At 32.5% G+C, this 115,343-nt stretch carries 87 protein-coding genes (2 of these 87 cut by a window edge); 47 read left to right on the top strand and 40 right to left on the bottom strand.

Annotated features, from left to right (window positions below; translation table 11 throughout):
* From BUA99_RS08805 to BUA99_RS08795, 3 genes are all read left to right on the top strand, one after another.
* Positions 1 to 218: the end of an ABC transporter ATP-binding protein gene (locus BUA99_RS08805; protein WP_072991013.1), read on the top strand. The gene continues 475 nt to the left of window position 1, outside the view; the window shows 218 of its 693 coding nt (coding positions 476-693); its start codon lies off the left edge, out of view; its stop codon occupies positions 216 to 218.
* A gap of 109 nt (positions 219 to 327) precedes the next feature.
* A complete protein-coding gene (locus tag BUA99_RS08800; RefSeq protein WP_072991010.1) occupies positions 328 to 1,092 on the top strand; it encodes a TIGR02757 family protein in 765 nt (254 codons plus the stop codon).
* Positions 1,093 to 1,170: 78 nt separating this feature from the next.
* Entirely contained in the window at positions 1,171 to 2,523 is a 1,353-nt protein-coding gene (locus tag BUA99_RS08795; protein WP_072991008.1) for a DEAD/DEAH box helicase, read from the top strand.
* Between the two features lie 54 nt (positions 2,524 to 2,577).
* Here BUA99_RS08795 and BUA99_RS08790 read toward each other — a convergent pair whose 3' ends face one another.
* Positions 2,578 to 3,690: a lactonase family protein gene (locus tag BUA99_RS08790; RefSeq protein WP_072991005.1), complete on the bottom strand. Its 1,113-nt coding sequence runs from the start codon at positions 3,688 to 3,690 to the stop codon at positions 2,578 to 2,580.
* 306 nt (positions 3,691 to 3,996) lie between these two features.
* On the opposite strand from BUA99_RS08790, the gene BUA99_RS08785 reads away from it, so the two are divergent.
* The 4 genes from BUA99_RS08785 to BUA99_RS08770 all read left to right on the top strand — a co-directional run bounded on the left by BUA99_RS08785 (position 3,997) and on the right by BUA99_RS08770 (position 8,265).
* The gene (locus tag BUA99_RS08785) at positions 3,997 to 5,925 is read left to right on the top strand and encodes a vWA domain-containing protein (RefSeq protein ID WP_072991002.1); all 1,929 of its coding nucleotides are present in this window, start codon (positions 3,997 to 3,999) and stop codon (positions 5,923 to 5,925) included.
* Between the two features lie 32 nt (positions 5,926 to 5,957).
* The gene (locus tag BUA99_RS08780) at positions 5,958 to 7,211 is read left to right on the top strand and encodes a dihydroorotase (RefSeq protein WP_072990999.1); all 1,254 of its coding nucleotides are present in this window, start codon (positions 5,958 to 5,960) and stop codon (positions 7,209 to 7,211) included.
* A 3-nt stretch (positions 7,212 to 7,214) separates the two neighbouring features.
* A complete protein-coding gene (locus BUA99_RS08775) occupies positions 7,215 to 7,541 on the top strand; it encodes a hypothetical protein (RefSeq protein WP_072990996.1) in 327 nt (108 codons plus the stop codon).
* Between the two features lie 73 nt (positions 7,542 to 7,614).
* Complete coding sequence (locus BUA99_RS08770) at positions 7,615 to 8,265, top strand: alpha/beta hydrolase (RefSeq protein WP_072990993.1); 651 nt, start codon at positions 7,615 to 7,617, stop codon at positions 8,263 to 8,265.
* Between the two features lie 61 nt (positions 8,266 to 8,326).
* Here the strand turns inward: BUA99_RS08770 and BUA99_RS08765 are convergent, their stop codons facing one another.
* Both BUA99_RS08765 and BUA99_RS08760 read right to left on the bottom strand, forming a co-directional pair.
* Positions 8,327 to 8,833, bottom strand: a complete 507-nt coding sequence (locus BUA99_RS08765) for a hypothetical protein (protein ID WP_072991464.1) — start codon at positions 8,831 to 8,833, stop codon at positions 8,327 to 8,329.
* Between the two features lie 10 nt (positions 8,834 to 8,843).
* A complete protein-coding gene (locus tag BUA99_RS08760; protein ID WP_072990990.1) occupies positions 8,844 to 9,608 on the bottom strand; it encodes an MBL fold metallo-hydrolase in 765 nt (254 codons plus the stop codon).
* Positions 9,609 to 9,702: 94 nt separating this feature from the next.
* On the opposite strand from BUA99_RS08760, the gene BUA99_RS08755 reads away from it, so the two are divergent.
* Both BUA99_RS08755 and BUA99_RS08750 read left to right on the top strand, forming a co-directional pair.
* The gene (locus tag BUA99_RS08755; protein WP_072990987.1) at positions 9,703 to 11,163 is read left to right on the top strand and encodes a nicotinate-nucleotide adenylyltransferase; all 1,461 of its coding nucleotides are present in this window, start codon (positions 9,703 to 9,705) and stop codon (positions 11,161 to 11,163) included.
* An 885-nt stretch (positions 11,164 to 12,048) separates the two neighbouring features.
* Positions 12,049 to 12,270: a hypothetical protein gene (locus BUA99_RS08750; protein ID WP_072990984.1), complete on the top strand. Its 222-nt coding sequence runs from the start codon at positions 12,049 to 12,051 to the stop codon at positions 12,268 to 12,270.
* A 260-nt stretch (positions 12,271 to 12,530) separates the two neighbouring features.
* On the opposite strand, the gene bcp is transcribed toward BUA99_RS08750, so the two are convergent.
* The gene (gene bcp, locus BUA99_RS08745) at positions 12,531 to 12,983 is read right to left on the bottom strand and encodes a thioredoxin-dependent thiol peroxidase (RefSeq protein WP_072990981.1); all 453 of its coding nucleotides are present in this window, start codon (positions 12,981 to 12,983) and stop codon (positions 12,531 to 12,533) included.
* Positions 12,984 to 13,221: 238 nt separating this feature from the next.
* On the opposite strand from bcp, the gene BUA99_RS08740 reads away from it, so the two are divergent.
* Positions 13,222 to 13,872 carry an endonuclease III domain-containing protein gene (locus BUA99_RS08740; RefSeq protein WP_072990978.1) on the top strand — a complete coding sequence of 217 codons (651 nt, stop codon included), beginning with the start codon at positions 13,222 to 13,224 and terminating at the stop codon, positions 13,870 to 13,872.
* A gap of 275 nt (positions 13,873 to 14,147) precedes the next feature.
* On the opposite strand, the gene BUA99_RS08735 is transcribed toward BUA99_RS08740, so the two are convergent.
* The 8 genes from BUA99_RS08735 to BUA99_RS08700 form a co-directional block, all read right to left on the bottom strand.
* Positions 14,148 to 14,732, bottom strand: coding sequence for an RNA polymerase sigma factor (locus BUA99_RS08735; RefSeq protein WP_072990976.1), 585 nt, complete (start codon positions 14,730 to 14,732; stop codon positions 14,148 to 14,150).
* 747 nt (positions 14,733 to 15,479) lie between these two features.
* Positions 15,480 to 16,235: a glycoside hydrolase family 16 protein gene (locus BUA99_RS08730; RefSeq protein WP_072990973.1), complete on the bottom strand. Its 756-nt coding sequence runs from the start codon at positions 16,233 to 16,235 to the stop codon at positions 15,480 to 15,482.
* A 6-nt stretch (positions 16,236 to 16,241) separates the two neighbouring features.
* Positions 16,242 to 18,539: a beta-glucosidase BglX gene (gene bglX / locus BUA99_RS08725; protein ID WP_072990970.1), complete on the bottom strand. Its 2,298-nt coding sequence runs from the start codon at positions 18,537 to 18,539 to the stop codon at positions 16,242 to 16,244.
* A 72-nt stretch (positions 18,540 to 18,611) separates the two neighbouring features.
* Entirely contained in the window at positions 18,612 to 20,255 is a 1,644-nt protein-coding gene (locus tag BUA99_RS08720; RefSeq protein ID WP_072991461.1) for a glycoside hydrolase family 16 protein, read from the bottom strand.
* A 64-nt stretch (positions 20,256 to 20,319) separates the two neighbouring features.
* On the bottom strand, positions 20,320 to 21,915 hold the full coding sequence (locus BUA99_RS08715) for a hypothetical protein (RefSeq protein WP_072990968.1): 1,596 nt from the start codon (positions 21,913 to 21,915) through the stop codon (positions 20,320 to 20,322).
* A gap of 18 nt (positions 21,916 to 21,933) precedes the next feature.
* Positions 21,934 to 23,412, bottom strand: a complete 1,479-nt coding sequence (locus tag BUA99_RS08710; protein WP_072990947.1) for a RagB/SusD family nutrient uptake outer membrane protein — start codon at positions 23,410 to 23,412, stop codon at positions 21,934 to 21,936.
* Between the two features lie 11 nt (positions 23,413 to 23,423).
* Positions 23,424 to 26,483: a SusC/RagA family TonB-linked outer membrane protein gene (locus BUA99_RS08705; protein WP_072990944.1), complete on the bottom strand. Its 3,060-nt coding sequence runs from the start codon at positions 26,481 to 26,483 to the stop codon at positions 23,424 to 23,426.
* A 238-nt stretch (positions 26,484 to 26,721) separates the two neighbouring features.
* Entirely contained in the window at positions 26,722 to 29,523 is a 2,802-nt protein-coding gene (locus BUA99_RS08700) for a helix-turn-helix and ligand-binding sensor domain-containing protein (protein WP_072990941.1), read from the bottom strand.
* A gap of 644 nt (positions 29,524 to 30,167) precedes the next feature.
* Between BUA99_RS08700 and BUA99_RS08695 the strand changes: the two genes are divergently transcribed.
* From BUA99_RS08695 to uvrA, 4 genes are all read left to right on the top strand, one after another.
* A complete protein-coding gene (locus tag BUA99_RS08695; protein ID WP_159430938.1) occupies positions 30,168 to 30,725 on the top strand; it encodes an outer membrane beta-barrel protein in 558 nt (185 codons plus the stop codon).
* Between the two features lie 23 nt (positions 30,726 to 30,748).
* Positions 30,749 to 31,183, top strand: coding sequence for a hypothetical protein (locus BUA99_RS08690; RefSeq protein ID WP_072990935.1), 435 nt, complete (start codon positions 30,749 to 30,751; stop codon positions 31,181 to 31,183).
* A gap of 189 nt (positions 31,184 to 31,372) precedes the next feature.
* Positions 31,373 to 32,353, top strand: coding sequence for a T9SS type A sorting domain-containing protein (locus tag BUA99_RS08685; RefSeq protein WP_072990932.1), 981 nt, complete (start codon positions 31,373 to 31,375; stop codon positions 32,351 to 32,353).
* A 439-nt stretch (positions 32,354 to 32,792) separates the two neighbouring features.
* The gene (gene uvrA / locus BUA99_RS08680; protein ID WP_072990929.1) at positions 32,793 to 35,582 is read left to right on the top strand and encodes an excinuclease ABC subunit UvrA; all 2,790 of its coding nucleotides are present in this window, start codon (positions 32,793 to 32,795) and stop codon (positions 35,580 to 35,582) included.
* Positions 35,583 to 35,640: 58 nt separating this feature from the next.
* On the opposite strand, the gene BUA99_RS08675 is transcribed toward uvrA, so the two are convergent.
* The 6 genes from BUA99_RS08675 to BUA99_RS08650 all read right to left on the bottom strand — a co-directional run bounded on the left by BUA99_RS08675 (position 35,641) and on the right by BUA99_RS08650 (position 42,539).
* Positions 35,641 to 36,417 carry a hypothetical protein gene (locus tag BUA99_RS08675; RefSeq protein WP_084673510.1) on the bottom strand — a complete coding sequence of 259 codons (777 nt, stop codon included), beginning with the start codon at positions 36,415 to 36,417 and terminating at the stop codon, positions 35,641 to 35,643.
* Between the two features lie 44 nt (positions 36,418 to 36,461).
* The gene (locus tag BUA99_RS08670; protein ID WP_072990926.1) at positions 36,462 to 36,752 is read right to left on the bottom strand and encodes a hypothetical protein; all 291 of its coding nucleotides are present in this window, start codon (positions 36,750 to 36,752) and stop codon (positions 36,462 to 36,464) included.
* Between the two features lie 163 nt (positions 36,753 to 36,915).
* Positions 36,916 to 38,385: a lipopolysaccharide biosynthesis protein gene (locus BUA99_RS08665; protein ID WP_072990923.1), complete on the bottom strand. Its 1,470-nt coding sequence runs from the start codon at positions 38,383 to 38,385 to the stop codon at positions 36,916 to 36,918.
* Between the two features lie 26 nt (positions 38,386 to 38,411).
* Complete coding sequence (locus tag BUA99_RS08660) at positions 38,412 to 39,704, bottom strand: glycosyltransferase family 4 protein (protein WP_072990920.1); 1,293 nt, start codon at positions 39,702 to 39,704, stop codon at positions 38,412 to 38,414.
* A gap of 95 nt (positions 39,705 to 39,799) precedes the next feature.
* Positions 39,800 to 42,214: a YfhO family protein gene (locus tag BUA99_RS08655; RefSeq protein WP_072990917.1), complete on the bottom strand. Its 2,415-nt coding sequence runs from the start codon at positions 42,212 to 42,214 to the stop codon at positions 39,800 to 39,802.
* A gap of 46 nt (positions 42,215 to 42,260) precedes the next feature.
* Positions 42,261 to 42,539, bottom strand: coding sequence for a DUF4834 family protein (locus tag BUA99_RS08650; RefSeq protein WP_072990914.1), 279 nt, complete (start codon positions 42,537 to 42,539; stop codon positions 42,261 to 42,263).
* 132 nt (positions 42,540 to 42,671) lie between these two features.
* Between BUA99_RS08650 and BUA99_RS08645 the strand changes: the two genes are divergently transcribed.
* Together BUA99_RS08645 and BUA99_RS08640 are read left to right on the top strand one after the other, a co-directional pair.
* Positions 42,672 to 43,607 carry a transporter gene (locus tag BUA99_RS08645; protein WP_072990911.1) on the top strand — a complete coding sequence of 312 codons (936 nt, stop codon included), beginning with the start codon at positions 42,672 to 42,674 and terminating at the stop codon, positions 43,605 to 43,607.
* Between the two features lie 21 nt (positions 43,608 to 43,628).
* A complete protein-coding gene (locus BUA99_RS08640; protein WP_072990908.1) occupies positions 43,629 to 44,747 on the top strand; it encodes a GTP cyclohydrolase in 1,119 nt (372 codons plus the stop codon).
* Between the two features lie 119 nt (positions 44,748 to 44,866).
* Here BUA99_RS08640 and BUA99_RS08635 read toward each other — a convergent pair whose 3' ends face one another.
* A complete protein-coding gene (locus BUA99_RS08635; RefSeq protein WP_072990906.1) occupies positions 44,867 to 46,129 on the bottom strand; it encodes a cysteate-C-fatty acyltransferase in 1,263 nt (420 codons plus the stop codon).
* 497 nt (positions 46,130 to 46,626) lie between these two features.
* Between BUA99_RS08635 and BUA99_RS08630 the strand changes: the two genes are divergently transcribed.
* Together BUA99_RS08630 and BUA99_RS08625 are read left to right on the top strand one after the other, a co-directional pair.
* Positions 46,627 to 47,412 carry an NYN domain-containing protein gene (locus tag BUA99_RS08630; protein ID WP_072990904.1) on the top strand — a complete coding sequence of 262 codons (786 nt, stop codon included), beginning with the start codon at positions 46,627 to 46,629 and terminating at the stop codon, positions 47,410 to 47,412.
* A gap of 204 nt (positions 47,413 to 47,616) precedes the next feature.
* Positions 47,617 to 49,125: an FMN-binding glutamate synthase family protein gene (locus BUA99_RS08625; protein ID WP_072990900.1), complete on the top strand. Its 1,509-nt coding sequence runs from the start codon at positions 47,617 to 47,619 to the stop codon at positions 49,123 to 49,125.
* A 77-nt stretch (positions 49,126 to 49,202) separates the two neighbouring features.
* On the opposite strand, the gene yajC is transcribed toward BUA99_RS08625, so the two are convergent.
* From yajC to BUA99_RS08610, 3 genes are all read right to left on the bottom strand, one after another.
* Positions 49,203 to 49,475, bottom strand: coding sequence for a preprotein translocase subunit YajC (yajC, locus tag BUA99_RS08620; RefSeq protein ID WP_072990897.1), 273 nt, complete (start codon positions 49,473 to 49,475; stop codon positions 49,203 to 49,205).
* A gap of 28 nt (positions 49,476 to 49,503) precedes the next feature.
* The gene (nusB, locus tag BUA99_RS08615) at positions 49,504 to 50,415 is read right to left on the bottom strand and encodes a transcription antitermination factor NusB (protein ID WP_072991454.1); all 912 of its coding nucleotides are present in this window, start codon (positions 50,413 to 50,415) and stop codon (positions 49,504 to 49,506) included.
* A 287-nt stretch (positions 50,416 to 50,702) separates the two neighbouring features.
* Complete coding sequence (locus tag BUA99_RS08610) at positions 50,703 to 51,809, bottom strand: Glu/Leu/Phe/Val family dehydrogenase (RefSeq protein ID WP_072990894.1); 1,107 nt, start codon at positions 51,807 to 51,809, stop codon at positions 50,703 to 50,705.
* Between the two features lie 201 nt (positions 51,810 to 52,010).
* On the opposite strand from BUA99_RS08610, the gene BUA99_RS08605 reads away from it, so the two are divergent.
* From BUA99_RS08605 to BUA99_RS08595, 3 genes are all read left to right on the top strand, one after another.
* Positions 52,011 to 53,771, top strand: a complete 1,761-nt coding sequence (locus tag BUA99_RS08605) for an ABC transporter ATP-binding protein (RefSeq protein ID WP_072990891.1) — start codon at positions 52,011 to 52,013, stop codon at positions 53,769 to 53,771.
* A gap of 71 nt (positions 53,772 to 53,842) precedes the next feature.
* The gene (locus BUA99_RS08600; RefSeq protein WP_072990888.1) at positions 53,843 to 54,223 is read left to right on the top strand and encodes a PUR family DNA/RNA-binding protein; all 381 of its coding nucleotides are present in this window, start codon (positions 53,843 to 53,845) and stop codon (positions 54,221 to 54,223) included.
* 91 nt (positions 54,224 to 54,314) lie between these two features.
* On the top strand, positions 54,315 to 55,235 hold the full coding sequence (locus tag BUA99_RS08595; RefSeq protein ID WP_072990886.1) for a hypothetical protein: 921 nt from the start codon (positions 54,315 to 54,317) through the stop codon (positions 55,233 to 55,235).
* A gap of 1 nt (position 55,236) precedes the next feature.
* Here BUA99_RS08595 and BUA99_RS08590 read toward each other — a convergent pair whose 3' ends face one another.
* Positions 55,237 to 55,572 carry a tRNA-binding protein gene (locus BUA99_RS08590; RefSeq protein ID WP_072990883.1) on the bottom strand — a complete coding sequence of 112 codons (336 nt, stop codon included), beginning with the start codon at positions 55,570 to 55,572 and terminating at the stop codon, positions 55,237 to 55,239.
* 395 nt (positions 55,573 to 55,967) lie between these two features.
* Here BUA99_RS08590 and BUA99_RS08585 point away from each other — a divergent pair, with 395 nt between their 5' ends.
* Together BUA99_RS08585 and BUA99_RS08580 are read left to right on the top strand one after the other, a co-directional pair.
* Positions 55,968 to 57,521, top strand: coding sequence for an FMN-binding glutamate synthase family protein (locus tag BUA99_RS08585; RefSeq protein ID WP_072990881.1), 1,554 nt, complete (start codon positions 55,968 to 55,970; stop codon positions 57,519 to 57,521).
* Positions 57,522 to 57,527: 6 nt separating this feature from the next.
* Positions 57,528 to 57,917: a GreA/GreB family elongation factor gene (locus BUA99_RS08580; protein WP_072990877.1), complete on the top strand. Its 390-nt coding sequence runs from the start codon at positions 57,528 to 57,530 to the stop codon at positions 57,915 to 57,917.
* Positions 57,918 to 58,174: 257 nt separating this feature from the next.
* Here BUA99_RS08580 and BUA99_RS08575 read toward each other — a convergent pair whose 3' ends face one another.
* Positions 58,175 to 59,107, bottom strand: coding sequence for a peptidylprolyl isomerase (locus tag BUA99_RS08575; RefSeq protein ID WP_072990874.1), 933 nt, complete (start codon positions 59,105 to 59,107; stop codon positions 58,175 to 58,177).
* 162 nt (positions 59,108 to 59,269) lie between these two features.
* Complete coding sequence (locus tag BUA99_RS08570; RefSeq protein ID WP_072990871.1) at positions 59,270 to 61,396, bottom strand: M3 family metallopeptidase; 2,127 nt, start codon at positions 61,394 to 61,396, stop codon at positions 59,270 to 59,272.
* Positions 61,397 to 61,565: 169 nt separating this feature from the next.
* Here BUA99_RS08570 and BUA99_RS08565 point away from each other — a divergent pair, with 169 nt between their 5' ends.
* From BUA99_RS08565 to BUA99_RS08535, 7 genes are all read left to right on the top strand, one after another.
* Positions 61,566 to 64,082 carry a M14 family zinc carboxypeptidase gene (locus BUA99_RS08565; RefSeq protein WP_200778654.1) on the top strand — a complete coding sequence of 839 codons (2,517 nt, stop codon included), beginning with the start codon at positions 61,566 to 61,568 and terminating at the stop codon, positions 64,080 to 64,082.
* Between the two features lie 189 nt (positions 64,083 to 64,271).
* The gene (trmD, locus tag BUA99_RS08560) at positions 64,272 to 64,949 is read left to right on the top strand and encodes a tRNA (guanosine(37)-N1)-methyltransferase TrmD (protein WP_072990866.1); all 678 of its coding nucleotides are present in this window, start codon (positions 64,272 to 64,274) and stop codon (positions 64,947 to 64,949) included.
* A 220-nt stretch (positions 64,950 to 65,169) separates the two neighbouring features.
* Positions 65,170 to 65,520 carry a 50S ribosomal protein L19 gene (gene rplS / locus BUA99_RS08555; protein WP_072990863.1) on the top strand — a complete coding sequence of 117 codons (351 nt, stop codon included), beginning with the start codon at positions 65,170 to 65,172 and terminating at the stop codon, positions 65,518 to 65,520.
* 326 nt (positions 65,521 to 65,846) lie between these two features.
* Positions 65,847 to 67,070, top strand: a complete 1,224-nt coding sequence (locus BUA99_RS08550) for an isocitrate dehydrogenase (NADP(+)) (RefSeq protein WP_072990859.1) — start codon at positions 65,847 to 65,849, stop codon at positions 67,068 to 67,070.
* Between the two features lie 126 nt (positions 67,071 to 67,196).
* Complete coding sequence (locus BUA99_RS08545; protein WP_072990856.1) at positions 67,197 to 69,578, top strand: TonB-dependent receptor; 2,382 nt, start codon at positions 67,197 to 67,199, stop codon at positions 69,576 to 69,578.
* Between the two features lie 5 nt (positions 69,579 to 69,583).
* Positions 69,584 to 70,405: a DUF4249 domain-containing protein gene (locus BUA99_RS08540; protein ID WP_072990853.1), complete on the top strand. Its 822-nt coding sequence runs from the start codon at positions 69,584 to 69,586 to the stop codon at positions 70,403 to 70,405.
* A 272-nt stretch (positions 70,406 to 70,677) separates the two neighbouring features.
* A complete protein-coding gene (locus BUA99_RS08535) occupies positions 70,678 to 71,340 on the top strand; it encodes a thiamine diphosphokinase (protein WP_072990850.1) in 663 nt (220 codons plus the stop codon).
* Positions 71,341 to 71,343: 3 nt separating this feature from the next.
* Here BUA99_RS08535 and BUA99_RS08530 read toward each other — a convergent pair whose 3' ends face one another.
* Positions 71,344 to 72,210: an alpha/beta fold hydrolase gene (locus BUA99_RS08530; RefSeq protein WP_084673509.1), complete on the bottom strand. Its 867-nt coding sequence runs from the start codon at positions 72,208 to 72,210 to the stop codon at positions 71,344 to 71,346.
* A 172-nt stretch (positions 72,211 to 72,382) separates the two neighbouring features.
* Between BUA99_RS08530 and rlmF the strand changes: the two genes are divergently transcribed.
* The 3 genes from rlmF to uvrB all read left to right on the top strand — a co-directional run bounded on the left by rlmF (position 72,383) and on the right by uvrB (position 78,759).
* Positions 72,383 to 73,342 carry a 23S rRNA (adenine(1618)-N(6))-methyltransferase RlmF gene (rlmF, locus tag BUA99_RS08525; RefSeq protein WP_072990845.1) on the top strand — a complete coding sequence of 320 codons (960 nt, stop codon included), beginning with the start codon at positions 72,383 to 72,385 and terminating at the stop codon, positions 73,340 to 73,342.
* A 214-nt stretch (positions 73,343 to 73,556) separates the two neighbouring features.
* A complete protein-coding gene (locus BUA99_RS08520) occupies positions 73,557 to 76,643 on the top strand; it encodes a TonB-dependent receptor (RefSeq protein WP_072990843.1) in 3,087 nt (1,028 codons plus the stop codon).
* Positions 76,644 to 76,767: 124 nt separating this feature from the next.
* Positions 76,768 to 78,759, top strand: coding sequence for an excinuclease ABC subunit UvrB (uvrB, locus tag BUA99_RS08515; RefSeq protein WP_072990841.1), 1,992 nt, complete (start codon positions 76,768 to 76,770; stop codon positions 78,757 to 78,759).
* 353 nt (positions 78,760 to 79,112) lie between these two features.
* Here uvrB and BUA99_RS08510 read toward each other — a convergent pair whose 3' ends face one another.
* The 6 genes from BUA99_RS08510 to pyrR form a co-directional block, all read right to left on the bottom strand.
* Positions 79,113 to 79,616, bottom strand: coding sequence for a CAP domain-containing protein (locus BUA99_RS08510; protein ID WP_072990840.1), 504 nt, complete (start codon positions 79,614 to 79,616; stop codon positions 79,113 to 79,115).
* A 159-nt stretch (positions 79,617 to 79,775) separates the two neighbouring features.
* On the bottom strand, positions 79,776 to 80,420 hold the full coding sequence (pdxH, locus tag BUA99_RS08505) for a pyridoxamine 5'-phosphate oxidase (RefSeq protein ID WP_072991451.1): 645 nt from the start codon (positions 80,418 to 80,420) through the stop codon (positions 79,776 to 79,778).
* Between the two features lie 71 nt (positions 80,421 to 80,491).
* Positions 80,492 to 81,397, bottom strand: coding sequence for a ribonuclease Z (locus BUA99_RS08500; protein ID WP_072990838.1), 906 nt, complete (start codon positions 81,395 to 81,397; stop codon positions 80,492 to 80,494).
* A gap of 58 nt (positions 81,398 to 81,455) precedes the next feature.
* On the bottom strand, positions 81,456 to 81,788 hold the full coding sequence (locus BUA99_RS08495) for a ribonuclease Z (RefSeq protein ID WP_072990836.1): 333 nt from the start codon (positions 81,786 to 81,788) through the stop codon (positions 81,456 to 81,458).
* A 74-nt stretch (positions 81,789 to 81,862) separates the two neighbouring features.
* Complete coding sequence (locus BUA99_RS08490; RefSeq protein WP_072990835.1) at positions 81,863 to 82,789, bottom strand: aspartate carbamoyltransferase catalytic subunit; 927 nt, start codon at positions 82,787 to 82,789, stop codon at positions 81,863 to 81,865.
* 43 nt (positions 82,790 to 82,832) lie between these two features.
* Complete coding sequence (gene pyrR, locus BUA99_RS08485; protein ID WP_072990833.1) at positions 82,833 to 83,372, bottom strand: bifunctional pyr operon transcriptional regulator/uracil phosphoribosyltransferase PyrR; 540 nt, start codon at positions 83,370 to 83,372, stop codon at positions 82,833 to 82,835.
* Positions 83,373 to 83,710: 338 nt separating this feature from the next.
* Between pyrR and BUA99_RS15250 the strand changes: the two genes are divergently transcribed.
* Positions 83,711 to 83,872 (top strand): hypothetical protein, encoded by a 162-nt coding sequence (locus BUA99_RS15250; RefSeq protein WP_200778660.1) that lies wholly within the window; start codon positions 83,711 to 83,713, stop codon positions 83,870 to 83,872.
* Between the two features lie 122 nt (positions 83,873 to 83,994).
* Here the strand turns inward: BUA99_RS15250 and BUA99_RS08480 are convergent, their stop codons facing one another.
* On the bottom strand, positions 83,995 to 86,502 hold the full coding sequence (locus BUA99_RS08480; protein WP_072991449.1) for a M14 family zinc carboxypeptidase: 2,508 nt from the start codon (positions 86,500 to 86,502) through the stop codon (positions 83,995 to 83,997).
* 233 nt (positions 86,503 to 86,735) lie between these two features.
* On the opposite strand from BUA99_RS08480, the gene BUA99_RS08475 reads away from it, so the two are divergent.
* The 4 genes from BUA99_RS08475 to BUA99_RS08460 all read left to right on the top strand — a co-directional run bounded on the left by BUA99_RS08475 (position 86,736) and on the right by BUA99_RS08460 (position 92,804).
* Positions 86,736 to 88,163 (top strand): L-serine ammonia-lyase, encoded by a 1,428-nt coding sequence (locus BUA99_RS08475; protein WP_072990831.1) that lies wholly within the window; start codon positions 86,736 to 86,738, stop codon positions 88,161 to 88,163.
* Between the two features lie 196 nt (positions 88,164 to 88,359).
* The gene (gene gcvT, locus BUA99_RS08470) at positions 88,360 to 89,442 is read left to right on the top strand and encodes a glycine cleavage system aminomethyltransferase GcvT (RefSeq protein ID WP_072990830.1); all 1,083 of its coding nucleotides are present in this window, start codon (positions 88,360 to 88,362) and stop codon (positions 89,440 to 89,442) included.
* A 177-nt stretch (positions 89,443 to 89,619) separates the two neighbouring features.
* On the top strand, positions 89,620 to 90,342 hold the full coding sequence (locus BUA99_RS08465; RefSeq protein ID WP_072990827.1) for a YebC/PmpR family DNA-binding transcriptional regulator: 723 nt from the start codon (positions 89,620 to 89,622) through the stop codon (positions 90,340 to 90,342).
* A gap of 389 nt (positions 90,343 to 90,731) precedes the next feature.
* Positions 90,732 to 92,804 carry a hypothetical protein gene (locus BUA99_RS08460; protein ID WP_072990824.1) on the top strand — a complete coding sequence of 691 codons (2,073 nt, stop codon included), beginning with the start codon at positions 90,732 to 90,734 and terminating at the stop codon, positions 92,802 to 92,804.
* A gap of 134 nt (positions 92,805 to 92,938) precedes the next feature.
* Here the strand turns inward: BUA99_RS08460 and BUA99_RS08455 are convergent, their stop codons facing one another.
* Entirely contained in the window at positions 92,939 to 93,979 is a 1,041-nt protein-coding gene (locus tag BUA99_RS08455; RefSeq protein ID WP_072990821.1) for a cysteate synthase, read from the bottom strand.
* 64 nt (positions 93,980 to 94,043) lie between these two features.
* Positions 94,044 to 96,104 carry a S9 family peptidase gene (locus BUA99_RS08450; protein WP_143151739.1) on the bottom strand — a complete coding sequence of 687 codons (2,061 nt, stop codon included), beginning with the start codon at positions 96,102 to 96,104 and terminating at the stop codon, positions 94,044 to 94,046.
* A gap of 144 nt (positions 96,105 to 96,248) precedes the next feature.
* Here BUA99_RS08450 and BUA99_RS08445 point away from each other — a divergent pair, with 144 nt between their 5' ends.
* Positions 96,249 to 96,569, top strand: coding sequence for a YbaB/EbfC family nucleoid-associated protein (locus BUA99_RS08445; protein ID WP_072991446.1), 321 nt, complete (start codon positions 96,249 to 96,251; stop codon positions 96,567 to 96,569).
* A gap of 64 nt (positions 96,570 to 96,633) precedes the next feature.
* Here the strand turns inward: BUA99_RS08445 and BUA99_RS08440 are convergent, their stop codons facing one another.
* Complete coding sequence (locus BUA99_RS08440) at positions 96,634 to 97,653, bottom strand: threonine aldolase family protein (RefSeq protein ID WP_072991443.1); 1,020 nt, start codon at positions 97,651 to 97,653, stop codon at positions 96,634 to 96,636.
* Positions 97,654 to 97,741: 88 nt separating this feature from the next.
* On the opposite strand from BUA99_RS08440, the gene prfB reads away from it, so the two are divergent.
* The 3 genes from prfB (at position 97,742) to BUA99_RS08425 (ending at position 99,579) form a co-directional block, all read left to right on the top strand.
* A protein-coding gene (prfB, locus tag BUA99_RS08435; RefSeq protein ID WP_143151734.1) for a peptide chain release factor 2 occupies positions 97,742 to 98,840 on the top strand; the annotation gives its coding sequence in 2 pieces (ribosomal slippage) (positions 97,742 to 97,804 and positions 97,806 to 98,840; 1,098 coding nt in all).
* A gap of 39 nt (positions 98,841 to 98,879) precedes the next feature.
* On the top strand, positions 98,880 to 99,317 hold the full coding sequence (locus tag BUA99_RS14955) for a toxin-antitoxin system YwqK family antitoxin (protein WP_072990815.1): 438 nt from the start codon (positions 98,880 to 98,882) through the stop codon (positions 99,315 to 99,317).
* On the top strand, positions 99,280 to 99,579 hold the full coding sequence (locus BUA99_RS08425; protein ID WP_072990812.1) for an energy transducer TonB: 300 nt from the start codon (positions 99,280 to 99,282) through the stop codon (positions 99,577 to 99,579). Before BUA99_RS14955 ends, BUA99_RS08425 begins: the two co-directional genes overlap by 38 nt.
* A 40-nt stretch (positions 99,580 to 99,619) precedes the next feature.
* Here the strand turns inward: BUA99_RS08425 and BUA99_RS08420 are convergent, their stop codons facing one another.
* Positions 99,620 to 100,531, bottom strand: a complete 912-nt coding sequence (locus BUA99_RS08420) for a phospholipase A (RefSeq protein ID WP_072990809.1) — start codon at positions 100,529 to 100,531, stop codon at positions 99,620 to 99,622.
* A gap of 933 nt (positions 100,532 to 101,464) precedes the next feature.
* Here BUA99_RS08420 and lpxD point away from each other — a divergent pair.
* Together lpxD and BUA99_RS08410 are read left to right on the top strand one after the other, a co-directional pair.
* Entirely contained in the window at positions 101,465 to 102,466 is a 1,002-nt protein-coding gene (lpxD, locus tag BUA99_RS08415) for a UDP-3-O-(3-hydroxymyristoyl)glucosamine N-acyltransferase (protein WP_072990790.1), read from the top strand.
* Positions 102,467 to 102,622: 156 nt separating this feature from the next.
* A complete protein-coding gene (locus BUA99_RS08410; protein WP_072990787.1) occupies positions 102,623 to 104,251 on the top strand; it encodes an acyl-CoA carboxylase subunit beta in 1,629 nt (542 codons plus the stop codon).
* A gap of 788 nt (positions 104,252 to 105,039) precedes the next feature.
* On the opposite strand, the gene BUA99_RS08405 is transcribed toward BUA99_RS08410, so the two are convergent.
* Positions 105,040 to 106,311: a UDP-N-acetylglucosamine--peptide N-acetylglucosaminyltransferase SPINDLY family protein gene (locus BUA99_RS08405; RefSeq protein ID WP_072990782.1), complete on the bottom strand. Its 1,272-nt coding sequence runs from the start codon at positions 106,309 to 106,311 to the stop codon at positions 105,040 to 105,042.
* Between the two features lie 46 nt (positions 106,312 to 106,357).
* Positions 106,358 to 109,009: a DNA gyrase subunit A gene (gyrA, locus tag BUA99_RS08400; RefSeq protein ID WP_072990779.1), complete on the bottom strand. Its 2,652-nt coding sequence runs from the start codon at positions 109,007 to 109,009 to the stop codon at positions 106,358 to 106,360.
* Between the two features lie 256 nt (positions 109,010 to 109,265).
* Between gyrA and BUA99_RS08395 the strand changes: the two genes are divergently transcribed.
* From BUA99_RS08395 to BUA99_RS08385, 3 genes are all read left to right on the top strand, one after another.
* Complete coding sequence (locus tag BUA99_RS08395; RefSeq protein ID WP_072990777.1) at positions 109,266 to 111,812, top strand: ATP-dependent Clp protease ATP-binding subunit; 2,547 nt, start codon at positions 109,266 to 109,268, stop codon at positions 111,810 to 111,812.
* A 137-nt stretch (positions 111,813 to 111,949) separates the two neighbouring features.
* Positions 111,950 to 113,320: a 30S ribosomal protein S6--L-glutamate ligase gene (gene rimK, locus BUA99_RS08390; RefSeq protein ID WP_072990774.1), complete on the top strand. Its 1,371-nt coding sequence runs from the start codon at positions 111,950 to 111,952 to the stop codon at positions 113,318 to 113,320.
* 20 nt (positions 113,321 to 113,340) lie between these two features.
* Positions 113,341 to 113,850: a DUF421 domain-containing protein gene (locus BUA99_RS08385; protein ID WP_072990771.1), complete on the top strand. Its 510-nt coding sequence runs from the start codon at positions 113,341 to 113,343 to the stop codon at positions 113,848 to 113,850.
* Positions 113,851 to 114,130: 280 nt separating this feature from the next.
* Here BUA99_RS08385 and BUA99_RS08380 read toward each other — a convergent pair whose 3' ends face one another.
* Positions 114,131 to 115,343: the 3' portion of an inorganic phosphate transporter gene (locus BUA99_RS08380; RefSeq protein WP_072990769.1), read on the bottom strand. 134 nt of this gene lie beyond the right edge of the window; 1,213 of the gene's 1,347 nt are visible here — the last part of the coding sequence; the start codon falls outside the window, past its right edge — the gene reads right to left on this strand; the stop codon is at positions 114,131 to 114,133.

Here is a 115,343-nt window from a genome sequence, read left to right as displayed (position 1 = left end):
TAGCTGTAGCCCGAGCATTGATCAACAAACCAGCTATTATTCTTGCCGATGAGCCCTCTGGAAATTTAGACACTGCTTCTGCTGAAAATTTACATCAACTTTTTTTTAAATTAAGAGATGAATTAGGACAAACTTTTGTGATTGTTACTCATAATGAAGATCTTGCTAATATGGCCGACAGGAAATTAATTATGGTTGATGGTCAAATTAGCAATTAGGATTTTGCAATTAGATATAACACTAATTATGCTTGTTGTAATGTCAAATTAGCTTTAAAAAACGAATAAAATAGCTATCAAATAAAAAATAGTGTTTACATTTTAAATTATGATTAATTCAGAACTTAAAGATTTTCTTGAAGAAAAGGTTCTTCAATACAATACACTCGAATTTATAGAAAGTGATCCCGTACAAATACCACATCTTTTTACTCAAAAAGAAGATATTGAAATTGCAGGTTTTTTAAGCGCAACTATTGCTTGGGGAAATCGCAAAATGATTATCAGTAACTCGCATAAAATGTTAGAATTAATGGGGAATGCGCCCTTTGATTTTGTAATGTCACATTCTGATAAAGATTTACAAACGTTACAATCTTTTGTGCACCGAACATTCAATGGAAATGATTTTGCTAGTTTTATTCAAAGTTTACAAAATATCTATTTGAACCACGGTGGACTTGAAGCTGTTTTTAATAAAAATCAGCAGGCCGATTCGATGCAAAAAAGCATTCATGAATTCAAGAAATTATTTTTCGAAATCCCACATCAGTATAGAACACAAAAACACGTTTCAGATCCTTTGAATAACTCTGCTGCAAAGAGAATCAACATGTATTTGCGCTGGATGATTCGTCAAGACAATAAAGGCGTCGATTTAGGGATTTGGAAAAGTATATCTCCAGCGGCCTTATCCTGTCCACTAGATGTACATTCTGGCAATGTAGCGCGAAAATTAGGGCTGTTAAATCGCAAACAAAATGATGGAAAAGCGGTTGCTGAATTAGATCTACAACTCCGAAAATTCGATAATCAAGATCCTGTAAAATACGATTTTGCGCTATTTGGACTCGGTGTTTTTGAAGGATTTTAAAAATGCAACAAGTTGTTTAAAAAGCTCATAATACCGAAATACTTTTTTTTAACGTACCTTTGCACAAAATAGCATTTTATGAGCACTTTTGAGCAATTCAATCTTCCAAAATCAGTACAAAAATCAATTGATGATTTAGGCTTTACAACACCTACACCCATTCAACAAAAAACTTTTTCGGTAATTATGTCGGGAAGAGATATGATGGGTATTGCTCAAACGGGAACCGGTAAAACATTTGCTTATTTACTTCCATTATTAAAATTATACAAATTTACGCCAGGACATACTCCTAAAATAGTCATTCTAGTTCCTACTCGTGAACTAGTTGTTCAAGTAGTGGAGGAAGTAGAAAAATTGACAAAGTATATGTCAGTTCGCACCGTTGGAATCTTTGGTGGCGTTAATATTAATACTCAAAAAACCATTGTTTACACTGGTTGTGACATACTTGTAGGAACTCCTGGAAGAATAATGGATTTAACGCTGGATAATGTCATTCGGTTTGAAGAAATGCAGAAACTCGTAATTGATGAATTCGACGAAATGTTGAATCTAGGTTTCCGTACGCAATTGACTGCTATTCTTGCTATGATGCCTAAAAAACGCCAAAATATACTTTTCTCAGCAACAATGACTGATGAAGTAGATGCAATTTTAAATGATTATTTTGATTACCCTGAAGAAGTTACGCTCTCTGCATCAGGAACACCACTAGAAAACATCAAACAAATTACCTATCAGGCTCCAAATTTCAATACTAAAATAAACCTTTTAAAGCACTTATTGCATAATAACGAAGACATGAGTCGTGTTTTAGTATTTGTGAATAATAAGAAAATTGCTGATTTAGTTCAGGAGCGTATTGAGGAGGATTTTGAAGATCAATTTGGAGTGATTCACTCTAATAAATCACAGAATTATCGTTTAAGTACCATGGCTTCATTTCAAGAAGGAAATTTACGTGGTTTGATTACCACTGATATTATGGCTAGAGGTTTAGATATTTCTAATATTACTCATGTTGTCAATTTTGAAATGCCTGAAATGCCTGAACTGTATATGCATAGAATAGGTAGAACAGGTCGTGCTGACGCTAAGGGAACTGCTATCAGTTTGATTGCTCCCAGAGAAGAGGAATACAAAGTTGAAATTGAAGTATTGATGAATATGGAATTGTCAATTGAGGAATTCCCTGAAACTGTAGAAATCTCATCAAAATTAATAGAACCTGAAAAAGACCGTCAACCAATTAAGTTTTTAATGAAAAAACAAAAATTAGATGGAGACGGTGCATTTCAAGAAAAAAGTAAAAAGAATAAAAAAGTAAACTTAGGCGGTCCCGGCGTAACTAAGAAAAAAACGCATGGATCGGTGAACAGAAACATGGTAAAAACAAGAGATAAAAAAAGAAAAGATAAAAATAAATAGTGGTCTTAAAGTAGTTATCAATTTTCCGTGATTAGCTTTTAAATTATTTATTTTTCATTTTTCAGAGAAGACTAGACAAACTGGCGAACATAAATTAATCTTCTTTTTAGTGTCCGTTAGCTTTCCATTTTTTTTATTTCGCCTGAAAATAACTACATCATTTGTGTATTGATGTGCTACTAAAAGAAAATTTCCAGTTGGATCAATAACAAAGTTTCTTGGTCCTTTTCCTAACGTACTGTTTTGCGCTACAAATTTTAATCTTCCATTTTTAAAAATTTTAAAAGTCGAAATATTATTGGCAGTTCCTCGATTTGTAGCGTAAAGGAATTTTCCATCAGGAGAGATATGGATATCTGCAGCACCTATGGTACCTATAAAATCTTTAGAAATCAGGCTATTTTCTCCTTTTTGTTTCAAAATTCCATTAAAATAACTAAAAACTGTTATTGATCCAGCAAGCTCATTTAAAAGATAAATAAATTTTCCGTTTTTACTAAAAATTAAATGTCGCGGGCCGTTTCCGGATTTTACAGATATACTGTCTTTAATTTTCAAAATTTCATCAGATGAATCAGGATTATACGCATAAGAAAAAACCTTATCAATACCTAAATCATTTGCTAAAACATATTTGTTATCTGGCGAAAAGTAAACCATGTGTGCATGCGGTTTCTCCTGTCGGTAAGAATTATGCCCTATTGCGTAATGCTGTATCACTTGTTTAGCTTTTGAAATACTGCCATTACTTTCTTTCCCAAAAACAGCAATAGTTCCGCTCGAATAATTAGCAACTATCACATTTTTATTATCATCTATTATGTAACAAGGATCCTCACCTTTAGAATTTTCCTTATTCAAAAAGTGTAATTTTCCAGTATTTGATTCGAATTTAAAAGAACTTACCGTGCTATTCGCTCCATTCTCATTAACAGCATAGACAAAGTTTTTATCTTTTGAAATTGTCAAATAACTCGGATTAATTACATTTTCTGTTGCGTTTTTATAATTAAAATCCCCTGTTTTTGAATCAAAATCATATACATAAATACCTTTACTGTCGCATTTTGTAGTGTAAGTTCCAATTAATAAGTTAAGTTTATTGTGTTGTGCATGCGAGTTAACAAAAGCACACAAGAATAAAAAAAGGAAGAGAGAATTTTTCATGATAATAAATTTGTGGAAAAGCTAAAAACGCTTTAAATAATTACCAAAAATAAAAAACTATTTCTTTCAAAACATATATTTGAACAGAATTTAGAAACTAATTTCACTGAAATATAAATTTACTTAAGTGTTCTAGAGACATAAAATTAACCTAAGATAATTTGTAAATAAGCTTTAGAAACTTCGTCATTTAGTACAATTAATGAGTTTCATTTCAAAAAACAATAAACAAATTTGTATTTTCGCTGATAAAATTCAATAAACTTCATTGAAATGAAAAAACAATGAAGTAAATCTATCACGAGAATGCATTTTAAAAATCCCGAAATTCTATACTTTCTATTTGCTTTAATTGTTCCCGTTTTAGTTCACTTATTTCAATTACGCCGTTTTAAAAAGGAGTATTTTACTAATGTGCAATTTTTAAAAGCGCTAACCATTCAAACGAGAAAAAGTTCTAAGGTTAAGAAATGGTTACTACTAACTAGTCGATTATTTTTGCTAACCTGTATTATTTTTGCTTTTGCGCAACCTTTTTTTGAATCTGAAGAAAGTAAAAATGCAAATAATGAATTGTATATCATACTAGATAATTCTTTTAGCATGCAGGCCAAAGGGAAAAAAGGAGAGTTACTAAAACGTGCCGTTCAAGATTTGCTTGAAGAAACACCAGAAAACCTAAACTTTTCATTGCTTACTAATACAGAAAGCTATTGGAACACCGACATAAAATCCATTCGTGGCGAACTTCAAAATATACAATATAGTGCAACAGCTTTTAAACTGGATAATATAATAGCGAAACTAGAAGCACACAAAACACCATTTAAAAAGGATATTGTAGTAATAACAGACGGTATTGGAATAAACAGCAAACAATTGCAAGATAATGATAAATTAGACGCTCCCATTTTTATAGTACCCAAAGCAGTTAAAAACAATAACATATCAATTGATAGTGTTTTTATTCAAAAAACTTTAGACCAGTTCTATGAAATAAGTGTTCAATTATCAAATTATGGCGAAGACTTTGATCCTAAACCTATCTCTTTATATAACAATAACGCACTTATTGCAAAAACGACTATTACCCTTGACACTCGAAAAAAGAGTATAAATTTCACAATTCCTAAACAAGCGTTTCACGGTTACGTTACTATCGATGACAACGGTTTGAATTACGATAATGTACTTTATTTCAGCATTTCTAAGGCTCAAAAAACAAATGTAATTGCTATTGGTGATCTTGCAAAGAACACTTTTCTTTCCCGAATTTATACCTCTGAAGAATTTAATTTTAATTCGTACACGTTAAGTACATTAGATTATAATAAATTAGAAGAACAAGATGCTATAGTATTAAACGAACTCGATGAAATTCCGCAAGCATTAATCACAACCTTGAAATCTTTCGTGGAAAAAGGAGGTAATTTAATTGTTATTCCTTCGGCGATTTGTTCCGTTTCAAATTTAAATACATTAATTGCAAATTTTGGAAAAATAAAATTTAATTCGCTTGAAAACATAGAAAAACTCATCACTAAAATCAATTTTAGTCATCCCGTTTATAACAGTGTTTTTGAGAAAAAAGTAATTAACTTTCAATATCCAAAGACTAAAAAATCCTTTTCTTTGTCAAGCTCTTACCCTGCTGTTTTATCTTATGAAGATCAATCTAACTTTTTAACTTCTACTAATAATCCACTTGGTAAAGTCGCGATTTTTGCAGCACCTATAAATATAGAAAATTCTAATTTCCAACAATCTCCGCTTATTGTTCCCACTTTTTATAAAATAGCAACTTATAATCAAAATAATGGCGTCAACGCCTTATTCATAGGAAACAATGATCCATACTTTACCGAAGCATCACTGAGTAAAGATGCTATTTTGACTATCAAAAACAAAGAGGAGCAATTTATCCCGGTACAGCAAATTTTAAATAATAAGGTAAAAATGACTTTTGGTGATTATCCACAACAAGCAGGTAATTTTACTATTTTCAATAAAAAAGAACTAATAGAAAACATCAGTTTCAATTACGCCCGAACGGAAAGTAATTTGGCTTCAGCCAATGGAAATATACGCTCCAATTATAAAACATTCGTATCGATAAAATCTCTTTTTGACACGTTACAAACTGATCGAACTGATAATCAAATCTGGAAATGGTTTGTTATCTTTGCACTGTTATTTGTATTAACTGAAATGGCAATTATAAGATTCATAAAGTAAAAATAAAACTTCATAATAATTAACAAATAAGCATGGAATTAGTCATTAGAGAGGCCAAAATTATCGACTCAACAAGCCCTTTTCACAATAAAACGATTGATCTTTTAATAGTTGATGGTTTTATAAAAAAAATAGATAAATCGCTTGCTAACACTGAAAATTATGATGAACTCAAATTAGAAAATTTACATGTTTCCCAGGGCTGGTTTGATAGTAGCGTCTCTCTAGGTGAACCAGGCTTTGAAGACCGTGAAACAATAGCTAATGGACTAACTGTAGCGGCTAAAAGCGGATTTACTGCTATCGCTTTACAACCCAACTCCTATCCTATTATTGACAATCAATCTCAAGTGAATTTTGTCCTGAATAAAGCAGTGGGATTTGCAACAGAATTATTTCCTATTGGTGCGTTAACGAAAGAAAGTGCAGGAAATGACATGGCTGAAATGTATGATATGAAAAAAGCAGGTGCAGTTGCTTTTGGCGATTATAATAAAAGTTTAAGCAATTCTAATCTACTAAAAATTGCGCTACAATACGTTCAGGATTTTGATGGACTACTAATCACATTTTCACAAGACGAAAGTATCAAAGGAAATGGAGTGGCCAATGAAGGGATTGTTTCCACACGATTGGGTTTAAAAGGTATTCCAAATCTAGCAGAAGAATTACAAATTACAAGAAACTTATTTTTATTAGAATACACCGGAGGAAAGTTACATATACCAACCATTTCTACTGAAAAGTCAGTTCAAATAATTAGAGAAGCTAAAGCCAAAGGCTTAAATGTGTCATGCAGCGTTGCTGTTCACCATTTAGTATTGACTGATGATAAACTAGAGGAATTTGACACCAGATATAAAGTTTCTCCACCACTACGAACTGAAGTCGATAGGGTTGCTTTAATAGAAGGATTAAAAGATGGCACTATTGACATGATCACATCAGATCATAATCCGATTGATATCGAACATAAAAAAATGGAATTCGATGGTGCAAGAACTGGAACAATTGGTTTAGAAACTGCGTTTGGAGCTTTGATGACCGTTTTACCATTAGACAGACTCATCGAAAAGATTACGACTGGAAAATTAAGATTTGGCATCGAAATGCACAGTATTAATGAAGGTTCAAAAGCAAACTTAACATTTTTTAATCCAGAACCAAAAAGCACTTTTACAAAAAAATCTATTCTGTCAAAATCCAAAAATTCGATTTTTTTAGGAACGGAAATGCAAGGAAAAGTTTACGGAATTATAAATCAAAACCAATTAATTTTATCATAAATAATGGATAACAGTATAGAAAAAGGAAAAACGGCAGCTATAACCAGTTATATTTTAGGAATAGGGGTTTTTATAGCAATGTCTATGAATTCTGAAGATAAAAATAAATTTGCTTCCTTTCATATCAGGCAAGGGCTTGGAATAACGCTCACTTTTATTTCACTTGGACTTATTATTAGTAATTTTGATAGTCTAATGATATCTGCTCCTATGTGGGTTTTTATTTTAGTGTTATGGTCATACGGAATTACGAGCGCTATTAAAGGAGAAATCAAACCAGTTCCTCTACTTGGTACTTTTTATCAAAAATGGCTTGCTAGCATATCCTAACTTTCAATTTAAAATTTACACAATCGTATCTAGCATTTCATAAACACAAAACGATTTCAAATCAATACACAAAATGAATTTATCATTAGCATACAAAATAAGAGAACCTAAAGTAGTTTTAAATAAAAATCCTTTATTACTTCTACTACATGGTTACGGAAGCAATGAAGCTGATTTATTCTCCTTTGCCGAAGAGCTTCCTGAGACATATTATATCATTTCAGCGCGTGCGCCTTATGACATGCAGTACGGAAGTTATGCTTGGTACGCAATTAATTTTGACGCAGATCAAAATAAGTTTTCTGATAATGAACAAGCAAAAACATCACGCGATTTGATTGCAAAATTTATCAATGAATTAGTTCAAAAATATCCTATCAATGCTAACGACGTTTCACTAATAGGTTTTAGTCAAGGTTCGATTTTAAGTTATGCAGTAGCGCTCTCTTATCCAGAAAAAGTTCAAAGAGTGGTTGCAATGAGTGGTTATTTGAATTTAGATATAGTTGCAGATGATTATCTTAAAAATACTCTTTCTAATTTAAAAATATTTGCTTCGCACGGAACAGTAGATCAAGTTATACCTATAGCATGGGCAAGAAAAACTCCCGCAATATTAGAAAATTTAGGAATTGCTGTAACCTATAAAGAATACCCAATAGGTCATGGTGTTGCACCGCAAAATTTTTACGATTTAAAAAATTGGTTGTTGGAACAAAAATAAATTAAATCGCAGTTTTCTTATATAATCAGAAGCAAACTGCGATTTAAATAGTATTGAAAAACTATTTTTGTTTTTGATACAATAAAGACTGCATAACTTCGTAAGAAATACTTTCATCCTCATTTACAAAATATTTTAGTAATACTTCACCCCAGTATTCACCATCACTAAAATCAGCAATTATCCATCTATGGTTTAGTACTTTTACTTTATTAATAATGAATTTATTAGCACCTATTTGATCCTGTCCGGTGTAAGGATTACCTTTTGGATTAGCGTTTAAGTCTAATAATTTTTCAGTTACAACAGGAATTAATTTTTCATATTGGATAATTTTGCCACCATTAGTCGAATCAAAATAGTTTTGTGCATTTTCATTATTTTGTAAGGAGAAATAATCGGCATCCGTTAATTTGTTTTTAACTAGTTTTATGCTGTCGCGCAACTTAGTAGTTGTTTTTTTATACCTTTCTTGCTCATATTGAACCTGTTTACTCAAAAACATATAAGTAAAAACGGTAAAAAGAAGAGCGAGAACGCATAAAAGAAGTAAGAATGATTTTTTCATTTTGAAATAATTATAGGTCAATTTCTAAGTTATCGTAAGCCAAAAAAACATTGTCAGGAAGCGTTTTTTGTACTTCTTCATGAAAACCCATATTATGACTTATATGAGTGAGATACGCTTTTTCTGGCTGTAGCAAAGTTATAAAATCTAAGGCTTCTTTCAAATTGAAATGCGTATTATGAGGCTCTTCTCGTAAAGCATTTATTACCAGAACTTTTAAATTTTTTAATTTTAAAATTTCGTCTTTTTCGATGGTTTTTACATCAGTTAAATACGCAAAATCATCAACTCGATAACCAAAAACTTGTAGATTTCCATGCATTACATTTATTGGAATTACTAACTTATTTCCAATCGTAAAAGGTAGATTATTTATAACTTGATTAGTTTGAATCGATGGTGCACCAGGATATTTATTCACAGTTTCAAATACGTAATCAAAACGCTGTTTGAGATTTTTGATTACTCGCTCGTGAGCATAAATTGGAATTTCACCTTGCTTAAAATTAAAAGGTCTAATGTCATCTATACCGGCCGTATGATCTGCATGTTCATGAGTGAATAAAATTCCATCTACTTTTTGGCAATCAGACGAAAGCATTTGCTGTCTAAAATCAGGTCCACAATCGATAACATAAGAATAATTATCCCATGAAATCCAAATGGACACTCGTAGCCTTTTATCTTTAAGATCAATGCTTTTGCAAACAGGATGATTGCTACCTATAACAGGAATCCCTTGTGAGGTACCAGTTCCTAAAAAATATGCCTTCAAATTTTTTGTTTTTATTTACAAAAATAGGATTAATTATCTTCCTTTAGAAAGCTATTTCATTAACTTTGCAACATATTAGCCATATTAAAAGAAAATGGATACAGAAATAAAATTAAAAGGGGATCGAATCATCGAACAAATCCCTTCCGTAAAAGACAAAGCACTTCGTATAAACTTGAATGAAAACATATACGGTACTTTTGCTGAAATCGGAGCTGGACAAGAAACTGTAAGACATTTTTTTAGAGCTGGTGGATCTTCTGGCACGATTGCAAAAGCGATGTCTGCTTATGATAAAGATTTTAGTGATGCTGTTTATGGTATTGAAGAAGATGGGCGATATGTTACAGAAAGCCGACTCAAAAAAATGCTTTCCCATGAAGTAAATTTGATGGAACAGCGCTTGAGCAGAGAAAAACACCCTAATAAAATGTTTTTTAGTTATGCTAATACTGTTGCGACAATCGATTTTGCAAAGCAATTTAAAGGACACGGTTGGGTTGGAATTAGTTACCAAATTGAACCTGAAGAAGAATATAATGAAATAATTATCCATATTCGATTTAAAGAAACTGATGTGCGTTTGCAACAAGAAACTCTTGGAACTCTTGGTGTAAATTTAATTTATGGAGCATTTTACAAGTATAATGATCCAAAAAGATTACTGCGTTATTTATACGATCATTTAGATAAAGATCAATTAGAGATTGACACTATCAATTTTTCAGGACCCCGTTTTGCTGATGTTGATAATCGCTTGATGAGTTTACAACTAGTAAAAAACGGAATGACTGATGCTGTAATGTTTAATCCTGATGGAGTAAATATTCTTCCTGCTGCAATTTTATACAAAAAAAACATATTAGCTTTTAGAGGAAGTTTTCGTCCTGTTACAAAGGTAAATATGGACATGTATGAGAAATCACTAAAAATGTTCTTAGATGAAAATAAAGTAGAGAAAGAAAACACTTTGGTAGTTTTTGAGATCACACTATCTAACCTTCGATCTGACGGCGAAATTGACGAACGTGATTTTATGGATCGTGCTGAATTACTTTGTTCTCTTGGACAAACGGTTATGATTTCAAATTTTCAGGAATATTATAAAGTTGTTGAATATTTCTCTAATTATACCAAAGCCAGAATGGGACTTGCTATGGGCGTAAATAACTTAGTAGATATTTTCGACGAGAAATATTACCGCCATTTGAGTGGTGGCATATTAGAGGCTTTTGGTAAATTGTTTTACCGCGACATGAAGGTTTTCTTATATCCGATGATTGGTGAAGATGGCGAAATAATTACTTCAGATACTTTAAAGGTACATCCAAGAATGAAAGAGTTATATAAATTTTTTAAATTCAATGGAAAAGTAGTAGATATCGACGATTACGATCATTCAATCTTGGAAGTTTTCTCTCGCGAAGTTTTAAATATGATCAATAATGGAAAACCAGGTTGGGAATTTATGCTTCCGTCAGGAATTTCAGAAATCATCAAGGAACACCAACTTTTTGGATATGATCCTAATAAAGTTTTAAAAGAAATAAATTAAAATCCAAGCGTAAACAACAAAAATTTTAATCTTATAAAGTCCAAGAAGTACTTTATATTTTCTCAGCTTTTTTTTATGTTATTAAAGCCCAAACCCGCCATACGCTATAGCCTTCAATCAAAAGCTATATTTTATTAGGTCAAAGCAAGAGCTTCCTCCGGTCGCTTTGCTTCTCCCATAAAATAGAGCTTTTTCAATCAGGGCTACCACTGCTGTCAGGGGCAAAAAAAACAGAATTTCAAATTAATCGCAATTTTCAGTCGGGAGCGCTTATAATTAGTGTGCATTAATAAATTTTTACTTCCATTGATTGCCGTCTAATTTTTCATTCTGAAGAAGGATAAATCTTAAAAAGGTATTCTCTAAACTGCAATTCTTACCATTAAAGTATGATAATATTGACTACACATTACATTAGTTCGGTCTATTTTTAAAAGGTAAATAGTGTTAATATAAAATTATAAAGCATATTCTAAAGTTTGTCATGTAAAATTAATCATTTACCCCATAAATTACTCTGTTTTCGACTATCAAAAATGTGATTCTGGAGAATTAAATGTTTTCATTTACAGAGATTTTATATTCCAGAAAATAAGTAACTTTCTAAATATGCAATTTACTACTTTAACTGTATTGGAAATTCTATTAATTCGTTGCATACAATGATAATGTAGTAAATATCCTGACCAATAGTAAAAAAACATTTGAAATTTTTATGGTCAGGAAATAGATAAGTCACAAACGAAAATCCATTTTGCAGACTTAATCCAAATAAAAATATAATTCAATTAAGATCTTAAGAAAATTTAGGATTTAATGTGATTTATTTTTAAAGCGATCAGGAATATATAATTTATATTTGAATAACTAATTTGAGCGTAAAAAATGAAACAAAACCCATTAAAAATTTTAATATCAATGTTAACTGCTGGGTTAACCTACACCGTTATCATGGCTGGCTTAGATTATTATGATGGTAAAGAATTTCAATTGTCTAAATTTATTTTTAATGCAATCTTTTTTGGATTGATTTGGTATTTTATTTTTAAAAAATTATTTAAAAATAAAGTAGAATCAACCGATTCTCGTAAAAATATAGACAATTAATAATGGTAATTTGAAACTCAAAAACCTCGATAGTATTTTTATCGAGGTTTTTTATGCTTGATTTTAAATTTATACTATTACCAATTAGTAAGAAACCATCAATAAATAACTATTATATATTTATTTACAGCACGCCATTCCAAAGAAACATGATTGCAGATATTATCCGAGTGTGCAAGGTAATCCATTCAATTGATCAAACATATGAATCTCGTCTTTGGCATTAAATGCTAATAAAAAATGTTAAAATATTAATAGCATTACTTTAAAATTTGCGACGCGTGTTCTTTAGTTTTTACTTTTTCGATTACATCTTCTATAATTCCGTTTTCGTCAATCACAAAAGTAGTTCTATGGATGCCATCGTATTCTTTTCCCATGAACTTTTTTGGTCCCCAAACCCCAAAAGCTTGAATGACTGATTTATCTTCATCCGCTAAAAGTGGAAAAGGAAATTCATACTTGTCTTTAAATTTTAACTGCGCTTTAGCAGAATCAGCACTGACACCCAGCAATTCATAATTATTAGCTTGAAAACGCTCAAAATTATCTCTTAGATCACAGGCTTCGGCGGTGCATCCTGGTGTGCTTGCTTTTGGGTAAAAGAAAACTACTAATTTTTTACCAGCATAATCAGCTAGTTGATGTGATTTTCCATCTTGATCAAGCGCTGAAAAATCAGGAGCCTTGTCTCCTTTTTTTAATGTTATCATATTATTTAACTATTTAATTGATTGGATAAAGTTGAACTTAAACTGCTGTTTCTGCCCCAGATGGAAATGAAAAGCCCGGACTGAAAAAAGCTATTTTTTCTTGTTTATAAAGAGCGACCGGCAGGAAGCTCCTTTATAAAGATAGAAAAAAAGTTTTTTGAAGCAGGTCTTGCAAGGAACAGCTGGATTAGGCACATAATTAAAATTAAACTATTTTTACGGTGCTAAAAATACAAAAATGAACAAACAGGAAAGGGTAAGTTTTGTTATAAATACGTTAAAAGAACTATATCCAACAATTCCAGTGCCGCTTGAACATAAAGATCCTTACACATTGTTGATTGCGGTTTTACTATCAGCACAATGCACTGATGTGCGTGTGAATCAAATTACACCCTTGCTTTTTGCCAAGGCTGATAACCCTTACGATATGATAAAAATGTCAGTGGAAGAAATTAAGGAAATTATTCGACCATGTGGTTTGTCGCCAATGAAATCGAAGGGAATTCATGGCTTATCACATATTTTAATCGATAAGCATGGTGGCGAAGTACCTCAAAGTTTTGAATTTCTAGAGGAATTACCTGCTGTGGGGCATAAAACCGCAAGTGTGGTGATGTCACAAGCGTTTGGAGTTCCCGCTTTTCCGGTTGATACACATATACATAGACTGATGTATCGCTGGAATTTTACAAATGGAAAAAATGTTGTTCAGACGGAGAAAGATGCAAAACGAATTTTTCCAGAAGAAATTTGGAATGATTTGCACTTGCAAATTATTTGGTATGGAAGAGAATATTCGCCAGCTCGCGGCTGGAATTTAGAAAAAGATATTATTACAAAAACCATTGGGAGAAAAACGGTTCTTAAAGCTTACGCAAAAAAATAAAACGCCACCATTTTTGCACTAAAATAGTGGCGTTTTTAGTTTATCAACACTTAAAAAGTGAACTTTCTTTTTAAATTGTTTTAATTCACAATAATCTCGAAATTAGTGTTTTTAATTTTTATTATACTGAGCGCTTTTGAATAGCTTAATAAAAATGAAATTGTCTCATTACTTGGTTTCATCGATGCAGAAATCAGTAATTTTTTTGAGTAAATTTTTGCCATAAAATAATAGAATTTGTTTTCTATTACAACGCAACAAAAGGTAGTATATTGTTAATTGGTTAAAACAATTTGATGTTTATCAATCACTTTTCTCAAATTCATTAATGCATATCGCATTCGTCCTAGCGCAGTATTGATACTTACTCCGGTACATTCAGATATTTCTTTGAAACTCATATCTTGGTACATTCGCATTACTAAAACTTCTTTTTGATCAGCCGGTAATTCTTCAATCAATTTTTTTAAATCCATTTGTACTTGGTCGGCAATGATTTTATTTTCGATAGTTAAGGAATCGTCAGACATGATAGAAAAAATAGAAAATTCCTCTGTCTCTCTAAACATTGGCATTTTCTTATTTTTTCGGTAATGATCCACCACTAAATTATGTGAGATGCGCATAACCCATGGTAAAAATTTACCTTCTTCATTATAGGAGTTTGATTTTAAAGTTTTTATGACTTTGATGAAAGTATCTTGGAAAACATCATTAGTGACCTCTCTATCTGGTATTTTAGAATAAATAAATCCATAAATTTTTGATTGATGCCTTTTTATCAAAATCGCTAACGCATCTTCATCACCGGCGATGTATTGCGTCACTAATGTAGCGTCTGGGAGTTGTATATTAACCATATTAATACTTTTTAGTTTTTAATTAAAATTATAAGATTGCTCTAAAAAGTAGTTTTATAATATAGGCTTTAATGAATTAGATTTAACAATTGCTCAAATTTAATACAATAATGTTTGAACATACAAGTAAAAATAATAAAATTTAACATAACTTAACTAAATTTTATTAAATATTTTTGTCTTTTATTTATATTTTCTGATTAATTTTTTATTGATTACCATATGCTTTTAATAATATTTACAAAGAAAAAAGGGAAATTGAATAAAGCTTTAATCTGGATTATTTTGATTTGAAATTTTTGAAATTTTTGAAACTTTTGACTATCTTTTACGCAGATATTATATCGAATTTCGTTAAACTATGAAATAATCTTTCGAGACACTCAATATTTTAAAAAAAATGATCTCAGAAAATAACGTATTTGTCCGAACAAATTTAACCTATGCTTTAATTGTATATTATTTTCTAATTAGTAGAATATCATAATTCGCTTGCAGATATATTTTATCATCTAATCATAGATTATAAATAGTTTTAGTTTCAAAGAAAACTTATGTAAATTGTCTTGAAATCGAAGAATTCTATCTAGCACAAAGCAATCATATTAAATTTAGCTGCAATTGTGACATTCATTTTTATCGTTTTCAATCATCAGTCCAATGATTGTTATACTATAGTAATATCAAATAGTAAAGCTTCATTATTTTATGAATAATTAGGCTTTACTACTTTTATCAGATTTTAATTTACTGGTAAACTCTAATATAATCCAAAATAAAATCCTGTGGAAAGATTGCATCATCAACTTCTGGACCTCCAAAATTTCCTCCTATAGCCATGTTGACAATCAAATAAAAGGGCTGATTGAAGGGCCAAATCGCCTCTGTTTTATTTTCAGGTTGGAAAGTATACACTAAATTATCGTCTACATAGAAATCCATTTTGTCTTTTGTCCATTCCACGGCATAAATGTGAAATCCTTCTTCAATAGTATCAATTCGTGTTTTCTTAGTATTTATCGTATTACCGTGACTGTCTTGTGTGTGCAGTGAGGTGAAAACCATATTAGGTTCCTTACCCACATATTCTAAAATATCAATTTCGCCACATTTAGGCCAGCCCACTTCAGAAATATTAGAGCCTAACATCCAGAAAGCAGGCCAGATTCCTTGACCAACGGGCAGCTTAGCTCGCGCTTCGAAACGGCCGTACTGAAATTCTTTTTTGCCTTTAGTAGTCAATCGAGTTGAAGTGTATATATCGCCTTCTTTTTTAGCTGTAATGACTAGTTGGCTTTTCTCTAAGTTATGATTTTTGCTGGTATATAATTGTCTTTCGTTGTTTCCCCAACCGCAATTAGGACAACCATCACCCAGCTCATAGTTCCAATTTTTTTCATTTAAGATCTTATCATCAAAATTTTCTTCCCAGACTAGATTTCTTCCAGTGTTCTGTGCAAAAGAAAAGCTTGAGATAAGCAGTACTATTATATATTTTTTCATTTTAATTTAGTTAGAATATTTAAAATTGTCTTCTAATTTTGTAACCGAACTTCCACCTATAAAAACTTTAAAATCGCCTGACTCAGCTTCCCACTTTCGATTTGCAGTAAAATATTCAATTGTCTTTTCATTGATTTCAAAAGTTACCACTTTTGTTTCATTAGGCATTAATTCAATCATTTCAAAGCCTTTAAGCTCTTTTACGGGACGAGTTACACTTCCTATTAAATCTCTAATATATAATTGAACGACCTCTTTACCAGCTATTTTACTCGTATTTTTTAAAGTTATAGAAATTTCGATTTTGCCATTTTTAGTAAATGAATTTGATGATAATTTCAAGTTAGAATATTCAAATTTAGAATAACTGAGTCCATGACCAAACGCATACAATGGTGTGTTTTTCTCATCGATATAATGTGACCAAAACACACTTTCTGGCTCGTTCATCGTAGGTCTACCTGTATTTTTGAAATTATAATAAATAGGAATCTGACCCACATTTCTAGGAAATGTCATTGGTAACTTCCCACTTGGATTATAATCTCCGTACAACACCTCAGCAATTGCGTTTCCGCTTTGCGTTCCTAGTTGCCATGCCTCTACAATTGCCGGTATATTTTCATCTGCCCAAGGAATTGCTAGTGGACGACCATTGTTTAAAACTAATACTATATTTGGATTCACCTTATAAACAGCTTCTAATAATTCTTGCTGAACACCAGGAAGACCAATTTCAGTTCTACTCCTACCTTCTCCTGATTGTAATCCATGTTCGCCTAAAACCATTATTACCACTTCAGCTTGTTTTGCAATAGCAATTGCAGCAGCGAATTCACTTTTATCGGTTGTATTAATTTTAGTTTCCCAGATAAATTGCGTGCGACCTATAGTTACATTAGCTCCTTTAGCATAAGTTAATTGATTGCCTTTATACTTTTGTAAACCTTCTAAAACTGAAACGGCGCTTTCATCATCAGCGGCAATCCTCCAGCTTCCTAAAGGACTTGTTTTATCACTAGCTAATGCTCCTATTACAGCAATTTTTTGACCTGATTTTTTTAATGGCAATAGCTCTTTTTCGTTTTTTAGAAGTACGATTGACTTTCTTGCCATATCCAATACACCTTCTTGGAATTCTGGTTTTCCTATTGTTACCAATTCTCCATTTTCATCACAATATTTATAAGGATCGTCAAATAATCCCAATTCAAACTTCACTTTTAAAACTCGTCTTGCAGCATCGTCGATAAGACGTTCTTTGACTTTACCTTCTTTAACTAATGCTACTAAATAAGTTACATAAGCGCTAGATTCCATATCCATGTCAGAACCGGCATTGATTGCCATTTCGGCAGCTTGTTTGCTGTCTTTAGCAAAACCGTGTGCAATCATTTCATTGATCGAACCCCAATCAGAAACCATCAGTCCATCAAATTTCCAGTCGCCTTTGAGCACTTCTCTTTGCAGATAGGAACTTCCAGTTGCAGGAATTCCATTTAGTTCGTTGAATGAATTCATAAAGGTTCGCACTCCCGCGTCAACAGCAGCTTTGAATGGAGGAAAAATAGTGTTTTGTAATACGCTTTCACTTACATCAACTGTATTATAATCTCTGCCCGATTCTGCAAAGCCATAACCAGCAAAATGTTTGGCGCAAGCCAAAATAGTATTGGTGGCTGATAAATCCTCTCCTTGAAAGCCTTGCACTCTAGCTACGGCAATTTTGCTTCCTAAATACGGATCCTCTCCCGCGCCTTCCATTACTCGACCCCATCTTGCATCTCTAGAGATATCGACCATAGGAGCAAAAGTCCAATTTAAACCCACAGCAGCGGCCTCCTCGGCAGCAATTGCAGCTGATTTTTTTATAGCTTCTAGATCCCAACTTGCCGCTTCTGCAAGCGGAATTGGACTGATAGTTTTATAACCATGAATGACATCAAATCCAAAAATTAGTGGAATACCCAATCTAGTTTGTTCTACAGCGATTTTTTGTAATGCTTTTACATCTTTCACTCCTTTTACATTGAGCATTGAGCCTACTAAACCTCTCTTCAAGTCATCGTACTTTTTTGCGGCCTGACCTTCCTTAGGTGTTGGACCCGTAATTTCCCAAAATCCATTATATTGATTGAGTTGGCCTACTTTTTCCTCTAGTGTCATTAGGTTAAGTACTGAATCTACTTTCATTTCTAAACTGCCTTGCTTAACACTAACAATAGAAGTTTTTGAGATTTTAGAACTACAACTTGCAATTAATCCAGTAATAATAAATGTTGCTATTATTGATTTACTTTTCATGATCCTCACTTTTTATAAATTAAAAGGTCGGTACAAGAACCGACCTTCTATTATTTTACAATTATTTAATTTTTATTGATAAATCCTAACATAATCTATTTCCATAGATGATTGAGAAAATGCAGGATCAATTGCACCTCCAAAAGAGCCGCCCATTGCTACATTCAAAATCAAAAAGAAATCGCTGTTAAAGGGAACTGAAGAACTATTTACAAAAGAATGAAATAGTTTATCGTCTACATAAAACTGAATAGCAGTAGGACTCCAAATTGTTTTATAAATATGAAATTCACTTGCTGCGTTTGCAATTGTTGTTTTTGCAGTGTTAGCATTTCCACCAGAATTACCGGGATAATGCAGCGTACCATGAATTACATTTTGGTCATTACCTCTATGTTCCATAAAATCAATTTCACCACATTTAGGCCATGAGTTCGTTGCATAATCTTGACCCAGAGACCAAATCGCAGGCCAAGTTCCACCACCTATAGGCAATTTAGCTCTAACTTCAATTTTGCCATAAGTAAATTCATATTTATTCTCTGTTTTTAATCTTGCAGAAGTATAACCCGTTCCCGATTTTTTAGCAGTAATTTTTAGATTTCCACCTTGAACAATGACATTATCAGCAGCGCTTGTATAGGTTTGCGCTTCAGCATTACCCCATCCACCGGCACCTAGATCATAACCCCATTTTGTTGGATCTGGCGCACCATCGGTATTGAATTCATCGGAAAATTTTAAGTCGGTATAATTTGTGACTACTGGAGGCGTAATTACAGCTCCTGCGGGAGTTGTTGTAAAAGTATGATACCAAGCTAAAAATGGATTTCCTGATTGGATTACTCTAACGACCATGCGATTGTCAGTAATAGATAGGATTTCATAAGAACTTGTCCCGACAAAATAACCCATAAAACCACCGTCTGCAATGTTTAATACCGTTCCTCTTGTTTGAGTAGAACTTCCAGGATTCTTAGTTATAAAAGAATCTGATTTACTTAATGTAACTATTTTTGCCCCAGTAATGGTCAATGGGTAGCACGCGTCATCACCTCCACCTTTAACAGCACCATTGTAATACGTTTGCCCTTTATTGTCTAATGTGAATTTCATTTGCTGTCCTTCTTTGGAAAATGTAATTACACTATTGTACAAGCAAGTTGCAGACTTTTCATCAGCTGCTGCAGAATAAAAATCAGGATAATAATTTTTAACTCCAAAAGTTGGATCAGACCAAGCCACATTCGGACCTACACCTAAATGTCCCGGCTCTTTTTGTGCCCAATACCATTTTCTGCTAGATCCGCCAGTTAAAAATTGAACAGCTGCTTCGTCTTTAAAATCACTAAAAACCGTGACTTCCAAAGTAACATTTGTGGCAACACCACCAGCTCCTGAAGCAATAACAGTAACTGTATAAGTGTTGACACCAGGAGTTGCAAAGCTATTTTCTATTATTCCACTCGGAGCATTTTTTGAAGTTCCATCACTGAAAATGTACTTATAAGAAATTGCATTTTTTGCAGTACTCGTAAATTTTATTTTACCGGAACCGTCGCCATTGGGAAGAGCTGCAGTTTTCCCTACTATTTCTGTTGTTACTTTTAAATCAGTTGGTGTATTTAGCACTCCAAAAGCAAGATTATCATCCTGACAATTGACCATCAAAAGAAGGGCAAATACAGATAAAATACTTATTGTTAATTTTTTCATTTTATATATTTTTTGTGTTAATGATAACAAGACAAAATATTTTACTGATTGTAAAACTGTTTGTTTAATCATGAAAATAAACATTATCGATGTAAACCGTGTTATTTCCAGCTGGTGCACCTACATAAATTAACTGCGCAATATGAGCACGTGTAGTAAGTCCAGAAAATGAACTCAATGGAATATCTAAACTAATCCATTCCCCTTTTGCAGGAGCTGTAATAGTGATTTCATGTTCCTTATCATCACCCCCTCCAAAGACACCGTTCAAACCAAAATCAACTAATTTAATTTTAAAAGTGGTGAAGTCAGATGACCAAACATCAGTATGAAAATGAGTCATTGCAGTGGCATCGATTGGAGTAGTTGTAGTTTCAATACCAACAAAATCCAATTCGCTATATTTTTTAGTCGCATTACCGCTGATTGCTAAATCTGTTAATGTAGCACTTGACCAAGAAGTTCTCCAAGTATCAACTGAAACATTTGTGTAACTATCACTAAACATCGAAATCACTTTAGAAGCTGGCAAACTTGGAGCTGGTGCAGCTGTTACAGAACCTACTTTATTATAAAAGAATACATTATCTACATAAACTGTAGTACTACCTGAGGGTGCTCCAACAAAAATAATTTGCGCAATGTGAGAACGTGTAGTTAATCCTGTAAAATCACTCAATGGCATATCTAAACTTACCCATTTTTCTTTTTCAGGATTGGAAATCTTAATTTCATGTTCTTTGTCATCACCACCACCAAAAACACCATTTGCGCCAAAATCGACAAGTTTAATTTTAAACTCTGTAAAAGTAGAAGACCAAATATCAATGTGAAAAAAGGTCATTGCTGTTGCATTAATTGGAGTTGTTGTGGCTTCAACTCCTACGAAATTTAAAGAACTATACTTCTTAGCTTTGTTGCCACTAATATCAATATCTTCTAGATTAGCTTGTGACCAAGAAGTTCTCCAAGTATCTACTGCAACATTAGTATAAGAATCACTAAAAAGCGAAATCACATTTGCAGCTGGAATAGTAGGAATTGGCGCAGCTAATAAATTAGTTACCGTAACACTTTGAATTTTTTGAGTTGTTGCAGCACCACCGCTTAATGCAACCACTTTTACTTGATAAGTACCTGCTGCAGCGTAAGTATGTTTGATCACCTCACCCTCCATAAAATTTGTTGGAACTTCACTAGCCTTATCCCCAAAATACACTTGAAAGAAAGTTTCTAATTCCGCTTTTGCAGTTACATTAATGGATAAATTAGTTCCAATAGTGATTGTTGGCTCAAAGTTTTTAGGCGCTAAAAAAGAAACGGTCACGTCTTGAATTACCTCTGTTTTTTTTCCATTGATTGTGGTACCAACAATTTTAGCTGAGAATTTACCCTCTTTATATTTGTGTGTTGTTATAGCACCCACATTTACGTATGCTGGCTCAACAGTTCCATCACCAAAATAAATTTCGTAGCCAGTAACTCCTTCGCCACGAGGCAAAAAAGTTACATTACCAGAATTATCTTGAGTAATCGTGGTTAAAGCAGATATATTTGCAGGAGCGTTAACTCCTTCTAAATCCACATCATTGTTATCATTTGAACAACCCAGAACTAGAGTTATGGTCAAGATACTTAATATTAATTTTATATTTTTCATATTTTGCTTCTATTAGATTTAATATCCTGGATTTTGTTGCCAATTCCCATTTGCAAATTGAATTTCTTCGATTGGAATGGGAAATAATTCATTTTTACCCGCTTTGAATCCAGAAATTTCAGCCGCTGCTTTCCCAGTTCTAACTAAATCGAAGAAACGATGTCCTTCACCAGCTAATTCCACTCTTCTTTCTGCTAAGATAAAGTCAGTTAATGCTGGTCCAGAAGATGAAATATCATGGTTTAAATCACCAAAAGCGCGTCTTCTAACTTGATTTAAATAGTTTTTTGCTTTTGCATCATCAATTCCACCGCGATTGTATGCTTCAGCAGCCATCAATAAAACATCAGCATATCTAATTGCCCTGTAGTTATTTGGATTAGTGAGGTTTAAATCACCTTGTGCATCTGAACTTCTTTTTCTTGGAAGATATTTTCTATTAAAATAACCAGTATGTTGGTATCCTTTTCCGAATGTTGCACCTGTAGCAGTTGCCCATGCTTCGATATCTAATATCGCAACCGCTTTTCTATTATCACCAGCTTCAAAAGCATTTACTATTTTTTGTGTCGGCACATTGAAACTAAATCCAGAAGTAAAAACAGAGCCTGAATAATTTCTTATTCCACTAAAACCGACAGCTACATTCCCTTCGCTACATTGGAGACATCCAAAACCTGCTCCTTCGACATCAGTATATTGTACTTCAAAAACAGATTCTACACCGTTTTCACCTTCATTTTCGAAAATAGTATTGTAATTTGAAACTAATGAATAAGGCGATTTTGAAATCAAACTTTCAAAGGTCGTCGCTGCTTTAGCAAATTTGTTTTGATACAAATATGCTTTTCCAAGTAAGGCTAAAGCTGCTCCTTTAGTAGCCCTCCCCTTTTGAGCTGCAGTTGACGATAAGTTATTTGAAGCAAAAATTAAATCGGCTTCAATAGATGCATAAACATCAGCAACGGGCGAACGTGGTATTTTAGTTTCATCACCTGAGCTAAATCTCGTATCTCCTTTTAATGGAATTGCACCAAACCACTTTACCAATTCGAAATGGTAATAGGCTCTAAGAAAACGTGCTTCGCCAATAACTTGGTTTTTACCTTCAAAATCACTTTTATCTTTAAATTCCAATATATAATTTGCTCTTTGAACACCTGCGAACATCCAGTCCCAAACGTTTTTCAAATTACTATTCACGGGAGTGTGAATCATGTCGTCAATTTGGTGAAAACCTGGAGTATCAGATTGACTTTCTCCACCCGCCAATGTGTTATCAGAAGCAATCTCGCCTAGCAAGACATTCACATAAGTACTTTGTAGCAAATCATAAGCTGCGATTAATGCTGCATCATAATCAGACTTAGAATTAAAATAATTTTCAGAGTCGATTGAATATTTTATTGGGCGGTTTACAAAATCATCACTGCAGGAAATAGCTGCCGTAGAAAATGCAATTATTGCTAAAAGGGCAATGTATTGATATTTTTTCATTTTAATATGGATTAAAAATTAATGTTTAAGCCTAATAAATAAGTTCTTGGGATTGGATAAAAACCATAATCGATTCCGCCTCCAATAGGTGCACCGTTAGAAGCACCTGGATCAAAACCTTTATATTTTGTAAAAGTGTATAGATTATTAACACCGGCGTAGAGTCTTACTTTTGTAATTCCCACTTTTTCAGAATATTTAGGATCCAATGAATATCCTAATTGCATATTTTGAATTCTCAAGTAGGACGCATCTTCAACAAAATAGCTTGAAAACGTTGAATTTCCCGTAGCACTTGTAGTTACTCTAGGAGTAGAATTTGTGCTTCCTTCTCCCGTCCATCTATCAAGAACATAATTTAATCGATTGACATCAGTGAGGTTTCTTTCATAATTGCGAACCATATCATTTCCTACAGACGCAAACGTGTAAACCGCAAAATCAAAATTTTGATAATTCATTTGTAAATTGAAACCCATAGTTGCTGTAGGAATAGGATCACCTATATTTGTTCTATCGTTAGGATTAATGATTCCATCGCCATTAGTATCCACAATACGTAAGTCGCCAGGACTCGCCTCTGCTCCTAATGATAATTGAGATGGATGCGCACTGACCTCGGCTTGGTTTTGAAAAAGTCCATCCGTTTTATAACCAAAAAAGTAGCCAATAGGTTTACCAACTTCCATTCTTGAAGGCGATTGTTGTCCTACACCAAATGAACCTCCTTCAATAAATCCCGTGCCATTATCTACAGCTAGAACTTCATTTTTTAGAAAAGTAACATTATAAGCTGTACTCATAGAAAACTTATCTGAAAAACTATGTTTGTAATCAATAGAAAACTCCAGCCCTGAATTCCTTACTGTTCCCGCGTTTATTGTAGGCGCACCTGCACCCGGAGCGGCAGTCCCATTAATTCCTGAAACGGGAATAAATGGAATTAATAAATCAGCACGCGTATCGATAAAATAATCAACAACAACAGAAACTTTATTATTAAATAATTTAAGATCTAAACCAACATCAAATTTTTGAGCTTCTTCCCATTTTAAATTAGGATTTGGCGTTTGACCTATTGCTAATCCCTGTACTAAAATACCGTCAAATACATAAGTTGCTTCCCCTCCTAATTGAGAAATATAACCATTATTTGGAATTTGGTCATTTCCTAAAGTACCATAACTAGCTCTCATTTTCATAAAGTTAACTACTTTGTCTTCGCCAAAAAAACCTTCGTCAGAGACGACCCAACCACCAGTAAAAGATGGAAAATAACCCACTTTATTTCCAGGACCAAATTTTGTAGAAGCATCACGACGAATCATTGCAGAAAAAAGATATTTCCCTTTATAATCATACTGCGCTCTACCAAAATAAGAAAGTCTGCGTTCATCATAGTTATAAGAACTCACAGGAACAGTAGCAGATAACCCTTTTGTTAATGAAATATCAGCAAACTCCCATGAATTATAAGGAACGTCATATCCAGTAGCAAATAATCCATTGCCAAATTGTTTGTAAATTGTATTTCCAACGGTTGCAGTTACGTTGTGATTCGCACCAATTTTTTTTGCGTAAGTTCCAAATAAATCAAAAGAATAATCATTATCATTAATAGCATTTTGAGAAACGGAACTTCTTAAAACGTCAAAAACTTTATCAGAAGGATTTGTCCAATATAAAATTTGTTTAGCAAAAGACTTAGATTCGCTATTTGAAGTATTAAAACCGATAGAACTAGAAATTGTAAAAGCTTTAAAGAGTTTATAATCTAAACCAAAATTACCACTGATTTTCTTGAAATTGTAATCATTGTACGTATTATCAATTTGAGCTAAAGGATTAATAATTTCGATGCCCAGACCAGTAGTTGTCGGCACTTTAGTAAAGTCGCCATTTGCATCAAAAGGTTTTAAGGTAGACGGTGTATTCAAAGCATTAAATAAAACAGATCCTAAGCCTCCTTCATTCAAAGATTTTCTATTTAAATAAGTGTAAATTACGTTTGTTTTTACTTTTAATTTCTCCGTTATATCGGCACCGAGCGAAACTCTCGCCGTATTTCTTAAAAATCCAGATTTACTTTTACCTATTATTCCCTCTTGATCTAAATGGGATCCGCTAACAGAATAAGTAATTTTATCAGATCCTCCAGAAAAAGAAATATCATGATTAATTATCGGTACACTCTTACTGAAAATCTCTTTCTGCCAATCAGTTCCTTTCCCTAGTCCAGAAACATTTGAAAATGGAATTTTTTTGCCACCATTTGCATAACTTTCATTTAATAAAAGTGCGTATTCGGTAGCATTTAGCATTGGTAATGTTCTTGAAGTTTCTTGAAAACCAGTGTAAGTGTTATAGCTTATTTTTGCTTTAGAATTCTTTTTTCCTGTTTTAGTTGTAACTAAAATGATTCCGTTCGCACCTATGGTTCCATATATAGCAGCTTGCGCGTCTTTTAGAACAGTAATTGATTCTACATCATTAGGATTTAACAAACCTAATTCGCCTATGTAACCGTCAATTATAGTTGTTGGCCTATTTTCTCCATTAGTGGCGATACCTCTAATTCGAATGTCTAGTGCAGCACCCGGAGCACCTGAGGTAGTGGTTACGTTAACTCCCGAAACTGTTCCCTGTAAAGCTTGTTCTATTTTTACAGGCTTTAAGATTTCAAGTGTCTTACTATCAACAACAGAAACGGCACCTGTTACTTCTCGTTTTTTCTGGCTTCCATAACCAATAACAATTACCTCATTTAATTCCTTAGAATCCTCTTGAAGCGCAATAGAAAGTGTGCTTGAACTAGAAAGTACATTATATTCTAAATTTTTAAATCCTAAATACGAAAATACAAGCGTTGTACCTGAGGAAAGTCCTTTGATGGAAAACCTACCATCGATGTCTGTCGCTGTTCCGTTTGATGTATTTTTAATTTGAACATTGACGCCGGGAATTGGTAAACCAGATCCGGCTTCTTTAACAACTCCTCCTACATCGAAGCTTTGGGCGTAACCAAAAGCAGATAGAAACAGAAAAAGGATTAATAAATAATTTGCCTTCATAATTTGTGTTTTTTGTGATTTATAAAATTAGTAAGAACAACTGCTAATAAAATAAAACCAACCTCAACAAAAAACATACAATGCAAAAAAAAACAGAATTTATTGAATAATAACCAAGGATTAAGATATTATAGTAAAGAATATTTCAATCCATATTGATTGTTCACGAAGTAAAAAAGGATAGCGACAACGTTAATGTTGTGGTAATGTATAGTTTTATTTAAATTATTTTTAAGACCTATACAGATAGAATGTATTCCACAAGTCCTTGTTCATGTGATAATTCCATTTTTTTACGCAAACGATACCTTTTTATTTCAACACTACGCACTGAAATATTCAATAAAGGAGCCACTTCTTTACTAGATAAATTTAATCTTAGATACGCACATAATCTTAAATCATTTGAAGTTAGATTTGGATGTGCTAATTTTACTTTTTTCAAAAAGTCTTTGTCTGCATTATCAAAAGCTTCTTTAAAAACACTCCAACTATCGCCACCTGATATATTCTTATTAATCGTAGAAATTACTGATTTGATATTTCTATTACCATCTTCTGGTGCTTTCTTTAAATCTTCTTTTATAAAAGTTAGTAACTCATTTTTGCTATTTAGAGTCATTGTTGAGACTGCTAGTTCTCGATTTATAGTATCAACATCGTTTGCAAGTTTTTCATTTCTAATTCTCATTATTCCTTGCTCATTTTCGAGTTCTTTTATTTCCAACAATAAATTATTTTCTTCAATTAATTTTACTTTTTGTTTGTCATAGTAACTTTTATACATTTTGTGAATAAATCTTGCCATAAAAAGAATGATTACAAAATAAACTAACAATGCTATATTAGTCCTATACCACGGTTTCACAATAACAAATGAATAAACTAATGGCTCCTCGGCCGCTGAGTTTGCCGACTTAGCTCTGACTTTGAAATTGTATTTTCCAGGCGATAAATTTTTAAAATTAACCGTTGTTTTTGTGCTCCACTCGCTCCATTTTTCCTGAAATCCTTCTAATAAATATTGAAATTCGGCATTTACATATTTATTAAATTCAGGGATCGTATAAGCAATGGTAATATTATTTTCATTTGATAAAAATTGACCAGCACTGTCAATAGATCGGTTAATAAAACTTTCATTTTGTTTATTTGTTACAATAGATGTGATGGAAAGTTGATAATTTTTAAAAGTAAGATCATTTAGATTTAAAATATAATACCCGTCAGTGGTTCCTATTAAATAATCTGAATTAGAAATCTGAGTTATATTTTCATAGCCTGACATTGATTTAGTTAATGACGCTGGGATAGGAATTATATTTTGCTTTAATTGACTGCTTAACTTACTCAAAGAAAAGTAGTGTATATAATTTTTAGAGAAAAGCCATATTTTATTTGAATCATCTACAATTAATTTTCCAGATGTATACTGTTCTTTTTCAAATACGGAACTCAATAATTTTTCTTTAGCAAACTGCTTAGTTTTCGAGTTTAATTTAAAGATACCTTCTTTATTAGCGTAATAAATACTGCCGTTGAATTTCGTTAAACTAGCATTTTTACCTTTTACTGGTGTTCCATAAGTTACAAAAGGCCGGGTTTTTATCAATTGATCGTCTAGTTTCAGTCTAAATATTCCTTTATATTCATGACTTACATAAACATCTAGTTGATTTGTAATTTCAAAATATTTTGAAGAATAATCAAAACCATTAATCTTATTTCTAAATATCCATTGATCATTGATTTTTACAAGTGTAGACAGACCATAGTAATTCCCTTGTAGTAAAAGTCCCTTTTGATTGGGTACTGCTTCAAATTTCCAAGTTCCAGAGGCAGAAAATATATTTTTTGCAGCACCATTATTAACAATAAAGGTTCCTGAATCATGTCCACAAAATAATATTTTATCATATTCGAACAATGACCAAACTTGGCCCTTTGTACCGTTTATAAACTTGAAGTCCTCATTAGTTTTGTAAGTTTTATAAAATAAACCTTGATTGGTGCCCACATACAATTTTCCATCAAAAAGCTTAGAAGTGTAAACTGTACCAAGTATGCCAGTATCATCAACATAGCTCTGAATAGGGGACTGAAAATTAATACAATTAATTCCGTTATCTAATCCTGCCCAAATATTTTTATCTGCATCTTCAAATAGCGAAAGCACTGTATTATTACTCAATCCTCGATTTTGAGTGATGTGGTATTTTAATTTACCATCATTATTTAATATAAAAATTCCGTTTGAAACAGTACCAAGCGCATAACTCCCATCTGATAATAATTGACTACTATAAACACTGCTTTTAGATAATTCAGAATCAGCTTCTGTGACAAATGGTGTTAAATTATTTCTATTTAACTTGTAAAATCCGCTACTCTGTGTTTGAATTAAAAGTCCTTCATCGATACTAAAAACATTTACAATCTTATTGCTTTTTAAGATTGGATGATCCGATATTATTCTACCTTTTCCACTCTCAATTTCAAAAAGACCCTCATTTATGATCTGATAAAAAATTCCATTTTTAGTTTTAAATGATTTTGTTATACTATTTGTAGGGGAGATAATTTGGAAACTCCTTGTGCTAGTATCAAAAATATAAATTTTATTTAAGGATTGGAAAATGACCCATTGATCATAACTTAAGATATTCCAAAACTGCTCATCATCTAAAATCTTACTTTTTATTGTTTTACTAAGAGATGTATATTTAAGTTTACCATTATTTTGTCGCATCCAAAAACCAAATTCCATGTAACAGCCAGTATAGATCTTATTATCTATCACTTTTACTGAGCGTAAAATAGTTTCATTAGGCGACGGATAAAGTTCCCACTCAGAGCCATTATATTCGAGTAAACCTTCGTTGTTAGCAAAAAAAAGAAAATTATTTTCATCTTGAGCTATCATCCAATTTTGGTTAGCAGCTTCGTAAGTTGCAGATGAGTATTTAACTATTGGCGGCAACTCTTGGGAGAAAGCAGCGATTGACAGCAATAAGGTATAAATAAATGGTAGTTTTTTCAATGGTTTTTGATATTAGTTTTTATAAAAATAGATATAAAAGTAGGATTTATTTATAATCTAAAAAACATAAAAACGATAGATGCTTTAAAGACGCCAGTAAGGCAGTATTTTAATCATTAATTGTGAGTTGTTCTATACTTTTAGTCCCACTCGTGTTTACATTATAAATAAATTTGCATCTATCTCTAAAACCGTTTCGTCATTTTTTTCATAATTTATGGTTGCGAAAATCACATAATAAGCTGCTGTTTTTTCTCCAAATTTGAATTTTTATTCATTAAGTAACATTGTGTTTACTTTGAGGACACGAGCAAGACACTAGCGCTGGGATATGCATAAGCGCGTAAGGGAAATTCAAACGGTACCTCAAAGCACTGTCCTTGATTGCCTGCTTAAATAATTAGCTATGAAAGGTTTACCATTTTACTTATTGGGTAGCGCAAGAAACTCATTTTACAAAAAATTTTACTTTTGTAGTTTAAATCAACTAAATTTACTTTGATAATATAAATAAAACGTACAGCCTTAAATAAACTGGGGTCGACAGAAATTATTTGATAAAACGTAATTAGTAAATTAACCATTAAAGCAAGTAGCCTATGAAAAAAAAATTCAATAAATTTTTAATCTTTAAACTTATAAACATGAAAAAGAAACACATTTTAATTTTGAGCTTCGTACTATTTGTTAATCTTATGAGTGCACAAATAGACAAAGGTAATTGGATGGTTGGCGGGAGTGGAAACTTTACCAACTATAAAAGCACATTTCAAAGCAATAATACAGAATTTACTCAAACTGGCAGTGGTATTAGTATTTCTCCAAATTTAGGTTATTTTGTTGTAGATAATTTTGCAGTTGGAACGGCGGTAGGCTTTAACTTCTCAAACCCTTCTGGCGCTAACAATAATAGTCATAGTTATGGCATTTCACCTTTTGTAAGATATTATTTTAGAAAAGCCGAAAAAATAATTAATCCATTTTTACAAACGAGTTATGGTTTCTCCGAGGGTAAAAGCGAGTCAGGTGGGTCAAATAAAAGTAGAGGATACACCATAAAAGGAGGTTCAGCTATTTTTTTTAATAGTAGTGTTGCTCTTGAACTTTCGCTAAACTATAATTCATCAAAATATAACTCAGATACTACATATAATGATTTAACTATAGGAATTGGATTTCAAATACATTTAGAAAAAAAATAAAAATCCTTTAAAAAACACTTAATATGAAAAATAAAATACAGTTTTTACAATTTATTGCAATGCTATTTATTAGTTTTAGCACTTATTCGCAAGTAACAGCAAGTGTTCAAAATTTGCAATATACAAACAATGGTCAAGCTACGATTTCGGCAGCAAATTGCGGAAATTTAGATTTCGGTACAAGTACTAGTACATCTATAAATTTAGGAATAAATTTAAGTAAACCTAATGGTCAAGTAGTTGGTTTGAGTGATTTGCGTGTTTATACTCAAAAATCTTCATCAGATTCGAGGATAGAAAGAAGTTGGGGACAGATTCAAGAATCATCTTGGAATACTCTTGTACAACCTAATACCCGTCAAGCTTCAGCCAATTTCTCGATTAATTCTTCCGACTTCAATGTTTCTGGGGGTATCCTATTTGTAGTTTTTAAGTCAAGCGGAGGAACAGAATATTAAACAACTTGTAGTTTCACAATATCTAAAACACCACTTCCAACTTTCACTTTTTCTCCAACAAGTTTAAGTTTAGCTTGTGGAGATACTAGTTCAAGAACTTTTACAGTTACACCAGCAAATATTCCGAGTGGTGCAACGGTTACCTATCAATGGAGTTACAGCGGATGGTCTGGTTCAGCAACATCATCGATGAGTACGGTAACATTAACACCTAGTTCATCAATTTCTTTGCCTTCCAATGTATCTGTCACTCCCTTTATTAATGGAATAGCACAAACAACAAGAACCTGCAGCATAACAATAAATCCATTTACCAGTCCTGCAACTATTAGTGGTGCAAACACAATTTGTACTCTAGATACTTCTACTACTTATACAATTAATGCAGGTGCAGGAAATACCGTAAATTGGAGTTCATCAGATCTTACAAAAGCAATCATTTCAACGCAATCTAATAATCAAGCCACGATTACATCAGTAGCAAATGGCACGGTAACATTAACTGCAAACATCATAAACTCATGCGGTCAAAATAGTTTAAAACATATAATAATTGGAATTGGACAGCCCCAAATTGATAATGTAACTTTTACAAATTCAAATGGTAATTCTGATTTTTGCATAAATATAAGAGGTCAAAATATTGCACGGTTTGCAATCAATACTTCCGCACCAAATATATTACGCTATCACTACAGAATTTTTAGAGGTGCTACAATAATTGCAGATGATATTATTACAAATATTAATAATCTTTTTACAGGTATAGTTGAACCTGACGGGATTGCAGGATCGTACACCGTAGAATGTAGAATTGAAAGTAGCTGTGGATGGGCCGAATGGAAGAGATATAATGTTTTTTTTAGAAGATGTTCGACTGTTCGAAGCCTGTCAGATACTTTACAAACGGCTGGAGAAAACATATATCAAGCGTATCCTAACCCTGCGCGAGACTTCCTTCAAATTGATTTACGCGACCAAAATATTCAACCAAAATCTGGATCAAAAATTAATGGTGAACTGTTTGATATGATGGGTAAATCACAATCAATAATTCAAATTGACAATAACAAAGCCTCTCATTCAATACAGAATTTAAAAAAAGGGATTTATGTTTTAAAAATTTTTATCAACGACCAAGTTGAAAGCTATAATATTTCGATTGAATAACTCTCAAATTTAAAAAAGTAAATAAATCGTAAGCAAAAATAACCAGTTTAATTTCTAACGATGATAAATAACTATTTGATTATTTAAAAAAAAAATATTTAATGAAGTACTTAGTAAAAATCTTCTAAAAAGCCAGAACTACCTTCTAAAGTAATTATAAAAACAAGACGTTTTCGCTTCCATACCCGCAAGCGAGCGGGGAAAAAAGCAGTGATTGACATCAATAAAATAAAAATAAATTGTAACGATTTCAATACGCTTTTTTTATTAGTTTTTCAAAAATAAATATAAAAGTAGGATTTATTTACAAGCTAAGAAACATAAAAACGATAGATGCTTTAAAAACGAGCTGAATGCCGTACTTTAATCAATAATTGTGACTTGTTCAATTCTTTCAGTCCGTTTAAAATTGATTACTTTTGTGCAAATTAATGTTTTTATGCAAGTTGACCTTTCTCAATTAGATCCAAAGAAAAATATCATTATAAAAGGAGCGCAAGTCCACAACTTAAAAAATGTTGATGTTGCGATTCCAAGAAATAAATTAGTAGTTATAACTGGGCTTTCGGGTTCTGGAAAATCAAGTTTAGCCTTTGATACTTTATATGCTGAAGGGCAGCGTCGTTATGTAGAAAGTTTGTCTTCCTACGCCCGACAATTTCTAGGCAGATTAGACAAACCAAAAGTAGAATATATAAAGGGAATTGCTCCTGCAATTGCAATTGAGCAAAAGGTAAACACAACTAACGCTAGATCTACTGTAGGTACGTCAACAGAAATTTATGATTATATAAAATTACTTTTTGCAAGAATAGGTAGAACGTACTCGCCAGTTTCAGGTAGAGAAGTCAAAAAAAATACCGTAACCGATGTTGTAACTGATGTAAAAACTTTTGACTTAGATAGTAAATGGTTGCTTCTTGCTCCTATTCATTTAGAAGAAGGTAGAAAACTAGAAGACAAGTTAAAAGTGCTGTTGCAGCAAGGTTTTGCTCGAATTTTAGTCAATAATGAAATGATCCGTTTAGATGATTTACCAGATTCATTAGATAAAAATGATATTCTGTTAATTGTTGACCGAATTGTAGTTAAGGAGGAAGAGGAGTTCTATAACCGTCTTGCCGATGCTGTACAAACAGCCTTTTTTGAAGGAAAGGGAATTTGTTATTTACAAGAGTTAAACGCTGATAAAAAGTACACCTATTCAAATAATTTTGAATTAGACGGAATTACATTTTTAGAACCAAATGTTCACTTATTTAGTTTTAACAATCCCTATGGAGCCTGTCCTATTTGTGAAGGTTACGGAAATATAATAGGTATTGATGCTGAATTAGTAATTCCAAATACCACTTTATCAGTATTTGAAAATGCAATATTCCCGTGGCGAGGAGAAAGCATGAGTTATTACAGGGATGAATTAGTCAATAAAGCATACAAGTTTGATTTCCCAATTCACAAACCGTTCTTTCAATTATCAGAAGATCAAAAAGAATTAATTTGGAGTGGCAATCAATATTTTCAGGGACTGAATGCTTTTTTTAAAGAGCTAGAAGAAAAAAATTACAAAATTCAAAATCGTGTAATGCTATCTCGTTACCGCGGTAAAACGAAATGCTATTCTTGTAAAGGAAAACGTTTAAGAGTCGAGGCTTCGTATGTAAAAATTAATTCAAAAACAGTTTCAGACTTAGTTGATTTACCAATAAAGCATTTAGTTACTTTCTTCCAAAATATAGATTTAAATGTTTACGAAAAACAAATTGCTAAACGTTTATTATTAGAAATAAATAATCGGTTATCATTCTTAACAGAAGTTGGTTTAGATTATTTGACTTTAAACAGAAATTCAGCAACACTTTCTGGCGGAGAATCGCAGCGTATTAATTTAGCCACTTCACTAGGAAGTAGTTTGGTTGGTTCTATGTATATTCTTGACGAACCCAGCATAGGTTTGCATCCAAAAGACACAGAACGACTGATAAAAGTGTTGTTATCCTTAAGAGATTTAGGCAATACTGTTATTGTGGTCGAGCATGACGAGGATATCATGAAAGCAGCTGATATGATTATTGATATTGGTCCTGAAGCAGGAACTTTAGGTGGAAACTTGGTAGCTCAAGGGAGCTATGAAGAAATTTTAAAATCGACTTCATTAACTGCAAAATATTTAAATGGAGATCTGGAAATTTCAGTTCCAAAAAAACGGCGAACTTTCAAGAATTATATTGAAATAAAAGGTGCGAGAGAAAACAACCTACAAAATATTGATGTCACTTTTCCATTAGACGTTTTAACGGTTATTACAGGAGTATCAGGAAGCGGAAAAAGCACACTTGTCAAAAAAATCTTATTTCCAGCGATGCAAAAAAAGTTGGAAAATATAGGAGAAAAAGCAGGCCAATTCAGCGAAATTAGTGGATCTTTTTCGCAAATTAAGCATATTGAATATGTTGATCAAAATCCTATAGGTAGAAGTTCACGTTCCAATCCTGTTACATACATAAAAGCTTATGATGATATCAGAGAATTGTATGCTCGAGAGAAACTTTCGAAAATAAGAGGTTATCAGGCCAAACATTTTTCATTTAATGTTGATGGAGGGCGTTGCGAAACCTGTAAAGGTGAAGGGTCTATAAATGTAGAAATGGTATTTATGGCTGACGTTCAGTTACCATGCGAAACATGCAACGGGAAAAGATTTAAAAAAGAAGTATTGGAAGTAGCCTTTGAAGGTAAAAATATAAATGATATTCTAACAATGACTGTCGATGATGCGATCGCATTCTTCACGGCTCAAAAGCAAGCTAAAATAATTCAAAAGTTACAACCGCTGCAAGATGTAGGTTTGGGATACGTACAATTAGGACAATCATCATCCACTCTTTCTGGTGGCGAAGCACAGCGTATAAAACTTGCTTCATTTCTAGTCAAAGGAGTTACAAAAGAAAAAGCACTTTTTGTATTTGACGAACCTACAACAGGTTTACATTTTCATGACATCAAAAAATTGTTAAAATCATTTGATGCCTTAATTGAAAAAGGACATTCTATAATTGTAATCGAGCACAATCTCGATTTAATAAAATGTGCCGATTGGGTTATTGATTTAGGTCCTGAAGGTGGTGAAAATGGTGGAAAATTGTTAGCTGTAGGAACTCCCGAGGAAATTGTAAAAAATAAAAAATCCGTAACAGCCACTTATCTAAAAGCTGCTTTAAAAAAATAAAAAAAGGCCGATAAATCAAAATTGATGTATTGGCCTTTTTTTATTTTTTAAATTTAAATTAGAATCTATATCCTAAACTGATTCCGCTTCTTATTCCTCCCCATGGTCCGCTAATTTTTATTGTAGCACCATTTGGATTAGCTTTAGCGTCTATGTCACTTAATGGAAGTTCAATATCATCTAATTCTTTTTGAAGCTCTGCTTGTTCAAAAGGAGTTAGTGTTCGATCTGTTTTTCCATCAAAATCACCTTTAGAAGTACCATAATGTGGCCCTACAATCCACCAGTCTAAAATAATATGTTTTCCTAAATTGAATTGAGCACCTAATTGCAATCCAAAAGTATTTGCAGTAAGTTTTCCTCCCATATCGATATTTTCTTTACTCGGTACTACATTGCTGGAATATTCAAAATTAACCCCTGTAATATCATATTTCAAGTGTCTATAAAAAGGAGCGATATAAAAACCTTTACCGTATCCTTTTCCTAAATAGAATCTAACCTCAGGAGTAATTGCAGAATAACCTAATTCCGCATTGTCAAGCATACCTTGATTATCGCTAGAATTAGAGGTTAAATCGTTTAACTGAGATTTAAACGGCACACCGCCTTTTGGAATGAAACTGTAACCTAGTACAACTCCAATACGTTTAGTTAAACTGCGCTCGTACTGTAATTGAAAATTACTAAAAACTAAACTAGTTAAACTAATTTTAACGTTGTTCATTTTTTGATCGCTAGACGAGGAGATAGAACTTGAAGATGCGCTTGATTGTGCGAAAGCAATTGTACATGTAAATAAAATTGCAATGGTCGAAAGTAATGTTCTTTTCATAAAAAATATTGAGTTTTTGATTTGGTTAAAGTGGCAAATATAGCTTAAAAACATTTATCCACATATGCATTTCCATCTTCATCAATAGCTACTAAGATTTTCTTTGCTTTTGAAGAGACTTGGGTAATATAAATCCAAGGAATTGTCCAAATACCTAAAGTGACGCAACAAATGAAAAAATTCAAGTTATGATTTACCTTTTCTCCCGCTTTTTTGAGCACAGCATAAGGTAATTTATCATTTTGCTCTACTACTTCAAATCCATCTTTGGTTTTTTCCTCTAAAATAGAAGCAAATTTTTTAAAATTGTCATCGCTTATTAATTTACTTTTCATAATTACAGACACTCATTTCTTGATATTATTTACACAAAACCAATGCAAAATTAGAGTAAAATGAAAGCGAACGCAATACCCACTTTTAATGATATTTAATTTTTAACAATAATATTTAACCATCTATGAAATGGACCACCATGCACAAAAGCTGTTATACAATTTAAGATAGCGTGCGAATTTTATTAATTAATATATCAATGGCTTGATTTATTTCAACAGAAATCACGAATTTATAATTTATAAATACATAAAAAATTGTTACTAATACTGATTTTAATGCAATCGAAATCATAGGATTAAAAGGAAATTCCCAGAAATAAAATAGTAAAAACAATATCAAAGTTAAAATAATTGAATGTAAAGTCTGAATTGTAAAAGGATATAAATGCAGTCTTTTTACAACGAATAATAGCTTAGCCACACTGTATAAAGTAATTGAAATTAAGGTTGCAAAAGCACAACCCATTATTCCATAACTAGGAATTAGCAACATATTCAATCCAACAGCTACTGCTACTAAAACAACACCTAAAAATAAAACCGCACGATAGTATTTTGTATTAAAAATGATTGCGTTGTTATTGCCTAAAATAAGATCAAAATATTTAGATATTCCAATCATAAAAACAACTAGTATTCCACCATTATACTCCTTTGGAATCATTTCATATAACTGATTAATGTTTACAAAAATTCCCAACATCACATAACCTCCCACTACTTGTAAGTTTATAGACGTTTTTTTGTATAAAACATTTAACTCGTCGTACTTATTATCATGCATCAACTTTGCAGTAATTGGATAAACAATTTGATGCATCGCCCGACTAGGAACGGATATTACCAATGCTATAAAGGTAGCGATTGAATAAAATGCGATATTATCAATAATCATATATTGATTTAGCATTATTTTATCGCCATCTAAAAGTAAATTAGCGACGCTGCCAGATAGAATTATGTAGAAGGTGTACACTAAAATATCTTTCGCATTTGCAGGAATAGCAAACTGAAAAGTGGGCTTTTGTATACTAAAAGCATAAAACATTGTTACCAAAAAAGCCAAAAGATATAATCCTGCAGTTGCATAAACAAAACCTTCAACAGAAAGCCAGTCATAATAAACTCCGATAAGTAAAACCAAGGAAAATAATCTTAAACCCACCTCTTTTATAAAATTCCCAAAAACCGAATGCATGTGTACTCTAGCCCAAGCGTAAAAAATTTCAAAATAAGCCATACATAATCCTATAAAAGGAATCAACCAAACATAATCCTTTACTATTTCATTCTTTTTTGAAAGAAAGAATAAAATTTCATCATAAAAATAAAGTGATATAAGTATCATTGGAATTATCAGCACTAATGGAAAAAGAACTGTGAACGATAAAAATCGAGATTTTTCTTCATTGGTATTGTACTGAGAATAGAACTTTACTAATGAATTTTGCATACCTATTGCAAATAGTGGCATAATTACATTCGCACAAGAAGTGATGTAGTTTGTTAAACCGTAAAACGTTGCACCAAGAAGGACAGGATATAAATAAAGTGTGTTTATTGCCCCAATTCCAAAGCCCAGATAGGTGATTACGGTATTCTTTAAAGACTGATTTAATACTATTCCCATGAAAAGTTTAAAGTTATGTAGTGAGCTTAGAAAGTAGAATTGAGCAATTGTGCTAATTCTTCAGTTAAACTTTTTCTAGAATATTTTTGTAAACCCACTCCATTTGATTGTAGTTTTCCCTCTAAAAACTGCTTGTAAAAATCCAAAATTACATTTTTTAATTTCAATTTCTCTGAATATTTAAAAAACGCTCCGGTATTTGTATTCTGTATAATTTCGGCAAAATCAGAATCTTTAGGACCAATTGCTATTATTGGTCTGCCAGAAACCATATATTCAAATAATTTTCCCGGTATGATACTTTTTGTATCTTGGGAATCAATTTCAATCAATACTAAAACTTGCGATTTCCTTTGATGCACAATAGCCTCGTTGTGAGATACATATCCTAAGTTACTCAGGTAATGATCTAACTTATATTTTGTTATCGTTTCTAAGACTTCTTGACTAACAGCCCCAATTAATTTAATTTCTAAATGTGATTTAAAATCAGGAATTTCATTTATTAATTCAATCAAGCTTTCCCATAAAATTAAAGGATTTCGTTCTGAAAGAAAAGAACCAATGTGAGCCAAACTGAATTTAAAATCTAATTTTTGTTTCTCTACTTGCTCCGTGTCATAACCATTCGTAATTACTACTATTGGCTTTGTTGTAATCGCTTCAAATTCAGTTTTAGTACTCTTGCTAGTTACAATAATTGTATCAGCTGTATTCAAAACCTGACGCTCTAAAGCTTTGTGTTTCTTGGCAGCAAAATTTGACAATCGCAAGGATTTATGATAGCCAATAGTAGTCCAAGGGTCACGAAAATCAGCAAGCCATTTTACATTTAATTTTTGCTTTAATTCTAATCCAATAAGATGTAAACTATGCGGTGGGCCTGAAGTAATGATGGTATTAATATTATTTTCTATAATGTATTTCTCTAAGAAAGATATGGAAGGTTTCACCCAAAATACACGCGCATCAGGAATAAAAAGATTTCCCCGAATCCAGAGGAAAGTTTTATCTAAGAATGACTGCTTCTTTTGATTGGGAATTATTCCTGAACTAATTTTTTTTGTTTTATTCTTCGATAAAAAAGAAGCTAGTTGATAAGGTTCAAATATCTGGTTTCGAAGAATAGTTGTATTTACTGAAACTTCTTTCATTAAGTTTTCGTCAACAATGGGGTAAGTTGGATTTTCAGGAATATAAACAATTGGCTGAATTGCAAAATCTGGCAGATATTTAACAAATTTCAACCACCGCTGTACGCCAGGTCCTCCCGCAGGTGGCCAATAATAGGTTATGATGAGGACTTTTTTATTTTCCAAAAGTAATTTGTTTATTAATGTAATAAATGATTAAAAATTAACAAATTTAGAGTGCAGTTCAAAAATGTTAAATCTATAATCGTTAACCAAAAATCTTAAATCTGAACTCTTTTCTTTCTTTCAAAATAAACACCTCCAATTAATAGAAATAAAATTCCAACACCGCTTATTAAAGTTATTGTACTACCAGTTTGTATCACTTGAGGTTCAAACTTAAATTCAACCTTGTGTTTTCCCGCAGGAATTTCTAAGCCTCTCAACACATAATCAACCCTAATGTGATCTACTTTATTTCCATCAATATAAGCATTCCAACCTTTTCCATAATACATTTCTGAGAATACGGCTAAACCAGCATTTGAATTATTTGAGTTGTAAATCAAGTGATTGGGCTTATAAGATGTCAATGCAATTTTCGATACAATATCTTTAGCGAAAGCCTTTTTACTTACCTTAAATTCGTTATCATTTACAACCGCTATGTTTTTAGAATCTAAGCCTTCCAATGTTTTCATTTCTTCATCGGCAGAATTAGCTGACTTAACTTGACTCACGAACCAAGCATTTCCATTGGCCCTAGGATTGGAAGTTGGAAATTCATTTCCGTCCTTATCGGTTTGAATTACATATTTAACATCTAACATGTTTAAGATTTCCATATTGTTATTCGCGATTTGGTAATCGAATAATTGTTGCATTCTTCTCGGCTTAACCGCACTGTAACCTCCTATCGATTTATGAAAATAAGAAGCTCGAGCACTCGATAAATTTCCAGAGACTTCAAAAACGCGGTAATTTGAAGTATCTTTTAAAATTTCAGTATCTGAAGGCGACTCTTGAAAAGGAACTTCTACCTCTCGACCACTCACAAAATCTTTTGCAGATACATAATTCTTTGCCACAAAAAACAGATCAGAAATCATTAAAACACCTACAATTATAATTGCAGTATTCTGAGCAAATCGTTCCTTAATACTTAACCACAAAACTCCAGCAACTATTAAAACAAAAAAAGCAGATCGAAGTAAATCAGCACTATATAAACTCATCCTATCTAGCTTTAATGCATCTACAAATTCAGGACCATAACTTTCTTGAAAGTAAGCATCATTACCACCAGAAAAACTAAACAAACTTTTGCTTAAAAATAAAATCACAATAATGCCTATCACTAAGCTTGCGCTTTGATAAAGTCCTTTCCATTGCAATTTTTTATCTAATTTAAAAAAGGATTGTAATCCCATAATTGCGAGCACTGGAAAACACAACTCAAGAATTACCTGAATTGAAGAAACTGCTCTAAACTTATTGTACATTGGCACAAAATCAATGAAAAAGTCAGTCAGTAATGGAAAATTTTTTCCCCATGACAATATCAAAGCAACAATTGCACCTGCTAAAAAGACATATTTTATCTTACGCTCATCGATAAATAAAGCTAATATCCCTAGAAAAAACACTACGGCGCCAATATACGCCGGAGCTGCAACAATAGGTTGCTCACCCCAATATGTTGGCATTCCAGAGACGAAATCTGTCGCTTGACCTTCAGGAACTCCTTTCCCAATCATAAATTCATACATATGACTTTCCTTACCTACTGCTTCATTGTTTGATCCACCAAATAATCTAGGTGCAATCAAATTAAAACTTTCCATGATTCCGTAGCTGTATTCAGTGATATAATCGTAGGTAAGAGCACTGCTGTTTGCATTCTTAGAACCGTCAGGATTAAACGTTAATTCGCTTTTTCCGCGTGTGCTAAAATCGGCATATTCAGCTGTCGCCAATAAGCTTGTAGCATTCGCACCAATAGCAAAAACCCCAGCCACAGCCAAGGTGAGAGATGAATAAAGCAATGCTTTATAATCCTTATCTTTTATTTGCTGATAAACAAAATATCCTGAAAGTATTAATAAGAAAATCAATAGGTAATAAGTCATTTGAAAGTGATTCGCACTAATCTCTAGTGCTGTCGCAAAAAGAGTAAGCAAACCACCGACAATATATTTTTTCTGAAAAACCAATATAAATCCTGCAATTACAAGCGGCATATACGCAATTGCGTGTGCTTTAGCGTTATGACCTACACCAAGAATTATAATCAAATAAGTAGAAAAACCAAAAGCTAGAGCGCCAAAAAAAGCTTTTAATGGATCAACTTTAAGAACTAAAAGTAATCCATAAAAACTTAAAAAGTATAGAAATAAGTAATCAGCGGGACGTGGTAAAAAACGCAATGTATCATCAATAGCTCCTATGTAATCATGTGGATATTTTGCACCTAACTGATAGGTGGGCATACCGCCAAAAGCAGAATTTGTCCAATAAGGTTCCGTATCATAAGAAGCTCTAAAGTCGTTTTGTTCTTTTGCCATTCCTGTATATTGCACAATATCTGATTGAGAGATTTGTTTTCCTTGCAACACAGGATAAAAATAAATAAGGGAAATTAATAGAAAACCCAATATAACTAATACGTGTGGATAGAACTTATTTATTATTTTCAATTTGACAAAATTTGGATTAATGAAAAGCTTTTATAAAACGGCAAACTTAATCTATTTCTTCATAATCAACATAATCACCCACTTTTTTGGTTTCACGAGGATTTTTAGCATTTGAAGTTTTATAAATTACTTCATCCTGATTTGAAGTCTTTTCCCAAGATTCTTGTTGCTTTTTTTGCTGCTGTTGCATGTTTTGACCAGCCTTTTCAACCACTTTTTTCACTAGCAGAGGCAAAAATAATTTTGCTAAAAATCTGAAGATATAATAGAATGCAATCATGTAAAAAATTGCTTTCAGTAAGCCAGTGAATGAAGCTATTTGCATAATTTAGTATTTTTCTCCAAAATTAATAAATACTAACCGAAAATTCAGGGCAAATTTAAAATATCGTTCTTAAATAAATGATAAAATATAGTACATTTGGCTTGCGATGTTGCGCTCTAAAAATATAATAGCATGTTCAAAATTAAAAAAAATCTCTTTTTATTAATATTCTTAGTACCAATAACGCATTATGGTCAATACACTGATCAAATAAACTCAAATCGTCCTGGTGAAACAATGTCGGCCTTTTCCGTAGGTAAATCAGTCTTCCAAGTTGAAACTGGCGTTTATGGTATACATGAACAACACGATATTTTAAATTATGAAAATAATGGTTTTGGAGTAGATTTAATGCTAAGGTGGGGATTTCTTAAGGAACAATTAGAGTTCATTGCTAGTTTCCAATATCAAAATCAGCAACAGACTAGAAATTTTCTTAAAGAACAGCAATCAGGATTAAAGCAAACCGTTTTAGGAGCAAAATATTTGATTTACGATCCCTTTAAAAATTACGAAAAAAAGATTAATATTTATAGCTGGAAAGCAAATAGAGGTTTGAGTTGGCGACAATTACTGCCTGCAGTTTCCGTATTTGCAGGAGCCAATTTAAGCTTTTCTGACAATCCATATTCTTTTACCCCAGAGTCGAGCGTGTCACCGAAAATTATGTTAATCACACAAAATCATTTGGGTGACGGTAAATGGGTTTTTGTAACGAATATAATTGCAAACTATCTTACAACTGATTTTCCTAGTTATGGATATGTTGTAACTTTAACTAGAGGTTTTAATGATAAATGGTCTGGTTTTGTTGAAAATCAAGGTTATAAAAGTGATTTTTACAGTGATGCCATAATTAGAGGAGGAGCTGCTTATTTAGTAAATAATAGTTTCCAAATTGATGCATCAATAAGCAATAGTTTAAAAAATACGCCTTCTATACTTTATGGTGGCGTAGGTATGTCATGGCGATTTGATGGAAATTATAAAGAAATAAGAATAAAAGTTGCAACAGGCGATTCTAAGAAAAAAGTATCTAAAAAATCTAGAAAAACGAAAAAAGGATAATTTAAGTAGCTACAATATAATATGATTACAATACACGAAGCAAAAACTAAGATTGAATTAAAAGAATATATAAAATTTCCATTTACATTATATAAAAATAATAAATATTGGGTTCCGCCATTAATCGTAGATGAACTTGAAGGCTTTGACAAGAAAAATAACCCAGCTTTTGAAACAGCTGAAGCTTACTTCTATGTTGCAAAGAGAAACAATGAGATAGTTGGACGAATCACTGCCATTATTAATTGGAGTGAAGTAAATGATCAGCAAAAAAAGAAAGTTCGTTTTGGTTGGTTTGATGTTATAGATGATATCGAAGTCACTAAAGCACTTTTAGAAAAAGTATATGAACTAGGGCGAAAAAACCATTTGGAGTATGTTGAAGGTCCAATGGGTTTTTCAAACTTAGACAAAGTGGGAGTCTTAACGGAAGGATTTGATCAAATAGGTACAATGATCACATGGTATAACGCTCCTTACTATGCAACTCATTTTGAAAAACTAGGTTATGTAAAGGAAAAAGAATATATCGAGAGTAAATTTCCGTTTGAAAACGTAAAGTTAGAATTTTTTGAAAAAGCCAATGATTTAGTAAAACGACGTTATCAATTAAGTCCGCTCAATTTTAAAACTACAGCAGAAGTAATGCCACATGTAGATAAAATGTTTGATTTATTTAACAAATCGTATGCCTCTCTTTCCTCTTTTGTAGCTATTTCTAATACACAAAAGGAATACTTTAAGAAAAAATACATCAGCTTTATAAATCCAGAATTTATAAAATTTGTAGAAGATAAGGATCATAATATTATAGCTTTCAGTATTGTAATGCCCTCTTTTACGGAAGCTTTACAAAAATCTAAGGGAAAGCTGTTTCCTTTTGGATTCCTGCGCATGCTTAATGCAAAGAAAAACTGCAAAGATGTTATTTTTTATCTCATTGGAGTTTTACCTGAATATCAAAACAAAGCGGTAACCGCAGTGATTTTTAAAGAATATTTTGAAACTTTTAAAGAGAAAGGAATTTTGAATTGTTTTCGCACACCTGAGCTTGCTGATAATGCTGCAAGCATTAATTTATGGAAACATTTTCACCCAGAAATTCACAAACGAAGATGTACTTTTAAAAAAGAATTATAGAAGGCAGTTCCTTTTTAAATTCTATTGTTGAAATCCTATAAAATTAGAAAATCCATTAGCCTACACTAATGGATTTTTCTTTTGTATTAAAAATAATTTATTTTTAAAATCAGTAAAGACTAAGCGTCTAAATCAACTTTAGTTCTTGAAGCAATTTCTTTATAAGTTCCATTAACTAATTTCTCGCGTATTGCCTCAAAAGCAATCAAAGTTTCATTAATATCATCTAAAGTGTGAGGCGCAGTTGGAATAACGCGTAATAAAATCATCCCTTTTGGAATAACTGGATAAATCACTATTGACAAGAAAATACCATAGTTTTCTCTTAAATCGTTAACCATTACCATTGCTTCAGGTACGCTTCCTTCAAGATATACTGGCGTAACACAAGTGTTTGTATCACCTATGTTAAATCCTCTACTTCTCAAACCGGTTTGTAATGCATTTACATTTTCCCACAGTTTATCTTTCAGTTCTGGATGGTCACGTAATAATTGTAATCTTTTAAGTGATCCTATAGTTTGAATCATTGGCAATGCTTTTGCAAACATTTGAGAGCGCAAATTGTACTTTAAATAATCAATTATATCTTTATCAGCAGCTATGAAAGCACCAATATTTGCCATCGATTTTGCAAAAGTTGAAAAGTAAACATCTATTCCATCCTGGCAACCTTGTTCCTCACCTGCTCCAGCTCCTGTTTTACCAAGTGTACCAAAACCATGAGCATCATCAACCAATAAACGAAAGTTAAACTTTTCTTTCATGGCAACAATTTCTTTGATTTTTCCTTGCTGACCACGCATTCCAAAAACTCCTTCTGTTATAAAAAGTATTCCTCCTCCTGTAACTTCAGCTAATTTAGTAGCGCGTTCCAGGTTTTTTTCCATGCTTGCAAGATCATTGTGACGATAAGTAAAACGTTTTCCCATGTGTAAACGTACACCATCAATTATACAAGCGTGCGCATCTACATCATATACAATTACGTCATTTTTTGAAACTAAAGCATCAATTGTTGACATTATTCCTTGGTAACCAAAATTCAACAAATAAGCAGATTCTTTCATTACAAAAGCCGCTAATTCACTCTCTAATTGTTCATGATATTTAGTATGTCCGCTCATCATGCGTGCTCCCATTGGATAAGCTGCGCCATATTGTGCAGCTGCATCAGTGTCTGCCTTACGCACTTCAGGATGATTTGCAAGTCCTAAATAATCATTTAAACTCCAATTTAAAATATTTTTCCCACCAAACTGCATTCTTGGACCTAACTCACCTTCTAACTTAGGAAACACAAAATAGCCTTCAGCTTGTGAAGCCCATTTTCCTAATGGTCCTTTATTGTTTTGAATCCTTTCGAATAAATCTTTTACCATAATATATCAAGTAATAATTTTAATTTTAAGAAGTTGCAAAATTAAATATTTAAACTTTAATAAAGACTTGAAAGTATATTTATTTTTTGCCCTATGAATGAACGCAATTTGAACAACTTCAACCTATCCATTTTAACATAAAAAATATCAGATTTTACTGTTAAAATTACAACCTTTGTTTAGACTTTTCAATAGTAATACTTATTATTTTAAAATTTATCTAAAAATTAAAAAGTTGGAATTAAAATCATTATTCCGGCTGAAATTTCATAACACTACTATCACTAATCATAAATCCATCAAAAACATTAAGTTCCTTTATTTTTTTTTGTAAAACTAAAATTTTGAAATAAGTAAAGCTATTGTCAATTTCTACTACTATTTTTCTTCGATTCCTTGCACTCCAGTATTATCTCTAAATATTTCTTATGGAAATTTGGAAATAATTTAAAAAATAAACTTTGTATATTTGGTCAACAATTTTCAAAAGATTTATAATGTCTCAAAATACAAAAGAACTTAAATTAGCCGTGCTAATAGATGCTGACAATGTTCCTTATAGTAATGTTAAGGGAATGATGGAAGAAATTGCTAAGTATGGCACACCAACAACAAAACGTATTTATGCCGACTGGACAAAACCAAATGCTGGCGGTTGGAAAAGTGTTTTATTAGAGCACGCAATAACCCCTATTCAACAATATAGTTATACGGTAGGTAAAAATTCTTCAGATTCAGCTATGATCATCGACGCTATGGATTTGCTCTATTCTGATAAAGTTGATGGTTTTTGTATCGTGTCTAGTGATTCTGACTTTACGAGATTAGCTATTAGATTGAGAGAATCTGGAATGAAAGTGATAGGTATTGGCGAACAAAAAACACCCAATTCCTTTATTGTGGCTTGCGATCGTTTTATATACATAGAAGTATTAGATGGTGCAATCAAGAAAAAGGCTAAAAAACCTACACTCGATTCTAAAAAGCAAGTCGAGAAACCAGTAGAAAAACCAATAGAAAAATTAGCGAATAAAATAGAAATACAAACAATTGAACTTATTGAAACTACAATAGAAGATATTTGCGATGATGATGGATGGGCTTTTCTAGGCGATGTTGGGAACTTAATTGTCAAAAGAAAGCCAGAATTCGATCCTAGAAGTTATGGATTTACTAAATTAACTCCGATGTTAAAATCGCTTACTGATATTTTAGAAATTGATGAGAGAGAATCTGATAAAAAAGGTATCAAACATGTATATGTAAGATTACGTTTTAGTTAGTGTCATTACCTACGATCTTATTTAAAAAGGCCTTGATTGTTAAAAATTAGAGCCTTTTTTTTGAATTAACAATCTTATCTACATTTCTAAAGATATTAAACTGTACTAACTTTTTTCTAAATTAACTTAGTTAGAATAAATTTAATGGAATAGGAATTGAAAATTATAATATTCTTAGTATTTTAGGGCTTAAATCAAATTTGCATGAGAAAGAATTTTTTTATTTTCGGAATATCTGTCCTTATTTTAACTACAATAATTTATATGTTTTTTGATGTAGGATTACTTCTAATTCTATTTATTGCAATAATCTTAGGTTTGGGATATGCTAATAGCATACAACATAAGCATGCTATTTTAAGAAATTTTCCTGTTTTAGGATATTTCAGATATCTTTTTGAAATGATTAGTCCTGAAATTCAGCAGTATTTTATTGAAAGAGCTACTGATGGTAAACCTTTTTCAAGAAACGAACGCTCACTTGCTTACCAGCGATCAAAAGATATTGATTCTACAACACCTTTTGGAACACAATTAAATATTAACGATTCTAATTATGAAGGAATAAAACATTCAATTTTTCCAGCAGTCGTAAAAAAAGAACTTCCAAGAGTGTTAGTAGGAGGACCAGAATGTACGCAACCTTATCTTGCTTCACTTTTAAATATTTCAGCAATGAGTTTTGGTTCATTGAGTGAAAATGCAATACTCGCATTAAATAAAGGAGCTTTAAAAGGAAATTTTTATCACAATACTGGAGAAGGAGGATTAACTGATTTTCATCTGCAAGGTGGAGATGTCACTTGGCAAATCGGAACGGGTTACTTTGGTTGCCGAAATGAAAGTGGCGGTTTTGACAGTATAAAATTTGCTGAAAAAGCAAATTTTCCAACAGTAAAAATGATCGAAATAAAATTATCGCAAGGAGCAAAACCAGGGCACGGTGGCGTTCTACCTGCTGCAAAAAATACGGAGCAAATAGCAAAAATAAGGGGAGTTTTACCGCACACAACAATACTTTCTCCTCCAGGACATTCTGCTTTTTCAGATACAAAAGGTTTGGTACAATTTGTAGCAACTTTACGCCAACTTGCTAATGGAAAACCAATAGGTTTCAAGCTTTGTATTGGTAAGACAAATGAATTCGAAGCCATTTGCGAAGAGATGATCTTACAAAATTGCTATCCAGATTTTATAACTGTGGATGGCGCTGAGGGTGGCACAGGTGCTGCACCACTAGAATTCACTGATGGTGTAGGAATGCCTTTTGAGCCAGCTCTTATTTTTGTAAACAAAACTTTAATTCGTTTTGGAATTAGAAATAAAATGAGATTAATAGGAAGTGGAAAAATAATATCCGGATATTCCATTCTTAGAGCCGTTGCGCTTGGAGCGGATATGTGCAACAGCGCACGAGGATTTATGTTTTCATTAGGCTGTATTCAAGCCTTGCGCTGTAATACTAATACTTGTCCTACTGGAGTTGCAACACAGGATAAGATGCTAATGAAAGGTTTAGTTGTAACTGACAAATCAGAACGTGTGTTTCATTTTCATAAAAACACTTTACATGCGGCTAATGAACTTTTGGCAGCGGCAGGGAAAGACAGTTTTTCTGATGTCGATATCAGTATTTTTATGAGAGGAGATGAATTTTCTCATTTATCAGATCTTTACTTTCCGGATAACTTAAAAAGCGTAACGCATTATTAATAAATTAAAACAGATTTATAAAAAAAGTCCCAAACTGGAATTCCAGTTTGGGACTTTATCTTAAAATGTACTAAAATTTATTTTTTAGCTAATGCAGCACTCATTTCCATAGAAATTGCAGAACGCTCCATTTTTAATTTGCCTGACATAGTTTCAATCACAGCAGTAGTGTCTGCTAATTCAGAAACTTTTCCGTGAAGTCCACTTTTAGTGATTATTTTATCACCTACTTTTAGTGCGCTTTCAAATTCTTTTTCACTTTTAGCCTTTTTTTGCTGTGGTCTAATCATAAAGAAATAAATTACCACAAACATTAATATAAAAGGTGCAAATTGAGTTAACTGTTCCATAATTGTAATTTTCTTTTTTTGTTAGTTATTACATCAAACCTCTCCCGGCTTTGATGATTCTTTTATTAGTATTTAATTCTTTTACTAGATTGTCTAAAATTCCGTTGATAAAAATACTGCTTTTAGGAGTAGAATATTCCTTTGCAACCTCTAAATATTCGTTAAGTGTAACTTTGACAGGAATGGACGGAAATTTCAAAAATTCACATATTGCCATTTTCAAAATAATTGTGTCAATTTCAGCAATTCGATCTACATCCCAATTAGGAGTTTTATCAAGATATTCCTTAGCTAACTCTTTCTCATTTAAAACAGTTTTTCTAAATAAGTCTTTCACAAAATCCTTATCCTCATTATCCTTATACAATTTAGGAACTCTAAAATTATCATTTTCTCCTGCTTTGATAGCTCTTAGCTGCTTAATAATTTGAGTATTAACAAGTGGAATATCGTCAACCCAAGTCAGTTTATCATCTTCTAAGTAATCGTATAATTTTTCATTGGGAACAATAACTTCCATGAATAAATCTACAATAAACTGCCGATCTTCTTCAAATGAATGAACGGTATTACTCATATAATTGATGTATAAATCACTGGCTTTTATATCATTTAAAAGCAGCAAAATATAATCGTCATTTAAAGTCCAATTATTAATTTTTCGATTTTCTAGTGCGATACTCAAGGAATTATTATCAGAAAGAATTTGGAAAATTTGATTTTTAACAAACTTCTCATTTGGCTTACGCTCCTCCGGCGTTGCAAGGTGTTTAAGACTCGATTTGTGCAAAAAAACGGATTCAGTTTTGCAAATCTCAATTAGCGATGATAACATTATAAGGTATAAATCTTGGATGTTGTCGATACTGTAAAAAAGAAATTTCTCTTCTTTCTCTAAGTTATCTGAACCGCTTTGATGCATCGCATATATGGACTGCATAACTTTAACGCGAATGTGTCTTCTGTTTACCACCTTGTAAGAACTTTTTATAAATTAGGGTGCAAAAATAAGTATTTCATTTTTTAAAATAAAATATATCAGCACTTTATTTTTACCTGCCCATAGTTCGTTTAAAGCAATTAATCGCATATGAAAGCAGATTATTTTTTTTTAAAATAACTTTAATAAACTAGCAATTTAATTGTGTTCTTCTGCGATGATTTCTAAATTCTAATTACTGAACACTGACTCATTAATAATAAGTACTAGTCACTAAATACTAAAAATTACTTCTTACTATTTTCAATTTTTCTTTGATTAATGCGATTTTGAGCAATTGTCAAAGCTGCTTGATGAGTCGTGATCTTATTAGCGATAGCAAAATCAAAAATTTCTAAAGTAGTGTCATATATATTTTCAGTTCTCCGTATAATTTCTGTTTTATCGTAATGTGCTAGTTCTGCATATACATTAATTATTCCACCAGCATTAATTAAAAAATCTGGTGCGTATAAGATCCCTCTTTCTTGTAAAATCAAACCCTGAACGTTCTCATCAGCTAACTGATTATTAGCTGCTCCAGCAATGACTTTAGCTTTAATTTTATAAACTGTATCATTATTTATTGTTGCTCCCATTGCACAAGGTGCATATATATCAACATCAGCACTATATAAATCTTCACCTCTAAATATTGAAACATTGTACGCCGTAGCTACTTCATTGAGTTTTTGTTCATTGATATCAGCAATTGTGACAATAGCACCTTCCTTAACTAAATGAGCTACTAAAGTTTCTCCTACGTGACCTATTCCTTGAACTAAAACCCTCTTTCCGCTCAAGTTATCAGAACCAAATTGCTGTTTTGCAGCAGCTTTCATCCCCATAAAAACACCGTAAGCCGTCACTGGTGAAGGATTTCCAGAACCGCCTCTTTCCTCAGATATTCCTGTTACGTATGGCGTTACATCTCGCACAGTATCCATATCTTTAGTTTCCATTCCCATATCTTCAGCAGTGATGTACCTTCCGCTTAACGAATGAACAAATTCTCCAAATTTGCGCATTAATTCTGGCGTTTTCTGTGTTTTTGGATTGCCAATGATTACTGCTTTTCCTCCACCTATATTTAATCCTGTAATTGCAGCTTTGAATGTCATACCACGTGAAAGACGCAACACGTCATTTAGCGCTTCCCATTCATTTGCATAATCATACATTCTTGTACCTCCTAAAGCTGGACCCATAACTGAATTATGAATACCAATAATTGCTTTTAAACCCGTATCTTTGTCGTTGCAAAATACAATTTGTTCGTGTTCATCAAATGATAATTGTCCAAAAACGGGATCCATTTTTTGAAGTTCGTTTCCAGTCGTGAAAGCTGTATTCATAGCGTAATTTTTTATATTTATAAAATTATGAATTTGTCAAAAAGACTATTCAAAAATACGTAAAAAACACACTTATGTTCCTATTTTGATGAAAAATCATCGAATCATTAAATATTTAGTTTTAAAATCAGTTACTAGGTTAGTGATATAAAGCTTTAAATTAAAAAACAACGTCATTCCAACACAGAATATCTTAATACAATGAAAGAATTACAATATTTAAACAAATACTTTGTCAAATATAAATACAGTTTTTTACTAGGTGTCATCTTTACAATAATTGCCCAAATTTTCATGCTGTTCACCCCCAAGTTGATCAGTAAATCCTTCAAAGTTATTGAAGCTTTTGGTAATGATAAAACCATAACAAAATCAGTAATTCAGGAAGAGTTAATTTCGAATATCCTTTTGATTATCGCTACTACAATTATTGCAGGTCTTCTTACTTTCTTGATGAGACAAACATTAATTGTTATGTCGAGACACATCGAATTTGATTTAAAAAATGAAGTTTTCCGTCAATACGAAAATCTATCTCAAAATTTTTATAAACAGAATCGTACAGGAGATTTAATGAATCGTATTAGTGAAGACGTTTCTAAAGTAAGGATGTATGTTGGTCCCGCTGTTATGTACACCATCAATACCGTAATACGTTTCACTATCGTAATTGTATATATGTACAACGTGTCTCCAAGACTTACTTTGTATACGCTATTGCCATTGCCAATTTTATCTTATGCTATTTTCAAATTGAGCTCTGAGATAAATGTTAGAAGTACAATCTTCCAACAGTATTTATCAAAAGTTTCGAGCTTTTCTCAAGAAATATTTTCAGGGATTAGGGTTATAAAAGCATATTCCTTAGAAAATCAACACCAAAATAATATGGTGAATTTAGCCTACGAAAGTAAAAGTAAAAGTCTGAATTTAGCGAAGGTTCAGTCACTATTTGGACCATTAATGTTAGCATTAATTGGAATTAGCAATTTGGTCGTTATATATTTTGGCGGATTAATGTACATCAACGGAACTATTAAAAATATTGGAACAATAGCTGAATTTATTTTATATGTAAATATGCTTACATGGCCTGTTGCTTCATTAGGTTGGGTTTCATCAATGGTTCAAGAAGCAGAAGCTTCCCAAAAAAGATTAAATGAATTTCTAAAAGTATTACCTGAAATCAAAAATAACAATGAAAACAAGTCCATCATTAATGGTGCAATTTCCTTCGAAAATGTAAGCTATACTTATGATGATACTAACATTACTGCTTTAAAAGGCATCTCATTCTCAGTTAAAAAAGGCGAAACTTTAGCAATTTTAGGTAAAACTGGATCAGGTAAATCGACGATATTATCATTGATTTCTAGAATGTACGATGTTTCTAGCGGCATGATAACTATTGATAGCAAAGAAATCAGTACCATTAATCTATTTGATTTAAGGAATAATATTGGGATTGTTCCGCAAGATGCTTTTTTGTTCTCAGATAGTATAAAAAATAATATTATGTTTGGAAAGGAAAATGCAACTGATGAAGAAGTGAAGTCAGCGGCGAAAAGTGCGGTAGTCCATGATAATATTATGGGTTTCAACAAACAATACGATACCGTTCTTGGAGAAAGAGGAATTACACTTTCCGGTGGTCAAAAGCAGCGCGTTTCTATTGCACGAGCTATCATAAAAAATCCACCTATATTACTTTTCGACGACTGCCTGTCAGCTGTAGATACACAAACAGAGGAAACAATCTTGAGTAACTTAAATGATATATGTAAAGATAAAACTACTATTATTGTGAGTCATCGTGTGTCATCAGCTAAAAATGCCGATAACATAATTATTATCGATAATGGTCAAATTGTACAACAAGGTTCTCATAATCAATTGATAAATCAAGAGGGGTATTATTCCGCGTTATATTTGAAACAACTTTCAGAAAAAGAAACACATTAATTGTTGTTTTATATTTATTTTTTATAGATTTTTGGGTACTAATTAACAACCACAAATTGACCGAAAGGATTATGAGAGAACATGACATGTTAGAAAAAGAAGAGATATTTTCTAAAGTTTTACGAGCAGGAAGAAGAACATATTTCTTTGATGTGAGAGCGACAAAGGCTGATGATTATTATATTACAATTACTGAAAGTAAAAAATTTACCGAAGAAGATGGATCATTCCATTTTAAAAAACACAAAATTTATTTGTATAAAGAAGACTTTACATCATTTGCTGAAATTTTAGATGAAATGACCTCCTACGTGCTAAACCATAAAGGAGAAGAGGTAATTTCAGAAAGACACCAAAAAGATTTTAAAAAAGAATATACTACTGAAAAATCAGAAGATTACAACATTCCTGAGACGTCAACTTTTACGAATCTAGAATTTGATGACATCTAGGCGCTAAGAAGTGATTAAACGAAAGTTAAAAGCCTGAAGTTCAAATGAACGTCAGGCTTTTTTGATTAGATTTGACAATATAAAAAATCAAATGACTGAAACCAAATCACTTTTTTCTTTTCTTTACAGCAAACTCTTATCAGAAAAGACAAAGAAAAGAGCAGAAATATTTTTTGTTTCTCTTGCTATACTAAGTTTTTTACTACACTTGTTAATTATCTCATTAGTAGATTTAGAACTAATTTTAGCAAATAACCATCTAAAACTCTTAAGTAATCCAATAGCCGCAATTTACACTCCATTCTCTTTTATATTAATTTACGAAGTTTATTTGCTTGTTTATTATTTACCTAAATCAACTACGATATACATAGGTAAACAGTATGAAATCATAACCTTAATAATCATTAGAAGAATATTTAAAGATTTAACTAAATTAGAATTCGATACAAACTGGTTTAGCGTAAAAGCAAATGTGAATTTCACACTTGACATTATTGCTACAATAATTCTTTTTTATTTAATATTTGTTTTTTACAACCTCAACAGGGAAAATGAAATTAACCAATCTAAAATTCAAAAGACAATTGCTATTACTAAATTCATCAAACTCAAAAACGTTTTTGCAATAGCATTAATACCTATTTTCGTCGTATTATCCATTTACAGTCTCGGACATTGGATTTATGAAAGTTTCTTTTCCCTAACTGAAATTGTAGATAAAATTAAGGATATTAATAAAATCTTCTTTGATGAATTTTTTACAATATTAATTTTAGTTGAAGTTCTTTTACTTCTATTTTCGTTTTTCTTAACTGATAAATTTAGTAAAGTAATTAGAAATTCTGGCTTTATTATATCTACTATCTTAATTAAAATATCATTTGGAACAGAAGGGATTTTAAATACCATACTTATTGTAACAGCTGTTTTATTTGGGGTCATTATTTTAGCCATTCACAATAAATATGAGACTTTAGAGGCATCGAAAATTTCGACATTAGATACATAGTTTAACTTACAGCTAATCCATTTTCTATTCTAAAATCAGGTGCGAGCAAAATCACATTACCATCCTGCCCTATCACGCCTAGTAGTAAGCATTCACTCATGAATTTTCCAATTTGCTTTTTTGGAAAATTTATAACGGCAATAATTTGCCTGCCAATCAGCATTTCTTTAGTATATCGCTTAGTGATTTGTGCCGAGGATTTTAATATTCCTATTGTAAGGCCAAAGTCAATAGTAAGTTGGTACGCTGGTTTTCGAGCTTCGGGAAAATCAAAGATATCTACTATTGTTCCTACTCTCATTTCTACTTTTTCAAAATCCGATAAATTAATTTCCATTGTCTGTCTATTTTATTTGCTCCTAAATTTAATAATTCAAATTTAAATATGAAAAGTATCTACTGTTATTCATTATTCAATAAAATAACGATCGATAAAAATGAAAATTGTAATCTAAACTCAAAAAAAAGCGTTTTATAATAAAAATGAATGTATTTTTGCAATGTGTTATTTCAAATTTATGAAAACTTTTTTAAATAGATCGCTACTATATTCCTCTTTTCCTAAGGAGGATATCATGCGTGCTGCGAAATTTTCACATTCAAAAGCCTTTGTCAATTAGACCTTCGTCTATATAAAACAATCAACTTCAGGACGAAGGTTTATTTCTACATCATTCATTCTATATCCGTTTTTAAAAATTGTTATTTTAAATTCTAAATTTACTTTATATCATGTTTACAAAAAAATTAGCAGTACACCACATAATTGGGGTGATTACTATTTCGCTTTTACTTGTTACTTTTACATTAATACTAGCAGGAAATATTCATTTTTTATTTCTAATTGTTCCGTTTTACTTGCTGTACATGTATATTCAAGATATAATGCAAAACAAACAAACCGTTAGAAAAAATTATCCTATTGTTGGCCGCTTTAGATATTTATTAGAATCCATTCGTCCTGAAATGCGTCAATATTTTTTTGAGGGAGAATTAGATGGTAAACCTTTTAATCGTAGACAACGATCAATTGTGTATCAAAGGGCTAAAAATGTAAAACAAACCATATCATTTGGTATGCAGGATGATCCTAATCGTATAGGTTATGAATGGGCCGCACATTCTATATATCCAAAACGTGCTGATAAACAATTTTTTAGAACTGTTGTTGGAAATGAACAATGCCTTCAGCCTTATGATGCCAGCATTTACAATATTAGCGCTATGAGTTATGGTGCATTAAGTAAAACAGCTATATCCTCTTTAAACAAAGGAGCTCAACTAGGTGGTTTTGCTCATAATACTGGTGAGGGAGGAATTAGTGATTTTCATTTAGAGGGCGGAGATTTAATTTGGCAAATTGGTACAGGTTATTTTGGATGCCGTAATGATGACGGCACATTCTCTGAAGAATTATTTAAAGAAAAAGCCATTTTTCCACAAGTAAAGATGATAGAATTAAAACTCTCTCAAGGAGCTAAACCAGGACATGGAGGATTATTACCTGGCGAAAAAAACACAGAAGAGATTGCCAAAATTAGAAATGTTAAGCCTCACATTGCAATACATTCACCGGCAGGACACACTGCATTTTCGAACAGTGTTGAATTGTTGTACTTCTTGCAAAAGATGAGGGTATTAGCTAATGGAAAACCTATAGGTTTTAAAATTTGTATAGGCCGTCAAGATGAATTTATATCCATTGTAGAAGCGATGATACAAACTGGAATTGTTCCTGATTTTATTACGGTCGATGGCGCTGAAGGCGGTACAGGTGCAGCACCATTAGAATTCATTGATTATATGGGAATGGCACTTTCTGACGCATTAATATTTGTAAGTAAAATATTAAAAGAATATGGAGTTAGAGACCAAATAAAAATTATGGCTTCAGGCAAAATCATTACTGGTTTTGATATAGCTAAAGCTATGTCACTTGGTGCTGATATATGTTATAGCGCTAGGGGAATGATGTTCGCATTAGGCTGCATTCAAGCCTTGCAATGTGACAGTGGAAAATGTCCGGTAGGAATTGCAACTCAAGACCAAAATCTATATAAAGGATTAGACATAACAGATAAAAGTGTACGTGTCATGCATTTTCATAATAATACCCTAAAAGCCTTTGCCGAATTCATAGGCGCTTGTGGTTTTGAAAGTCCAAAGGCGATTACTCCCAATGTTTTTTATAGAAGGATTGATCATAAAACCAATGAAAGTTTTGCTTCATTGTTTTTTAACGATATTCAAATTAGAACAAAAGATGAAAAAATAAACTTAAACTAAATCAATATGAAACCAATTCCTGTTTTAACAAATGCAGATTATAAAATACTGCGAGAATTAACAAAGAATGCTAAAGACAGTACTAATATTAGAGAAATTTCTTTACTAGCCCAAGAGTTAGACCGTGCAATTATTAATAAAGACGATGTTGTGGATCAAAGTATTGTTCGAATGAATTCTCATGTAACAATTGAGGACTTAAACTCTAAGCAACAAATGAAAGTTCAAATTGTTATGCCTTCACAGGCTAACTTAAAAGAGGGCAAAGTTTCCATTTTAGCTCCATTATGTGTGGCCGTAATAGGTTTTAAAGAAAATGATGAAGTAGAATGGCAATTGCCATCCGGCATCAAAAATTTAAAAATTATTTCTGTTAGTAACGCTTCTAACAACTAAATAGTAAATTCCTTTAAACACCTCATTTTTATGAAGGTGTTTTTTTTATGCTTTTCTATAAATATCGAAATTCTTAAACCAGTATTTCATTCCTTAAAAAGGGCTCATTTTATTCCAAAAAAAATACCCCAAAAAAGACTTTCGTTTTTTGGGGGTAGTTCAAGAAAAAAGCTATTTGATCATTTTAGGTTGTGAGTAAAAGTTTAATCTCACATTCTATTTATTTATCTCTAACTTTAAACTTTGTATTTAGTACCTTATTTAACATCCATTAATTCAACGTCAAAAATCAAAGTAGCATTTGGTGGAATTGCTCCTCCAGCACCACGAGATCCATATCCCAAATGAGACGGAATCACAAAACGCGCTTTATCACCTACTTTCAATAAAGCAATACCCTCGTCCCAGCCTTCTATAACTTGACCTTGTCCTAATGTAAATTCAATTGGTTTTTTTCTTGGATAAGAAGAATCAAAGACTTTACCGTTTTCTAAAGATCCTTCATAATGAACAGATACTGTTTTACCGCTTTGTGCTTGTTTACCATCACCTCTTTGAATGAATTGGTAACGCAAACCGCTATCTGTTTTTTCAAAACCAGCTGCTAGTTTTTCCATAGCTGCTTCAGCATCTGCTTTTAAAGCAATGTCACGTTTGTTACGAGCTCCTTTAAAAGTAATGAAAGCTTCAACTGCATTCCAGTTCTTAGCTTCTTCACCTTCTCTGATAATTTCAAGTGATTCTAAAGCATCTCCTTGCTCAACAGTATCAACAATATCTTGTCCTTCTATAACATGACCAAAAACAGTATGTTTGTTATCCAACCAATCTGTTGGAATGTGCGTAATGTAAAATTGAGAACCATTTGTTCCCGGTCCTGAGTTAGCCATAGCTAAAACTCCTGGACGGTTGTGTTTTAAACTTGGATGAAATTCATCATCAAACTTGTAACCCGGATCTCCAGTTCCTGTACCTTGTGGACAACCACCTTGAATCATAAAATCAGGAATTACTCTGTGAAATTTTAATCCATCATAAAATTTAACGCCTTGTGGTTTCACTTTATTTTCAATATTTCCTTCTGCTAATCCTACGAAGTTTCCAACAGTTCCTGGAGTCAAATCGTGTGTTAGTTTTACTAAAATTGCACCTCTTGTGGTGTTGAATTTAGCATATATTCCGTTTTCCATTTTTGTGTAATTTTTATTGAAGAGCAAATTTACGAATTTAATTAGAGAATTACCAAAGTGATTAGAATACAAATTAGGATTTCGTAATTCATAAATACCACTAGCAATGCAAAAAAAATGGCATCCATTGTGGATGCCATTTGTAAGAACTATTAAAATAGATTATTTTACATTTAATCCCGCATTATTTAAATAGGATTGAACTTGCATCTCTTTTCCAATAAAATCTTTAAAAGCTTTATTTAAATCTACACTATTACCAACAGACAAAATGTATTTTCTAAATCGTTCTGAATTTGCTCTTGTTAATCCTCCATTAGCTTGCATCCAATCATAAACAGTGTAATCTAATGTTTTTGACCAAGTATAAGCATAATAACCAGCAGCGTATCCACCACCCCAAATATGTGCAAAATAAGGAGAATGATATCTTGGCGGTACCTCATCTACTAATAAACCATATTTAGCTAGTGCTTCTTTTTCAAATTCTAATGTTGGTTTAAAATCGGACTCATTTTCCACTCTGTGCCAAGCCATATCTAAGGTTGCAGCTGCTAGAAGTTCAGTTACAACATAACCTTTATTAAATGTGTCTGCTTTTTTGATTTTGTCGATTAAAGCTTGAGGAATAACTTCTTTCGTTTTATAATGAATAGCATAATTCCTTAAAACGGTTGGATCTAAAGCTGCATGTTCATTAATTTGTGAAGGGAACTCTACGTAATCTCTTGGCACTGACGTTCCAGAAAGAGATTCATATTGCTGATTGGCAAATAATCCGTGTAAAGTATGTCCAAACTCGTGAAACATAGTTGTTACATCATCAAAACTTATTAATGAAGCATTTCCATTGATTGGTTTTGAGAAATTATAAACGTTTACAATAACAGGTTTTTGTTTTAAATAATGAGACTGACTCACAAAATTATTCATCCAAGCACCGCCATTTTTATTATCTCTTGTGTAAAAATCTAAATAATAAATAGCAAGAGATGAACCATCATTATCAAATACTTCATACACTTTCACATCAGGATGATAGACTGGCAAATCAGTTCTTTCTTTGAATGTGATACCATACATTTGCTTTGCAGCAAAAAACACTCCTTTTTCTAAAACGGTACTAATTTCAAAATAAGGTTTAATTTCACTCTCATCCAAGTCGTATTTCGCTTTACGAACTTGTTCTGAATAAAAATCCCAATCCCAAGGCTCTAATTTAAATCCTCCATTTTGAGAATCTATTAAAGCTTGAATTTCCTTAGCCTCTACTTTAGCTTTGGCAACAGACGGAGCAGCAATTTTTGCTAAAAGATCCATAGCTGGAGCTGGAGATTGAGCCATTTGATCCTGCAATTTCCATTCAGCAAAACTCTTTTTACCCATTAACTTTGCTTTTTGTAAACGCAATTTTGCTATTTTTTCTAACACTTCGCGTGTATCGCCATCGTCATTTTTTTCTGCACGATACCATGACGATTTGAATATTTTCTCTCTGCTTGCACGATTGGTTAAGCTTGCAAGTACGGGTTGCTGTGTAGTATTTAATAAACTAATTAAGTACTTTCCATCACTACCTGCTTCAGTAGCTCTAGCTTTTGCAGCGGCAATTTCGCCAGTGCTCATTCCGTCAAGTTCTTTAGCATCAGCAAATAAAATAGCTCCGTTTTTACGAGCAATTAAAAGTTTATTGCCAAAAAGAGTGCTTAAACTTGCTAATTCGCTATTGATGTTTTTCATTTTATCTTTATCCGCAGTCGATAAATTAGCTCCAGCCAATTCAAATTTTTGTAGATAATATTCTGTCAATTTTTTATCTTCTCCTTTTAAGCTAGTTAAATTGATTGCTTTAAAGCGATTATACAATTCACTATTTAAGTAGATTTTATCGTTATGAGCTGAGAAAATTGGAGCATATTCCGCTTCGATAGCTTGTAGCTTAGGATTAGTGTTTGATCCTGTTAAGTTATAAAAAGCGCTAGTCGCTCGTGTCAAATCTACACCACTAGTTTCTAGAGCCACAACCGTATTTAAAAAAGTAGGTTTCGCTTTATTGATCGCTATTTTAGTAACTTCTTGGTCATGAACTCTTAAAGCGTACTCAAAAGCTGGTTTGTAATGCTCATCTTTAAATAAATTAAATGGTGGTGCTTGATATTGCAACGTACTTTTTTGTAAAAGAGGGTTTGTCATTTTTACAGATTGTGTTTGCGCATGAATAGTTTGCGTTGACAAGGCAGCAATAAATAATACCGAACTGGCCAAAACAATTTTTGAAATAAATCGCATAATTAGTTTTTTAAAATTTGGGTATAAATGTAATCAAAAAACAACATTTGTTCTTTGTTATTGAGTGCTAGTTTTTGAGATTTCACAAAATTTATAGAATATTCCAAAAACTTAATTACTTTAGTAGTTTAAAATTATTCATAAACAACAACTAAAAAACCAAGTGTAAATGAAACAATTATTAACTTTTTGCCTTTTATTTTGCGGATTAATGAATGCTCAAAATAAAATTACTTTAGAGTATTATCTTCCGCAAAATACTATCTACAATAAAAACATACCAACACCAAAAAGCATATTCCATTTTGAATTAGGAGAAATGCACACTGATCATACACAGGTGGCAAATTACATGAACATTATAGCGAATGCGTCAGACCGAATTTCTATTGAAACCACTGGGTATACGTACGAAAACAGACCTTTACAATTACTAACAATTTCGAGTCCAAAAAACTTAGCAAATATTGACGAGATATTAAAAAGACATCAAGCTGTTGCTGTTGCAGGAGCGAATAATACTGATCTTTCTGATTTACCTATTGTTATTTATCTTGGATACTCGATTCATGGCAATGAATCGAGCGGAACGGGAGCCGCAATTGCACTAGCTTATTATCTTGCAGCAGGAGAGAGTGCAGAACTTGAAAAAACATTAGATAACACGATTATTTTACTTGATCCTTGCTTTAATCCTGACGGATTGCAACGTTTTTCGAGTTGGGTAAACAGTAATAAAAGTTCTAATCTAGTCACTGATTCTAACGATAGAGAATTCAATGAAATGTGGCCTAGAGGACGTTTTAATCATTACTGGTTTGATATGAATAGAGATTGGCTTCCAGTACAACTCCCTGAGAGTCAGGCTAGAATTAGATCATATCGCAAATGGTTACCTAATTTATTGTGTGATTTTCACGAAATGGGAACTGACGCTACTTATTTCTTTCAACCTGGAGAACCAACGCGAACGAATCCGCTCACTCCAGAACTTAATCAAATCCTAACCAAAAAAATCGCTGGTTATCACGCAAAAGCTTTGGACAAAATAGGAAGTTCTTATTTTATTGAAAAGAATTTTGATGATTTTTATTATGGAAAAGGATCTTCTTATCCTGACATTAATGGATCGATAGGGATTTTATTTGAGCAAGCAAGCTCACGTGGTCATGCACAAGAAAGTGTTAATGGTATTTTGACGTTCCCTTTCACCATCAGAAATCAATTTACAACTAGCTTGTCATCTATACAAGCCGCTTATGAAATGCGAAAAGAATTATTGGATTATCAAAGAGATTTTTATGTAAAAGCTCGAAATGATGGTAAAAAAAGCGCAATAAAAGGATATATTTTCGGAGATGAAAATGACGCAACACGCGTAAATGAATTGGCAAAAATACTAAATCAGCACAAAATTGAAATGCTGAAATTGAAAGAGGACGTTACAATAAACAAAAAGAAATTTGCTAAAAATCTAAGTTACATAATTCCTGTTGATCAGCAAAACACGAAGTTAATCAACGCTATTTTTGATAGACAAACAAAATTCAAGGACAGTTTATTTTATGACATCTCAACATGGAGCTTCGATTTGGCTTTCAATTTAAATTTTGAAGGTGTAAATTCTCTCTCTCAAGCTGGAGGTCAATACGAGCCCGTTGTCAAACGAGGATTGGTTAGTAAAAAAAGTAATATTGGTTATTTAATAGAATGGACGGATTACGACTCGCCTAAACTTTTAAATCAAATATTATCTAAAAACATACGTGTTAGAGCCACAAAACAACCCTTTACATCTGCTGGAAAAACTTATTCTTATGGTACGCTTTTCGTGCCAGTTCAAAATCAAGAAATGGATTCAGATGCACTGTTTGACTATTTAAACAAGATCATACCTGACTATGCAATTGAAATTGCAGCAGTAGATACTGGTTTTACAGAAGGTATCAATTTAGGAAATCCAAGTTTTGTAACACTAACGCAACCAAAAGTCGCAATGGTCGTAGGACAAGGAGTTGACGCCTCTGATGCCGGTGAAATTTGGCATCTTCTAGATCAAAAAGCTGCAATGCCTTTGACTAAAATTAACTTAGAACAATTGCAAAACGTAGATCTTAATAGATACACTACTTTAATTTTAGCTAATGGAAATTATAATAGTTTCTCCAGTAGAGCGATTGCTAAAATAGAGCAATGGGTTCAAGCGGGTGGAACTTTAATAGCGTATCAGGATGCTATTAAATGGCTGAATGATGCAAAGTTTATAGATTTGACTTTTAAAACTATAAAAAACGAAGCTAAAAATATTTCTTTTGAAAAAGCTGATGATTACCGTGGTGCAAAATTAATTTCAGGAGCAATATTTGAAACCAAATTAGATTTATCACATCCTATCAATTTTGGAATGCCACGAAATACACTGCCCATTTTTAGAAATTCATCAATTATTATTGAACCGAATAAAAGCAGTTTTAATAATCCAATTCAATACGCTAAAAACCCACTAATAAGCGGTTATATCTCAAAAGAGAATTTAGAATTACTTAAAGAAACAGTACCTTTCCAAACCATAAAAAAAGGAGATGGTAGAATTACTATTTTTACGGACAACACTAATTTCAGAGCATTTTGGTTAGGGACAGAGAAATTACTTTGGAATGCTATTTTCTTTAGTAAATTAATGTAACATAGAAATTTTAATTTAATCAAAAAATACGATTCTTTACATTTCATTCCTGTCTGGCAAAACCAGACAGGAATTTTTTTTTCAGGTACCCATTTGCAAAATCTGACTTACTAAAAGCCGAGCTCTAAAACGACAGCAACTCTTCAAAAACATTGTACATTTGCATTTTAAATTTTTATAAATAAAACCATGCGTATTGATATTGTTACGGTCTTACCTGAATTGTTAAGAAGTCCATTTGAAGCTTCTATTATGAAACGCGCGATTGAAAAAGGATTGGTTGAAGTTCATTTTCATAATTTACGAGATTATACTGCAAACAAACAGAAAAGCGTAGACGATTATCCCTATGGCGGCGGGGCGGGAATGGTTATGACTGTGCAACCCATTGATGCTTGCATTACACATTTAAAAAGCGAGAGAGCATACGATGAAATTATTTATATGTCGCCTGACGGGGAAACGCTCAATCAAAAAATGGCTAATACGATGTCTATGTATGAAAACATCATTATTCTTTGTGGTCATTATAAAGGGGTGGATCAGCGAGTAAGGGATCATTTTATCACGAAAGAAATTTCAATAGGCGACTATGTATTGAGTGGTGGAGAATTAGGAGCCTTAGTTTTATCAGATGCTCTAATTCGATTAATTCCAGGTGTTTTAAGTGATGAAACATCTGCTTTAACCGATAGCTTTCAAGATGGATTACTTTCTGGACCTATTTATACAAGACCCGCAGACTACAAGGGATGGAAAGTTCCAGAGGTTTTAACTAGTGGAAATTTTGCTAAAATTGACAAGTGGCGTGAAGATATGGCTTACGAGCATACGAAAAATAGACGTCCTGATTTATTAGAAGAATAGTAAGTGTTACGTAAATTCGTAACTAATAATTAGCCTTGATGTTTCATTTGTAACTTGAATTAACCTTTATAAACTGAAATCTTACAAGACAAAGTATAAGTGAATATAGATTTAAAACTTGCTAATTAAAACAATAGTTCTATATTTGCACCCGAATTCAGATTAACCTCTGGCGAGATCCGCGAATGTTGATTTGATAGAAACTATAATTAAAGATATCATGGCAGATTTAATGAAATTCGTTCAAGACGAATTAGTTGCAAAAAAAGATTTCCCAGTTTTCGCAGCAGGTGATACAATCACTGTTTACTACGAAATTAGAGAGGGTGAAAAAACTAGAACACAGTTTTTTAAAGGTGTTGTAATTCAAAGAAGAGGTTCTGCAAATACAGAAACTTTTACAATTCGTAAAATGTCAGGTGCTATTGGAGTAGAGCGTATCTTCCCAGTAAACTTACCAGCTTTACAGAAAATCGAAATCAACAAAAAAGGTGCAGTTCGTAGAGCTAGAATTTTCTACTTTAGAGAGCTTACTGGTAAAAAAGCAAAAATTAAAGACAAAAGAAGATAGTTCACTGTCTCTTTACTATAAGAAATCCTCAACATTGTTGGGGATTTTTTTAGTTATAAACTAAAAATAGTTATGTAATTTTATTAAATATTTAGATTAAAACAGGAATTTAATTCCAAAAGTCTCAATCATGGAGTCTCAAATTTCACTAATAATCGATAAGAAGCTCTTAAATTCTCATATTCTTGATTCGACCTCTATAAAATCCTAATTTGACAATTCAATTTTGTTACTCTAAACAAAAGTAAAGCACATCTCTTTTTACGAAATCGTTTTATTACCTTTGTGGACATTTTGAAAACAAGAATTATATTTACCATTACATTATGACAAAAATTAAAGTAGTTAATCCAATTGTTGAGTTGGATGGCGATGAAATGACACGAATTATCTGGTCTTTTATTAAAGATAAATTAATTCTTCCTTACTTAGATTTAGATATTAAATACTACGATTTAGGAATGGAAAGCAGAGATGCTACAAATGACCAAATCACAATTGACTCTGCTGAAGCCATCAAGAAATACAATGTTGGTATTAAATGCGCTACTATTACTCCTGATGAGGATCGTGTAAAAGAATTTGGATTAAAAAAAATGTGGAAATCCCCAAACGGTACAATCCGTAATATTGTGGGTGGTACCGTTTTTCGTGAGCCGATCATAATGAAAAATGTTCCTCGATATGTTCAAGGTTGGACAAAACCTATTGTTATTGGTCGTCACGCTTTTGGAGATCAATACAAAGCTACTGATACCGTAATTAAAGGGAAAGGAAAGTTAACCATGACTTTTGTTCCTGAAGAAGGAGAAACTCAAACTTGGGATGTTTACGATTATCAAGGTGATGGTGTTGCAATGTCAATGTACAATACTGACGAAAGTATTTATGGATTTGCACATTCTTCATTCCAAATGGCATTAACAAAAAAATGGCCCTTATACCTTTCGACAAAAAATACCATTTTAAAGGCTTATGACGGTCGTTTCAAAGATATTTTTGAAGAAGTGTACCAAGCAAATTATAAAACTAAGTTCGAAGAAGCTGGAATTACATACGAACACAGATTGATTGATGACATGGTTGCATCAGTAATGAAATGGAGCGGTGGATTTGTATGGGCTTGTAAAAACTACGATGGTGACGTACAATCAGATACTGTAGCGCAAGGTTTTGGTTCATTAGGATTAATGACTTCTGTTTTAGTTACTCCTGACGGAAAAACTGTTGAGGCAGAAGCCGCACACGGTACTGTAACAAGACATTTTAGACAGCACCAACAAGGAAAAGCAACCTCAACGAATCCTATAGCATCTATTTTTGCATGGACAAGAGGATTAGAACACAGAGGAAAACTAGACGAAAATCAACCATTAATCGATTTTTGTCACACTTTAGAGCAAGTTTGTATTGACACTGTAGAAAGCGGAAAAATGACAAAAGACTTAGCAATGCTAGTTAAACCAGAAGGGTTAACCGCAGCTGATTACTTAACAACTGAAGCCTTCTTAGCAGCTATAAAAGAAAATTTAGACTTTAAATTAGCGTAATTTATCTTCTAATTTTTTTGAAAAGACAACTGGAAACAGTTGTCTTTTTTTATTACAATATATTAACAACTGTTGAACAATACATTAAAGTGTTTTTGTTGAAATTTGTAAATCAAAATTCAACAAATGATTACAAAAAAAATTATATCCTTTCTATTTTTTATCCTCTTTTTCACGACGTCTTTCTCACAAGAAAAATTTACACTCAGTGGTACAATAATGGATGTTAATACAAATGAAACTTTGATTGGCGTAAACATTGTAATTCCAGAATTAAAAACTGGAGTAACAACTAATGAATATGGTTTTTATTCCATAACACTCCCGCAAGGAAATTATACGATTCAAATTAGCTCTCTAGGATATCAAACGATAGAAGAATATATTGAATTAAACCAAAGTACGAAAAAAAATCATAAATTATTCGGAAATGAAACAGTTCTAAAAGAAGTTATAATTACTGATAATAGAACTAAAACAGATATAAAAAGAGCTGAAATGAGTGTGAACAAGCTCTCTATTTCAGCAATAAAGAAAATGCCGGTTGTGCTTGGTGAAGTAGATATTATTAAATCTCTTTTACTACTTCCTGGAGTTACCAATGCTGGTGAAGGCGCCTCTGGATTCAATGTTCGTGGTGGTGGCGCTGATCAAAATTTAATACTGCTCGATGAAGCAATGATATTTAATTCGTCTCATGTTTTTGGCTTTTTCTCTGTGTTTAATCCAGATGCAATTAAAGATCTAAAATTATATAAAGGAGGAATTCCAGCTCGTTACGGCGGTAGAGCTTCTTCTGTTTTAGATATTTATCAAAAGGATGGTAGCAGTAAAGGATTTAAAGTCAACGGCGGAATTGGATTAATATCGAGTCGGATTTTAGCGGAGGGACCATTGGTAAAAGATAAAGGATCATTCCTTATAGGCGGTCGCAGCTCGTATGCACATCTGTTTTTAAAATTATCCGAAAAACAGAAAGATAACTCAGCTTATTTCTATGATTTGAATACCAAATTGAGTTATAAATTAGATCCTAATAATAATTTATACTTATCTGGATATTTTGGCCGAGATGTATTTTCGTTAAACAAAAGTTTTACTAACATATATGGAAATGCTACCTTAAATTTAAGATGGAACCATTTATTTTCTGATAAGTTATTTTCTAATTTATCATTGATATACAGCGATTATTATTATGGATTAGATTTAGATTTCGTAGGATTCAAATGGGATTCTGGTATCAAAAACTATAACATCAAATATGATTTTAAAAATTATATTTCAGATAAGTTTAAATTAAATTATGGAGTAAATGGCATTTATTACTCATTTAATCCGGGTACAATAAGACCATCAGATGAAAATTCAGGGATCAATTTTGATCAACTAGATAAAAAATATGCTTTTGAACCGGCATTTTATTTAAATGCTGATCATGATATTTCAAAAAGATTATCACTTTCCTATGGACTTCGTTACAGTCTTTTTTATCGTTTGGGACAGTCAGATGTAAATATTTATACAAATGACAATCCCGTACTTTTTAATTCGGATTTACAAATTTATGAAAAAGCAACTCCCATTGGAACAAAATCTTTTGGAAAGAATGAGTCAATGAAATCTTACAATTACATAGAGCCTCGCTTCTCTTTAGCTTATCAATTAAATGATGAGCAATCAATAAAAACAAGCTACAATAGAATGGTTCAATATTTACAACTAATTTCAAATACATCCTCACCTACTCCACTTGATATTTGGACTCCAAGTGATGAATTTATTAAACCTCAGATTGCAGATCAAGTTGCTGTTGGTTATTTCCGGAATTTTAAAGATGGGGAATACTCTCTAGAAGTTGAAACCTATTACAAAATAGTAAAAAATAGATTGGATTACATCGATGGAGCAGATTTGATTGCTAATAAAGCAATTGAGCAAATTATATTAAATGGCGAGTTAAGATCTTACGGTTTAGAATTAATGTTTAGAAAAAATGAAGGTCGATTCAACGGATGGATCTCCTACACATTAGCAAAATCCCAACAGCGAACTCCGGGAAGAACTGCTAGTGAACTCGGTATAAATAATGGCAATTGGTATAACTCAGTGTATGATAAACTACATAACATAGCAATAACAAGCGCATATAACTTGAATGATAAATGGTCTTTTGGTGCAAACTTTGCTTTTCAAACTGGTCAACCCGTAACATATCCTAATGGTCAATATCAATATCTAGGAATTACCGTTCCTAGCTATGGATTACGCAATGAAAACAGACTTCCTGCTTACCATCATTTAGATATTTCTGCCACTTTAACCCCCAGAAAAAATATAAATCGAAATTGGAAAGGTGAATGGGTTTTTAGTATCTACAATTTATATAATCGTAAAAATGCAGCATCTATTAACTTTAGACAAAACGCAGATTCTGGTACTAACGAAGCTGTAAAAACTTCGATTTTTGGAATGGTTCCCGCGGTTAGTTACAATTTTAAATTTTAATTGAAATGAAAAAAATAACACTATTAATAGTAACAGTCGCAGCCATTTTTACAAGTAGTTGTGAAGATGTTATAGATTTAAATTTAGATACTGCTACGCCAAAATTAGTTATAACAGCATCTATCAACTGGAAAAAAGGAACTACTGGTAATCAGCAAAAAATAACGTTAGCCACTACTACAGGTTTTTACAGCAATGAAATTCCGAAAATTTCTGGTGCAACTATCACAATTAAAAATAGCGCAAATGTGATTTTTAATTTCGTGGAATCAACTACAAAAGGCGATTATATTTGCACTAATTTTGTACCCGCGATTAATGAAAATTATACGTTAACTGTTGTTAATAAAGGCGAAACCTACATTGCCACTGAAACTTTAAAAGCAGTAGCACCAATAACTGAAATTATTCAAAATGATCAAGGTGGATTTACAGGGGATCAAATAGAAATAAAAACTTTTTACACGGATCCTACCAATCAGGCTAATTACTATTTATATAAATACAGCTATTCAAACCAAATAAAATCCAACTATTATGTAGATCAAGATGAGTTTTTTAACGGTAATAAATTTTTTAGTGTTTCTCAAAATGATGATTTAAAAAAAGGTGATAAAGTTGAAATTACACATTTAGGTATTTCAAAACAGTACTACAATTATATGAGCGTACTAGTAAGTATTTCTAGCAATAGTGGTGGTGGTCCATTTCAATCGCCTCCAGCCACAGTGAGAGGGAATATTGTGAACAATACAAAATTTGAGAATTATCCATTAGGCTATTTTGCTTTAAGCGAAATTGAAACTAAAAATTATACCATCAAGTAAGTGAAAATTTAAAGTTTTTTGAAGCAATTCCAGCTTTCTATTACAAGTTCTCTTGCAAAAAAGATTTTTTCTATTGTTCTTACAAGAGCTTCTTTTAGTCGCTTTGCAAGACCAAGAAAAAATACTTTTTAGCTGCGTGAAGCTTTTCATTTCAATCTAGGCTACAAAACGAAGAAATTTCAGCTCAAATCGTTTATTTTAATCTTTTTAAATTGAAATTATTTTATATCTTGGACGCACTATCTTATCCTAATTCTTAAACAAAAATCTTAATGTCTTCACATCATATCGTTCGCGATGATCAAGAACCAGCACTAATTATCGCAAATGGTGCATCCTGTACTCCCGAATTATTAGGTCAACTATTAGAATGGTCTCCTTTAGTCATTGTATTAGATTCCGCAATGGAAAGAGTCATTAAATTAGACATTAAAGTCGATGTACTTTTAGGTGATTTCGATCGCAATTTCGATTCTGAAAAATATAGAATCCTGCAGTATCCGATAGAAATAATTGAGATCCCTGACCAAAATAAAACCGATTTAGAAAAAGCATTTGATTATCTAATAGAAAGAAAAATTCCTGCTGTAAATGTAATTTGGGCAACAGGACGAAGAGCAGATCATACAATAACAAACATTACTAACATTGTACGCTACAGGGATTTGATAAAAATAGTTATCCTTGACGATCACTCAAAAGTTTTCCTACTACCTAGAAAGTTTCAAAAATGGTATACAGCGAACACTCCCATTTCCTTGATTCCCGTTGGTCATGTAACTGGAATACACTCTCAAAACTTATTCTATCCGCTGAAAGATGATTCATTAACAATTGGTTTTCGAACAGGAAGTAGTAATCATGTAACTCAAGACGGAATTGTCACTATTGAACATAATGAAGGTGATATGTTATTAATGGAATGCATAGATTAATTGTTAATGTATTTTCATTAAAGCATTTTTAACAATTTTATAATGACTCCAGGGAATAAAATGATTTGCATTTTCGATAGTTATGGTATCAATTGACTTTGCGTTTACAAAGTTCTTTTTCATGAATACCATGTTACTGTATGGTACTAGAAAGTCCTTAGTTCCATGAATTATAGTAACACTTGTATTTATTTTACTTAACTCTGGCTGTAAATCAAATAAATCCTTTTTTAACCACCACAATTCATCATTAGATTGTCTTAATGCACCTGGAATCAAATACCGAAAAGGCGAAACTTTGACAACCTTTCTCCATTTTTCAGGATTTTCTGCTTCTGGGTTTACTGATCCAGAAAGTATAACAATGTTTGAATACCAATCCGGGTGATCTACTGCTAATTTTGCCACGACTGGGCCGCCTACCGAATGTCCTACTAAAATCAGTTGCTTTTCATTTCTAATCGCATCTATAAATGCTGAAATAATTTGTGACTGAACACTCAAGTTCTGTGCCTCACCAAAATCACTGTAACCAAAACCTGGCCGATCAATAACAATCATTCTATATTTTTTTAACAATAAAGTGTCTACGAGATATTCCTTAAAAGCATTCCAACTTCCTGGTGAACCGTGAATAAAAATCAAAAGTGGTAGCCGTTTATCACCTGTTTCAATATAATGAATATTATTTCCATCAAAATTTATAGTGCTATCCTGAAAAGCTACTGAATTTTTTTTAAAATATTTGACGGTTTCATTCCTTGAAAATCGCAGTGTCATGCAAGATTGACAGACTACTATATAGGAAATCAATAAAACAAAAGCGATATATCGTTTTTTAAAAAGAATTCGATTGGACTTTAAAATCATATTTTTAATTTTTATCTGAACGGAATAATAGAGTACATAAAAGTACCCGTTTTTATTTTACAAAGTGCGTATAAAAATATTTGATGACTATTTTTTATTGTTTCTAATTTCAAAAAATAACCTAGTTTTTTTACAAAGCACTTATGACTATCTTTACATCGAAATATAGAAAATGAAAGAGAAACACAATACTGAAAAAACTAACTTACATTCTAGAAATCAAGATCGATTTGGATATAATTTTGATGAATTAATTGTTGATTATCCTGCATTACAAGAATTTGTTGGCATAAACGAACATCAAATCCAAACCATTGATTTCAGCAATCCCGCTGCTGTCAAAGCGCTTAATAAAGCATTGTTGATCCACCATTACGATATTCATGATTGGGATATTCCAAAGGATTATCTTTGTCCACCAATACCAGGGAGAGCTGATTATATTCATTATATAGCTGATTTATTGGCAGCAAACAACAACGGCATTATACCCGAAGGAGAAACAATTCAATTGTTAGATATAGGCATTGGCGCAAATTGTATATATCCAATTATTGGTAATACTACTTATGGTTGGAATTTTGTAGGAACTGATATTGATGAAAATGCTATCCAAAACTGCAAAAATATTATCGCTGCAAATCCTAAACTGATAGATGTTGTGAGCTTACAGTTACAAACAGAATCAAGATTTATATTTAAAAATATTATTACTCCTGAGGACCGATTTACTTTTACTATCTGCAATCCGCCTTTCCATGCTTCTCAAGAGGAAGCTACTAAAAGTACTATTCGGAAAGTAAATAATTTAGAGACAAGAGACTTTAACGATAAAAATACAAGTCCCATTTTAAACTTTGGTGGAAAAAATTCAGAATTATGGTGCAAAGGCGGTGAGCTTGGCTTTATTACTCAGATGGCTTACGAAAGTGCTAAGTATCCGTTGCAATGTTTGTGGTTTACTACTTTAGTGTCTAAAAAAGAAAATCTTTCTAGTATTTACAAAACACTTAATAAAGTCAGTGCAGTCGAAATTAAAACCATTAATATGGCTCAAGGCCAAAAAACAAGCAGAATAGTTGCATGGACTTTTATGACTGCAGCGCAACAGAAGGATTGGAAATTTGATTGATAAATTATTATATAGTAACAGTTCTAAAGTAAATTATACTGTTTAGATAGTGATTAGTGTCATAAAAAAAATCATTCTGTACTAATAATATTTATAACTCAATAAAAAGACCTTTAAAAGAATAATTCAACAATTAACATAAAATCAAATTTTTAAAAGAGATATTAACGTAATTTAAGTAGTAATTTAGCACAAATAACCTAAATAACCTAAAATGAAAAAATTACTATTTATTCTAACCTTATTGTTTTCAATCGGTTTAGCAGCGCAGGAAATTAAAATATCAGGCGTTGTAACCGATGAATCTAATGCAACTCTACCTGGAGTGACAGTTGTTCTCAAGGGAACTAAAAAAGGAACCACATCAGACATTGATGGAAAATTCACAATCACCGCCAATCTGGGAGATGTTCTACAATTCTCCTATGTGGGATTAGAAACAAAATCTATTACTGTAAAAGGATCAGTGATCAATGTAACATTAACAGGAAGTGGCGAAGCGCTTCAAGATGTAGTGGTAATAGGATCTCGCAACCCCACACGAACAGTGACTGAATCTGCAGTGCCTATTGATGTAATTTCTATGAAAGAAATCGCTTCACAAGGACCACAGGTAAATCTAAATCAAATCTTGAACATGGTTGCGCCTTCATTTACATCAAATACTACAACTGTGGCAGATGGAACTGATCATATAGATCCAGCACAATTAAGAGGTTTAGGACCTGATCAAGTTCTAGTATTGGTCAACGGAAAAAGAAGACACACCTCCGCATTAGTAAATATAAACGGTTCTCCTGGACGTGGATCTGTAGGAACAGATTTAAATGCTATTCCAGCATTTGCAATAGAAAAAATCGAAGTTTTAAGAGATGGAGCTTCCGCACAATATGGATCTGACGCTATTGCTGGCGTAATAAACATTAATGTGAAGAAGAATACCAATAAATTAGATGTTAATCTTTTTTCTGGAGGAAATTTTTCTAAAGGCGCAAATGACCATTCAGGTGGAGTTGATGGAGCAAGTTATCAATTAGACCTAAACTACGGAACTGGTCTTGGTAAAGAAAAAAGTTTCATTAATGCTACTGCAAGTTTCCAACTTAGAGATGCGACTAGCAGAGCAAAAGATGTAACCGGAACTTTATTCAATGCGTACAATGCAGTAGAAGGTAGAGCCGCAGCTGGAGGTACAAATATTAATGCTTTATTTGGAAACATTAATAATATTTCTCCTTTAGCATCTACTCAATTACTTGCTGCGATAAAAACCTATTCACCATTTACAGGTGCACAACAAACTGCAATTCTTGGCGCTACAACAATTCCACAAATGCAAACTGCTTTAAATTTTGATGCAACTGCAAGTGAATTAGCTTATAGAGGATTAGAAAGAAAAGATTTTAATATGCGCGTAGGACAATCTTCTTTGAAAAGCGCTCAATTCTTTTTGAATGCTGCTTATCCTATAAATGACAAACTTGAAGCGTACGCTTTTGGTGGAACAAGCTATAGAGATGGTGAAGCTGCAGGTTTTTATAGAAGACCAAATCAATCAAGAGGTTATTCAGGATTATATCCAAATGGTTTTTTACCGGAAATTCATACTACAATTAATGATGTTTCCATTGCTGCAGGTCTTAGAGGGTTGCTTTTTGAAAATTGGAATTTTGATTTAAGCAATACTTTTGGTAGAAATGCTTTAGATTATTCTATTGAAAACACTGTCAATTCATCAATGAGAGAAAATTCTCCTACTAAATTTGATGCTGGTGGATTGGCTTTCGCCCAAAACACACTGAATTTTGATATTAATAGAAAATTTGATAAGTTAAATGTAGCTTTTGGAGCAGAGTACCGTCATGAAAATTTCTCAATTAGTCAAGGCGTACCAGATTCTTATTTTCAATATGATATAAATGGATCTCCAGTAACAGGAACAACTCCAAATAATATTAAAGTTACGGACTTTTACGATGGTGTTCTCGGTGGATACGCTGGTGCAATATACGGAAGTGCTTCAACCCCTTATAACGGACAAAGACCAGGAGGCGCTCAGGTTTTTCCAGGATTTAGACCATCGAATGCGATTGATAAAGGGCGTAATAGTTACGCTTTATATACTGATTTAGAATTAGATATCACTGATAAATGGTTAGTGAACGGAGCACTTCGTTTCGAGAATTATTCTGATTTTGGAAATACTACTAATTTCAAAGTTGCCACTCGTTATAAATTAACAGATAATGTTAATTTGCGTGGCGCAATTTCAACAGGATTTAGAGCACCATCATTACACCAAATTTACTTTAATTCAACAGCTACCCAATTCGTAGGTGGTGTACCATTTGAAGTAGGAACTTTTAGTAATAACTCTCAACCTGCGCAAGCATTAGGAATCCCAAAATTGAAGCAAGAAGAGTCAAAAAGTGCTAGTATAGGTTTTACTGCTAAGATTCCTACAGCTAATCTAACTTTAACTGCTGACGCTTATATTGTAAAAATAGATGATAGAGTAGTTCTTACTGATCAGTTCGCTCGACCATCAGGAACATTTGCTGCTGGAACTCCTCAAAGAGATCTTCAACTTCAATTTGATGCTGCAGGAGCTACCGCAGCTACATTCTTTGCAAATGCAATTAACACAGAGTCTAAAGGAATTGATATTGTAATTAGCCATAAAACAAGTTTTGGAAATAATGTGTCTGTGAAAACAGATTTATCAGGAACTTTTTCTGAAACATATAGAGTAGGCAACATCAAAGGTTCTCCTACTTTAGTGGCTAATGGTCAAGTAAATAGATATTATTCTGAGGCTAGTAGAGTGTATTTACAAGAAGCAATTCCTAGAGTAAAAGCTAATTTAACAAACTCTCTTTCTTATAAAAAATTCGATTTCTTCTTGAGAAATGTTTATTTCGGAAAAGTAACAGATCCAAATACAGCTGATGCAAATGGAGACGGAAGAGTTGAAGGTGCTATTGTAAACGGTCAAGTGGTTGAAGTAGAACACCCAATATGGGGGGCTAAGATAATTACTGATTTGTCTATAGGTTTCAAAATCACTGAGGCTGCTAAAATTGTTATTGGAGCAAATAATATTTTTGATATTTACCCAGACGAAAATTTAGGACCTCAATCAGCAATCAGACCATCATTAGCAGGTGGTGCCGTTGCTTACACTGCTGCACCTTCAACAATTGATTTATCAAATGCTAATCAATTTGTATATTCTAGAAACACTTCTCAATTTGGAATGAACGGAAGATTCCTTTTTGCAAGATTAAGCTTTAGTTTTTAAGAGCAACTTTTACATTTTAAAAATCATCATGTTAAGCATGGTGATTTTTTTTTGGCTTAAACTTAAGTATATAAATAATACAAACTTTGTACCTTTGCTATTCTTAAATTTTCCCTATAATTAAATGAATTTTCAAGTAGTATCCGATTATCAGCCTAAGGGCGACCAACCTCAAGCGATTGAAAAATTAGCTCAAGGAATTATTGATGGTGATCCTTTCCAAACGCTTTTAGGAGTTACAGGTTCAGGTAAAACTTTCACTGTAGCCAATGTGATTCAGGAAGTACAGCGACCTACTTTAGTATTAGCACATAACAAAACATTAGCAGCACAATTATACTCTGAATTCAAACAGTTTTTTCCAAATAACGCTGTAGAATACTTTGTATCTTACTACGATTATTACCAACCCGAAGCTTTTATGCCAGTAACCGGAGTTTTCATTGAAAAAGATCTATCTATCAATGAAGAACTAGAAAAAATGCGAATGTCAACAACAGCATCGTTACTCTCTGGAAGGAGAGATATTTTAGTTGTCGCATCAGTTTCTTGTTTATACGGTATTGGGAATCCAATCGAATTTCAGAAGAATTTAATTCCAATAGAAAAAGGGCAAATTATTTCCCGAACAAAATTATTACATCAACTCGTTCAAAGTTTGTATTCAAGGACAGAAGCTGATTTTACGCCGGGAAACTTCAGAATTAAAGGAGACACAATTGATGTATATCCAAGTTATGCAGATGAAGCATATCGAATTCATTTTTTTGGTGACGAAATTGAGGAAATTGAAAGCTTTGACACTAAAGATTCTAAAGTTTTAGAGAAATTTGAAAGATTGACGATCTATCCAGCTAATATGTTTGTGACTTCACCAGATGTATTACAAGCTGCAATATGGGAAATTCAACAAGATTTAGTAAAACAAGTTGATTATTTTAAGGAGATAGGAAAACATTTAGAAGCAAAAAGACTAGAGGAGAGAACAAATTTCGATTTAGAAATGATTCGGGAATTAGGGTATTGCTCTGGAATTGAAAACTATTCGCGATATCTCGACGGACGTTTACCAGGCACAAGGCCGTTCTGCTTATTAGATTACTTTCCTAAAGATTATTTAATGGTGGTCGATGAAAGTCATGTTACACTATCGCAAGTGAGCGCCATGTATGGAGGAGATAGAAGTAGAAAAGAAAATTTAGTTGAATATGGCTTTCGACTTCCAGCAGCAATGGACAATCGTCCCTTGAAATTTGAGGAATTTGAAGCTATGCAGAATCAAGTTATCTACGTTTCAGCTACTCCTGCAGATTATGAATTGGCTAAAACCGAGGGAGTAGTTGTTGAACAGGTAATTCGTCCTACTGGACTACTGGATCCGATTATCGAAATTCGTCCTAGTTTAAATCAAATTGATGATTTAATTGAAGAAATTCAAGTTCGAGCCGAAATAGACGAGCGCGTTTTGGTTACCACGCTTACAAAAAGAATGGCTGAAGAGCTAGCTAAATATTTGACCAAAGTAAATATCCGTTGCCGCTATATTCATTCTGAAATAGATACTTTAGAACGTATCGAGATCATGCAGGATTTAAGAAAAGGAATTTTTGATGTATTAATAGGAGTTAATTTACTTCGCGAAGGATTAGATTTACCCGAAGTTTCACTCGTTGCTATTTTAGATGCTGACAAGGAAGGATTTTTAAGAAGTCATCGCTCGCTAACGCAGACAATTGGCAGAGCAGCTAGAAATTTAAATGGTAAGGCAATAATGTATGCCGATAAAATTACAAATAGCATGCAAAAAACGATAGATGAAACTACTTATCGAAGAACGAAACAAATTAATTACAATACGGACAACAATGTAATTCCTATGGCACTTAATAAAAAAATCGAAAGTGCTTTTACTAAAAATACACTGGTTGATTATGAATTAGGACTTACAATTGATAACGCAGCAGAATCCGTAACGGCTTATTTACCAAAAGCAGACATTGAAAAGTTAATTAGAGAAAAACGAAAATCAATGGAGAAAGCAGCTAAAGAATTAGATTTTTTACAAGCGGCAAAATTACGTGATGATATTAAACGACTGCAAGGTCAGCTGAGTTGAAATTTTATTTTGCTTATTCAATCACATGTCAAAGCACTATCATCTTAGCGATAAGTCCTGTAATACATTTTACACAAATCAATTAATTATAAGATGTAAAATTATCTTTATATCATGCTAAGTAAATGCCTGATTGACACCAAATAATTAAGTAATGTAACTGAAATATGATTTCATATCTCTCTCTTTACTTCTTAAAACTCAACTTTTATCTTATAACTAAATAGTCAACTAATAAAAAGCAGTTAGCAAATATCTTTCGGTAGTTTTCATAAAGCACTTATGTTAAAGTTACTGCATAAAAAAGGCTGTCTTTTGGGGAGAAGACAGCCTTTTTTTTAAAAAAAATCAACTTATATTTTAGCAAAAATATTTGTAAAGTACTTTCTACCATTAGTAGGACTGGTTTTAATTGCCAAACCAAAATGAGTAAAATTACCTTCTATATTCTCTTTGTGACCTGGACTTGCTAGCCAAGCATTTACGACCGATTCAGGAGTATTATAATTATAAGCAATGTTTTCACTTACCGTTTTTGCACCTAAAGTTTTCATTATATTAGCTGAACGAGCTACAAAATCATTATGATTAACAACATTATTGGTAATCATATAATTATCATGCTCTTCTGATTTGTATGACATATGATTGATTTTCTCCAGAGGAGTTAAACCTATACTAACCCTATGAGCGTTTATTAAATTCATAGTTTCTAATTCAAGAGAACTGTATGAATATGAAACGATCTTTTCTGACGCCGCATCAACCATACTAGTTTCTACACTATCAGACGAACAAGATGAAATACTGTAAATCATGCTAACTAGCAAGAAAGTACGAAAGGATAGTAGTTTCATATTTTAGTGGTTAAGTTTAAAGTAGTTTTTGGGACAAAAAACTTTAATGTTGATTATTGCGTTTGTTTCTTAATCAAACATACCAAAATAATCGTTTAACAACCAAATAAAATCGATCAACTACATCATAAAAAAATTTATATCTGTATTTATCTTACATTATGGTGACAGTCTATCAGTTTTCCAATCGAACTCATTTTTACTTGTGTAACGAATCCTATCATGAAGTCTGTTTGGTCTACCTTGCCAAAATTCTACTTCTATAGGTTTAACTAAAAATCCACCCCAATGAGTAGGTCGAGGAATTACTATTCCCTCATAATTCATTTCTAATTGCTTTAAATTTTCTTCTAAAAATTCACGCGAAGGAATCACTTCACTTTGATTAGAAACTATGGCACCCAACTTACTTCCGTCTGGTCTACTTTCAAAATAGTTATCTGAAATTATTGTAGCAGTTTTAGTAGCAACACCTTTTATAATTACTTGCCTTTCGAGCGCATGCCAAAAAAAAGATAAACATACGTTAGGATTTTCTATAATTGCTTTTCCCTTTTCGGAGTTATAATTGGTATAAAAAATAAAACCTTCTTCACTAAATTTTTTGAGGAGTACTACTCGTCCTCTAGGAAAACCATCTGAACCTATAGTAGAGACAGTCATTGCATTTACCTCACTATCGCCACCAAATTCTTCAACCTCATGGAACCATCGATTAAATAAATTTATGGGATCCTCTGGTATATTTGATTCTAACAATTCATTTTTATCATAGGATTTTCTATAATTGCTTAAGTCATTCATATCTTTCATTTCAAATTAATATTATAGCATTTTCGATAACTTACTTCTTTTTTTTAAATGGATATTGTATTCTAAAACTCAAAATTTTTCCCGTCATCAGCTAACAAGACATCTTTAAAAATAGTTTTAGCCTCCTCTCTAAATTTTTCAATACTTTCATACCTTGTCGAGTAATGACCTAAAATTAATTGCTTAACGCTAGCTAAAGCAGCTATCGTTGCCGCTTCTTTAGCAGTCGAGTGAAGTGTTTTTTTTGCTAAGGTTTCTTCTGTTTGTAAAAAAGTAGATTCATGGTATAAAATATCTACATTTTTTATAATGGGAACTATCGATTCGTTATAAACTGTATCTGAACAAAACGCATAACTCATTGCTGGTAGCGGATCAAACGATAATACTTCATTGTTAATTATTGTTCCATCGTCTTGTGTAATATCACTGCCATTTTTAATTTTTTGAAAATAACATTTATCAATTTCAAAATTTTGAACTGCATTTAAATTAAGTTTTCGCGCTCCTATCTTTTCTTGAAACAAAAACCCATTTGTATAAACTCGATGCTTTAATGGGATAGTTTTCACAATAACCTTATCATCTTCGTAGATGGTTTCACTTTCTCTTGACTCGAGTTCATGAAAAAACAAACCGTAGTTTGTCCAAGAGTTTGATAATTTAAGCTGTAACATGATAATTTCTTTGATCCCCTTTGGACCATAAATATGCAAATCGCTAGCCCTATTCAACAAAGTAAAAGTAGAAACGAGACCAACTAATCCAAAGAAATGGTCTCCGTGTAAGTGTGAAATAAAAATATGATTGATTTTAGAAAATCGAATTTTATTTTTTCGTAATTGAACTTGAGTACCTTCTCCACAATCTATTAAAAAAAGGCGATTTTTAATTTCTAAAACTTGTGAAGTAGGATTAGTAAATGTTCGAGGTGTAGCCGCGTAGCAACCTAATATTGTTAATTTCAATTTTTTTGTAGTTTCAGTTTGGGATTCATAATAAAAAAGTAAAACACAAGAAAATTTATTAGAAACCTAAATCTCTTTCTATCTCCTCCATTTCGATAATATCTCGAGCCTCTAAAAGTGATGGAACAACCGTCAATTTTGCCGGTATAGCATTGTAATCGACGCCAGAAACTACAATCACAAATGATTTCTTAGTCTTTTTATGTTGCTTTGAGAGAGGTAAAAATTCCTTAACATGGCTCAACGATAATTCATTATGCTGCTGTAAATCGATAATAATATTATAATTTTCAAAGGTTTTAAATTGATGCGTTACTTTCATTAAAAAACCAGTGAAATCACCCTGCGTATCTTTGATAGTAATTGTATGGGATTTTTGATCTACTTTCATTTTGCTTCGTTTCAGAATCCGTTAGCACGGAGGTTAGTTGCTTAGATAGCTAATTTACGCAAATATCAACTACTTTATTGAATTTTAGAGGCTAAAAGATAAATTACCGCCATTCTAATTGCAACTCCATTTTCCACTTGATTTAAAATTACTGATTGGCTAGAATCAGCAACTTCACTAGTAATTTCAACTCCACGATTGATGGGTCCCGGATGCATGATCACAATTTCCTTATTCAAGGAATCTAAAAGTACTTTATCAAGACCATATTGCTGTGCGTATTCTCGCGTTGATGGAAAACAATTTACATCCATACGCTCATTTTGAACACGCAACATATTTGCAACATCGCACCATTCGAGTGCTTTTCTTAAATTAGGTTCAACCCTCACTCCTAGTGACTCTATGTGTCTTGGAATTAGTGTCTTTGGACCACATACTTTTACATCGGCACCCTGCATTTGCAAAGCATAAATATTAGATAATGCAACTCGAGAATGCAAAACATCACCAACAATAACTACTTTTTTTCCAGCTACTTCGCCTAACTTTTCCCTTATTGAATAGCTATCTAATAGAGCTTGTGTAGGATGTTCATGAGCTCCATCACCAGCATTTACAATACTTGCTTTCACATTTTTTGATAAAAAATAAGCTGCGCCAGGATTGGAATGGCGCATTACAACCATATCTACTTTCATAGATAATATATTGTTAACAGTATCAATAAGTGTTTCTCCTTTTTTAACAGAAGATTGAGCTGCTGAAAAACTAATAACATCAGCTGACAAGCGTTTTTGGGCTAATTCAAAAGAGAGTTTTGTTCTTGTACTATTTTCAAAGAAAACATTGGCAATTGTAATGTCTCGTAATGAAGGTACTTTTTTAATGGGTCTATTTATTACCTCTTTAAAATGATCGGCTGTTTCAAAAATTAGGTCAATATCATTTTTATTGATGTATTTAATTCCTAATAGATGATTTACGCTTAATTCTTTCATTTTTTTACGGTTATTAGTTTTTAATAGTTAGTCTTAATAATTTCTAACTTGTAATTAAATAAACTCCATCTTCATCATCGTTTTCTTTCCAACTTACTTTTACTTTTTCGCCATTAATTGCATCAACTTGTCTTCCTCTATAATCAGGTTGTATAGGCAAATTACGACTGAAACGTCTATCTATTAAAACTAATAGCTCAATTTCAGACGGTCGTCCAAAAGATTGTATTGCGGTCAAAGCTGATCTAATACTTCGTCCGGTAAAAAGCACATCATCTATAAAGATCACTTTTTTATTTTCGACAATAAAATTAATTTTAGTTTTATTAGCTTCTAATGGTTTATCTGTCCTACGAAAGTCATCTCTAAAGAAAGTGATATCAAGATAACCCAGTTTAATTTCTGGAGTACAATATTTATTCTCCAATATTTCTTTTAATCGCTCTGCCAAAAAAACGCCACGTGGTTGAATTCCAACTAAAATAGTATCTGAAAAATCAAAATGTTTTTCAATTAATTGACAAGCCAAACGATGTAAAATAATAGTAACTTCTTTAGCAGTAAGTAATACTTTTTGACTCATAATGGTTTGAATTCTTTAATTGTACAAATATACTAATTCCATTTAATGATTTAAAAATTTATTAGTCAGAATACAAATCATATTATCTTGCTCAGTCACAGAGAATTTTCCTTAGAGAAAACAAGACAAATAAAAAATATAAAAAGTAAATTTTACCATTTTATAATAACTTTCGATTTACTTAAAGTATAACACTTCCCATTAATTTATGCAGATATAGTGTTCCGATAGCACTTACTAAAATTCCATAATCTTTTAAAATAATTATGTAATGCTATTTTTATACTCCGTTTATAAATTTACACTTCAACCTTAACTAATTTATCATGCAAAAACAAATGACACGTTTAATGATGCTTTTTATAGTATTAATATCATTTTCAAGCTGTTCAGTAATCGAAGGAATTTTTAAAGCCGGCGTTGGAGTTGGTATATTTGTAGTAGTTGCTGTCATAGCAATAATTATCTTTATCATCAGTAAAATCTTTGGCGGTAAATAAAAAGCGAAGAATAAGTTCAATGCGTCTATAAAAACAAAAAAAAGAGCACTTTATCATGCTCTTTTTTTTTATATAAATACTCTATCGTAAATCTACTTTACCAGACTTTACATACTGTTATATTAATTAACGAGAAACAAAGCATTACTGAAAAGTAGATTGCCATTTTCCCAAAAACCTCTAAATAAGGGATTATCTACCATGTAAATAACACATCCTTTTCCTTTCGAGTCAACTGCAAAACTTACCGTATTTTTTAATTTCTTTTTAATTTCATGTCCTATAAAACCGTAGCTTTTATAGTCTTTAGGAATATATGCAACATTGATTGCATCTTTCAAAAGTGAAAAGTAAGTGCCGTCCGTTTTCAAGCTATAATAAATATCACCTAAACCAAATGATAAAGGATGACTTTTATTCAATTGATTTTCTATTATTGCTCCAGGAATTGATTTAGAAATCTCTCTTCGTTCTGCATTTTGAAAATCTAAAAACCGTTCCTTTAATACTTCTAGATCTGACTCTTTTTCAGCGGCTGTTTTATCATCATCGGTAGCGTACACCTTAAGTGCGTAACCATCTTTTCCTTCAAAAAGAGAAAGTGCTCCGTTCATTGCAATTACTTTTCCACCATTTTTAATCCAATCTTCCATTTTCTTTTGTTGATCATCAGAGAGATCATAATCTCCATCAGCTAATATAATTGTGTTAAAATCCGAGAGATTTATCCTTTTTAGATTATTTATTTCAACAACACTCACAGGATAATCAACTGTTTCCTGAAGATAAAACCAAGTAGCGCCAAACTCAGTCGAGCTTATCCCCCTTCCAGACAATAATAGAACTTTTGGAGCCTTCAATAAATTAAAGTTTTCCCCACCTGCATCTCTGGCATTTGATGAAAAACCACTTGTTATGTAATTATAATCATCTTTGACTTTAATAAGTTTTGAAATTGTTTTTTCAAAATCCACCACTTTAGGATTATCAGCTTTACTTACAAGCAATCCACCTGCTTCTATTATTACATCGCCAAAAACAGCTTTCTTCATGGCTGAACGCACTTTTATATTATTTTGGTGAAGTAGTGATAAAACTTGTGCAGAAATTCTATTATTCCAAGGAATATGAAAAGCATATACATTTTGTGGGACAACTTTTTCTTTTATTTCAATTGCTACTTTTGTTTTAAAATCCAAACTGTTTTTTACGGCATAGCCTTCAATACCGTACGCTAAAGGTAATGCCCACGCGGTAATATCGTAAGATAAACTATCATTCAACTTTTGATTAGGTTCAAAAAGAACTTGAGCAAAAACAGCTTTAGGCTGATCTACTTTTACAATTAAATCATTAGTCTCAATTGTAAAACCTTTTTCTGATTTTGTGCTGTAATTGAATCCAGAGGCTTTTACATTCGCATCAGCATAACTGAAATCGATATTATTCTTTTTAAGTAATTCAGCTAATTGTACCAATTTGGGATTGTTTTTCATGACATACATCTTGTAATATCCTTTCACTGTTTTGCGAGAATTGTTCATGAAACCTCGAAATCCTTTCAATAAAACATCTGCTTGTGCTGCTGCTGATTCCACGACCGTAAGTACAGCAGCGGCATGATGCGTATAGCGATCTTTGATGGACAAAGTAGTTCCATTACTCATCATAACTTCCCTACCCGCTCCTATACCTCCTTGCTCTAATGTCATTCCTACTGCTCCGTTGTAAGCCGGGTATGTATCACCATAACTTGGATAAAACAAATCAAAGCGTTCGCTCGTATTGTATAACCAATTATTACTATCAAATTTCTTGGACATGTTCTTTCCTAAAACATCATGAAAATCTCTTTGATACTTTTCTATATATTCATGAATAGGTTCAGCAGATGGTGGAAAAAAATATGGTGAATCAAAGCCTTGTTCGTGCACATCAGTGTGTACTTGTGGCATCCATTTATTATACAAAGCGATACGTTGTTGACTTTCTGGTTGTGTTTGCCAAGCCCAATCTCTATTTAAATCAAAAAGATAATGATTGTATCTGCCGCCAGGCCAGTCTTCCATGTGTTCTCGATCAGAAAGTTCAGGATGATTTTTTTTACCTGAAATTTCTCTTAACCAATTACCATATCTTGAATATCCGTCAGGATTGATACACGGATCTAAAATAACGATGGTGTTTTCTAGCCATTTTTTAGTTTCGATATTTGTTGGATTAATAAGCTCATACGCAACTGTCATAGCACTTTCAGTTCCAGCAAATTCATTTCCATGAACATTAAAACTCAACCAGACAATTAGCTTGTCGCCAATCATTTGGTTTTTACTATTTGACAATCCTATTGCAGCTAGGTTATTGTTTCGAATTTGTTCGAGATTAGCCAAATTTTCAGGACTTGAAATAAAAAATACATTCAAATCTCTGAGCTCCGGTGTTAAACCATACTTTTGCTGTTTTATGAGATTTGACTTGTCAGTTAGATACTTAAAATAATCTTCTACCTGATGATAATGGGTTATTTGCTTGCCATATGCAGGTAAAAATTCTGTAGGACTCTGTAGTTGTGCGCTAATGTTACTTACAAAAGCAAGCATTAAACAGAAACTTAAAATGGTTTTCTTCATAGTGATTAAAGTTAAATCTGATCCCAAAAATAGCGTTTTAACAAATAGCGCACAAGCCATCTCCTATAATAATAGTTCATAAAAAAAATAGATTTTCATTCAAATAACCTATACATTACAGATTTGCTTGAAATAAATATGAAAAATTATTAAATAGACAATTATATTCGCTCAATCATTCAGATCCTAAGAACATTCTACTATATTTGCGAATCACAAAATTCATATAACAGATGGAAGAATGTATCTCAGTTTTCGACATGTTAAAAATTGGTGTTGGACCTTCAAGTTCACACACACTTGGACCTTGGAGAGCTGCGGAGCGATTTTTAAGCGAATTAAGAACTCTAAATTTAATTCATAATGTAAATAAAGTGACAATTGATCTTTACGGTTCTCTTTCTTTAACTGGCAAAGGTCACGCTACGGATCTCGCTGTAATGTTAGGATTGAGCGGTCAAGATCCAGAATACATTCCTATAGAAAATATCAATTCAATAGTTAAATCGATTCAATCTAGGAGCGAAATCAATCTAGGAAATGAAAAAATCATCTCATTTCACAGCACGGAAGATATAATATTCAATAAAAATTTTCTTGACTTTCATGCAAACGGATTGACCTTCAAAGCTTTTTTTAATGATGGCAGTAATTATATTTCTACCTTTTATTCGATAGGTGGAGGATTTGTTGTTAAAGAAGAAAGAGTAAATGCTAAAGAAAAAATTCAAATAAAACGTACCTTTCCTTACCCAATAGACAAAGCTGCCGACCTTTTATCATATTGCACCCATGAGAAAAAATCAATTTCAGAGATAGTTCTTGAAAATGAAAAATCAATGCGTACTGAAGCTGAAATTAATCACGAATTATTGAGAATTTGGAGCACAATGTTAGAATGCATGCATATTGGTTGCCATTCTGAAGGAATTCTTCCAGGCGGACTTAATGTGCGTCGAAGGGCATTTGACATGCATCAAAACCTTATCGGTTTAGCTAATTATAATACGCCTCAAACCTGGCTGGAAGAAATTAGAAAAACAGAGGTTAAATTCCGTCAAATTCTAAAATGGGTTGCTTGTTTTGCACTTGCTGTAAACGAGGTTAATGCTGCATTAGGGAGAGTTGTTACAGCGCCAACTAATGGAAGTGCTGGAGTAATACCAGCTGTTTTAATGTATTATTTAGTGATTGAAAATCACAATGCTGGACAAAAAGAAATAAAACAATTTTTATTAGTTGCTGGTGAAATAGGAAGCATTTTCAAAAAAGGTTCCACAATTTCAGCGGCAATGGGTGGTTGTCAAGCAGAAATAGGGGTGTCATCATCGATGGCTGCTGCTGCTTTATGCGAATTAATGGGCGGAACTCCTGAACAAGTTTTAATGGCTGCCGAAATTGCAATGGAACATCATTTAGGGCTAACATGTGACCCAATAGGCGGTCTAGTCCAAATTCCTTGTATCGAACGAAATACAATGGGAGCCATAAAAGCAATAAACGCAGCAGAATTAGCATTAGAAACAGATCCGAAAAATGCAAAAGTTCCACTTGATAAAGTAGTTGATACCATGTGGCAAACAGCGAAAGACATGAATAATAAATATAAAGAAACTTCTGAGGGAGGTTTAGCAATAGCTGTAAATATGGCTGATTGTTAATTGATGATTTTTAATTGATTCTCGATATTTTTAATTCGCTTTTTTGATTGGTATCATTCGTATCTTTTCCCCTAAAAACAATAAAAAATTTTAGAATAACTAAATCGATTGCGGAATTAATTTTTGCACTTACTCCTCTTTGTCACTCCATAAAAAAACAATAAATTAGCCCAATCAATTTATATATAAAATCACAATGAAAAATACTGCGCTAACGCACATACACGAAAGTTTAGGAGCTAAAATGCTTCCATTTGCTGGATACAATATGCCTATTTTATACGAAGGAGTAAATGCAGAACACGAAACTGTACGAAACGCAGTTGGAGTTTTTGATGTTTCTCACATGGGAGAATTCTTAATATCCGGTGTAAATGCTTTGGATTTAATCCAAAAAGTATGCTCTAACGATGCTTCAACTTTGACTGTAGGGAAAGCACAATATTCCTGCTTGCCAAACAATGATGGTGGAATTGTAGATGATCTAATTATCTATAAAATGAAGGAAGAAGAATACCTACTAGTCGTAAATGCTTCAAACATCGATAAAGACTGGAACTGGATATCGTCTCATAATAACATGGGAGCGAACATGAAAAATCTATCAGATGATTATTCGCTTTTGGCAATACAAGGTCCTAAAGCTGTTGAAGCAATGCAATCGCTAACTTCTATTAATTTATCAACTATTCCATATTATCACTTTGAAGTAGCTGATTTTGCAGGAATTGAAAATGTGATAATTTCAGCAACAGGCTATACAGGCTCAGGCGGTTTCGAAATTTATTGTAAAAATAATCAAGTGGAACACATCTGGCATAAAGTCTTTGAAGCTGGAGCCAGTTTTGGAATTAAACCAATAGGTCTTGCTGCTCGCGATACATTACGCCTTGAAATGGGTTTTTGTTTATACGGGAATGATATTAATGATTCGACCTCACCACTAGAAGCAGGATTAGGCTGGATTACCAAATTCAATAAAGAATTTACCAATTCACAAAATTTAAAAAATCAAAAAGAAGCTGGAGTTACTAAAAAACTAATTGCATTTGAAATGCAAGAACGTGCAGTGCCAAGACACGATTACGAAATTGTTGATGGATCTGGAAATGTAATAGGAGTTGTGACATCAGGAACCATGTCACCGTCCATAAATAAAGGAATTGGACTTGGATATGTAACTGTTGCAAACAGTGCTATTGATAGCGATATTTTTATCAGAATTCGTAAAAATGACGTTCCTGCTAAAGTTGTTAAAGCACCCTTTTATAAAAAGTAAAAAGTTATCGTCTCTAATTAACAGAGACAAAACAAGTAGACTAAAACACAAACCAGTACTTAACCCTGCGGCTTTGTGTTTTTTTTTTTTAATATGTGGTAGTAGATATAATAAATAATGTATTTTGAAAAAATAAGTAATAAACGTACTTTTGCCACACATAATAACATCATAATAATGGGAAGAGCGTTTGAGTTTAGAAAAGGTAGAAAGATGAAACGTTGGTCAGCAATGGCCAAAGCATTTACCAGAATTGGTAAAGACATTGTAATGGCAGTGAAGGAAGGCGGTCCAAATCCTGAAGCAAACTCAAGATTAAGAGCTGTAATACAAAATTCTAAGGCTGCTAATATGCCAAAAGAAAATGTAGAACGCGCTATTAAAAAAGCAACTGATAAAGATACAGCCAACTATAAAGAAGTTTTATTTGAGGGATATGCACCACACGGAATCGCAATTCTTGTCGAAACAGCCACAGATAACAATAACAGAACTGTTGCTAATGTTAGAAGTTTTTTTAACAAATGTAATGGAACTATGGGTACTCAAGGTTCAGTCGAATTTATGTTTGACCATACCTGCAACTTTAGAATCCCTGCAAACGGAATGGATCCCGAAGAACTAGAATTAGAGTTGATCGATTTTGGAGCAGAGGAAGTTTTTGAAGATGAAGATGGCATTTTAATTTATGCGCCATTCAATAGTTTTGGAACAATCCAAAAAGAATTGGAAACCAGAGGAATTGAAATCCTTTCGTCTGGTTTTGAGAGAATCCCACAAATTACTAAAAAATTAACAGAAGCTGAGGTAGCAGATGTAGAAAAATTAATTGAAAAACTAGAAGAAGATGATGACGTTATGAACGTGTATCACACAATGGAAGAAGAAGCTTCATCTTAAAAGCAGCACCTAAATACTCGACAAAAAAGTCCTTTTTGCTTCCGTAAAAGGGACTTTTTAATTATTATTTTATTAAGCTTACAAAACATCATACGGACAAATGAAGTAGATACTCTTATGCAAAGAAATATTTTTCTATATTGCAAAATAATAGTGGTTACTGAGCAACAAACGCAAGTTAAATATTTTTGTTTTAAATCTGAAAAATGTTGTTTAAAAAAGAATATCGCATCATAATTGTGTAGCCTTTAAGCCATTTATAATGTGATGAATATATTATAAAAGTTCTCAAATTTGAGTTCGATTAATAGGAAAAATATTTATTTGATCACGTATAGCCGTCTAATTAAAGAACTTCGTTCTAATGAACGTTATAAAATATAACAACTATGACAAACAACATTCTAATTGAAAATCAATACAATAGAACTAGTTTATTTGAAAAGGAAAATATTAATTACTTGGTGCGTGTTTTAAAAAGGTTTAATACTGTACCCAAAGTAAATAACATTAATATTATTACCTCTACTACTGAGCCTACTATTTTTAAAATCATTCCGAACAAATCGATTATAATTGGTTCAACATTCTTGAGTCAACCGGTTCTAGCATTAGTTTATTTGAGATATGGTATCGAGTGGCAACTTTGGTATAAAGCATTGAATAACGAGAAAAAAGATATCGTATTATGCGATATTGCTGCACTTGAAGTGACTCGAATATTTTATAAATTATTGCCCAAAGATGACAAAGAAAAACTAGAAAAGCTTGATTACTTTTTAATTAATTTAATTAAAGATGAACCTGACATTAATAAGGAATGGTGTTTAAAACAAGAAGGGATAGAGATTTTTCATGGATTGAATACTTCAAACAAAGAGTGTCAAGAATCTTGGAAACCAATAATTGAAAATCTTGCAAAACCTACAGAATATTTATTGATGGCTGGAGGTGATCTTAGATTGAACATTGATGAAATTGAATTACTAAATAAATATGGTTGCCGACCTTTTCCTAGACCAGATGCATTCACTTTTGCATCATCGACTGCATCAAGCGTTTCTAATTTTGCTTTTGATAAAACAGATAAAGTTAGAAGTATTTTAATTAATAATAGTTTGAAAAGTGGATTCAAAAAAACGACGATCGAGTTTACAGAATTACTAAAAAATAATCTTAGAAAAATATTCAAACTAAATGAGGAGTGTGAAATAATCTTTTCGCCATCAGGCACTGATTCCTCTTTGCAAATTGCAGCGATAACTCAAATTATTTCTGAAAAAGAAATCACCCATATTTTAGTGGCTTCTGACGAAACTGGTAGCGGTGTTGCTTCAGCATTAAAAGGATGTCATTTTGAGAATACAACGGCATTAAATTTCCCAATTAAAAATGGCGATAGGATTGAAGGCTTTCGGGATGTCGATTTGATTAAAATTCCTTTTAGAGATGAAAATGGCGCATTAAAATCTTCTAATCTACTAGACGACGAAGTGTTTAATGCTATTTCTAAAACTAATGAATTAGGTAGGCATGTAGTTTTGCATACAATGGATCAATCAAAATTAGGATACCAATCGCCTAGTGATGGATTTATTGAAAAACTGAATACACTCAAAAAATTATCAATTCAAATCATTGTAGATGGCTCTCAACTTAGATTAGATCCAAAGGATATTCAAAATTATTTAAGCAAAGGATATATTGTTACCATTACAGGAAGTAAATACTTTACTGGACCGCCTTATTCTGGTGCATTAATTTTACCTAAAAATGTAAATAAATTAATTCGTTCTGTAAAAACTACATTGCCTAAAGGTCTAACCCAATATTATAATCATACGGACTGGCCCAAATCTTGGTTTTGTTCAAATGAATTGTCCGAGGGCTATAATTACGGTTCTTATATGCGTTGGAACGCTGCCATAGTAGAAATGGACCGTTATTACAAAACTCCAATTTTATATCGAAATATGGGTATTGAAATGTTTTGTAATTTTATTGAGGATTCCATAAAAGATGCTAATTTTTTAGTCCCGATATATGGTGATGAAACTAAAACCAAGACTTATTACAGCAAAGAATTTGGTATAAGAAATATTCGAACCATTTTCCCCTTTTTTATTCTTAAAGATAATAAGGCCTTATCACTCGATAAGGTAAAAAAACTGTACCTATTACTAAATTCTGACTTGTCAGATTATTTTAAAGACTCTTCGATAGAAATCATCCGACTTGCTGCACAAAAATGTCATATAGGACAAGCTGTTAATGTAAAATATAGTAACGATATTGAAAGTGCTGTTTTAAGAATTAGCTTAGGGGCAAGGGTTATTTCTGAAAGCTGGGTCAACAGAGATATTAGTCTCTTTTTTAGAAATATAGAATTACAAATGAACCAAATTACGATTATTATTAAAAAAATAGAATTAATAATCAGTACTCCTCAATTGTTAAATTAAAAAAAATGTCTGTTATTTCAAAACAAAATAAATAACAATAAAGGTATATCAATTATTATATAAAAACTGCCCCTAAGCAGTTAGACACGATTTTGGGGCAGTTTATAATATAACTTTTTACCGTAAAATAAAATTTATTTTATATACTCAATTTTCTGCGCTTCTTCCTGATTGATACTGTCAAAGAAACCTTGCTCGCTCATCCAGTCATCACTAAAAACTTTACTCATGTATCGGGAACCGTGATCAGGGAAAATCGCAATAACATTACTGTTTTCATCAAATTCGCCTTCTTCTGCATATTGCTTGATAGCTTGAAAAACCGCTCCAGAAGTGTAGCCCACAAACAACCCTTCTTTTTTTGTGATTTCTCTAGCTGCGTGCGCGCTTTCCTCATCAGTCACTTTCATGAATTTATCAATCACATCAAAATCAGTAGCCGCTGGAATTAAATTTTTTCCTAAGCCTTCTATCCTGTATGGATAAATTTCAGCACTATCAAACTCTTTTGTTTCGTGGTATTTTTTTAACACTGAGCCAAAAGCATCAACACCCAAAATTTTAATATTTGGATTTTGCTCCTTCAAGAACTTAGCCGTGCCTGAAATAGTGCCACCAGTTCCGCTACAAGCAACAAGATGTGTTATTTGACCGTTCGTTTGATTCCAAATTTCTGGACCTGTTGATTTATAATGCGCATCAATATTCAACTGATTAAAATATTGATTGATGTATACTGAGCCTTTTGTTTCTTCGTGCAAACGCTTCGCTACATTATAATACGAACGTTCATCAGCAGCAGATACATGCGCTGGACAAACATATACTTTAGCACCTAAGCTGCGAAGCATGTCTATTTTATCCTTAGATGATTTAGAACTGACAGCAAGAATACAGTTATATCCCTTAATTATACTTACCATTGCTAAACTAAAACCAGTATTGCCTGAAGTTGTTTCTATTATAGTATCTCCCGGAGATAAAATACCTTTTTTTTCAGCTTCATCAATTATGTACAGGGCAATTCGATCTTTTGAAGAATGACCCGGATTAAAAGCTTCGACCTTAGCGTAGAAATTACCTTTCAACTCTTCAGTAACTTTATTTAGCTTAATAAGAGGTGTGTTACCTATTAGTTCTAACACATTGTTGTAAGCGTTTATTTCCTTTTTCATAAAAAATAGTTAGGCGTGGACAAATTTGCTGCAAACATGAAAGGTGTAAATTAAATAAAAAAAATCACTTTATAATTTTTTCTAAATCTAATATAAAACTAAATTCTTCTGCTAATTCCTTCAATGCTTCAAATCGTCCAGAAGCACCACCATGACCCGCATCCATGTTAGTATTTAAATATAAAACAGTATTATTAGTTTTTTGAGTTCTTAACTTAGCAACCCACTTGGCTGGCTCCCAATATTGAACTTGCGAATCGTGCAGACCAGTAGAAACATACATATTTGGATACTCTTGCGCTTTAACATTGTCATAAGGAGAATACGATAACATATAGTCATAAAATTTTTTTATATTCGGATTTCCCCATTCATCATATTCGCCAGTTGTAAGAGGAATGGTATCGTCAAGCATCGTCGTAACCACATCCACAAAAGGAACTTGCGCAATTACTCCATTATATAATTCAGGAGCCATATTAATAATTGCTCCCATTAATAATCCCCCAGCTGATCCACCTTCAGCGTACAAATGTTTGGCCGATGTATATTTTTCTGCAATTAAAAACTTAGAACAATCTATAAAGTCGGTAAAAGTGTTTTTCTTTTTTAGTAATTTTCCATCTTCATACCAAGTTCTACCTAAATCTTCGCCACCTCTAATATGCGCTATAGCATATATAAATCCTCGATCTAAAAGCGACAAGCGAGTCGATGAAAAATAAGCATCCATAGTTACTCCATAAGAACCATACGCATACAGCAATAGTGGATTACTTCCATCTTTTTTCAAACCTTTTCGATACACGATAGAAATAGGAATTTTATTTCCATCAGTTGCTATTGCCCAAACACGCTCTTCCACATAATTATCTTTATCGAAATCACCACCTAGAACCTGCTGCTCTTTCTTAACTTCTTTTTCTTTAGTTTTCATGTTAAAATCAATAACCGAGGCGGGTGTAGCAAGTGATTGATAACTATATCTTAAAATATCGGTATCAAAATCTACATTAGTCGTAGGACCAGCGCTGTAGGTTTCACTACCAAAAGGTAAATAATATTCCCCATTTCCACTCCATGGCATAATTCTAATGCGATTGAGTCCATCAGCACGTTCATCAACAACTAGATAGTCACTAAATATTTCTATGTCTTCTAATAAAACATCTGCTCTATGGGGTATAACATCTTTCCAGTTTTCCTTTTTAGTAGCCTTTTCAGGAGTTTTCATCAACTTAAAATTCGTTGCTTTATCCTTATTGGTCAAAATATAAAATGAATCTCCAAAATGAGAAATAGAATATTCTAAACCACGAACTCTTGGCTGGAAAATAACAAATTTTCCATCGGGCTGATCGGCATTTAATATTCTAAATTCTGTTGTCAAGGTACTTCCTGATCCAATGACAATATATTTTTTAGATTTTTCTTTACCAACAGAAACATCGAATGTATCGTCCTTTTCATGAAAAACAAGTTCATCAGTAGCAGATCCAGTTCCTACTTTGTGCTTAAAAACTTTGTCAGATCGTAAAGTAACTTCGTCCTGCCTTGTATAGAACAAAGTTTTATTATCATTTGCCCAAACGGAACTTCCAGTAGCATTTTCGATCTTATCTGAAAGAATCTCGCCGGTTTCTAGATTTTTAATTTGAACCGTATAAATTCTTCTACCCATTGTGTCTAAACCAAAACTGACGTATTTATTATCAGGACTCACACTTAAGCCTCCTAATTTAAAATAAGAATGACCTTCAGATAATTCATTACAATTGAATAATATTTCTTCATCAGCGCTAAGATTTTCTTTTTTTCTAGAATAAATAGGATAACCTTTGCCTGTTTCAAATCTTGTAATGTAGTAATAGCCATTGTATAAGTATGGCACAGATTCGTCATCTTCCTTTATACGAGCCTTCATTTCCTCATACAATTCATTCTGAAAAGTTTTTGTATGCGAAGTCATCTCCTCATAATACTTATTCTCTTTATTTAAATAATCAATAACGGCAGGGTCTTCTCTATCGTTTAACCAGTAGTAATTATCAACACGCTTTTGGGAGTGCTTTTCTAAAGTTTTTGGAATTATTTTAGCTATCGGTGCAGGAATATTTTTTGACATTTGCTGTGCTTTTGTTTTATTATATGAGACTGCAAAAATAATACAAAGACAACCTAAGAAGATCTTATTTTTCATGATTTTTTATTGATTTTGGCTATGCAATATACTAAATTTGTGATTCAATTTAATTTAAAAAAACGAAAGATGGATTTAATGGGAATGATGGGTAAACTAAAAGAAACCCAGAAAAAAATTGAGGATACTAAAAAGCACTTAGATACAGTACTAATTGATGAGCAAAGCAGTGACGCTTTACTAAAAGTAACTTTGACCGCTAATAGAAGTATAAAATCAATTGTAATTGACGATGCCTTACTAGAAGACAAAGATCAACTTGAAGATTATTTAATTTTAGTACTAAACAAAGCGATAGAAAAAGCGACTAAGATAAATCAAACCGAACTTGACGCAGTTACTAAAATGGACATGCCAATGATTCCCGGGATGGAAGATTTATTTAAATAAAAACTTAATTTAATTTTTGAATTATGAGTTTTACAAATAAAAACTCATAATTCAAAATTATTTTTTAAAGTTTTAATAGTGTTTCAAGGACGTAGGTATGCATCACTTCCTTGTAATCAAGATGGGTAACTATTCTTAATTTTCCATGACCCATTGAGCTAATAGAAATATTTTTTTGCTTTAAAAGCTCAATTAGATTCTTTTCTATACAATTAGGAACTAATTTAAAAATAAGAATATTAGTTTCCACTGGTTCCACTGATTCTACCCAGTTAACCTTTTTTAATACCTCGGCAATTTCCTTCGCTCGTCGATGATCCTCTGCAAGTCGAGTGATATTATTTTCTAATGCATATAGCCCAGCTGCTGCCAGATAACCTACTTGTCGCATTCCACCACCCAATATTTTACGGATACGCAATGCTCTATGAATTGTTGCTTTGTCAGCCAATAAAACTGATCCAATTGGTGCTCCCAAACCTTTAGACAAACAAACAGAAATAGTGTCAAATAGTTTACCAAAATCTTTAGGATTTTGATTTTTTGCTACTAGCGCATTCCATATTCTTGCTCCGTCTAGGTGAAATTTTAAGTTATTGGCATCACAAACTTCCTTTATTTTCTGTAAATCTTCTAGTTCATAACAAGCACCACCGCCTTTATTAGTTGTATTTTCCACACAAACTAAACTCGTCATTGGACTGTGATAAAACTCGGGATCATTTATAGCATTTGCTACTTGCTCAGCAGTAATCATCCCTCGATTTCCGTCTAATAGGCAACAGGAAACGCCACTATTAAATGAAACCCCTCCACCTTCGTAATGATAAACGTGAGCATATTTATCAGCAATCAATTGTTCTCCAGGTTGTGTATGCAATTTTATTGCTGTTTGATTAGCCATAGTTCCTGAAGGAAAAAATAGCCCAGCTTCCATGCCAAAAATCTCAGCAACTTTTGCCTCTAACTCAATAACAGTGGGATCTTGTTTGTATACATCATCACCTACAACTGCGTTTAACATATACACCAGCATTTCACGTGATGGTTTTGTAATAGTATCACTAATTAAATTTATTTCCATATTTATGTTGTTATTTTTATTGAGAGAATTATCCGTTTGTCTCAACGTAAAAAATTATCTACTTTTGCGACACAAAATTACATAATTTATGACAACTACCGAACAAATTAAAGGTATTGTAGAGCGCCTTGGTGCGTTGAGGAGGTATCTTTGACGTTGATGCCAAATTAATTGAAATTTCTAATGAGGAAGAAAAAACTTTTGCACCTGATTTTTGGAATAACGCAAAAGATGCTGAAGTAATAGTAAAGAATCTTCGCAATAAAAAAAAGTGGATTGAAGATTACAATAGAGCCGTTGAGATGACGGATGAGTTGCAGCTCGCGTACGATTTTTACAAAGAAGGTGAACTCACTCCCGAAGAATTAGATGCTCATTATAATGAAACGCAATTCCATATTGAGGCAATTGAGTTCAAGAACATGCTTTCAGATGAAGGAGATACGCTGAGCGCAGTCGTTCAAATAACTTCTGGAGCTGGTGGAACTGAAAGTTGTGACTGGGCCGAAATGCTAATGCGCATGTATATGATGTGGGGCGAAAAATATGGATACAAAATTAAAGAACTTAACTTTCAAAAAGGCGAAGCAGCTGGAATTAAGACCGTTACGCTCGAATTTGAAGGTGATTATTCTTTTGGATATCTAAAAGGAGAAAATGGCGTACATCGATTGGTACGTATATCCCCTTTTGACAGTAATGCTAAACGTCATACCTCATTCGCATCCGTTTATGTGTACCCGCTTGTCGATGATAGCATTGAAATAGACATTAACCCTGCTGACATAGAAATAACAACTTCGCGATCTAGTGGTGCTGGCGGACAAAATGTGAATAAAGTGGAAACCAAGGTACAATTATTTCATAAACCAACAGGTATTCAAATACAATGTTCAGAAACGCGCTCGCAACAAGATAACAGACAACGTGCTATGCAAATGTTGCGATCTCAATTATATGAAATTGAACTAAAAAAGAAACAAGCGCAACGAGCGGATATTGAAGCTGGAAAAATGAAGATTGAGTGGGGTTCTCAAATACGCAATTACGTAATGCAGCCTTACAAGTTAGTCAAAGACGTTAGAACTGGTTATGAAACCAGCAATGTAGATGGCGTTATGAATGGTGAAATTGACGAATTTCTTAAAGCTTACCTAATGATGATGGGACAAAAGGAAGAAGAGTAACTTACAATATCTATTCCTACTAAAAGATTTTTATTACAGATGAGATATTTACTAAAAGCATTAATTTTATTATTTTCAATTTCATTTTACGGTCAAAATAAAATATATTTTACTGAAGAATTTAAGGAATTGCCTTCAGTTGATAGTGCAACTTATTACAGCACGTACGAAAAGGTAAACTATGGCACACAAAGAAAAACCTATTTATTAGACGGCACGATTAGAAATAGTGACTTCTTTAGCAATTATAAAAGACGCATAAGAGAAGGCACTTCAATTACTTGGCATAAGAGTGGATCGATCGAAAAAGAAGAATTTTATTCGAAAGGTAAGTTAGAGGGCATTTCAAATATGTATTATGAAAACGGTACAATTAAACGTACCGAAAATTATAAAAAAGGTGAATTCGTTGATGGCAAATGTTTTAATGACAACGGAATTGAAAAAGCTTTTTTTCCCTACCTATTTACATCCTGAATATCCTGGAGGTAAAAAAGAATTTTACACCTATCTAGCAGATACTTTTAAAGCTCCTACTAACATTAAAGGCCAAGTTATAATCAGTTTTTTTGTTGAAACTGATGGCACTTTAAACGATTTCAAAATCATTAAAAGTATAAATAAAGAAATTGACTTAGCGGTTATTAAAGTACTTGTTAACGCATTGCGATGGACGCCTGGTCAAATAGATGGGGTTATAACACGCGCTAAGTATACGCTTCCACTAACATTTCAATAATAACATGAATCATTGATAAAAAAGTGTATCAATAGATAAATCAAAACCATTCTATCAAAGAAACTCCTAAACCTACAGTTGTTTGTTTATGATTATAATCGATTAAAGATTCACCGTAACCATGAGAAACTTGAAGAAAACCTTTGAGATTATTTTTAATTGGATAGGACCATGAAAAAAATGCCCCACCATTAGCTTTAGAATTAAAATTTAAATTATGAGTTCCTATGAATGAAAAAATATTGCCATTCTTCTTGTAAATTACATTGATATCTCCTCTACCTATGTAAGAAGCAATATCAGGATTATCGTCTTTTTTTGAACGTAAAATAAACCAAGGCCTAATGTAAAAACTCCAGTCATTGCGTTCAAAACCAGCGTGAAATATAATTCTATTCCAACTACGAGAGTAAGGATTACTTTTCCCGTTTGATTCATGATTAAATGCTAGACCCACCATTCTTGTTTTAAAACCTAAAACAGTAAATTTTACAGGAATATTAAGAATCAATTCTGGCTCATAATTAATCTCTCTAAAAGGTCGCGATAAGGCATCATTGTAAATTTGCCAATGCCCTACTTGTGTGTATCCAACCCATAGATCACCATGTCCCCAGAATATACCCTGTAAAATTTTCGTTTTAAAACTTAATTGAAATTTTGACTCTACATTATTATAATCTATACCAGCAGGAGCAACATAATCAGGGCCTTCATTTACTGAAATAGGACGTTCATTGGGAGAACTAGACCATCGAACGGGTAAAACATAAATAGGTTTGTACGGCGTAAGTAAGAAAGTACCTCGAACGGAAGTGGTATCTAATTCCCAGCGTTCTGTCATATTTCGAAGTTGAGTTTTGTTATTAAACAAGGCTTGAATTTGAGCATTAACCGAAAAATAAGAAAGGAAAGTAGTAAATATCAATAGTTGCAAAAAACTTGATTTCATAATTTAAAGAATTCATTCGTGTGCTAAAGTACGCTATTACTTAAATTTAAATTTACATAAATTGATATTTCAATTACATAATAATAACTATAAAACTTCAAATAAATTAAAACTGATATCGAGAATTAATGCATTATTGCTTATTTACAATTATCTTTAAAGTTTTAAAAAAATCATTACCGGTGTATTTTTTAATACTTCTATTTAGTAATTAGAACCCCAATCTACTATTAATTAAAAGTATTGTTTTTAATTATAGTTACAAATAACTTTACTACAATATAGCTAATACTTTGAATAAAAATACAATTCAAATAGTTTCTCCAAGTTCTCTAGCTATATTATCTGTACAGTTTACTAATAATTATATTTCAAAATTTACAAGTGATGATAGCACTTCTGAAATAAAAAAGGGCGAGATAGTATTAATATGGTTCGAATAAAATTTAAAAAAAATAAAGATTTTAATAATGAGATATAGTTAACCAATTATACGATTAGACTCAAATAAAAATATTTTAGGAATAAATACGAGATTAAATGTTGCTGAGCTTGTAAAATTGGTTGACTTTACAAAATAAAAAGAACAGATTCCACTCAGCATATATAAAGAAAATAGTTCTGAGTTGATAGAAAATGACAATGCGACGTTAAATAATGAGACTGGTCTATTGAACTGGAATTTATAATTGACACTAAACGAGATTAAAAAAATTACAATCAGTTACAAAGTAAAATTTCCAAAGGATAAAACACTTAACAATTTATAATAGTTTCACTACCAATAATATAAAATTAAGTAGCTTATCTTATCATGCAGTCTCAAAGCTTATTTGGATTCCCAAAATAGGCACTAAAAATAATATTAGGAAATTCAATAGTATTTAGCTTTATTTATACAATAAAAAATTAACGAAATTATATCAACAAGCAATGAAATCATTATCACTAAATGAAATAAATGACGTTTTAAAAGGAATTATAGTCGGTAATACAACTCAAAATATTATTGCACCTGAACAGCTTGAAGCGGCAAGTGAAAGTGAAATATCTTTCATTGGAAATAAAAAATACGAAAAGTTATGGGCCACTTCAAAAGCAAGTGTGGCTATCGTAAACGAAGATATTTCAATTGAACCAGGAGAAAATAGGGCTTTCATAAAAGTAAAAAATGCTGATTTAGCAATGTCGCAAATACTAGAACTTTTTGCACCTCCTACTCCATTATTTAAAACTGATATACACCGTACAGCAGTAATCGATCAAACTGCAAAGATTTGTAACGGTGTGAGAATAGGTGCAGGTTGTTATATTGGTCCAAAAGTAATAATAGACGATAATACTACAATTTATCCTAATGTTACAATCCTTGATGAATGCACAATAGGCAAAAATACAGTAATATGGTCTGGAACAGTAGTTCGTGAGCGCTGCCATATTGGCAATGATTGTATTATACATCCTAATGCAACCATAGGAGCTGATGGTTTCGGTTTTCGCCCTGATCCAAAAAGAGGCCTAGTAAAAATTCCACAAATAGGTAATGTCATAATAGGTAATAATGTAGAAATTGGCGCAAATTCATGTGTAGATCGTGGAAAATTTAGTTCTACAATTTTAGGTGATGGTTGTAAAATTGATAATTTAGTTCAAATAGGACACAACAGTAGGTTAGGAATGTTTTGTATAATGGCTGGAAATAGCGGACTTGCAGGATCTGTTACATTGGGCAATGGCGTAATAATTGGCGGCAGCGCCTCTATTAAAGATCATACCACTATTGGTGATGGAGCAATTGTGGGAGCAGGATCCGGTGTTACTGGTGATATTGCAGCTGGAAAGACGATGCTAGGTTATCCTGCTGTTGAAGCCAGAGACGCATTAAAGCAATGGGCAATTTTAAAGCGACTCGTAAATGAATCGAAAAAAAAATAGCGTTATAATTCTAGTAAATTCGCAAAAAAGCAGAAGGTAACTTCCGCTTTTTTGATTTAAGATCAATATTTTTTGATTTCCTCTTTAATATAGCAAAAAATTAAAATTTTTATATTTGATTTCGTATTTTAGCACAAATTTTCACAACGACAACCCATGGATTTAAACTTCAACAAAAACGAAGATCACAATAAACTTTTACTTTCAGCTTTACGACAAAAATTAAGCATTGTTAAATTAGGTGGTGGCGAAAAACGAATAGCAAAATTACATGGTGAGGGAAAAATGACAGCGCGCGAGAGAATTGATTATTTGCTTGACGCTAAAGCTAGAAGTATTGAAATTGGTGCATTTGTTGGCGAAGGAATGTATGCTGAACACGGAGGATGCCCATCAGGTGGTGTAGTTGTTAAAATAGGATATATTAGGGGAAAGCAATGCATTGTTGTTGCAAATGACGCAACAGTTAAAGCAGGTGCTTGGTTTCCTATAACTGCTAAGAAAAATTTGCGCGCACAAGAGATTGCAATGGAAAATCGCTTACCAATTATTTATTTAGTGGACAGCGCAGGAGTTTACTTACCACTTCAAGATGAAATTTTTCCTGATAAAGAGCACTTTGGAAGAATATTTCGAAACAATGCTCAAATGAGTAGTATGGGAATTACTCAAATTTCTGCAGTAATGGGAAGTTGTGTTGCTGGAGGAGCTTATTTACCCATAATGAGCGACGAGGCCATGATTGTTGATAAAACAGGAAGTATTTTTTTAGCAGGTAGCTATCTTGTAAAAGCGGCTATTGGGGAGAGCATCGACAATGAAACTTTAGGTGGAGCAACCACCCACTGTGAAATTTCAGGAGTAACGGATTATAAAGCTAAAGATGACAAGGATGCTCTGGATCGTATTAAAAATATAATAGATAAAATAGGTGATTTTGATAAAGCAGGATATAACAGAAGTAAAGCTGAAAAACCTGCTTTAGATGAGAAAGAAATCTTTGGTATTTTGCCAAAAGCTAGAAATGAACAATACGATATGATGGAAATCATTAACCGCTTAGTTGATAGCTCAGAATTTGAGCCTTATAAAGATGGTTACGGACAATCTCTAATCACAGGATACGCTCGAATTGACGGATGGGCAGTTGGTATTGTTGCTAACCAGCGAAAAGTAGTAAAAACAAAAAGTGGCGAAATGCAATTTGGAGGAGTGATATACTCGGACTCAGCTGACAAAGCAACACGCTTTATTGCTAATTGTAACCAGAAAAAAATTCCGTTAGTTTTTATCCAGGATGTGACTGGATTCATGGTAGGATCTAAATCAGAACATGGAGGGATTATTAAAGATGGTGCAAAAATGGTAAATGCTGTTTCAAATTCAGTTGTTCCTAAATTTACAGTAATCGTTGGTAATTCTTACGGAGCAGGAAATTATGCTATGTGTGGAAAAGCGTATGACCCTAGATTAATTTTTGCATGGCCAAGTGCAGAATTAGCCGTCATGGGAGGTACGCAAGCAGCAAAAGTTCTAGCACAAATTGAAGCGTCATCTCTTAAAGCAAAGGGAGAATTGGTAAATGAAGAAAAAGAAAAAGAATTATTTGATAAAATTAAAGCTAGATATGATGAGCAAGTTTCACCATATTATGCTGCCTCACGATTGTGGACTGATGCAATCATCGATCCATTAGATACTAGAACTTGGATTTCGATGGGAATTGAAGCTGCTAATCATGCGCCCATTGAAAAGAAATTTAACTTGGGAGTAATACAAGTTTAATGACTCCCGCCAATTTAATGAAAGACCTCAAAGTATAAAAGTATTTGCGTTTGTATTGGCTTATTACGATTGAAATACCATTTTTTAAATCAATTTAATTTCTTTAAATTTCAACAAATTTGTAAGGGTGGTCGTGTTATAAATACTTGTTAGCGTAATTTTTTACTGCTACTAAAATTACAAGAAAAAGAATTGAAATGATTTAAAAATAACACTCAGTTTTTTAAATAGCTTTATCATTATTTATTAAATTCCAACTGCGTCGAGATTTACATTTTTTTTTCGCAAATTAATAATTGATAGCAGTACTTTATTTTTAAAAATAAGTTAGTACTTGCTTTCGTATTATTTGTAAAAAATCATATTATCCAGTACAATATGATTATTTTGCCATTCATTTATGAATTTAGTACTTCTACAAGTTTACTTAAAAAAATCTTTGAGCTAAAATTATTTTATTAAATATTTGAATCAAAACTTGCTAAATTAATCTATAAGAGGCGAATCAATTTACTTTAAAGCATGTATCTTAAAATTTATCCTCTAAATTTCTTTATTTTATACACAAGATAATAGTTTGACGCACTAAACATATTAATAAAATTTAATCTATCTTACCTTTTTAAATTACTTAAACAATTGACTCATATTTATCTCAATTCAATACTACAAAGCTTGGTTTACTCCTTAATCTTACTTAACTTTTTAGCATAAAAATACCCCCAAATAGTAGTTAACTTTTGGGGGTAATCTCATATATTAAAGATGCTTTTTAAGGTTTTTTACATTTATTTCATGTTAGCTTTCAAAGCTTTTGATTCTGCAGTCATTTCTAACGCGCTATAAACATTTAATAAAGTTTTAGCTACGTCTACATTATCTACATCTAATTCATAAGCTTTTTTAAGATAAGGAATTACACTTTTAAAAATGTTATCTCTTTTAAGTTTCAACTCGTCATATCGCTTCATTTCTTTAGTTGAAGTGCCTAATTTATTCATTTCATCAATAATAAGTTTTTCACCTTCTAGCTTTAAAGCGGCAAGATTAATATAGGCATTGATGTAGTCAGGCTTAATCTCAATTGCTTTCAAGTAATACTTTTCAGCATCAACTGCATTACCAGCATTTCCACTAATTACACCTAGGTTAAAAGTTAAATCAGCATCATTAGGATTTTGAGATAGTATGTCTCCGATTATCTTCTTGTAAGTTTCAAAATCTTTCGTCTCTAAATATAAATTAGCTTCTGTTAAAGCGAGAGAATTATCAGTTGGATCCGCTTTTCTTGCATCCGCAATTGCTTTTTTAGCTTCTTCAGTTTTTCCATCCTGTACTAAAATTAGCGCCACGTTTTTATAAATTTCGCCTTTTTTAGAAGGAATTGCCTCAGTTCTTGGTTTTTCATGTGTTCCTAATTTCACCATTCTATCTCTTTCCTGAGCAGTATTAAAAAAATCTTCCTGAGTAGTTAGCTTATTAATTGCAAAATAACTCGTCCCTTTTCCAGAGTAATTTATTTTTTTTAAATTATCATATAATTCTAATGCTTTTGTATATTCTTTAGCATTTACGTACGTAGAAGCTGCATAGTACAAATTAATAGTGTCATTTTTATCTAACAAATAAGCGTCATATAATTTTTTAGCGCTTTCTGAATGTTTTTCTAATTTAGATTCAGCGATAGCTGCATTTATCAACTTATATTTGATCTCAGTTATAGAAGTTGCCGCCTGCGTGGAGTATTTAACTTTTCCAGATGTTTTTTCAACATCAATTAAATCTTGATATGCTTTTGCCGCAAGAGAAAGATTTACATCAGTATTTATTTTCTTGTTAGCCAAGTCTAATAGTACATTTCCTTTAATATAATAATATTGTGCTTTCTCAGCATCAGCAGCATCAGCTATTGATGACTCAGCATCCTTCAAAATAGTGGATGCTTCTTGACTTTCGCCTTTTTTAAATGCTTTCTCAGCTGCCTTTATTTGATCTTTTTGAGCAAAAGTAGCTACTGATATCAATAATGCAGATGCTAATAATACATATTTACTTTTCATAGTATTTTAGTTTTATATAAAAATTATTTTTGTTTGAATTTTAAAATTATGCTTCATCATCTGAATCATCCTCTTCAGCGTCATCGTCAAGTTCTTCTTCAGTTTCAGCATCAGCGTCTTCGTCGTCCTCTACTGAACCTTCATCTTCAAGAACCTCTAAGACTGGTTTAACTCTTTCAATAGTTTCTGTTTCAACTATGTTTCCATCTTCATCAACAACTACTTCTACTACATCATCTTTCATTACTTTAGTAACAGCTGCAATAGAATCTTTCCCTTTCAAATTGATAAGCTTGACTCCTTGAGTTGCACGACCCATGACACGTAAATCTTCAATTGCCATTCTAATTGTTAATCCTGATTTGTTGATAATCATTAAATCATCAGCATCAGTAACCGCATTAATTGAAATAAGTTTCCCCGTTTTCTCCGTTATATTTAATGTTTTGACACCTTTACCACCACGGTTTGTGATTCTATAAACATCTTCACCATCTTCGTCAACTAGTTTAGTACGTTTTCCATAACCGTTTTCTGTAACAACTAAAATTTGAGAATCATTTATATTTTCTTTATCTACAGTAACCATACCAATTACTTCATCAGTATCGTCCTTTAAAGTAATACCGCGAACTCCTGATGCTGTTCTACCCATTGGACGGGTTTTTGTTTCTTCAAAGCGAACTAACTTTCCTGATTTGACAGCTAATATTATCTGGCTTTCACCATTTGTTAATTTAGCTTCAAGTAATTCATCCCCTTCCTTAATTGTAATTGCAGCAACACCATTTACTCTAGGCTTAGAATATTTTTCTAAAGATGTTTTCTTTACCTGACCTTTTTTAGTCACCATAATAAGGTTATGACTATTGATATAGTCTTTGTCTTTTAAATCTTGTGTACATATGAACGCTTTTACCTTGTCGTTACTTTCTATATTTACTAAGTTTTGTATAGCTCGGCCTTTAGCCGTTTTACTTCCTTCAGGAATTTCGTATACACGCATCCAGAAACATTTTCCTTTTTGCGTAAAGAACATCATATATTGGTGATTTGTCGCCACAAACATGTGTTCTAAGAAATCTTGATCTCTAGTTCCAGCACTTTTTTGACCAACTCCACCTCTATTTTGTGTCTTGTATTCAGTTAAATTAGTACGTTTAATATAACCAGCATGAGAAATAGTGATTACCACATTTTCATCTGCAATCAAATCTTCTATACTTACATCACCACCAGAATATTCAATAATAGATCGGCGTTCGTCACCGTACTTATCACGGATTTCTTCTAATTCCTCTTTAATCAACGCTGTTCTTAAACCTACATCTTCTAACAATGATTTTAAGTGGGCAATTAACTTCATTAATTCCTCATATTCAGCTCTTAACTTGTCTTGTTCAAGACCAGTTAATTGACGCAAACGCATTTCTACAATTGCACGTGCCTGAATATCTGATAACTGAAATCTCGTAATCAACTTTTCACGCGCTTCTTCAGTATTTTTAGAACTTCTAATCAAAGCAATTACTTCATCAATATTATCTGAAGCTATAATTAAACCTTCTAAAATATGTGCTCTTTCCTCTGCTTTGCGCAATTCAAAGCGAGTTCTTCTAACTACAACATCATGGCGGTGTTCTACAAAATAGTGAATCATTTCTTTTAGATTCAACATTTGTGGACGTCCTTTAACTAGTGCAATATTATTTACACTAAATGAGGATTGTAATTGTGTATACTTATATAATGTGTTCAAAACTACATTTGGAGTCGCGTCGCGTTTCAAAATATACACGATACGCATACCATTTCTATCTGATTCGTCACGAATATTCGCAATTCCTTCAATTTTTTTATCGTTAACCAAATCGGCAGTACGCTTGATCATATCTGCTTTGTTAACTTGGTAAGGAATTTCAGTTACAATAATTGATTCTCTACCGTCAACTTCTTCAAAACCAACTTTAGCACGCATAACAATACGTCCACGTCCTGTTTTGAAAGCTTCGCGCACACCTTCATAACCATAAATTATTCCTCCTGTTGGAAAATCAGGCGCCTTTATGTAGTTCATCAATTCATCAATCTCGATGTCATTGTTGTCCATAAAAGCTAAAGTTCCATTGATCACTTCTGTTAAGTTGTGCGGAGGCATATTAGTTGCCATACCCACGGCAATTCCCGTGGCTCCATTGATTAATAAAGTAGGAACTCTTGTCGGCATTACTTTTGGCTCATACAAAGTATCATCAAAATTCAATTGAAAATCAACTGTTTCCTTTTCAATATCAGCCATAATTTCTTCTGAAATCTTGCGCATTCTAGCCTCGGTGTAACGCATTGCTGCAGGACTGTCACCGTCTACAGAACCAAAATTTCCTTGACCATCTACTAACAAATAACGCATACTCCATTCCTGAGCCATACGCACCATTGCATCATAAACAGATGTATCTCCGTGTGGATGATACTTACCTAAAACTTCACCGACAATTCTGGCGGATTTTTTATGGGCTTTATTTGAAAAAACTCCTAAATCATACATCCCGTAAAGAACTCTTCTATGAACTGGTTTCAAACCATCTCTAACATCTGGAAGAGCTCTTGACACAATTACTGACATCGAATAATCGATGTAAGCTGATTTCATTTCATCTTCTATGTTAATAGGAATTAACTTTTCTCCTTCAGACATAAGTTGTTATATTAAAAAATTATATTAGTTTCAAAACGTGCCAATATACAGCTTTTTGAAATTTTTTAGCTACTTTTTAAGCACTTATTTTAATGATTTATCAACAAATAAATCCCGATCATTAGTTGATAATTTAAGGGAAATTTAACGCTGGAGTTGTTTTATTTTTTGTCTCTTAGCTGACAATATGTGTAACGGGAATGGTTTTTGTTTTTAAAACACTAATTCACTAAATTTACGATAGCAAATATATATTATGGACGATAATTTTTCACCGAGAGTAAAAGATGTTATTACATACAGTAAAGAAGAAGCTTTGAGATTAGGTCATGATTTTATAGGAACTGAACATTTAATGTTGGGAATCCTACGTGATGGAAATGGAAAAGCAATTCAAATGTTGAATAATCTTAATATAGACCTCGACCATTTACGCAGAAAGGTAGAAATCCTTAGCCCAGCCAGTGCAGGGATAGAGATTAATATCGAAAAAAAGAACTTACACCTAACGCGTCAAGCAGAGCGTGCATTGAAGACCACTTTCTTAGAAGCAAAAGTTTTTCAAAGTTCATCGATTAGTACAGCACACTTATTATTGTGTATTTTAAAAAACGAAAACGACCCTACAACCAAGCTACTCAATAAGCTCAAAATTGATTACGATGTAGCTAAAGAACAGTATATAAGTATGACTCCAAGCGAAGATGATTTCATTGAAAAACTACCTCGAAATGAATCGTATAATGACGATTCAGGACAAGATGACAGTCCGAAAGAAGGAACTTTTAATAATCCAGCTAATAAATCAAACAAGAAATCTAAGACTCCTGTTTTAGATAATTTTGGGAGAGATTTAACAGAAATGGCTGAGGAAGGAAAATTAGATCCAGTTGTTGGAAGAGAAAAAGAAATTGAACGTGTTTCTCAAATTTTGAGTCGTCGTAAAAAGAATAATCCTTTGCTTATTGGAGAACCTGGAGTTGGAAAATCAGCAATCGCTGAAGGTCTAGCACTACGAATCATTCAAAAAAAGGTTTCTCGTACTTTATTTAACAAGCGTGTTGTCACTTTAGATTTAGCAAGTCTTGTTGCTGGAACAAAATACCGTGGTCAGTTTGAAGAACGCATGAAAGCGGTCATGAATGAACTTGAAAAAAATGAAGATATCATTTTATTTATCGATGAAATTCATACTATCGTAGGTGCTGGCGGAGCAACAGGATCACTGGACGCCTCTAATATGTTTAAACCTGCCCTTGCACGTGGTGAAATTCAATGTATTGGTGCTACAACATTAGACGAATACCGTCAGTACATTGAGAAAGATGGTGCACTTGAAAGACGCTTCCAAAAAATAATTGTAGAACCAACATCTGTAGCTGAAACAATTACCATTTTGCATAATATCAAAAATAAATATGAGGACCATCACAATGTAACCTATTCTGATGATGCAATTGAAGCGTGTGTTAAATTAACGGATAGATATATGTCTGATCGCTTTTTACCAGACAAAGCAATTGATGCATTAGATGAAGCTGGTTCTAGAGTTCACATTACTAATATCGAAGTTCCAAAACAAATTTTGGATTTTGAACGCCAATTAGAAGACGTACGTGAATTGAAAAATGTTGTGGTTAAAAAACAGAAATATGAAGAAGCGGCTAAATTGCGCGATGATGAAAAACGTATCGAAAAAGATTTAGCTATAGCCCAAGAGCAATGGGAAGAAGATGCTAAAAATAATCGAATTGAAGTAAGTGAAGACAATGTTGCAGACGTTGTTTCTATGATGAGCGGTATTCCTGTAAATCGTATTGCGCAAACAGAAAGCAACAAGTTAGCTAAATTACCAGAACTTATTGAAGGTAAAGTAATTGGTCAGCGAGAAGCAGTTATGAAAATTGCACGGTCGATTCAGCGTAATCGTGCAGGATTAAAAGATCCTAACAGACCAATAGGCTCGTTTATTTTCTTAGGACAAACAGGTGTTGGAAAAACACAATTAGCGAAAGTTCTAGCTAAAGAATTGTTTGATTCAGAAGATGCATTGATTCGAATTGACATGAGTGAATACATGGAGAAATTTGCAATTTCTAGATTAATAGGAGCGCCTCCTGGATATGTAGGTTATGAAGAAGGTGGACAATTAACAGAGAAAGTTCGTAGAAAACCTTACTGTGTTGTATTATTAGATGAGATTGAAAAAGCGCATCCTGATGTATTTAATATGTTATTGCAAGTATTGGATGATGGATATTTAACAGACAGTTTAGGACGTAAAATTGACTTTAAAAATACTATCATTATCATGACTTCTAATGTTGGAGCTAGACAGTTAAAAGATTTTGGTCAAGGTGTTGGTTTCGGAACTGCTGCTAAAGTAGCTCAGGCTGATGATAATTCGAAAAGTATCATTGAAAACGCTTTGAAAAAAACTTTTGCACCTGAATTCTTAAACAGAATTGATGATGTGATTGTTTTCAATGCTTTAGAAAAAGAGCACATAGATTTAATTATAGAAATTGAATTGAAAAAGCTTTATGCGCGTGTAGCTGAGCTTGGATATCAATTGAATCTGTCTCATAAGGCAAAAGCTTTTATTGCCGATAAAGGTTTTGATAGACAATTTGGCGCAAGACCATTAAAAAGAGCAATTCAAAAATATGTTGAAGATGCGCTTGCGGAGGAAATTATCACCTCTAAAATAGGATCAGGCGACGAAATTTACATGGATATTGAAGAGGGTGCACAAGAATTAACGGTGCAAGTTCATAAAGCTGGTGAGCCAACTAATTTATAAAATTAGCGAATAATAATTTAACTAAACCCGTTACGTTTTTATAACATAACGGGTTTATTCTTTACTTAAAATCCCACATTTTTAAAAACAAATATTTACATTTGGTTTTTACAAATCAAGAAAATTAAATTTGCCTTATGCCAGATAACAAAGTGATTTTAGGAAGCGAAGAGTGGTGTTCTTTTCCAGAAATAGGAATTCCTACAATAAAAGCGCGAGTTGATTCAGGTGCAAAAACATCTGCATTGCACGCTATAAATATCGCGCCATTCATTAAAGATGAAAATAACTGGGTTCGCTTTGATATAAATCCAATACAAAACAATTTAAAGACTGTAATTCATTGCGAAGCACCTTTAATTGATAAAAGAATTGTAAAGAGTTCTAGTGGTTTTAGAGAACAGCGCTATGTGATTCAAACTAATTTACAAATTGGAAATGAAACATGGCCGATAGAAATGACTTTGACAAATCGAGATTCAATGGGTTTTAGAATGTTATTAGGTCGTGAAGCAATGAGTGGAAGAGTTTTAGTAGATCCTGAACAGAAATACCTTTTGGGCCAACCCACAACAGATAGTTTAAAAGCACTTTACAAAAATTCAGAAAAAGCAAGTTCTGGATTGCGAATAGGTCTTTTAGCCAGTAACCCAGATTTATACAGTAACAAACGCATAATGGAGGCCGGCGAAATGCGCGGTCATGAAATGCATTTTTTAAATATCAAAGAATGTTATATGAAGCTGGATGCGAAAACACCAGAAATTCATTACCGTGGCGGCAAAATTTTAAATCAGTTTGATGCCATTATTCCAAGAATTAGGCCGAGCATAACTTTTTATGGTTGCGCTCTAACTAGACAATTTGAAGCATTAAAAGTGTACTGTTTAAATTCCTCTCATGCAATAACTCAATCTCGTGATAAATTATATTCATTACAATTACTCTTGAATCACGGTGTGGAAATACCAACTACAGGTTTTGCAAACTCACCCTTGGATACTGATGATTTAATAAAAATGGTAGGTGGACCACCCTTAATTGTAAAATTATTAGAGGGAACTCAAGGAAAGGGAGTCGTATTAGCAGAAACAAAAAAAGCAGCGGAAAGTGTAATCAATGCATTCAAAAGTTTAAATGCTAATATTTTAGTCCAAGAATTTATAAAAGAAGCAAACGGAAAGGATATTCGATGTTTTGTGATTGATGGTAAAGTAGTCGCGGCTATTCAGCGGGAAGCAATGCCAGGGGAATTTAGAGCAAACATACATTTGGGAGGAACTGCTTCAATTATAAAAGTGACCGCTGAAGAGAAACGAATTGCTATTAAAGCTACAAAAGCAATGGATTTAAAAGTTGCAGGTGTGGATATAATTCGTTCTGCAAAAGGACCTTTATTGCTAGAGGTAAATTCGTCTCCAGGACTCGAAGGAATTGAAGGCGCGACGAATAAAGACATTGCCGGTGAGATGATTAAAGCTATTGAGAAAAACTTCAAACTAAAATAATCATTGCATTTAGTGGTATTATGATAAATCCATATCTTGATATAATAATTCGCAGTGCTGCCGTCTACTTTTTCATGGTGATAGCATTGCGCATTTTTGGCAAGAAGGAATTATCGCAATTAAACACCGCTGATGTTATTCTGATATTATTGATAAGTAACTCAGTTCAAAATGCAATGGTTGGTGATAACACAACTTTACAGGGTGGTTTAATAGCAGCTTCAGTATTATTTATTATTAATTTTACTTTGAAAAAGTTGATGTTTAAGTACAGGAAGTTTAGTGATTTCATGCAAGAAAAACCAGAAATCTTAATACATAATGGGACTTTAGATTTTAAAATATTAAGCAAGTTGAACATTACTTCTGATGAATTAAAAGAAGCGATGCGGGAGCACGGCGTAGAATATTTTAAAGATGTAAAACTTGCCATGCTTGAGATTGATGGTAATATAAGTATCATTTCAAATATTGAAGATTTAAAACAAACTTATCACCGACGTAAACACATTCACAAAAACTTAAGATAAAAAAACATACAATATAAAGTTATGATTGGAATGCAGCAGATTTGCTGTTTTTACTTAATTTGTTTTTTGGACTACGACTCGTATTAAAAATTAACTATTTACATCGTAACAATAGTGACCAATCATAGTAAAACAGCTGAAAGTAGTTATGAATATAATGAGCTAACCATTGTGATCAGTTGTAAATCGATCAAAACTTACTTTGAAAGATTGTGAAATTTGATTGTAAATCATAAAAAAACCATTCTTAACAGAATGGTTTTTTTTAAAATCAATTGTTCTAAATAAATATGCTCAAAAAATAATATATCATTGCCGCTAATATTGCTGAAATGGGAATTGTTAAAACCCAAGCCCAAATCAAACTCACCGTCATTCCCCAGCGTACTGCAGAAACTCTTTTAGTGAGGCCAACCCCAATAATAGACCCTGTTATAGTATGCGTTGTGCTTACAGGCACTTTGAAATGCTCTGTAAAATATAAGGTCAATGCTCCAGCTGTTTCTGCAGCGACTCCTTCAAAAGAGGTTACTTTTGTAATTTTAGAACCCATCGTTTTTACAATTTTCCAACCACCACTTAGCGTTCCTGCTGCAATTGCAGAGTAACACGCTAACGGAATCCATTGTGGCATTTTAAAATCTCCGTCAGCATTTGGCAATACTACATCTAACCAATCTGGTAGCATATCCTGAGAAATTCCGCTTGTGTGAATATAAACTGTGACTGCTGCTGCAATAATTCCCATCACTTTTTGTGAATCATTTCCACCGTGACCTAAACTAAAGGCTGCTGATGACAGTAACTGCATTTTTTTTAACCAATAAGTGGATTGATGTAAATTTAAACTGCTAAAAAACAAACAAAAACTACTTATTGATAAAATTATAAAAGCAACTAGAAACCATTTAATATTGTGTGATTCAAGGACAACACTCCATAAATGGGAATCAAAACGAGGTTTTTTGATATCTTTGAAATATATCATTTGGCTTTCTACAAACCAAATTGTTAAAAGCATTAAACCAATTGTAAAAAATTTTGGATAAATACTTTTTTTCGATGCATTAAGTAGCCAAATCGAAATTAAATATGACATTAAAGCACCAATGAGCGGAGCTAACACAATAAAAGCTATGATAACCAAAACTCCGGATGGAAAACCACCATCTTTGCCCGCTGTGTACCAGTTTACAGTATCATACCAATAGGCAGTGTGTGCTTCTAAACCACTTCCCGTTGCATAACCTGAAAATCCGTGAACTGCTATTGCATGGGCAATTGCCGCTCCAGCAAAGCCGCCGATTAGCGTATGAGAGGAACTTGATGGAATCCCCTGCCACCATGTAAATAAATTCCATATTATAGCTGCAACAACTCCCGCAAGTATAACTACTAAATCAATTTCTAACGTATTAGCCGTTTTCGCAACCGTATCAGCCACTCCAAAACCAAAAACCCAATAAGCGAGAAAGTTAAAAAAAGCTGCCCAA

Source organism: Flavobacterium segetis, from assembly GCF_900129575.1.
Classification (GTDB): domain Bacteria; phylum Bacteroidota; class Bacteroidia; order Flavobacteriales; family Flavobacteriaceae; genus Flavobacterium; species Flavobacterium segetis.
The sequence above is the reverse complement of the archived record's forward strand: the minus strand, read 5'-3'. Positions and strand labels throughout refer to the sequence as shown.

Excerpts from the sequence above, each read along its gene's own strand:
- BUA99_RS08565 (WP_200778654.1), top strand. The coding sequence starts at position 61,566 with ATGAAACAATTATTAACTTTTTGCCTTTTATTTTGCGGATTAATGAAT.
- BUA99_RS08670 (WP_072990926.1), bottom strand. The coding sequence starts at position 36,752 with ATGAAAAGTAAATTAATAAGCGATGACAATTTTAAAAAATTTGCTTCT.
- gyrA (WP_072990779.1), bottom strand. The coding sequence starts at position 109,009 with ATGTCTGAAGGAGAAAAGTTAATTCCTATTAACATAGAAGATGAAATG.
- BUA99_RS08715 (WP_072990968.1), bottom strand. The coding sequence starts at position 21,915 with ATGAAAAATATAAAATTAATATTAAGTATCTTGACCATAACTCTAGTT.
- BUA99_RS08780 (WP_072990999.1), top strand. The coding sequence starts at position 5,958 with ATGGAATTAGTCATTAGAGAGGCCAAAATTATCGACTCAACAAGCCCT.
- BUA99_RS08405 (WP_072990782.1), bottom strand. The coding sequence starts at position 106,311 with ATGAAAAGTAAATATGTATTATTAGCATCTGCATTATTGATATCAGTA.
- BUA99_RS08450 (WP_143151739.1), bottom strand. The coding sequence starts at position 96,104 with ATGTCAAAAAATATTCCTGCACCGATAGCTAAAATAATTCCAAAAACT.
- BUA99_RS08675 (WP_084673510.1), bottom strand. The coding sequence starts at position 36,417 with ATGAAAAGAACATTACTTTCGACCATTGCAATTTTATTTACATGTACA.
- BUA99_RS08775 (WP_072990996.1), top strand. The coding sequence starts at position 7,215 with ATGGATAACAGTATAGAAAAAGGAAAAACGGCAGCTATAACCAGTTAT.
- bcp (WP_072990981.1), bottom strand. The coding sequence starts at position 12,983 with ATGATAACATTAAAAAAAGGAGACAAGGCTCCTGATTTTTCAGCGCTT.
- BUA99_RS08580 (WP_072990877.1), top strand. The coding sequence starts at position 57,528 with ATGAAACCAATTCCTGTTTTAACAAATGCAGATTATAAAATACTGCGA.
- BUA99_RS08510 (WP_072990840.1), bottom strand. The coding sequence starts at position 79,616 with ATGAAACTACTATCCTTTCGTACTTTCTTGCTAGTTAGCATGATTTAC.
- BUA99_RS08730 (WP_072990973.1), bottom strand. The coding sequence starts at position 16,235 with ATGAAAAAATATATAATAGTACTGCTTATCTCAAGCTTTTCTTTTGCA.
- BUA99_RS08535 (WP_072990850.1), top strand. The coding sequence starts at position 70,678 with ATGTCTTCACATCATATCGTTCGCGATGATCAAGAACCAGCACTAATT.
- BUA99_RS08455 (WP_072990821.1), bottom strand. The coding sequence starts at position 93,979 with ATGAAAAAGGAAATAAACGCTTACAACAATGTGTTAGAACTAATAGGT.
- BUA99_RS08590 (WP_072990883.1), bottom strand. The coding sequence starts at position 55,572 with ATGGAAATTAATTTATCGGATTTTGAAAAAGTAGAAATGAGAGTAGGA.
- BUA99_RS08755 (WP_072990987.1), top strand. The coding sequence starts at position 9,703 with ATGGATACAGAAATAAAATTAAAAGGGGATCGAATCATCGAACAAATC.
- BUA99_RS08385 (WP_072990771.1), top strand. The coding sequence starts at position 113,341 with ATGATAAATCCATATCTTGATATAATAATTCGCAGTGCTGCCGTCTAC.
- BUA99_RS08495 (WP_072990836.1), bottom strand. The coding sequence starts at position 81,788 with ATGAAAGTAGATCAAAAATCCCATACAATTACTATCAAAGATACGCAG.
- rlmF (WP_072990845.1), top strand. The coding sequence starts at position 72,383 with ATGAAAGAGAAACACAATACTGAAAAAACTAACTTACATTCTAGAAAT.
- BUA99_RS08645 (WP_072990911.1), top strand. The coding sequence starts at position 42,672 with ATGTTCAAAATTAAAAAAAATCTCTTTTTATTAATATTCTTAGTACCA.
- BUA99_RS08625 (WP_072990900.1), top strand. The coding sequence starts at position 47,617 with ATGAGAAAGAATTTTTTTATTTTCGGAATATCTGTCCTTATTTTAACT.
- BUA99_RS08605 (WP_072990891.1), top strand. The coding sequence starts at position 52,011 with ATGAAAGAATTACAATATTTAAACAAATACTTTGTCAAATATAAATAC.
- BUA99_RS08635 (WP_072990906.1), bottom strand. The coding sequence starts at position 46,129 with ATGGTAAAAGATTTATTCGAAAGGATTCAAAACAATAAAGGACCATTA.
- rimK (WP_072990774.1), top strand. The coding sequence starts at position 111,950 with ATGCCAGATAACAAAGTGATTTTAGGAAGCGAAGAGTGGTGTTCTTTT.
- BUA99_RS08740 (WP_072990978.1), top strand. The coding sequence starts at position 13,222 with ATGAACAAACAGGAAAGGGTAAGTTTTGTTATAAATACGTTAAAAGAA.
- BUA99_RS08630 (WP_072990904.1), top strand. The coding sequence starts at position 46,627 with ATGTCTCAAAATACAAAAGAACTTAAATTAGCCGTGCTAATAGATGCT.
- BUA99_RS08545 (WP_072990856.1), top strand. The coding sequence starts at position 67,197 with ATGATTACAAAAAAAATTATATCCTTTCTATTTTTTATCCTCTTTTTC.
- BUA99_RS08765 (WP_072991464.1), bottom strand. The coding sequence starts at position 8,833 with ATGAAAAAATCATTCTTACTTCTTTTATGCGTTCTCGCTCTTCTTTTT.
- BUA99_RS08575 (WP_072990874.1), bottom strand. The coding sequence starts at position 59,107 with ATGGAAAACGGAATATATGCTAAATTCAACACCACAAGAGGTGCAATT.
- BUA99_RS08665 (WP_072990923.1), bottom strand. The coding sequence starts at position 38,385 with ATGGGAATAGTATTAAATCAGTCTTTAAAGAATACCGTAATCACCTAT.
- gcvT (WP_072990830.1), top strand. The coding sequence starts at position 88,360 with ATGAAAAATACTGCGCTAACGCACATACACGAAAGTTTAGGAGCTAAA.
- bglX (WP_072990970.1), bottom strand. The coding sequence starts at position 18,539 with ATGAAAAGTAAATCAATAATAGCAACATTTATTATTACTGGATTAATT.
- BUA99_RS08640 (WP_072990908.1), top strand. The coding sequence starts at position 43,629 with ATGATTACAATACACGAAGCAAAAACTAAGATTGAATTAAAAGAATAT.
- BUA99_RS08770 (WP_072990993.1), top strand. The coding sequence starts at position 7,615 with ATGAATTTATCATTAGCATACAAAATAAGAGAACCTAAAGTAGTTTTA.
- BUA99_RS08600 (WP_072990888.1), top strand. The coding sequence starts at position 53,843 with ATGAGAGAACATGACATGTTAGAAAAAGAAGAGATATTTTCTAAAGTT.
- pdxH (WP_072991451.1), bottom strand. The coding sequence starts at position 80,420 with ATGAATGACTTAAGCAATTATAGAAAATCCTATGATAAAAATGAATTG.
- BUA99_RS08440 (WP_072991443.1), bottom strand. The coding sequence starts at position 97,653 with ATGGAAATAAATTTAATTAGTGATACTATTACAAAACCATCACGTGAA.
- BUA99_RS08480 (WP_072991449.1), bottom strand. The coding sequence starts at position 86,502 with ATGAAGAAAACCATTTTAAGTTTCTGTTTAATGCTTGCTTTTGTAAGT.
- BUA99_RS08570 (WP_072990871.1), bottom strand. The coding sequence starts at position 61,396 with ATGCGATTTATTTCAAAAATTGTTTTGGCCAGTTCGGTATTATTTATT.
- BUA99_RS08785 (WP_072991002.1), top strand. The coding sequence starts at position 3,997 with ATGCATTTTAAAAATCCCGAAATTCTATACTTTCTATTTGCTTTAATT.
- BUA99_RS08750 (WP_072990984.1), top strand. The coding sequence starts at position 12,049 with ATGAAACAAAACCCATTAAAAATTTTAATATCAATGTTAACTGCTGGG.
- BUA99_RS08475 (WP_072990831.1), top strand. The coding sequence starts at position 86,736 with ATGGAAGAATGTATCTCAGTTTTCGACATGTTAAAAATTGGTGTTGGA.
- BUA99_RS08420 (WP_072990809.1), bottom strand. The coding sequence starts at position 100,531 with ATGAAATCAAGTTTTTTGCAACTATTGATATTTACTACTTTCCTTTCT.
- lpxD (WP_072990790.1), top strand. The coding sequence starts at position 101,465 with ATGAAATCATTATCACTAAATGAAATAAATGACGTTTTAAAAGGAATT.
- BUA99_RS08650 (WP_072990914.1), bottom strand. The coding sequence starts at position 42,539 with ATGCAAATAGCTTCATTCACTGGCTTACTGAAAGCAATTTTTTACATG.
- BUA99_RS08540 (WP_072990853.1), top strand. The coding sequence starts at position 69,584 with ATGAAAAAAATAACACTATTAATAGTAACAGTCGCAGCCATTTTTACA.
- BUA99_RS08710 (WP_072990947.1), bottom strand. The coding sequence starts at position 23,412 with ATGAAAAAATATCAATACATTGCCCTTTTAGCAATAATTGCATTTTCT.
- BUA99_RS08530 (WP_084673509.1), bottom strand. The coding sequence starts at position 72,210 with ATGATTTTAAAGTCCAATCGAATTCTTTTTAAAAAACGATATATCGCT.
- BUA99_RS08550 (WP_072990859.1), top strand. The coding sequence starts at position 65,847 with ATGACAAAAATTAAAGTAGTTAATCCAATTGTTGAGTTGGATGGCGAT.
- pyrR (WP_072990833.1), bottom strand. The coding sequence starts at position 83,372 with ATGAGTCAAAAAGTATTACTTACTGCTAAAGAAGTTACTATTATTTTA.
- BUA99_RS08595 (WP_072990886.1), top strand. The coding sequence starts at position 54,315 with ATGACTGAAACCAAATCACTTTTTTCTTTTCTTTACAGCAAACTCTTA.
- BUA99_RS08465 (WP_072990827.1), top strand. The coding sequence starts at position 89,620 with ATGGGAAGAGCGTTTGAGTTTAGAAAAGGTAGAAAGATGAAACGTTGG.
- BUA99_RS08585 (WP_072990881.1), top strand. The coding sequence starts at position 55,968 with ATGTTTACAAAAAAATTAGCAGTACACCACATAATTGGGGTGATTACT.
- yajC (WP_072990897.1), bottom strand. The coding sequence starts at position 49,475 with ATGGAACAGTTAACTCAATTTGCACCTTTTATATTAATGTTTGTGGTA.
- BUA99_RS08795 (WP_072991008.1), top strand. The coding sequence starts at position 1,171 with ATGAGCACTTTTGAGCAATTCAATCTTCCAAAATCAGTACAAAAATCA.
- BUA99_RS08460 (WP_072990824.1), top strand. The coding sequence starts at position 90,732 with ATGACAAACAACATTCTAATTGAAAATCAATACAATAGAACTAGTTTA.
- BUA99_RS08445 (WP_072991446.1), top strand. The coding sequence starts at position 96,249 with ATGGATTTAATGGGAATGATGGGTAAACTAAAAGAAACCCAGAAAAAA.
- BUA99_RS08720 (WP_072991461.1), bottom strand. The coding sequence starts at position 20,255 with ATGAAAAAATTAACAATAAGTATTTTATCTGTATTTGCCCTTCTTTTG.
- BUA99_RS08800 (WP_072991010.1), top strand. The coding sequence starts at position 328 with ATGATTAATTCAGAACTTAAAGATTTTCTTGAAGAAAAGGTTCTTCAA.
- BUA99_RS08395 (WP_072990777.1), top strand. The coding sequence starts at position 109,266 with ATGGACGATAATTTTTCACCGAGAGTAAAAGATGTTATTACATACAGT.
- BUA99_RS08690 (WP_072990935.1), top strand. The coding sequence starts at position 30,749 with ATGAAAAATAAAATACAGTTTTTACAATTTATTGCAATGCTATTTATT.
- BUA99_RS08790 (WP_072991005.1), bottom strand. The coding sequence starts at position 3,690 with ATGAAAAATTCTCTCTTCCTTTTTTTATTCTTGTGTGCTTTTGTTAAC.
- nusB (WP_072991454.1), bottom strand. The coding sequence starts at position 50,415 with ATGCAGTCCATATATGCGATGCATCAAAGCGGTTCAGATAACTTAGAG.
- BUA99_RS08735 (WP_072990976.1), bottom strand. The coding sequence starts at position 14,732 with ATGGTTAATATACAACTCCCAGACGCTACATTAGTGACGCAATACATC.
- BUA99_RS08610 (WP_072990894.1), bottom strand. The coding sequence starts at position 51,809 with ATGAATACAGCTTTCACGACTGGAAACGAACTTCAAAAAATGGATCCC.
- trmD (WP_072990866.1), top strand. The coding sequence starts at position 64,272 with ATGCGTATTGATATTGTTACGGTCTTACCTGAATTGTTAAGAAGTCCA.
- uvrB (WP_072990841.1), top strand. The coding sequence starts at position 76,768 with ATGAATTTTCAAGTAGTATCCGATTATCAGCCTAAGGGCGACCAACCT.
- BUA99_RS08490 (WP_072990835.1), bottom strand. The coding sequence starts at position 82,789 with ATGAAAGAATTAAGCGTAAATCATCTATTAGGAATTAAATACATCAAT.
- rplS (WP_072990863.1), top strand. The coding sequence starts at position 65,170 with ATGGCAGATTTAATGAAATTCGTTCAAGACGAATTAGTTGCAAAAAAA.
- BUA99_RS14955 (WP_072990815.1), top strand. The coding sequence starts at position 98,880 with ATGAGATATTTACTAAAAGCATTAATTTTATTATTTTCAATTTCATTT.
- BUA99_RS08685 (WP_072990932.1), top strand. The coding sequence starts at position 31,373 with ATGAGTACGGTAACATTAACACCTAGTTCATCAATTTCTTTGCCTTCC.
- BUA99_RS08705 (WP_072990944.1), bottom strand. The coding sequence starts at position 26,483 with ATGAAGGCAAATTATTTATTAATCCTTTTTCTGTTTCTATCTGCTTTT.
- BUA99_RS08410 (WP_072990787.1), top strand. The coding sequence starts at position 102,623 with ATGGATTTAAACTTCAACAAAAACGAAGATCACAATAAACTTTTACTT.
- uvrA (WP_072990929.1), top strand. The coding sequence starts at position 32,793 with ATGCAAGTTGACCTTTCTCAATTAGATCCAAAGAAAAATATCATTATA.
- BUA99_RS15250 (WP_200778660.1), top strand. The coding sequence starts at position 83,711 with ATGACACGTTTAATGATGCTTTTTATAGTATTAATATCATTTTCAAGC.
- BUA99_RS08695 (WP_159430938.1), top strand. The coding sequence starts at position 30,168 with ATGAAAAAGAAACACATTTTAATTTTGAGCTTCGTACTATTTGTTAAT.
- BUA99_RS08520 (WP_072990843.1), top strand. The coding sequence starts at position 73,557 with ATGAAAAAATTACTATTTATTCTAACCTTATTGTTTTCAATCGGTTTA.